The organism is Streptomyces sp. NPDC034084 (assembly GCF_055575535.1).
The window spans coordinates 233,547-347,715 of the sequence record NZ_JBVISK010000001.1 but is presented as its reverse complement, the minus strand read 5'-3'; the positions used below and the strand labels follow the sequence as shown (position 1 = coordinate 347,715).

Below are 114,169 nucleotides of genomic sequence, written 5' to 3'. Positions count from 1 at the left end.
ACGAGATCTTCGTCGACGACCTGCACCAGCGCTACGAGACGGCCTGCGACCCGCGACTCAACCGCAGCCAGTCGCTCGACCTGGCCTTCCTGGTGGCGGAGATGTACCGCGATCAGTAGGTGGCTTCCTACGACGACGGGGCACGGATCGCTGTGATCCGTGCCCCATCGTCGTATCCGGGGCTGTCGGGGCTCCGGGGTGCCGGGTAAGGTTAGGTTAGCCTTATGGAGTCCCGGTGGGAGGTGAACCGCGTGTACGTCTGCTCATGCTTCGGTGTCACGGAGAAGCAGGTCAAGGAGCATGCGGACGCGGGCGCGTGCACGCCTCGCCAGATAGCCTCCGCCTGCAAGGCCGGCACGGACTGCGGTTCCTGCGTCCGTCGCATTCAGGCCATTCTGGGGCGTGGCAACTGCCCGCGACGCGAGCTCCTGGACCAGGGCATGCCCGCCCTGACGACGGAGACGGTCGCGGAGCTCCGGGAAGCCGCCTAGGCGGCTAGCTGGGCTGCTCGATGAGCGTCGAGACGTACAGCGCCTCGCCCAGGGACTCGATCAGCTCCAGCTGCGTGTCCAGGTAGTCGATGTGGTGCTCCTCGTCCGCGAGGATCTCCTCGAAGAGGTTGGCGGACGTGATGTCCCCCTTGGCGCGCATGACCTCGATCCCACGCCTGAGCCGGTCGATCGCCTCCACCTCGACCTGGCGGTCCGCCTGGAACATCTCGGTGATCGTCTGGCCGACCCGCACGTGGAAGAGCCGCTGGTAATTGGGCAGGCCGTCGAGCATCAGGATGCGCTCGGTCAGCTTGTCCGCGTGCTTCATCTCGTCGATGGACTCTTCGCGGGTGTACTTGGCGAGCTTCGTCCACCCCTTGTTGTCCTGGATGCGGTAGTGCAGCCAGTACTGGTTGATGGCCGTCAGCTCGCCGGTCAGCTGCTCGTTGAGGAACTCGAGGACCTCGGGGTCGCCCTGCATCGCTTCAGGATCCTTCCACGCTACGTGTCTACGCCGTCACTAGGCGGGATGGCCGCATCCTCGCACCCCGAATGGGGGGCGTCCAGTAAGTGCAGGCTTAGTCGGACTTGCCCGAATCGGGTCGCCCGGGTGGTCGCCTGGTCATGACCACCCCTCGCCGTCTGTCACCATGGATGACATGGGTCAGCCGGAGAGCGGAGTACACCGGGAAGCGGGTCAGCCGGATCGTTCGCCCAACCTTCCGCCGGGGCAGCGGCTCCAGCGCGGCTGGCCGGTCACCCATTACGGGCCCGTCCCCAAGTTCAAGCCGGACCGCTGGGAGTTCCGCGTCTTCGGGGCGACGGCCGACGGCGACAAGCGGTGCTGGAACCACGAGGAGTTCTCGGCCCTCCCGTTCTCCACGGTCGTGGCCGATCTGCACTGCGTCACGAAGTTCAGCATGCTCGGGGCCGAATGGGGCGGGGTTCCCGCCCGCACGGTCCTGGAGCTCGCTCCGCCCGCGCCCCATGTGACGCATGTGATGGTCTGGGCCGAGTACGGCTACAGCGCCAACATGCGCCTCGCCGACTTCGCCGCGGACGGTACGATCTTCGCCACCCACAAGGACGGGGAGCTGCTCACCGCCGAGCACGGCTTCCCGCTGCGGCTCGTCGTCCCGCACCTGTACGCCTGGAAGGGGCCCAAATGGGTCCGGGGCGTGGAGTACATGGCGGCCGACCGCCGGGGCTTCTGGGAGGAGCGCGGCTACCACAACCTCGGTGACCCGTGGACGGAGCAGCGCTACTCGTACCAGGAGGAACCGGGAGACGGCCCGGAGCTGTAGCCGCTCCGGACCGCCTGTTCAGTGGTGGTACTGGTGGACCACCGCGTGGCCCTTGCCACGGCCGATCATCCACTTGTTGACCGGAGTGGTCAGCACGAAGGCGACGCCGAGCGAGATCGCGAGCACGATCCAGAAGAGCGGATCGTCGAGGTGCGCGTCCATGGCGCCGGGCCAGAGGGCGATGACGCCGTTGTCGACGAGTTCCATGACGGTGATGGAGAGGGTGTCGGCGGCGAGGGCGACCTTGAAGGCCGTCCTGAAGTCGACGCCGGCGGAGAGGATGCCGCGCAGGGTCAGTGCGTAGCCGAAGAAGAAGGCCAGGATGATCGCGAGGACCATCGTCGGCAGGTTGCCCCAGCCGAGCGCGGTGCCGATGATCATGCCGAGGACCTCGCCGATGGCGCAGCCGGTGAGGCAGTGCAGAGTGGCCTGGGCGGCCATGCCCCAGGAGACCGCGCCGGGGGTGTGGTGGTGCCCTGCGTGGCCAGCTTCGTGACCTGAGTGATCCGAGTGTGCGGTGTGGCCCTCGTGGGCGCCGTGACCCGGGTGGGTCTCGTGGCTCTGGTGGCTCCGGTGCCCGGCGTGACCCTCGTGGTCCTCATGGCCCTCGTGGTGTGTATGCGCTTCGTGCTCCATGGGTGCCCCAGCCTCGAGTAGCGGTTTCAGCCGTCGATGACGGGAACCGCATACCCCCCTAGGGTATTCCTCAAGAGGAAATGATCACCGTCGGCGCTCGCGGAGCTTCTTCAGGAGCTCGATGTCGGCGACGTGCCCCTCCTTGCCGCCGGGCGTCTCGATGACCAGCGGTACGTTCTCGGTGGCCGGATGGCGCAGGAGGTCACGGAAGGCCTCCTCCCCTATGTGACCGGCGCCGATGTTCGCGTGCCGGTCCTTGTGCGCGCCGACGACGTCCTTCGAGTCGTTGGCGTGGATCAGTTTCAGCCGCCCCTCGCCGACCGTCTCCACCAGCAGGTCCAGCGTCTGTGCCGCCCCGTGCGGGCCCGTCAGGTCGTGCCCGGCCGCGAAGATGTGGCAGGTGTCGAGGCAGACGCCCAGCTTGGGGTGACGGTCGAGCGCGTCGAAGTACGGGCCGAAGTCCCAGGTCCGCGAGCACAGGGAGGACCCCTGGCCCGCCGTCGACTCCAGGAGCAGGTACGGATCGTCCGCGTGCGTCAGCTCGTCGAGGAGCGGCAGCAACCGCTCCCGCACCTGGGCGAGGGCCACCTCGCGCGGCCGGCCGCCGGTCGCCGAGCCGGTGTGCACCACCACGCCCTTCGCGCCGATCTCCCGGCCCCGGCGCAGGGAGTGCCGCAGGGACTCCACCGACTTCTCCACGGTGGCCTCGGTGTGGGAGCCGAAGTTGATCAGGTACGGGGCGTGCACCCAGGCCGAGATCGACCCGGCCTCGCACTCGGCACGGAACCGTTCGTCCTGGGCCGGGTTGCCGACGGGGGTCGCCCAGCCGCGCGGATTGGCGACGAAGACCTGCACGGTCTCGGCGCCGAGTTCGCGGGCGTAGCCGAGGCCGGTCGTGGCGAGGCCACCGGCCACGGGGACATGGCCGCCGACGGGGTTGCGCATGAGTCTCTAGAGTCCCTTGATCGTGAGGGTGATGGTGGAGCCCTCGGGCGCGGTCTCGCCGCCCTCGACGGACTGGCTCGCGACCGTGTCGCCGAGATAGGGGAAGGACTTCTTGACCTCCACCTCGAAGCCCGCGTCCTCCAGGGTCGCACGCGCGTCCGCGGTCGACTCCTCGGTCACGTCCGGGACCTCGACGAGCTTCGGGCCCTTCGAGACGGTGAGCGTGATGACGTCGCCCTCCGCGGCGCGGCTGCCCCCGGCGAGGGACTGGGCGGCGACGGTGCCGGCGTCCTCCAGGGAGTTGATCCGCTCCGGGGCGACCTCGACGGTGAGCCCCTCGTCCTGGAGGAGGGCCGTGGCGTCGGCGACGGTCTCGCCGCTGACGTCGGGCACGTCGATCGGAGCGCCCTTGCTGACGACCAGGGCGACGGCCGAGTCGGGGCCGCGCTCGGTGCCGGGCTCGGGGTCGGTGCTGATCACGGAGCCCTGTGCGACGGAGTCGCTGAACTCGTGAGTGACCACCCCGGGGGCCAGGCCCTCCTTCTTCAGGGCGCGCCTGGCCTCCGCGAGGGGCTTGTTCCGGACGTTGGGCACCTTCACGATCTCCGGGCCACGGGAAAGCGTGAGGGTGACCGTGGCGTTGCCCCGGACGCGCTCGCCGGGGGCGGGGTCGACGGCCATGACCGTGCCGCGCTCGTACACGTCGCTGAAGGCGCGCTTCGTGGCGCCTACGTCGAGACCGGCGTCGGCGAGACGTTTCGTCGCGGCGCCCTCCGACTGGCCGAGGACGGCGGGGACGCGGGTGAACTGGCCGGAGTTGATGTACCAGACGCCGGCGCCGAGACCGAGGGCGAGCAGGACGGCGGCGACGACGAGGAGCGGGCCGCGCGGGCGCCGCCTGCGGGCGGCGGGCGGTGCCTCCGGGGCGGGCAGCCGGTTGGTGTGCTCGGCCGCCGCGGGTACGGGGCGGGCGATCACGCTCGTCCGGTCCTCCGCGGTGTTCCGGGGCTCGGACCGCGCCAGCGGGGGAGCCGCGTCCAGCTGTTCGTCGCCGAGTCCGGCGCGGGCCTTCCGGACGAGGGCGAGCAGGGCGACGGCGTCGTCCGGGCGGGCGTCGGGGTTCCGGCCCGTGGCGGCCGCGACCAGGCCGTCCAGCTCCGGGGCGAGCCCGGGGACGCCGGCGGACGGGGCGGGGACGTCGGTGTTCAGGTGCTGGTAGAGCACCTGGGCCGGGGTGTCGCCGGAGTGCGGCTTGGCGCCGGTCAGCATCTCGTACAGGACGACCCCGCAGGCGTACACGTCGGCGCGGGTGTCGGCGGTGCCGTGTTCGATCTGCTCCGGCGCGAGGTACGAGACGGTGCCGAGGACCGAGCCGGTGGTGGCGGTCGCCGAGCCCACGGCCCGTACGAGACCGAAGTCGGCGACCTTCACCCGGCCGTCATCCCCTATCAGGACGTTCTCCGGCTTCATGTCCCGGTGCACGAACCCGGCCCGGTGCGCGGCGCCGAGCGCGGCGAGCACCGGCTCCAGGATGTCGAGCGCGGCACGGGGCGTGAGGGCGCCCCGCTCGCGCAGGACGTCGCGGAGGGTGCAGCCGGCGACGTACTCCATCGCCAGGTAGACGTACGCGCCCTCGGCGCCCTGGTCGAAGACGCCGACGACGTTGGGGTGCGCGAGCCGGGCGACGGACTTCGCCTCGCGGATGAACCGCTCGACGAAGACGGCGTCGGCGGCGAGCGCGGGGTGCATCACCTTGAGCGCGAGGACGCGGTCGAGGCGGGTGTCGACGGCCCGGTAGACCGTGGCCATCCCGCCGACGGCGATGCGCCCGTCGACGCGGTAGCGGCCGTCGAGCAGCCGCCCGACGAGGGGGTCCTGAAGGGTCGTGTCCACGGCGACGAGTCTACGAGCCGGGGGTGGGGGGCCCGCGCGGCCGGCCGCGACTGCAGCGCACCTGTGACGAGCGCCTCGCGTCCGTGGGGGCCCACCCACCCGTGTGGGCAGGCGTCCCGCAGGGCGGGACGGGTGGGCACACGGGACGGCGCCCTCCGCGGCGCCTCCGCCTTCCGCGCTTGGACCCGCACCCAGCGGCGCCGCACTCGCGGTGCGGGTCAGGGCGCGGGAGCCTAGGCCCGGCAAAGGGGCGCCGTCCGTCGTGCCCACCCGTTCCGCCCTGCGGAACGACTGCCCACAACGGCGTGGGCGGAGGCGCCGCCCCGGGTGAAGCGACTGCCCACAACTGGGTGAGCGCCGTCCGGGCGGGTGGGCGGCGCCCCAGCCCCGCAACAGGGTGAGCACCGCCCCGGCGGACCGGCGCCCACCGAGGGGCTACCGCCCCGGCGGACCGGCGCCCACCGAGGGGCTACCGCCCCGGCGGGACCGGCGCCCACCGAGGGGCCACCGCCCCGGCGGGGCCGGCGTCCGCCACGGGTGGGCGTCAGAAGGCTGGGCGTTCCGGGTCCAGGTGGGGGCGGCCCTCCGGCGGGGACGAGGCTTCCGCGAAGTGGCGGCGGGGGATGCGGCCCGCGCGGTGGGCCAGGCGGCCCGCCGCGACCGCGTGCCGCATCGCCGAGGCCATCAGCACCGGCTCCTGCGCGCGCGTCACCGCCGACGCCAGCATCACCGCCGCGCACCCCAGCTCCATCGCGAGGGCAGCGTCCGAGGCCGTTCCCGCGCCCGCGTCGAGGATCACCGGCACTCCCGCCCGTTCCACGATCAGCTGGAAGTTGTGCGGGTTGCGGATCCCGAGGCCGGAGCCGATGGGGGAGCCGAGCGGCATGATCGCCGCGCAGCCCACGTCCTCCAGCTTCCGGGCGAGGACCGGGTCGTCGTTGGTGTAGGGGAGGACCACGAAGCCGTCGTCGACCAGGGTCTCGGCCGCGGCGAGGAGCTCCTCGCCGTCCGGCAGGAGGGTCCGCTCGTCCGCGACCACCTCCAGCTTGATCCAGTCGGTGCCGAGCGCCTCCCGGGCCAGCCGGGCCGTGAGGACGGCCTCGCCCGCGGTGTAGCAGCCCGCCGTGTTCGGCAGGACCCGGATGCCGAGGCGCTCCAGGACGGAGAGGACCGAGCCCTGGACGGTCGGGTCCAGGCGCCGCATGGCGACCGTCGTCAGCTCCGTACCGCTGGCGGCGAGGGAGCGTTCCAGGACGTCCAGGCTGGGGGCGCCGCCGGTGCCCATGATGAGCCGGGACGAGAACTCCGTACCGCCGAGGGTGAACACGTCGTCGGACATCGCGCTCAGCCTCCCTGCACCGCGGTGAGGACCTCCACCCGGTCGCCCTCGCCGAGCAGCGTCGTGGCCCACTCGCCACGCGGCACGACCGTCTCGTTGAGCGCCGCCGCGACCCCGGAGCGGGCCGCGGTCAGGGTCGCCACCAGGGCGTCGAGGGAGAGGGGGCCGGAGAGCTCGCGGGTCTCTCCGTTCACGGACACGTTCATGCGGGCTGCTCCTGACGTACAGGGGAGAAACGGCGGGGGGTGAAGGGGCGCGCCTCGTCGGGGAGGACGCCCGTGGCGAGCGCCTCGGCCATGACGTCGCCCGTGACGGGGGTGAGCAGCACCCCGTTGCGGTAGTGACCGGTGGCCAGGTGCAGGCCGGGCAGGGCGCTCGGCCCGAGGAGGGGGGCGTTGTCGGGGGAGGCCGGGCGCAGACCGGCCAGGGTCTCGGTGAGCGGCAGTTCGGTGATCCCGGGGACGAGCTCGTGCGCGTCGCGCAGCAGCTCGTACACGCCGCCCGCCGTCACCGTGGTGTCCCAGCCCAGCTCCTCGCTCGTGGCGCCGACGACGAGCTCGCCGTTCTCGCGGGGCACGAGGTAGACGTGGCTGCCGCGGACGACGGCCCGGACGGTGCGGGAGAGGAAGGGGGCGTACGCGGGCGGCACCCGCAGCCGGAGGACCTGGCCCTTGACGGGCCGGACCGGAGGCAGCACCTCCTCCGGCACGCCCGCGAGCCGCCCGCTGAGGCTGCCCGCGGCGAGCACGACCTGGTCGGCCGTCAGCTCCGCGCCCCCGGCGAGCACGGCGCCGCGCGCCCGGTCCCGCACCACCGTGAGCCGTTCGGCGAGCGCGCGGTGGAAGACGACCCCGGCCCGTTCGCAGGCGCGCAGGAGCGCGGCGGCCAGCCGGCGCGGGTCGACCTGGTGGTCGCCGTCGACCCGCAGCCCGCCCCTGACGCCGGGCGCCAGCATCGGTTCGAGGCGGCGGCACTCGCGGCCGCTGAGCCACTCCGAGACGAGCCCGCAGCGGGTCTGCAGGGCGTGCAGCTCGCGCAGATGAGCCCGGTCGTCGGCGTCGAGGGCGACGGCGAGGGTGCCGCAGGCGCGGTAGCCCACGTCGTGGCCGCAGGCCTCTTCCAGTTCGGTGACGAACGCGGGATAGCGTGCGGCGGATGCGAGGTTGAGCCCGAGCAGGGTCTCCTCGCCGTAGTGGAGTTCGGTGACGGCGGCGAGCATGCCGGCCGCGACCCGCGCGGCCCCGCCGCCCGGGTCCGGGTCGACGACGGCGGTGCGCAGTCCGCGCTGCGCGGCCCGCCAGGCCGTGACCAGGCCGATGATGCCGCCTCCGACCACGAGGACGTCGGACAGACGGACATCGGACGCGTGGAGACCGGCCCCACGGACGTCGGACACATGGACCTCGGAAGAACGCATGGGCGTCCAGCCCCTCCCTTCGCCGGCATGACCCGGATCAGGTTCGTACGGTCGGAGGCCGGCCAGCCTCCCTCTCAGCCCGGTGCGTCCGGGCTCCCGCGAGTGCTTTACGCCCGCCAGACTAGCCCGCGCCGCCGGGGGGCCGCAGACCCCTCCCTCACCCCGCCTTACTGACGTCCCGTCAGATGCGTAAGGTGGTCGGGTGAGCGAGCAGAAGCAGGCCCAGCAGCACGTCGTGATCGTCGGCGCCGGAATGGCGGGCGTCCAGACCGCCGTCGCCCTGCGCGAGCAGGGCTTCACCGGCCCCGTGACCCTCATCGGGGCCGAACCCCACCAGCCCTACGACCGGCCCCCGCTCTCCAAGGCCGTCCTCCTCGGCAAGGCCGAGGACTCCGCCTTCGAGATCGACTTCGAAGAGCTCGGCATCGAGCTCCGTCTCGGCCTGGACGTCACCGGGCTGCGCGCCGCCGACCACGAGATCGACACCGAGGCCGGGCCCGTCGCGTACGACATCCTGGTCGTCGCCACCGGAGCCCACCCCGTCACCCTGCCCGGCGCCGAGGGCGTTCCCGGGGTCCACCTGCTGCGCACCCTCGACGACGCCGTGCGCCTCGGGCCCGTCCTGGAGCGCCGGCACTCCGTCGTGGTCGTCGGCGCCGGCTGGATCGGCGCCGAGTTCGCCACCGCCGCGCGCGAGGCGGGCTGCGCCGTCACCGTCGTCGAGGCCGCCGACCGTCCCCTCGCCGGATCGCTGCCCGCCGAGGTCACCGCCCCCATGGCCGAGTGGTACGGGGCGAACGGCGCCGAACTCCTCACCCACGCGCGCGTGGACACCGTCGAGCCCGGCGAACCCGGCCGTGTCGTCCTCGACGACGGCCGCCAACTGCCCGCGGACGCCGTCGTCGTCGGCATCGGCGCCCGCCCCGCCACGGGCTGGCTCACCGGCTCCGGCGTCGCCCTCGACCCCAGCGGCGCCGTCACCGCGGACGACCGGCTGCGCACCTCCCTGCCCGACGTGTACGCGGTCGGCGACTGCGCCTCCTTCCCCTCCGCCCGTTACGGGGAGCGCCTGCTGGTCCACCACTGGGACAACGCGCTCCAGGGCCCCCGCGCGGTCGCCGCGGCGATCACCGGCGCCGGCGACGCACCCTACGACCCGGTGCCGTACTTCTGGTCCGAGCAGTTCGGCCGCTTCGTCCAGTACGCGGGACACCACGCGGCCGCCGACGAGCTGCTCTGGCGCGGCGACCCGGCCGACGAGGCCTGGTCGGTGCTCTGGCTGCGCGACGGGGTGCCCGTGGCCCTCCTCGCGGTCGGCCGCCCGCGCGACCTGGCCCAGGGCCGCAAGCTCATCGAGGCCGCCGTGCCCGTCGACCCGGAGCGCGCCGCGGACCCGTCCGTCCCCCTGAAGGCGGCGGTCCGGTAGGGCCCGACTACCGGCTGTCAGTCCGGGATGGCAGGCTTGTCCCGTGACCAAGATTGACGCAAAGATCGATGCGCTCGTCCCCGCCTGGCTCTACGTGCCCGACATCGCGGAGATGCTCGATGTCCAGGTGACGCGCGTGCGACAGCTGATCAACGAGGGCCAGCTCATCGCCGTGCGCCGCGGACCCAACAACGCCCTGCAGATCCCCGCCGCCTTCATCCAGGGCGACAGGATCGTCAAGGGCCTCGTCGGCCTCCTGACCGTGCTGCGGGACGACGGCTTCACCGACGAGGAGATGCTGGAGTGGCTCTTCACTCCGGACGAGAGCCTGCCGGGCACGCCCGCGCAGGCGCTCAACGAGAACCGCGGCACGGAGGTGAAGCGCCGCGCCCAGGCGCTCGCCATCTGACGCCCGCGCGCTGACGCACGCACCGAAGACACCACCCGCGGGTGTCGCGGCACCCGCCCCCTCACGGGCCGGGCGCCGCGGCGCCGGCGCACGAACGGGGGGAACCCACCCATGCCCACGCCTCGTGAGCGGCTCGCCGACGCCCGGCTCTACCTGTGCACCGACGCCCGGAAGCGCCAGGGTGACCTGCCGGCCTTCCTCGACGCCGTGCTCTCCTCCGGCGTCGACATCGTGCAGCTCCGCGACAAGGGCATGGAGGCCGGTGAGGAGCTGGAGCACCTCGCCGTCTTCGCCGAGGCCGCCCGCCGGCACGGCAAGCTCCTCGCGGTGAACGACCGGGCCGACGTCGCCCACGCCATCGGCTCCGACGTGCTCCACCTCGGCCAGGGCGACCTGCCCGTGCCCGCCGCCCGCGCGATCCTCGGCGAGGAGGTGCTGGTCGGCCGTTCCTGCCACGCCGAGACCGAGGTCGCCGCGGCGGCCGCCGAGCCGGGCGTGGACTACTTCTGCACCGGCCCCTGCTGGCCCACCCCCACCAAGCCCGGACGGTACGCGCCGGGTCTCGGCCTCGTGCGGTACGCGGCGGGCCTGGCCCAGGAGCGGCCCTGGTTCGCCATCGGCGGCATCGACGAGACCAACCTCGACGAGGTCCTGGACGCGGGCGCCCGCCGGATCGTCGTCGTCCGCGCCATCACCGAGGCCGCCGACCCGGCCGCCGCGACCGCCGCCCTCGCCAAGCGCGTCCGCGAGCGCGCCGAAGCCTGAAGACGAGGGCCCACCGAAGGTCCCGTCCCCGGGGCCGGGCGGGTTGGAGGACGCCTTTCCGGGCCGTCCGACACGTGTCCGAAAATGTGTCCAACACTCGGACGGCGTTCACGCGGCTCGCCACCCCGCGTCTAACCTGCCCGTATGGCCCTTGGTACCGCTTCCGTCCGATCGGACCGTGCACGCACGGTCCGCGAGATCCTCGCTGCCGGTGACACGTCGTACTCCTTCGAGTTCTACGCGCCCCGGACCGAGAAGGGCGAGCAGGGCCTCTGGAACGCCATGCGCAGGGTCGAGGCGGTCGGTCCCAGCTTCGTCTCCGTGACCTACGGCGCCGGCGGCTCCACCCGCGGCGGCACCGTCAAGGCCACCCAGAAGATCGCCTCCGACACCACCCTCACCCCCGTCGCGCACCTCACGGCGGTCGACCACTCGGTCGCGGAGCTGCGCAACGTCCTCGGCCAGTACGCCGACGCCGGCATCCGGAACATGCTGGCCCTGCGCGGCGACCCGGCGGGCGACCCGCTGGGCGAGTGGATCGAGCACCCGGAGGGCGTCAAGTACGCCGCCGACCTCGTCCGGCTGATCAAGGAGTCGGGAGACTTCTGCGTCGGCGTCGCCGCCTTCCCGGAGATGCACCCCCGCTCCACCGACTGGGACACGGACATCCGGCACTTCGTGGACAAGTGCCGCGCGGGTGCCGACTACGCGATCACCCAGATGTTCTTCGACCCCGAGAACTACCTGCGGCTCCGCGACAGCGTCGTGAAGGCGGGCTGCGAGACCCCGATCATCCCCGAGGTCATGCCCGTCGTGAACGTGAAGACCCTCGACCGGCTGCCCCAGCTGAGCAACGCCACCTTCCCCGCGGACGTGAAAGAGCGCATCCTCGCCGTCAAGGACGATCCCGCCGCTGTACGCTCCATCGGTATCGAGTTCGCGACGGAGTTCTGCGCGCGTCTGCTTTCCGAGGGTGTCCCCGGACTGCACTTCATCACGCTCAACAGCTCCACCGCGACGCTCGAGATCTACGAGAATCTCGGACTGCACCAGCAGTCGTGACCGGTCGTACCCGCCCCGACCCGCGGCGGTGACCGTGGAGAGGGGCGGCGGGGCATGGGGTGGACGGTCCTCTACATCGCGTTCGGCGTGGTCGCACTGTGGCTGCTGGGGGAGGTGCTCCTCCAGTACAAGGCGCGGCTGCGCTGGCGCCTGCTCGCCTTCGGCGGCTTCCTCTGCGTGGTCCTGGGCGTCCTGCTGCCCTCGGTCCTCGTCATCGTCGCCGGGGCCGTGGCCTTCGCCGTCGGCCAGACCTATGTGACGCTCTCCTTCCGCCGCGGCTTCTCCACCGGCTGGGCGATCGGCGGCAGCCCGGGCGCGAGCCGCCGCCGCAAGGCCGCCGCCCCGGCCGCGGCCGGACCCACCCTTGAGGTCACCGAGCTCTCCTACGACTCCGTGGACCCCGCATACGGAGCGGAGGACGGTCACGTCCCCCTGCCCGAGACGGCCGCCGAGACGACGGCGGTCTACGAGCCGCAGCCGATGCCGGAGGACACCGGCCAGTACGGGATCTACGACGCCGGCGGCCGGGGCTCCGGCACCGGCCACGGCACGGGGTACGACCCCTACGCGCCCGGGTACGAGCAGCAGCCGGCCTACGAGCAGCCCTCGTACGAGCAGCAGCCCCCGTACGAGCAGCCCGGCTTCGCGCAGCAGCCGGCCTACGACTACGGCGCCGCCGCGGGGCAGCAGCAGTACGCCGCGTACTCCGACCCGTACATCGGCCCGAGCCCCGACGGCGGGCAGTACGCCCCGTACTACGGCGACCCGTACGCCCCCTCGTACACCTACGACACCCCGCCCGGCGGCGTCTGGGTCCCGCAGCAGCGCGACACCGAGCCCGACCCGCAGCCGCCGCATGCCCCGTACGGCTACGAGCCGCACCCGGACGACCAGCAGCAGTACCGCTACTGAGCGCCCGGAGCTCCGCGGCCTTACTGGGAGCCGCGGAAGTCCGCGCCCTCCACGATGAGTCCGGCGACCAGCGCGCCGGACATGCCCGCGTGGGCGAGTCCGCCGCCCGGGTGCGACCAGCCGCCCGCGAAGTACAGGCCCGGCAGCGGGGAGCGGTTGGCGGCTGGCAGGAGCAGACCCCGCGCCCCGGCGAGCGCCGGCCCCGGCACCTCGGCGGCGCCCGTGTCCCGCCGGACGTCCTCCGGGGTGCGGACGTGCCGCCACAGCAGCCGCTCCGCGAGCCCGGGGACCGCCCGCCCGGCCGCCTCGACCATCAGGTCCGCGAGGGCCTCCCCGTCCGGCTCCGGGGTGGTGGGGACGGTCGCCGTGACCGTCACCGACTCGTGCTCCCCGTCCGGGCGCAGCGCCGGGTCGTCCGGCCGCAGCACGGTCACGGTGGGCCGCCCGCCCTCCGCGTGCACGACGGTCCGGTGGACCGCGTCCGCCTCCCGGGGGCCGCGCAGGGCCAGACAGACCGTCACCCGGCCCGTCCCGGTCACCTGGTGGCGAGGCACCTCCTGGCCGTGGTGGAGCGCCGGCACCGGGGCCCCGGACACCACGTGGTCGGCCTCGACGGCCTCGCCGTCGGCCAGCCGGACACCGGCCGCCCGGCCGTCCTTCTCCACGACGGCCTCGACCGGCGTGTCGAACACGAACTCCACGCGCCGCTTCCGGCACCGCTCGTACACCGCGTCGGCGAGCGCCCGCAGCCCCCCGCCCACGTACCAGCTGCCGAAGGTCTGCTCCATGTACGGCAGGACGGCGGCCGAGGCCGGGGCGGTCACCGGATCGAAACCGTACGACCACGCGTACGCGTCGAGGAGCGCCGCGAGCCGCGGGTCCCGCAGTTCCCGGGCCCCGACCTGGGCGAGCGTCGTCGTCGGGCGCCGCAGCAGGCCCGCCCTTAGGGCCGGGTACGGCTCACGGGCCAGCGGCGCTGGGTCGGCCGGCTGCGGCTCCTCCAGGAGCGGGCGCCGCGTCCGGTCCCATGCCTCACGGGCCCGGGTCAGGAACTCCCCCCAGCGCTCGCCCGCACCGGCGCCGAGCGCCGCGTCCAGGGCGGCGACCGTGCCGGCCCGGGAGGCGTTCGGCAGGTCGACACGGGTGCCGTCGGCGAAGACATGACGGGCCGCCGGATCGACCTGCGTCAGCGAGACGCACTCCTCGAGCGGCTCCTTGCCGGTCTTCACGAACAGGTCCCGGTAGACCGCGGGCAGATGCAGCAGCCCCGGTCCCGTGTCGAAGGCGAAGCCCTCGCGCGTGAACCGGCCGACCGCGCCGCCGTACGTCGCCCCCCGCTCGTACACCGTCACCCGGTGGCCGGCCACGGCCAGTCGGGCCGCCGCCGCCATGGCGCCCAGTCCCGCGCCGATCACCACAATCCGTGCCATGCGGGCGAGCCTATCCGGCGCGTCCGACACCGGCCGAAGCCCGGTCGGCCGGGGTCAGAAGTGGTCGGACCGGCCGTCCGGCGGTCCCGGGGCCCGAGGGCGCGCTCCCAGGGCCACGAGCCGCTTCTCCTCCCGCCGCTGGGACCTGCGGCGCCAGAAGCGGCGGATCCGCTGCGCGAGGAAGACCAGTATCGCCAGGCCCCCCACGAGCAGGACGGCCGCGATGACCGCCGCCGCCAGCGGATGGAAGAGCGCGAAGGTGACGAGCGCGGCCACGCCGAGGTCCTCCGCCAGGCTCAGCGCGACGTTCGAGAACGGCTCCGGCGAGGTGTTGACCGCCATCCTCGTCCCGGCCTTGACGAAGTGACTGAGCAAGGCGGTCGAGCCGCCGACCGCGCCGGCCGCCAGCTCGGGCAGCGAACCGTTCTGCCCGGCGAGCAGGGCGCCGACGACGGCGCCCGCGACCGGCCGGATCACGGTGTGGACGGAGTCCCATATCGAGTCGACGTACGGAATCTTGTCCGCCACCGCCTCGCACAGGAACAGCACGGCCGCCGCGACGAGGACATCGGTGCGCTGCAGGGACTCGGGCACCTCGTCGGTCAGCCCGGTCGCGCCGAAGACGCCGAACAGCAGGACCACCGCGTACGCGTTGATCCCGCTCGCCCAGCCGCTGGTGAAGACCAGGGGGAGTACGGACACGCCCGTGATCGTAACCAGGACTGAGTACCCGTACCTAGAGGCCGAGATGAGTAGGCGCGCGGATGGGCCGGGGACCGGCCGGAGGAGAGAGTGGAGTCCACGGAAGGGGCGCGGCTCCGGTACCGCCGGCACGGGGCTGCGGAACGGGGCCGCGCACCTGCCGGCACGGGGGTGCGAAAGGGAAACGGCCGGTGCGGCGAGGCTCGGGGGGATCGAGCTTCACCGCACCGGCGTTTTCGTGCCCTACGCGCGCGAGCTTCACGGCATCGGCGTTTTCGTGCCCTACGCGCGCGTGTCAGCGGCCGCCGACACGCCCGTGCAGCAGGCGGGAGAGCGCCGCGTGCACGTCGTCCAGCGAACGCTCGCTCTGGAAGGCCTGCCAGTCGAGCGCCGCCACGAGCACCATCCCGACCAGCGCGGCCGCCGTCAGCTGGACGTCGATCTCCTCGCTCAGCTCGCCGGCCGCCACCCCCTCGCGCAACACGTCCTCGACCACCGCGACGGCCTCCTGACGCACGACCAGGAGGGTGGAGTTCCAGGCCCGGTTGGTGCGCCAGAGCTCGGCCACGTACAGCTGGGTGAAGGCCGGGTAGCGGTCGATGAAGACGAGGCCCGCCCGGATCATCGCGTCCAGCGCGTCTATCCGGCTGCCGCCGCGCTCGGCGGTCTCCTCGGCCGCCGAGCGCAGGGAGGCGGTGAGCAGCGAGACGCCGTGACGCAGCAGCTCCTCGAAGAGCTCGGTCTTGCTCTTGAAGTTGTAGTAGACCGTGCCCTTGGCGACGCCGGCCCGCTCGGCGATCTCGTCCACCGTCGTCGCGGAGAAACCCTGCTCCGCGATGAGGGTGACGGCCGCCTCGTAGAGCTTGGTGCGGGTGGCCTGACGTCGGGTGCTGCTGCTGTCCATGGCGTCGATTCTCACAGGTTCAGAGCGACAGTTCGGGGTGGAGCCGGTCGAGCGTCCACACCTGCTTCTTCCGCGCCGAGAGCGCGGTCAGGGCCAGGGCGCCGACGGTGAAGGCCGCCAGGACCGCGCAGGCCTGCCAGACCGGTCCGATCCCGCCGCCCGTGATCAGCCGGCGCAGCGCCTCGACCACGTAGCTCATCGGCAGGAACGGGTGGACGGCGTTGAAGAAGGCCGGGCTGGTCTGGACGGGATAGGTGCCGCCCGCCGAGGTCAGCTGGAGCATCAGGAGCGCGAGCACCAGGATCCGGCCCGCCGCGCCGAAGCGGGCGTTGAGCCACTGGATGATCGCGGCGAAGCAGCAGGTGACCAGGGCGAGGAAGCCGACCGTGCCGGCGGCCCGCGTCATCTGGAGGCCGAGGCCCCAGTGCAGGACGGACATCAGGGCCGCGACCTGGAGGACACCGATCGCCGCGACCGGCAGCCAGCCCGCCAGCGCGATCCGCCAGGCGGAGGCGCCCGCCGCGAGGGCGCGCCGGTTCAGCGGCTGGATGAGCATGTACGCGACCATCGCGCCGACCCAGAGGGAGAGCGGGATGAAGTACGGGGCGAAACCGGTGCCGTAGTTGGGGGCCTTGTGCAGCGACTGGGAGGCCAGCTTGACCGGGTCGGCCATGACCTCCGTACGCCGGTCGCGGTCCTGCCGGTCGTAGTCGGGGATCTGGTCGACCCCGTCCTTCAGACCGGTGGCGAGGGTGCCCGAGCCGTCGGCCAGCTTGAACAGACCGCCGTCCAGGGCGCCCGCGCCCTTCTTGAGCTTGCCGACACCGGTGTCGAGGCTGACCGAACCGGTCTTCGCCTCGGTGATGCCGGTGTGCAGCTGGTCCGCGCCCTTCGCGACCTTCTGCGCGCCCGTGTTGAGTTCGTTGATCTTCCGGATGGCGCCCTCGACGTCCTCGTCGAGGTGCGGGGCGCGGGCGGCCAGCTCGTCGGCCTCCTTCTTGAGCTTGGCCAGGCGTGCGTCCAGGGTCTTCAGGTCGTCGCTGTTGTCCTTGGTGAGCTCGTGGACGTCGTCGGCGATCGTGGCCACGTCGTCGGCGGTGACCGAGGCCTTCCGGAGCTTCTCGCAGACCCTGGGGTCGAGCGGGGGAACGGTCGCGGGGGCCTCCACGCAGAGCTCGCGGTGCAGCTGGGCCAGGCCGTCGTCGGCCTTGTGCGCGGCGGTGCGGACCAGGGGCGCGCGCCTGACCAGGTCGTCCAGGTTGTGGCGCGCGGCCGTGGCCGAGTCGGAGACGAGGCGGGCGGTGTCGCGGATCGACTTCCCGTTGTTCGCGAGGTACGGCCGGACCTTGTCCGCGGTGCCGTTCACCTTGTCGGCCAGGGTCTGCGTGCCGTTCGCGACCTTGCGGGAGCCGTTCTCCAGGTCCTTGGCGCCCTTGTCGAGCTTCTTCAGGCCGCTGGCCAGGTCACCGCTGCCGGCCTTGGCGTCCGTGAGGCCGTCCGACAGGCTCTTGGAGCCCTTCTTCGCCTTGTCCACGCCCTGCTTGAGGTCGGCCGCGCCCTTTGCGGCCTTCGCGGTGGCGTCGTGGATGTCGGAGAAGGAGATGAAGATCTTGTCGAGGAAGCCGCGCGAGGACTTCGTGGAGGCCGCGGTGCGCACCTCGGAGAAGACGGTCCGGGAGATCTGGCCGACGATGTAGTTGTTGGCGTCGTTCGTCCGCACCCGGAGCGCGCCGGTCTCGGGGGAGTCGCCGGAGCTGGAGGCGACACGGGTGCTGAAGTCCCCGGGCATGGTCAGGGACAGGTAGTACGTCCCGTCCTCCACGCCCGCGCGTGCCTCGGCGTCGCTCACCTGGTGCCACTCGAAGGTCTTGCTCTCCAGGAGCCCCTCGGTGATGTCGTCACCGGCGTGGATCTCCTTGCCGCCGGCGGTGGCGCCCCGGTCCTCGTTGACGAGGGCGACGGGGATCTTGTCGAGCCTGCCGTACGGGTCCCAGAACGAGTACAGGTACAGGGCGCCGTACAGCAGGGGCAGCAGCAGGATCGCGACGAGCGCGGCGCGCGGCAGCTTTCCCCTGCCGAAACGCTTCAGCTCAAGCGCGGCCAGTTTCGGCGAGCGCATCGGCCGCCCCCTCCTCGGTCGTGGCGTCGGTGGTGTCGGTGGTGTCGTCTTCGGTGGTGTCGGCCGTGTCGGCGGTGCTGTCGCCGGGCGCGGCGTCCTGGGCGGCGCCTGCCTTTTCGGCGGCGCCTGCCTCCTCGACGGTGCCGGTCTCCTCGGCGGTCGTGCCCTCGGGGTCGTCCGCGGTGCTCTCGCCGGAGAGCGTCGTGATCCGCAGGGCGTCCTCGGGGGCCTGGCTGCAGACGGCGAGGACCGTCGTCCCGGAGGCGGCCAGGGAGCGCAGCAGCGCCCAGGCCTCGGCGCGATCGGCGTCCGAGAGCTTCAGGTCCGTGTCGTCCACGGCCAGCAGCCTGGGGCGGCCCATCAGGGCGAGGGCGAGCGAGAGCCGCAGGGCCTCAAGACGTTCCAGGTCGCGTACGGAGGTCCGCTCGCCCTTCGGCAGGGCGTCGAGGTCGAGGCCCGCGGCCCGCACGGCCTCATCGATCCGGGCCCTGGAGGCGGCCGCCCGCTCGGCGGGACGGCGCAGGAGCGCCCGTACGGATCCGTCGTAGCGGCGCTGGAGCAGGGCCCGCTCGCGCAGGTGCTCGGCGACGGTGAAGGCCGGGTCGAGCTCGCTGACGCCCGGGACCTGGCCGAGCGCGCTGATCCGGCGCACGGCCGCCATCTTGCGGGGCAGCGGGAGGCCGCCGACCTCGGCGCGCCCCTCCGTGGCCTTCATCCGGCCGGTGAGCGCGAGCAGCAGACAGGTGCGTCCCGAGCCGGAAGGGCCCTCGATCGCCACCAGCGCGCCGGGCTCGGCCCGGAAGGAGACCTCCCGGAAGGCCCAGCCCCGCGGTCCCTTCAGTCCGAAGCCGTCCACGACGACGGCGGCGCCGTGCGGCTGTTCCTCGGTTTCCGTGCTCACGGACTCACCCCCACTTCCCCTTTTTGAACTGACCAGTCAGTTCAAAAGTTACCCCGGGGTGGGATTTCTGGCAAAACCCCAGGTCAGGGCCGCTGTCAGTGGGGCAGGGCACGATGAACACATACGGCCATAGCGCCGTCACGCGATGACAGGAGGCTCGTCATGGTCGGCCCTTCCGCAGCAGCCGCGTCCCGCCACCGCCCGGCCCACGGCGAGACGGGGCCCGGGTCCGACATCCACCCGGTCCCGCGCCGCTCCGCCGCTCCGCCCGCCGCCCTCGACCTCCTCGCCAGGTCCCGCGCCGGGCTCGCCGAGGCCGCCGTGCTCGACCGTCCCCACGAGCGGTACGCCACCGCCCACCTCGCCGCCCTGCGCGCCGCGGCCGCCGTGCTCGCCGCCCGGGGCAGGCCCGAGACCGGCCCCCGCCGCCGGCAGCGGATACGGAGCGCCTGGGAACTCCTCGCCGAGCTGGCGCCCGAGCTGACCGAGTGGAGCGCCCTCTTCGCCGCCGGCGCCCCGCGCAGAGCCCGCGCCGAGGCCGGCATCAGCGGCGCCGCCACCCGGCGCGAGGCCGACGACCTGCTCAGGGACGCCGCGCACTTCCTCCGCCTGGTCGAGCGGCTCCTCGCCCTCCCGCCGGTGCTGCCGCGCCAGCCGGGGGCCGACGAGTCGGGAGGATGATCCGGAAGGCGGGGGCGAGGCCATAGGGTGGGGAGCGTCCGTACCCGTCACCGAGGAGTCAACAGCCGTGCCGGACCCTTCCCCTGTCTTCGGTCGAGAGGCGTCGTCGCGCCCGTCGCGCGCCTCCCTGCGTACCGCCGTCGTCTGGGACGTCCTCAAAGACGCCCTGGACCGCCGGGTCGAGGCCACCGGGAAGGACAGCCTCGACGTCCTCGACACGGGCGGCGGCTCCGGGAACTTCGCGGTGCCGGTGGCGCGCCTCGGCCACCGGGTCACCGTCGTCGACCCCAGCCCCAACGCGCTCTTCGCGCTGGAGCGCCGGGCCGCCGAGGCCGGCGTCGCCGACCTCGTCACCGGCGTCCAGGGCGACATCCGGGGGCTCTTCGACGTCGTCGAGCGCGACGCGTACGACGCCGTGCTCTGCCACGGCGTCCTGGAGTACGTCGACGACCCCGCCGAGGGCGTGCGGAACGCGGTCGTCGCGCTCCGCCCCGGCGGCAGCCTCAGCCTGCTCGCGGCCGGGGTCGGCGGCGCCGTCCTGGCCCGCGCGCTGGCCGGTCACTTCACCGAGGCCCGGCAGGCGCTCGACGACCCGGCCGGCCGCTGGGGCGCGGGCGACCCCGTACCCCGGCGCTTCACCGCCGGGCAGCTCACCGAGCTGGCCGACGAGGCCGGACTCGAGGTCGGGGCGGTGCACGGCGTCCGGGTCTTCGCCGACCTGGTCCCCGGGGCCCTCGTCGACACCGAGCCCGGGGCCGCCGAGGCCCTGCTCAAGCTGGAGGCGGCCGCCGCGGAGCTGCCCTCCTTCCACGCGATCGCCACCCAGCTGCACGTTCTCGGCGAGAAGCGGGCCTGAGCCGGAGGCCACCCGTTCGGCGGTGCGGACCGAGGTGCTCCATGGAGTACGCCACAGCCCGCCCGATGAGGGGCTCCGCCCCGTATGATCGAGGGACACCATCCGGCATGACGGACGAGGGGCTGGGGAATCAACGCCTCAGCAACCGATCCGCATGGCGGCCCGGATTGGCTATTCGGCATTGAGGGCGGGTTTCACGGGGGCGATTCCCTGCCTATCCTGAAAGGGCCGCAAACCGGTCGCCCCCGCGACCGACGACTAGGAGGACTCCGTGCCGCTCTCGGAGCACGAGCAGCGAATGCTCGAGCAGATGGAGCGAGCGCTGTACGCCGAAGATCCCAAGTTCGCGACAGCGCTCGAGGGAAGCGGACTGCGTACGTACACCCGGCGACGGGTTTACCAGGCAGTCGCCGGCTTCCTGGTGGGTATCGCGCTCCTCATGGCCGGAATGGTCGCACAGCAGATCTGGATCAGCGTGGTGGGATTCCTCGTCATGCTGGGCTGCGCGGTCCTGGCGGTCACCGGATGGCGCAAGGCGCCGAAGCCGGGCGAGCAGCAGGCCAGGGGTGGGATGGCGGCCGCCGGCCGTCAGACCCGGCAGCGACGCTCCATGATGAACCGGATCGAGGAGCGGTGGCAGCGCCGCCGCGACGAGCAGCAGGGCGGCGGCCACTGACGGCCCCCGCGCGGTAGCCCCGCCCCCACAACCTCCCGAGCCCCGCAGGCCCATGCGCCCTGCGGGGCTCGGCACGTTCACCCTGCGGGGCCCGGCGCGGCTCCCGTGCGGCGCCCCGCCCCTGCGGCCCGCACCCGCACGCCCGTGCGAGGCCGCGGCTGTCCGTGCGGAGCCTGGCCCCGGGCGTGAGGGCCCGAGCCGCCCTTTCCGAGCCGGGCCCCGCCCCGTGGGGGCCCGGCCCCGCTCGGTGTGGGTCTCGCGCCCGCCCCGATGAGCTCGCGCCGCGCCGGTGTGGGGCCGCTCCCCACCGGCCCACACCGGCGGGGAGCAGCCCGCAACTGCGGGGTGGGCCGCCTCGGCTGCGGGCCCGCAACGGGGTGGGCATCGTCCCGCGGCGGGCACGCAACAGGCGGCGGGGCCGTCAGTTGGTCTGTCGGCGGAGGAGTGTCGTCGCTCGGGTCGTCACGGTCGCCCGCCGCTCCGACCAGCGCTCCGTCGTCGACGTCCAGCGGGACGACCAGGACCAGCGGAGGCGGGTCGCCGAGCGGGGGGCCAGGAGGGCGCGGAGGCGGGCGCGGCGGCCGGCGCCCGCGTGGAACCCCGCACGGACCCGCGCGGCCTCGGAGGCCAGACCCGCGACCGCCCGCGGCCGGGGCGCGTACAGCACCTCCTCCACCGCCCGCGCCACCCGGTGCACCGCGTCGGCGGACTCGCCCCGCAGCTCGCCCAGGCGGACGATCCGCGCCGCCGCCCTCCTCGGCGTCAGGGACTCGTCCGGCTCGACCCCGTAGTCCCAGGCCGTGTCGTTGATCTCCTCCCAGACCGCCAGGGTCTCCGCGCCGAGCCGCCGGGCCCGTACCCGGGTCCGCCAGAGCAGGGGCAGGAAGGGGAGGGCGAGGACGAGCAGGGCCCCGACGACCAGCAGCAGCACCGTCAGAAGGTCCGGACCCGAGCCGTCCGAGGACGCTCCGGCGACCGCCGCGTCCGGACCGCAGTCGCCGAGCTTCCGCTCCTGCGGGGTGCAGCCCGCCGAGGCGCTCGGCGCGGCGGAGGGCTGCGCCGAGGCGCTCTGCTGCGGCTGGGCGGGCCCGGTGGCCGTGCCCGAGGGCGTGTTCTGCCGGGTGTACGAGGGGGTGGAGCCCCGCGAGGGGGTCGGCTCGAACCGGGTCCAGCCGACACCCTCGAAGTACAGCTCGGGCCAGGCGTGCGCGTCCCGGATGCCGACGGAGACCGATCCGTCGGTCTGGGTCGTGCCCGGCATGAAGCCGACGGCCACACGGGCCGGGATGCCGAGCGAGCGCGCCATCGCCGCCATGGAGAAGGAGAAGTGGACGCAGAAGCCCCTCTTGTCCTTCAGGAAGCGGGAGACCGCCTGCACCCCGGTGCCGGACACCACGTCGACGTCGTAGCGGAAGCCGCCGTCCTGGGCGAACCAGTCCTGGAGCCTCACCGCCCGCTCGTAGTCGTTCCGCGCGCCCTTGGTGACCGTCAGGGCCGTCTCCCGCACGTCCGCCGGGAGCGTCGTGGGCACCTTGGTGTACTCGCGGCGCAGCTTCTCCGGAACGGGCCCGGCGCCGGCCAACTGACCGGCCGTCGGCTGCACGTCCAGGCTGGCGACCTGGTAGCGGGCGCCCTTGGTGGTCTGCTTGGCGTCGCCGACGAGCATGCGGCCGGCCGGCTCGTACCGCCAGCGTCCGTCGATGTCGACCCGGGCGGCCGGGTACGGCATGGGCAGCCACTTCTGCTCGTACGCCTCCGAGGCGACGAAGTTGCTGGTCACCTCGGTGGCCCGGACGCCCTGCGAGAGGCCGTTCGGCCAGGGCAGCTGCTTGGGGACGTCCTCGATCGGGCGGACCGAGGACTTCCACGAGGTGCCGTCGAACTGGTCGAGGGCGACGAGCCGCAGGTACAGGCCGCTGGTGTCGCGGGCGTTGGTCCGGTACCGCAGCACCTCCCGGTCCTCCGGCTGGCGCAGGTTGTCCTGGAGGGAGACCAGCGGGTTCACGGCGGAGATCGTGCCGCCCTTGCCGCCGTCCCCGTCGCCCTCGCCGTTGCCGCCGAAGAGGCCGCCGGAGAAACCGGGCAGCGCGAACGGCACCAGCAGCGCGACGCCCATGGCGACGGCGCCGATCCGGCGGCCGGTGCGGGCCGGGGCGAAGGCGGGGCCGCCGCCGGCGACGGTGGAGCCGGGACGGCCGGAGCGCTGGGCGCCGCCGAAGACCCGCCCCCACTGGGAGAGCCGGTCGCGGCCCTCGGCGAGGAGCAGCAGCAGATAGCCGGAGGCCGCGAGGAGGAACCAGAGCCGGCCCGCGCCGCCGCCGGACAGCCCGGCGGCCACCGAGTACAGGGCGAGCAGCGGCAGGCCGGCCGGGGCCGCCTTGCGGAAAGTGACGGCGAGGGCGTCCACCAGGAGCCCGATCGCGACGACCCCGCCGACCAGCATGAGCCGGATGCCCTCGGTGTCGGGCGCGGGGATCGCGTACCGGCCGACGTCCTCGGCGCCCGCCTGGAACAGCTCGGCGGCGTGCGCGAGGGCCTCGGGGCCCGGGACGATCCAGAGGAGGGCCTGCTCCCGGGCGAAGAACAGGGTCAGCGCGAGGAGCGCGGTGACGGTCTGGGCGAGGAGGGTCAGCGTCCGGGCCAGCGGCACCCGCCGGGCCAGCGTGCCCACCCCGCTCACCAGGGCGAGGACGAAGGCCGCCGTGAAGATCCAGGTCGCGGGCTTCACCAGGGGGAGCAGTGCCCCGGCGGCCATCAGGGTGGCGCCCCAGGAAGCGAGCGTCAGCCGGGTGCGGCCGCTCATGACCATCCTCCGTAGGTGTCGGCGGTGGCGGTCTCCGTACGGAGACCGGCCGCCTGCTGCCACAGGTCGGCGAGCGGGGCGCCGGGCGGTACGGCGAGCGCAGTCCAGCCCGCCTCCCGCAGCTGCCGCACCCGGTCCTCGACCGCTCCGGCGACCGCGCCGCCGGTGAGCCAGGTGCCGGAGTCCAGGACGAAGGCGACGGCCGCGCCGGCCCGGCCGCGCATCCGGGCGGTGAGGGCCGCCTGCTCCTCGTCGAGGTCGCCGAGGAAGGCGATGAGCAGCCCGTCGCCGCCGCCGCGCAGCACGTCCGAGGCGCGGGAGAGACCGGCCCCCTCGGAGTGGTCGACGACCGCGAGGGTGTCCATCATCAGGCCGGCCGCCTCGGCCGAGTCGTGCGCCGAGCCGGCGAAGCCCTCGGAGCCCTCGCCGGGGATCGCGCTGCCGGTGTCCGTGAGCAGCCGGACCGCGTAGCCGCGCTCCAGCATGTGGACGAGCGCGGAGGCGGTGCCGGACACCGCCCATTCGAAGGCCGAGTCGGGGCCCGCGCCCTGGAAGGCGATCCGGCGGGTGTCGAGGAGGACGGTGCAGCGCGCCCGCTGGGGCAGCTCCTCGCGGCGGACCATCAGCTCGCCGTAGCGGGCGGTGGAGCGCCAGTGGACCCGGCGCAGGTCGTCGCCGTGCCGGTAGGTGCGGGGGATGACGTCGTCGTCGCCGGCGAGCGCGAGGGAGCGCGACTGCCCGTCTCCGTACCCCGAGGCCTCGCCGAAGAGCTTCACGGGCGGGAGGGCCTCCGTGCGCGGCACGACGGTCAGGGTGTCGTACGCGCTGAAGGAGCGGGTCAGCTCGCACATCCCGAAGGGGTCGTTGAGCCGCAACTGGAGCGGGCCCAGCGGGAAGCGGCCGCGCAGGTCGGAGCGGACCCGGTAGGACACCTCGCGCCGCCCGCCCGCCTCGACCCGGTCGAGGACGAAGCGGGGGCGGGGTCCCAGCATGTACGGCACGTGGTCCTGGAGCATCAGGAGGCCGGTGGGGAGCTTGGAGACGTTCTCCATCCGCAGCTGGACCCGGGCCTCGGTGCCGGTCTCCACCCGCTGGGGGGTGAGCCGGCGGGAGGCGGCGACCCGATAGCGGGTCCGGTGCAGCACGAGGACGCAGATCAGCGGGAGGGCGGCGAGCAGCAGCCCGACGCGCAGCAGATCGGCCTGGCCGAGGACGTACGCGCAGACGGCGGCGGCCACCCCCGCGGCGAGGAAGGAACGGCCGCGGGTGGTGAGACCGGCGAAGGCGGCCCGCAGCCCGCCCCGGTCGTCCTCGTCGCCCCGCTGACCGTCCGGCACGGCGGCGCCACTCATCACAGCCGCCGGGCGCCGGGCTGCTGCTGGCCGTAGAGCGGGCCGGCGTGCGGGGCCGCGGCCGGGACGGGGGTGCGCTGCAGGATGTCCTGGACGACCTGCTCGGCGGTGCGGCGGTTCAGCTGGGCCTGCGCCGTCGGCAGCAGCCGGTGGGCGAGGACGGGAGCGGCGAGGGCCTGGAGGTCGTCGGGCAGCACGTACTCGCGGCCGCTGAGCGCCGCGGAGGCCTTGGCGGCCCGCAGCAGGTGGAGCGTGGCCCGGGGGGAGGCACCGAGGCGCAGGTCGGCGTGGGTGCGGGTGGCGGCGACGATGTCGACCGCGTACCGGCGGACGGCGTCGGCGACGTGGACCCCGCGCACCGCGTCGATCAGCTTGAGGATGTCGTGGGCGTGGGCGACCGGCTGGAGGTCGTCCAGCGGTGAGACCGAGCCGTGCACGTCGAGCATCTGGAGCTCGGCCTCGGCGCTCGGGTAGCCGATGGAGACCCGGGCCATGAAGCGGTCGCGCTGGGCCTCGGGCAGCGGGTAGGTGCCCTCCATCTCGACCGGGTTCTGGGTGGCGACGACCATGAACGGGCTGGGCAGCTCGTACGTCTGGCCGTCGACCGTGACCTGGCGCTCCTCCATGGACTCCAGGAGCGCGGACTGGGTCTTCGGCGAGGCGCGGTTGATCTCGTCGCCGATCACGATCTGGGCGAAGATCGCGCCCGGCTTGAACTCGAAGTCACGCCGCTGCTGGTCGAAGATCGACACGCCGGTGACGTCCGAGGGCAGCAGGTCGGGCGTGAACTGGATGCGGCGCACCGAGCAGTCGATGGACCGGGCCAGCGTCTTGGCCAGCATGGTCTTGCCGACGCCGGGTACATCCTCGATGAGGAGGTGCCCCTCGGCGAGCAGCACGGTCAGCGAAAGCCGTACGACCTCGGGCTTGCCCTCGATCACACTCTCCACCGATCTGCGGACGCGCTCCACAGTGGTGGTCAGATCAGCGAGGCTCGCTCGATCGTCATAGGTCGTCACCCCGGCCCTCCTCGGCCTTTCGGAACTGTCGTCCGAGCATTGTTGTTGGCGTTGGCGCGCCCTGTCACTCGCCCGCGGACAAGAGCGAGCGAGATGCCGGGGTTTGGGGGGTTACGCCGGGTCGATCTCGCGCAGCAGCCCCGTCGTCACGTCGAAGACGAAGCCCCGGACGTCGTCCGTGTGCAGCAGGAAGGGGGAGGTCCGCACCCGCTGCATCGACTGCCGGACGTCCTGGTCGACATCGCGGAAGGCCTCGACCGCCCAGGCCGGGCGCTGGCCGACCTCGTCCTCCAGCTCGTGCCGGAAGTCCTCGGTGAGCGACTCCAGGCCGCAGTTCGTGTGGTGCACCAGCATCACGCTGCGGGTGCCGAGGGCCCGCTGGCTGATGGTGAGCGACCGGATCACGTCGTCGGTGACCACGCCGCCGGCGTTGCGGATGGTGTGGCAGTCGCCGAGTTCGAGGCCGAGGGCCGCGTGCAGGTCGAGACGGGCGTCCATGCAGGCGACGACGGCGACGCGCAGCACGGGCCGGGCGTCCATCCCCGGGTCGGTGAAGGCGGACGCGTAGCGCGCGTTGGCCTCGACCAAACGGTCGGTGACCGTCGGGCCGGTGCGTATGGCGTCGGCGGAGGGGCGAGCGGAGGTCGGCATGGTTCCGACGGTAATGGTCACGTCCCGTCCCGGCCCGCCGTGAGGAGGGACAAAGAACATCAATGAGCCTGGCTGTGAGCTAAAGCACAGGTGGTGCTCTCCGGGGCCACGCGGCGCGCCAGTCGGTTGATTGACCGGCGGGTCCCGTGGACTAAAGTGACGCGGAGTTCACGGAGACAACGAGCGATTTCCCGCGGTTTCTCCCCCCGTGTGTGCGGCGGTACCTCCGGCTCGGCCTCCGCCCGCGGTACGTGCCTCCGCGCCGGACCTGAGAGGGCGCATTGAGCAACGACCGACACGTCCCGGTGATGCTCCAGCGGTGCCTGGACATGTTGGCCCCCGCGCTGGAGCGCCCCGGAGCGGTCGTCGTCGACTGCACCCTGGGTCTCGGCGGCCACAGCGAGGCCCTCCTCAAGCGGTTCCCCGAGGCGCGGCTCGTCGCCCTCGACCGCGACAAGGAGGCCCTGCGGCTCTCCGGCGAGCGGCTCGCCCCCTACGGGGACCGGGCCACCCTCGTCCACGCGGTGTACGACGAGCTGCCCGAGGTCCTCGACCGGCTCGGCATCCCGCGGGTGGACGGCGTCCTCTTCGACCTGGGCGTCTCCTCCATGCAGCTGGACGAGGCCGACCGCGGCTTCGCCTACGCCCAGGACGCCCCGCTCGACATGCGCATGGACCAGACGACCGGCATCAGCGCGGCCGAGGTCCTCAACACCTACCCGCCGGGCGAGCTGGTCCGGATCCTGCGCGCGTACGGCGAGGAGAAGCAGGCCAAGCGGATCGTCTCCGCGATCGTGCGCGAGCGCGAGAAGGAGCCGTTCAGCAACAGCGCCCGGCTCGTCGAACTCATCCGCGACGCCCTGCCCCAGGCCGCCAAGCGCACCGGCGGCAACCCGGCCAAGCGCACCTTCCAGGCCCTGCGCATCGAGGTCAACCACGAGCTCGACAGCGTCGAGAAGGCCATCCCGGCGGCCGTGAAGGCCCTCGCCGTCGGCGGCCGGGTCGTCGTCCTCTCGTACCAGTCCCTGGAAGACCGGATCGTCAAGGGCGTCTTCGCGGCCGGAGCGGCGACCACCGCCCCGCCCGGCCTCCCCGTCGTCCCCGAGAAGTACCAGCCCCGGCTGAAGCTGCTCACCCGGGGCGCCGAGCTGCCCACCGAGGAGGAGGTCGCCGAGAACCGGCGCGCCGCCCCCGCCCGGCTCCGGGGTGTCGAGCGCATCCGGGAAGACGTCCTGTGAGCACGGCGAAGGGGCCCCTCAAAGGGCGGGCCGCGCGGCTCGGACGGCTGATGCCGTCGGGGCCGAGCTCGGCCGCCCGCACCCCCTTCGTCCTGCTCGTCTTCGTGCTGCTCGGCGGCGGGCTCATCACCCTGCTCCTGCTGAACTCCGCCCTCAACCAGGGCTCCTTCAAGCTGAACGAGCTCAAGGACAAGACCACCGAACTCACCGACGAGGAGCAGGCCCTCCAGCGGGACGTCGACGACTACGCGGCCCCCGACGCGCTGGAGCGGCGGGCCCGTGAACTCGGCATGGTCCCCGGCGGCAGCCCCGCCTTCCTCGGCCCGGACGGCAAGGTCCTCGGCGAACCCTCGGTGGCGGTCGCCCCCCAACCGCCCCCGAAGCCGACGCCGACCGCGACCCCGTCGGGGAGCGCGCCCGCCACCCGGACCAGCACCACCACCGGTACCTCCGGCAACGCCGCAACCACAAGCACACCCGGTGCCCCGATCACCGGCACCGTCCCCACCACCTCAGCCCCCACCAGTCCGGGCCTCTCCGGCGCCGGCCCCGCACAGACAGTGCCGGCGCCAGAGGTCCAGGACCCCACCAGTCCGGGCCCCTCCGGCGCCGGCCCCGCACAGACGGCGCCGGTGCCAGAGGTCCAGGCCCCCACACAAACCGGCAGGTGACCGAGCAGTGCCCTCAAAGGAGCCCCCGCGCCGCCGTGTTCCCGGCCCCGCCCGGCCCGCACGCCCCCGGCCCGCCTCCGCCGGTGCCCGCACGCCCGGTGCCCGCCCGTCCCGGCCCGCCCCGCGCCCGGCGGCGAAGCGGACCGCGCCCCGGCCCCCGGCCCGCCGGCCGCGCACCATCAGGCTCGGCAGCCCCCGGCCCCGGCTGCGTCTGGTCTCCCTCGGCCTGACCCTCGTCATGCTGGTCTTCGTGGTCCGGCTGCTCCAGGTCCAGGCCGTCGACGCCGACGCGTACGCCGCCAAGGCCGACAAGTACCGCTTCCAGGAGTACACGCTCTCCGCCGAGCGGGGCGAGATCACCGACCGCAACGGCATCGCGCTCGCCGCCAGCGTCGACGCGTACGACATCACCGCCGACCCCAAGCTCTTCACCCCCGAGGAGTCCAAGATCGCCGACGCCCCCGAGCAGGCGGCCGCGCTCCTCGCCCCCATCCTCGGCAAGGAACCCGCCGAGCTGGCGAAGAAGCTCCGCACCCCCAAGTCCCGCTACACCCTGCTGGCCCGCAAGCAGACCCCGCAGGTCTGGAACCAGATCAAGGACCTCAAGAAGGTCTACGGGCAGAAGGCGCAGGCCGTCGGCGGCAACGGGGTCAACCTCCTCGGTGGCATCCTCAGCGAGCCCAGCACCAAGCGCGTGTACCCGAACGGCCAACTGGCCGCCGGGATACTGGGATACGTCAACGCCGAGGGCAAGGGCGCCGGCGGCCTGGAGTCCATGCTCGACCCGGAGCTCGCCGGCCAGGACGGCAAGGTCCGCTTCACCCAGTCCGGCGGCCGCCAGGTGCCCACCGCGGGCTCCCAGGGCACCCCCGCCGTCCCCGGCTCCGACATCGAGCTGACCATCGACCGGGACATCCAGTGGGCCGCCCAGCAGGCCATCACCGAGCAGGTCCGCAAGTCGAAGGCCGACCGCGGCTACGTGATCGTGCAGGACACCAGGACCGGCGAGGTCCTCGCCATGGCCAACGCGCCCGGTTTTGACCCCAACGACCTCTCCGCCGCCAACGCCGCCGCCATGGGCAACGCCGCCCTGCAGGACGCCTACGAGCCCGGCTCCACCAGCAAGGTCATGTCCATGGCCGCCGTCCTCGAGGAGGGCAAGGCGGCCCCCGACACCCACGTCACCGTCCCCAACCGGCTCCACCGAGGCGACCGGCTCTTCAAGGACGACATCGACCACATCACCTGGTACCTGACCCTCAACGGCGTCCTCGCCAAGTCCAGCAACATCGGCACCATCCTCGCCACCGGCCGGCTCGGCGACACCCAGGCCGAGTCCAACCGGGTCCTCCACTCCTACCTGCGCAAGTTCGGCATCGGCAGCCCCACCGGCCTGGACTTCCCGGGCGAGACCCCCGGCATCCTCGCCAAGCCACAGGACTGGTCCACCTCGCAGCAGTACACGATCCCCTTCGGCCAGGGCCTCTCGGTCAGCGCCATGCAGGCCGCCTCCGTGTACTCGACCATCGCCAACGGAGGCGTACGGATCGAACCGACCCTCGTGCGCGGCACCAAGGGGCCCGACGGGCGCTTCGCCGCGGCCCCCGCGCCCAAGGAGTCCCGGGTGATCAGCGAGAAGACCGCCAAGACCCTCGCGCAGATGCTGGAGTCCGTCGTCAAGGACCGGGAGGGCACCGGCACCAAGGCCGCCATCCCCGGCTACCGCGTCGCGGGCAAGACCGGCACCGCCAACCGCGTCGACCCCGAACTCGGCCGCTACAAGGGGTACACCGCCTCCTTCGCCGGCTTCGCCCCCGCCGACGACCCTCGGATCACCGTCTACTGCGCCATCCAGAACCCCACCAAGGGCCTGTACTTCGGCGGCCAGATCTGCGGACCCATCTACAAGAAGGTCATGGAGTTCGCCCTGAAGACCCTCCACGTCGCCCCCACGGGCAGCGAACCCGCCCGACTGCCGGTCACCTTCGAACCCACCCCGTGACACTCCGGGAGCACCAGTGACAACGATCACCCCCCATTCCGGGAACCGGAAATCGAACTCCGGCGAGGCCCCGGGCTCTTTTGGCCCCGCACAGGGTGCGCCCGGTACGCTCACCGCCGTGCCACACGCTGATCAGTACCGAAACGCCCCACCCCGGCCGGAGCAGGCCCGCCCGACACCCCTGGGCGACCTGGCCGCGCAGCTCGGGGCCGAGCCCCCCCAGGCCGCCGAGATCTCGGGCATCACGCACGACTCGCGGGCCGTGCGCCCCGGGGACCTGTACGCGGCCCTGCCCGGTGCCCGCACCCACGGCGCCGACTTCGTCGCCCAGGCCGCCGGACTCGGCGCCGCCGCGATCCTCACGGACCCGGCGGGCGCCGAACGCGCCGCCGTGACCGGCCTCCCCGTCCTCGTCGTGGAGAACCCGCGCGGCCGGATGGGCGAACTCGCGGCCGAGATCTACGGGCGCCCCGGCGAGGACCTCCTCCAGATCGGCATCACCGGCACCTCCGGCAAGACCACCACCGCGTACCTGGTGGAGGGGGGCCTGCGCGGCTCCGGCCGGAAGACCGGTCTCGTCGGCACCGTCGAGATGCGGATCGGCGACGAACGCATCAAGTCCGAGCGGACCACCCCCGAGGCCACCGACCTCCAGGCGCTCTTCGCCGTCATGCGCGAGCGGGGCGTCGAGGCCGTCGCCATGGAGGTCTCCAGCCACGCCCTCGTGCTCGGCCGGGTCGACGGCTGCGTCTTCGACGTCGCCGTCTTCAACAACCTCAGCCCGGAGCACATGGAGTTCCACTCCGACATGGAGGACTACTTCCAGGCCAAGGCCGGGCTGTTCACGCCCCGGCGCAGCCGCCTGGGCGTGGTCAACCTCGACGACGCGTACGGCCGCAGGCTCGTCACGGAGGCGACCGTCCCGATCGTCACCTTCTCCGCCGAGGGCCGCGCCGAGGCCGACTGGCGCGCCGAGGACCTCGTCCTCGGCTCCCACGACTCGACGTTCACAGCCGTCGGCCCCGCGGGCGAGCGGATTCCCGCCACCGCCCCGCTGCCCGGCCCGTTCAACGTCGCCAACACCCTCGCCGCGATCGCCACCCTCGCCGCCGCCGGCCTGGACCCGAAGGCCGCGGCCGAGGGCGTCGCCGCCGTCCCCGGCGTCCCGGGCCGCCTTGAGCGGGTCGACGCCGGCCAGCCGTACCTCGCGGTCGTCGACTACGCGCACAAGACGGACGCCGTCGAATCGGTCCTGCGCTCCCTGCGCGAGGTCACCGAGGGCCGGCTGCACGTGGTCATCGGCTGCGGAGGCGACCGGGACACCACCAAGCGCGGCCCGATGGGCGCCGCCGCCGCCCGGCTCGCCGACACCGCCGTCCTCACCTCCGACAACCCCCGCTCCGAGGACCCCCTGGTGATCCTCAGCGCCATGCTCGCCGGCGCCGCCGAGGTGCCGGCGGGGGAGCGCGGCGACGTCCTGGTCGAACCCGACCGGGCCGCCGCCATCGCCGCCGCGGTCGCCCGCGCGCGGCCCGGCGACACCGTCCTTGTCGCCGGCAAGGGCCACGAGCAGGGCCAGGAGATCGCCGGGGTCGTACGCCCCTTCGACGACCGTCAGGTCCTGCGCGAGGCGATTCTCAGCCAGCAGAACCAGCAGGACGCACACCGTCACGAGAACAGTCAGGGATGAAGCAGTGATCGCCCTCTCCCTCGCCGAGATCGCCGAAATCGTCGGCGGGCAGGCGCACGACATACCGGATCCGGCCGCCCGGATCACCGGGCCCGTCGTCATCGACTCCCGCGAGGTGCGGGCAGGCAGCCTCTTCGCGGCCTTCGCGGGAGAGCGCGTCGACGGCCACGAGTACGCCGAACGCGCCGTCGCGGCGGGAGCGGTGGCCGTACTCGCCGCCCGCCCCGTCGGCGTCCCCGCCATCGTCGTCGACGACGTTCAGGCCGCGCTGGGTGCCCTCGCCCGCGCGGTCGTCGAACGGCTCGGCACCGATGTCGTCGCCCTCACCGGCTCGGCCGGCAAGACCTCCACGAAGGACCTGATCGCCCAGGTCCTCGAACGGCACGCGCCCACCGTGTGGACGCCCGGCTCGCTCAACAATGAGATCGGCCTGCCGCTCACGGCGCTCCGCGCGAGCGACGAGACCCGGCACCTGGTCCTGGAGATGGGCGCCCGCGGCATCGGACACATCCGCTACCTCACGGGCCTCACCCCGCCCCGCATCGGACTCGTCCTCAACGTGGGCAGCGCCCACATCGGCGAGTTCGGCGGCCGGGAGCAGATCGCCCAGGCGAAGGGCGAGCTCGTCGAGGCCCTGCCCTCCGCCGAGGAGGGCGGGATCGCGGTCCTCAACGCCGACGATCCGCTCGTCCGCGCCATGGCGAGCCGCACCAAGGCCCGCGTGACCCTGTTCGGCGAAGCGGACGAAGCGGCCGTACGGGCCGAGAACGTCCACCTCACAGAGACCGGACAGCCTTCTTTCCGGCTTCACACACCCACCGGGTGCAGTGACGTGACCTTGCGCCTGTACGGTGAGCACCACGTGTCGAACGCGCTCGCAGCGGCCGCCGTCGCGCACGAGCTGGGCATGCCTGTCGAAGAGATCGCCACCGCGCTCTCCGAGGCCGGCACCCTGTCGCGCTGGCGCATGGAGGTCACCGAGCGTCCGGACGGCGTGACGATCGTCAACGACGCCTACAACGCGAACCCCGAGTCCATGCGAGCCGCCCTGCGCGCGCTCGCGGCCATGGGCAGGGCCGCACAGGCCCGAGGGGCTCGTACGTGGGCGGTGCTCGGCAAGATGGCCGAGCTCGGTGACGAATCGCTCGTCGAGCACGACGCGGTCGGACGGCTCGCCGTCCGGCTTAACGTCAGCAAGCTCGTGGCGGTCGGGGACAGGGAAGCGTCCTGGCTGCAACTGGGCGCATATAACGAGGGTTCGTGGGGTGAGGAGTCGGTGCACGTGTCCGACGCGCAGGCGGCTGTCGACCTGTTGCGCAGTGAGCTGCGCCCGGGGGACGTCGTCCTTGTGAAGGCTTCCAGGTCGGTCGGTCTCGAACAGGTCGCGCTGGCGCTCCTCGACACCGAGGGCGAGGTCACCGGCCGATGAGGCAGATCCTCTTCGCGGGGGCCATCGGGCTCTTCCTGACCCTGATCGGCACGCCGCTGCTGATCAAGCTCCTTGCCCGCAAGGGGTACGGGCAGTTCATCCGGGACGACGGCCCGCGCGGTCACGCCGGGAAGAAGGGCACGCCCACCATGGGCGGCATCTCCTTCATCCTGGCCACGCTCATCGCGTACGCGCTGGCCAAGGTCATCACCGGTGAGGACCCGACGTACTCGGGCGTCCTGGTGCTCTTCCTCATGGCCGGCATGGGCCTGGTCGGCTTCCTCGACGACTACATCAAGATCGTCAAGCAGCGGTCGCTCGGTCTGCGGGCGAAGGCGAAGATGGCCGGCCAGCTGATCGTCGGCATCGCGTTCGCGGTGCTCTCGCTGCAGTTCGCGGACCTGCGCGGGCTCACCCCCGCCTCCACGAAGCTCTCCTTCATCGCGGACTTCGGCTGGGCCATCGGGCCGGTGCTCTTCGTGGTCTGGGCGCTCTTCATGATCCTGGCCATGTCCAACGGCGTGAACCTGACGGACGGTCTGGACGGCCTGGCCACCGGCGCCTCGGTGATGGTCTTCGGCGCGTACACCTTCATCGGGCTCTGGCAGTTCCAGGAGTCCTGCGCCAACGCGGCGACGCTGACCAACCCCAACGCCTGCTTCGAGGTCCGCGACCCGCTCGACCTCGCGGTGGTCGCCTCCGCGCTGATGGGCGCCTGCTTCGGCTTCCTCTGGTGGAACACCTCGCCCGCCAAGATCTTCATGGGCGACACCGGCTCGCTCGCCCTCGGCGGCGCCCTCGCCGGTCTCGCCATCTGCTCCCGTACGGAGCTCCTGCTGGCCCTGCTCGGCGGCCTGTTCGTGCTGATCACGATGTCCGTGGTCATCCAGGTCGGCTCGTTCAAGATGACCGGCAAGCGCGTCTTCCGGATGGCCCCCCTCCAGCACCACTTCGAACTCAAGGGGTGGTCCGAGGTCCTGGTCGTCGTCCGGTTCTGGATCATCCAGGGCATGTGCGTGATCGTGGGCCTGGGCCTCTTCTACGCGGGATGGGCATCGGAAAAGTGACAGAACAGCTCGACTGGAACGGCAAGAAGGTCACCGTCGCGGGGCTCGGGGTCTCCGGCATCCCGGCCGCCCGCGTCCTGCACGCCCGCGGCGCGCTCGTGACCGTCGTCAACGACGGCGACGACGAGCGCTCCCGGGCGCAGGCCGCGGAGCTGGAGGCGGAGGGCGTCACCGTCCGCCTCGGCGACGGGGCGACGCTGCCGGCCGGTACCGAGCTGATCGTCACCACCCCCGGCTGGCGGCCCGACAAGCCCCTCTTCGCGGCCGCCGCCGAGGCGGGCGTGGAGGTCTGGGGCGACGTCGAGCTGGCCTGGCGCCTCCGCGGCCCCGGGGCGGCGCCCTGGCTCGCCGTCACCGGCACCAACGGCAAGACCACGACCGTGCGGATGCTCGCCTCCATCCTGGAGGCGGCGGGACTGCGGACCGCCGCCGTCGGGAACATCGGCGTCTCGCTCCTCGACGCCGTCCTCGGCGAGGAGACGTACGACGTGCTCGCCGTCGAGCTCTCCAGCTACCAGCTGCACTGGGCGCCCTCCGTCCGCGCCCACTCGGCCGCCGTGCTCAACCTGGCGCCCGACCACCTCGACTGGCACGGCTCCATGGAGGCGTACGCCGCCGACAAGGGCCGGATCTACGAGGGCAACCAGGTCGCCTGCGTCTACAACGTCGCCGACCAGGTCACCGAGGACCTGGTGCGCGAGGCCGACGTCGAGGAGGGCTGCCGCGCCATCGGCTTCACCCTCGGCACCCCCGGCCCCTCCCAGCTCGGCGTCGTCGAGGGCATCCTCGTCGACCGGGCCTTCGTCGAGAACCGGCAGAAGAACGCCCAGGAACTGGCCGAGGTCGCCGACGTCCAGCCGCCGGCCCCGCACAACATCGCCAACGCCCTCGCCGCGGCCGCCCTCGCGCGGGCCTTCGGCGTCGAGGCGAAGGCCGTACGGGACGGCCTGAAGGCCTTCCGGCCCGACCCGCACCGCATCGAACTGGTCGAGGAGGTCCAGGGAGTCACCTACGTCGACGACTCCAAGGCCACCAACACCCACGCCGCGGAAGCCTCGTTGGCCGCCTACGACCCGATCGTCTGGATCGCCGGCGGCCTCGCCAAGGGCGCGGCCTTCGACGAGCTCGTCCAGCGGTCGGCGAAGCGCTTGCGCGGTGTCGTCCTGATCGGGGCCGACCGCGCCCTGATCCGGGAAGCCCTGACGCGACACGCCCCGGAGGTCCCGGTGGTGGACCTCGACCGGACCGACACTGGGGCGATGTCCGAGGCGGTCCGCGAGGCGGCCCGGCTCGCCCGCCCCGGGGACACGGTCCTGCTCGCCCCGGCCTGCGCCTCGATGGACATGTTCACCAACTACAACAAGCGGGGCGAGGCCTTCGCGGACGCCGTCCGCGCCCTCGCCGTCACCGGGGACGCCTGACCCGACCAGCGGGAGGGTCCGGCCGGACCGGGCACGACTGGAGGGGACAGCGACCATGCCGAGCAAGATCGCCGGGACACGCCGGCCTTCCGCCGTACGCGGCGGAGGGCGGGCCCCCGCGGCCCCGCGGCGGGCGCGCGGCGGAGGCGTACGGGGGGCGTACGAGCGGCTCCGCAAGGCCTGGGACCGGCCCCTCACGGCGTACTACGTCATCATCGGCGCCGGGCTGCTCATCACCACGCTCGGCCTCGTGATGGTCTACTCCGCCTCGATGATCACGGCGCTCCGCTACGACCTGGTGCCCTCCTACTTCTTCCGGAAGCAGTTCCTGGCCGCGCTCATCGGCACCGGGCTGCTCCTGGTCGCCTCCCGGATGCCGGTCAAGCTGCACCGCGCACTCGCCTACCCGATCCTGGTCGGCGCGGTCTTCCTGATGGTCCTCGTGCAGATCCCCGGGATAGGGCACGCGGTCAACGGCAACCAGAACTGGATCTCGCTCGGCGGCCCCTTCCAGCTCCAGCCCAGCGAGTTCGGGAAACTGGGACTGATCCTGTGGGGGGCCGACCTGCTCGCCCGCAAACAGGACATGCGGCTCCTGACCCAGTGGAAGCACATGCTGGTGCCGCTGGTGCCCGGCGCGTTCATGCTGCTCGGGCTCATCATGCTCGGCGGCGACATGGGCACCTCGATCATCCTCGCGGCCATCCTCTTCGGCCTGCTGTGGACGGCCGGAGCGCCCACCCGGCTCTTCGTCGGCGTGCTCACGGTGGCCGGCGCGATCGGTGTGCTCCTCATCAAGACGAGCTCGAACCGGATGAAGCGCTTCGACTGCATCGGCGCGACCGACCCCGGCGGCGAGGGAGCCCCCTGCCTCCAGGCCGCGCACGGAATCTATGCTCTCGCCTCGGGCGGATGGTTCGGTTCCGGACTCGGTGCGAGCGTCGAGAAATGGGGCCAACTGCCCGAGGCGCACACCGACTTCATCTTCGCGGTCACCGGTGAGGAACTGGGTCTCGCGGGGACGCTGTCGGTACTCGCCCTGTTCGCGGCTCTAGGCTATGCGGGTATCCGCGTGGCCGGAGGCACGGAGGACCCCTTCGTGAGGTTCGCCGCGGGAGGTGTGACCACCTGGATCACGGCTCAGGCCGTGATCAACATCGGTGCGGTGCTCGGCCTGCTGCCGATCGCCGGTGTCCCGCTCCCGCTGTTCTCCTACGGAGGGTCGGCTCTGCTGCCGACCATGTTCGCCGTCGGGCTCCTCATCGCCTTCGCGCGACAGGAACCCGCCGCGAAAGCGGCCCTGGCCATGCGCCGCCCCGGCTGGGGCAAGCGGGTCGGGAAGAGATGGAAGTCGATGCGACGGCGCGTCAAGAAGCGCCCGTCCGGAGAGCGGTGAATTTCGGTGCATGTCGTACTCGCCGGCGGGGGGACCGCCGGCCACATCGAGCCCGCGCTGGCCCTCGCGGACGCCCTGCGCAGGCAGGACCCGAGTGTGGGGATCACGGCGCTCGGCACGGAGAAGGGTCTGGAGACCCGGCTCGTGCCCGAGCGGGGCTACGAGTTGGCGCTCATCCCCGCCGTACCGCTGCCCCGCAAGCCCACCCCCGAGCTGATCACCGTCCCCGGACGGCTGCGCGGCACGATCAAGGCGGCCGAGCAGGTCCTGGAGCGCACCAAGGCCGACTGCGTGGTCGGCTTCGGCGGCTACGTGGCCCTGCCCGGCTACCTGGCCGCCAAGCGGCTCGGGGTGCCGATCGTGGTCCACGAGGCCAACGCCCGGCCCGGCCTGGCCAACAAGATCGGCTCGAGGTACGCGGCCGGGGTCGCCGTCGCCACGCCGGACAGCAAGCTCCGCAACGCCCGTTACATCGGCATCCCGCTGCGGCACACCATCGCGACCCTGGACCGGGCGCGGGTGCGGCCCGAGGCGCGCGCCGCCTTCGGCCTCGACCCGAACCTGCCGACGCTGCTCGTCTCCGGCGGCTCCCAGGGCGCCCGCCGGCTCAACGAGGTGATCCAGCAGATCGCCCCGGTGCTCCAGCGCTCGGGCATCCAGATCCTGCACGCGGTCGGCCCGAAGAACGAGATGCCGCGTGTCGACAACATGCCCGGTATGCCGCCCTACGTGCCGGTACCGTACGTGGACCGGATGGATCTCGCGTACGCCGCGGCCGACATGATGCTCTGCCGCGCGGGCGCGATGACCGTCGCCGAGCTCTCCGCCGTCGGGCTGCCCGCCGCGTACGTCCCGCTGCCCATCGGCAACGGCGAACAGCGGCTCAACGCCCAGCCGGTGGTCAAGGCCGGTGGCGGACTGCTCGTCGACGACGCGGAGCTGACGCCGCAGTGGGTGCAGGGCAACGTCCTGCCCGTACTGGCCGATCCGCACCGGCTGTACGAGATGTCCCGGGCCGCCGCCGAGTTCGGCCGCCGGGACGCCGACGACCTGCTCGTCGGCATGGTGTACGAGGCGATCGCCGCCCGCCGGCAGGCGTAGCGGGGGACTGAAAGCAGGAGGCGCGGGTGGCAGCCGGACCGACGACCGCAGAGAAGAGCGGTACCAGGAAGTCGAAGGGGTCGTCGGAGCGGCCGTCCGGCCCCGGCACCCGGAACCCTCGGTTCCGGGTGCCCGCCCCCCGGGTGCTCCTCGTGGCGCTCGGCCTCGTCGCGCTCGTGGCGGGCGGGGTCTGGGCGCTCTACGGGTCGACCTGGTTCCGTGTGGAACGTGTGAAGACTTCCGGCACCGCCGTCCTGACGCCGGCCGAGGTCGAGGCGGTCGCCGCCGTCCCGATGGGCGCCCCGCTCGTCACCGTCGACACCGAGGCGATCGAGGCCCGGCTCCGGCAGAGGCTGCCGCGGATCGAGTCGATCGACGTCGTGCGGTCATGGCCGCACGGAATCGGGCTGAAAGTGACGGAACGGAAGCCCGTTCTCCTTGTGGAAAAGGGCGGAAAGTTCACCGAAGTGGACGCGACGGGGGTGCGGTTCGCCACCGTCGACACCGCGCCCCGAGGCGTCCCCCTGCTCGTCCTCGACAGCGCCTCCTCGCCCAGCCTCCGCCGCTTCGGCGCGGACCGGTTGCTCCAGGAGGCGGTCCGCGTCCGGGGTGAACTCCCGGCGGAAATCGCCCGGGACACTCGTGTCGTGCGCATCGCCTCGTACGACTCCGTCACTCTGGAGCTGACCAGGGGCCGCACGGTCTTCTGGGGCAGCGGCGAGCACGGCACGGTCAAGGCCCGGGTGCTGACCGCCCTCATGAAGGCCACTCCCAAAGCGGGGCACTTCGATGTAAGTGCCCCCACGGCCCCCTCCTCGTCCGGGAGTTGACGGACATCTCCGCTGGCCAGGACCCTGGTTGGCCAGCGCTACGGGTGATCACATAGGGTGAAAAGAAAAACGGGAGGTTCGGCGTGTTCGTTGAACGTGCGCCACTTGTCGACTTAGTGTCCTGTTCGGAAGAGTCCAGCGAACAGAGACACTGGTAACCCTAAACTTGAACGTTAGGGTTTGGGTCGGCGTTTCGGACCGTCCCAATCGGCATCCGTCGGAGCCGCGCGACCAACCGCGCGGCGACGACACGTAACTCGAGGCGAGAGGCCTTCGACGTGGCAGCACCGCAGAACTACCTCGCAGTCATCAAGGTCATCGGTGTCGGCGGCGGTGGTGTCAATGCCATCAACCGAATGATCGAGGTCGGTCTCAAGGGCGTCGAGTTCATCGCGATCAACACCGACGCGCAAGCGCTGTTGATGAGCGACGCCGACGTCAAGCTCGACGTCGGCCGTGAACTCACCCGCGGCCTCGGGGCCGGGGCGAACCCGGCCGTCGGTCGCAAGGCGGCAGAGGACCACCGTGAGGAGATCGAGGAGGTCCTCAAGGGGGCCGACATGGTCTTCGTCACCGCCGGCGAAGGCGGCGGCACCGGCACCGGCGGCGCACCCGTCGTCGCCAACATCGCGCGCTCGCTCGGCGCCCTGACGATCGGTGTGGTCACCCGGCCGTTCACCTTCGAGGGCCGCCGGCGCGCCAACCAGGCGGAGGACGGCATCGCCGAGCTCCGCGAAGAGGTCGACACCCTCATCGTCATCCCGAACGACCGCCTGCTGTCCATCTCGGACCGTCAGGTCTCGGTCCTCGACGCCTTCAAGTCGGCCGACCAGGTCCTGCTGAGCGGTGTCCAGGGCATCACCGACCTCATCACCACCCCGGGTCTGATCAACCTCGACTTCGCCGACGTCAAGTCGGTCATGTCGGAGGCCGGTTCGGCGCTCATGGGCATCGGCTCCGCCCGCGGCGACGACCGCGCGGTCGCGGCGGCCGAGATGGCGATCTCCTCGCCGCTCCTGGAGGCCTCCATCGACGGCGCCCGGGGCGTGCTGCTCTCCATCTCCGGCGGCAGCGACCTCGGTCTCTTCGAGATCAACGAGGCCGCGCAGCTGGTCAGCGAGGCGGCCCACCCCGAGGCCAACATCATCTTCGGCGCCGTCATCGACGACGCCCTCGGCGACGAGGTCCGGGTCACCGTCATCGCGGCCGGCTTCGACGGCGGCCAGCCGCCGGCCCGCCGGGACAACATCATCGGCTCGGTCTCGGCCAAGCGCGAGGAGCCGACCCCGGCGCCCCGCGTCACCGAGACCTCCCGCCCGCTGGGCGGCCTCGGCACCGTCGCCCCCCGCGAGGAGCCGGCGCCGGCCCCGGCCGAGCCCGCCCCGGCCGTCAACGAGACCCCGCTGACGCCGGCCCCGCCGGTCGTCCCGCCGGCCCGTCCGTACGCGGACAGCCAGGCCGAGGAGCTGGACGTCCCGGACTTCCTGAAGTGATAGGGCAGCGCTTCGACGCGAACGGCGCCCACTTCGCCTTCACCGACCGGTGGGGCGGGGTGAGCGCCGTTCCGTACGAGGAGCTCAACCTCGGGGGAGCGGTGGGGGACGACCCCGGCGCCGTACGGGCCAACCGGGCCGCCGCCGCCGGAGCGCTCGGGCTCGACCCGGCGCGGGTGGTCTGGATGAACCAGGTGCACGGGGCCGAGGTCGCCGAGGTCGACGGGCCGTGGGGGGACGCGGACATCCCGTCCGTCGACGCGATCGTCACCGCCCGGCCCGGACTCGCCCTCGCGGTCCTCACCGCCGACTGCGTCCCGGTCCTGCTGGCCGACCCCGTCGCCGGGGTCGCCTCCGCCGCCCACGCGGGACGGCCCGGCATGATCGCCGGAGTCGTCCCCGCCGCGGTCGGGGCGATGGTGAAGCTGGGCGCCGACCCCGCCCGGATCGTCGCCCGCACCGGCCCCGCCGTCTGCGGGCGCTGCTACGAGGTGCCGGAGACGATGCGCGCCGAGGTCGCGGCCGCCGAACCGGCCGCGTACGCCGAGACCTCCTGGGGCACCCCCGCCGTCGACGTCGCCGCCGGAGTGCGCGCGCAGCTGGAGCGGCTCGGGGTCCGGGACATCGCGGACGCCGGGGTCTGCACCCTGGAATCCCGCGACCACTACTCGTACCGCCGCGATCGCACCACGGGGCGACTCGCGGGATATGTCTGGTTGTGAGAAGAGACATGACGGACCGCAAGTCGGAACTCGCCGCGAACCTGGCCCAGGTGGAGGAGCGCATCGCCGCCGCGTGCGCCGCCGCCGGACGCGAGCGGGAGGAGGTGACGCTGATCGTGGTCACCAAGACCTACCCCGCGAGCGATGTCAGACTCCTGCACGAGCTGGGGGTGCGGCACGTCGCCGAGAACCGGGACCAGGACGCCGCCCCCAAGGCGGCCGCCTGCGGCGACCTTGATCTGACCTGGCACTTCGTGGGTCAGTTGCAGACCAACAAGGTCCGATCCGTGGTGGGTTATGCCGATGTGGTGCAGTCCGTCGACCGCCTGAAGCTCGTTTCCGCCCTGTCCGCGGCCGCCGACAAGGAGGGCCGCGAACTCGGCTGTCTCCTCCAGGTCGCGCTCGACGCCGGGTCCGGCGAGCGGGGCGACCGCGGGGGCGTCGCGCCGGACGGGATCGAGGAGTTGGCGGCCGCCGTCGACGCCGCCCCCGGTCTGCGGCTCGACGGTCTGATGACCGTCGCCCCGCTCGCCGGGGAGTACGCCGGACGGCAACGCGCGGCCTTCGACCGGCTGATGGATTTGTCGACTGCCCTGCGCGCGACCCGTCCGGCTGCGAACATGGTGTCAGCAGGGATGAGTGCGGACCTCGAGGAGGCCGTCGCTGCCGGGGCGACACACGTACGCGTCGGTACGGCGGTACTCGGCGTCCGCCCGAAGCTCGGGTAACGTCGCCAAGCAAGTCGGACCACAGCAGAAAATATGGTCATTCCGCAGAACGGCGGGGTGTCCCGTGGATCGCCGGCACTTGGTGACAAGGCCGATCCACCACAGAGCGGAGGACTCAGAGAATGGCCGGCGCGATGCGCAAGATGGCGGTCTACCTCGGCCTCGTGGAGGACGATGGGTACGACGGCCGGGGCTTCGACCCCGACGACGACTTCGAACCCGAGCTGGAGCCGGAGCCCGAGCGCGACCGGCGCCACACCCCCCCGCGTCAGGTGGAGCGCGAGGAGCCGGTACGAGTGGTGCAGCCCCCGGCTCCGCGGGAGCCGCTCGCCCATTCTGTCCCGGTACTCGCCGAAAGCGGACGTCCGGCCCGAATTGCCCCCGTGGCATCCATCACACCCGAACGTCCGAGCCTGGAGAAGAACGCACCGGTGATCATGCCCAAGGTCGTGTCCGAGCGGGAGCCGTACCGCATCACCACGTTGCACCCGCGGACCTACAACGAGGCCCGTACCATCGGGGAACACTTCCGTGAGGGCACCCCGGTGATCATGAACCTCACGGAGATGGACGACACGGACGCGAAGCGACTTGTCGACTTTGCCGCCGGACTCGTCTTCGGGCTCCATGGCAGCATTGAGCGCGTGACGCAGAAGGTGTTCCTGTTGTCGCCTGCTAACGTCGATGTCACGGCGGAGGACAAGGCCCGGATCGCAGAGGGCGGATTCTTCAACCAGAGCTGAGAACACGAGAACCGGACGGACCGGTCGCGAAGCGGCCGGACAAGCGAGAGCACGAAAGCCAGGGGAGAGGGAAACGCGGGATGGGCGTCGCACTACAGGTGGTCTACATCGTGCTGATGTGCTTCCTCGTCCTCCTGATCGTCCGGCTTGTCATGGACTACGTCTTCCAGTTCGCCCGTTCATGGCAACCCGGTAAGGCGATGGTGGTCGTTCTCGAGGCCACCTACACTGTCACCGATCCACCGCTCAAGCTTCTGCGGCGACTCATCCCGCCGCTGCGTCTCGGGGGCGTGGCACTCGACCTGTCCTTCTTCGTTCTGATGATCATCGTCTACATCCTGATCTCCATCGTGAGCAGCTTCGCGAGGTGATGGTGGAGGGACAAGTGGACGATACGGTCTTGCCGACTGCCGACGACTACGTAGAGGTGAAGAAGAGATGCCGCTGACCCCCGAGGACGTGCGGAACAAGCAGTTCACGACCGTCCGCCTTCGAGAAGGCTATGACGAGGACGAGGTCGATGCCTTCCTCGACGAGGTCGAAGCCGAACTGACCCGCCTGCTCCGCGAGAACGAGGACCTGCGCGCCAAGCTGGCCGCCGCGACGCGCGCCGCCGCGCAGAACCAGCAGCAGCAGGGGATGCGCAAGCCCCCGGAGCAGCAGGATCGTCCCGTCGGTCCCGGCGCGCCGGTGCCCGCCGCCATATCCGGACCGCCGGTCCAGCAGCAGCAGCCGCAGATGGGGCCGCCGCAGCTGCCGTCCGGTGCCCCGCAGCTTCCCGCCGGCCCCATGCAGGGCGGTCCCATGGGCCCCGGCCCGATGCAGGGCGGACCGATGGGTCCCGGCCCGATGCAGGGCGGCCCCATGGGTCACCCGCAGCAGCAGCAGATGCAGCAGCAGCAGATGCAGCCGCAGATGCAGCAGCAAGGTCCCGGTGGCGACAGCGCCGCGCGTGTCCTCTCGCTCGCCCAGCAGACCGCCGACCAGGCGATCGCCGAGGCGCGCTCCGAGGCCAACAAGATCGTCGGCGAGGCGCGCTCGCGCGCCGAGGGCCTGGAGCGGGACGCCCGCGCCAAGGCGGACGCTCTTGAGCGGGACGCGCAGGAGAAGCACCGCGTCGCGATGGGCTCCCTGGAGTCCGCCCGCGCCACGCTGGAGCGCAAGGTCGAGGACCTGCGCGGCTTCGAGCGCGAGTACCGCACGCGGCTGAAGTCCTACCTGGAGTCGCAGCTGCGTCAGCTGGAGACCCAGGCGGACGACTCGCTGGCTCCGCCGCGCACCCCGGCCACGGCCTCGCTGCCGCCGGCCCCGTCGATGGCCTCGGCGGGCGCGAGCGCGCCGTCCTACGGCGGCAACGGCGGGATGGGCGGTGCGCCGTCCATGGGTGGCGCGCCCTCCTACGGCGGTGGCCAGCAGCAGATGTCCCCGGCGATGACCCAGCCGATGGCTCCGGTCCGGCCGCAGGCGCCTCAGCCGATGCAGCAGGCGCCGGCGCCGATGCGCGGCTTCCTCATCGACGAGGACGACAACTGAGGCGGCGGGTGTACGCGTGCTGAGCGCGTAGCCGTCGGCAGGCTGCAAGGGCCGGTTCCCCCCCCGGGGGGGAGCCGGCCCTTCGCCGTACCCGCGCCGACGCGGGCCCGCGCCCCGCCCATGAGGGGCCCGCGCCCTGCGTGGGGCGGTGCCCACCGCCCGTGTGGGCAGGCGTCCCGCAGGGCGGAACGCCTGCCCACAACGAGGGTGGGCGGGCGTACCGCCCCGGGCGAAGTGCCCGCCCGTGACGGGGCGCGTGAGCGGGCCACCGCGCCTGCGGAACGATTGTCCGCGTCGGCGGGGCGCAGGCCCGCGGCGGCGGCACAGGCCCGTGACGCGCGCAGGCCCGCGGCGGGGGACGGCGAAGGGCCCGGCGCCCTTGGGGGGCCGGGCCCTTCGGGAGGGTTATGCCTTGCGGAGGCGGAACGTGAGGGACAGGGGCTCGTCCTCGAAGGGCGCGCCGTACGAGGCGTCCGCCTCGCCCCGCGCGTAGTCCGTCGCCAGGACCTCGTCCGCGATCAGCTCCGCGTGGGCCGTCAGCGCCTCCACCGTCTCCGGGGACGTGGACGTCCACCGCAGGGCGATCCGGTCCGCCACGTCCAGGCCGCTGTTCTTGCGGGCTTCCTGGATCAGGCGGATCGCGTCACGGGCGAGGCCCGCGCGGCGGAGCTCCGGGGTGATCTCCAGGTCGAGCGCCACCGTCGCGCCGGCGTCGGAGGCGACGGACCAGCCCTCCCGCGGGGTCTCCGTGATGATGATCTCCTCGGGGGTGACGGTGATGTCCTCGCCGTTCACCGAGAGCGTGGCCTCGCCCGAGCGGAGGGCCAGCGAGAGGGCCGCCGCGTCGGCCGCGGCCACCGCCTTCGCCACGTCCTGGACGCCCTTGCCGAAACGCTTGCCGAGCGCACGGAAGTTCGCCTTGGCCGTCGTGTCGACGAGCGAACCGCCGACCTCCGACAGGGACGCCAGCGAGGAGACGTTCAGCTCCTCCGTGATCTGCGCCTGGAGTTCGGGCGACAGCGCCGTGAAGCCGTGCGCCGCGACCAGCGCGCGGGACAGCGGCTGACGGGTCTTGACGCCGGACTCGGCGCGGGTGGCGCGGCCGAGTTCGACCAGGCGGCGGACCAGGAGCATCTGCTCGGAGAGAGCGCCGTCGATCAGGGCGGCGTCCGCCTCCGGCCACGTGGCGAGGTGCACCGACTCCGGGGCGTCCGGCGACACCGGCACCACCAGGTCCTGCCAGACCCGCTCGGTGATGAACGGGGTCAGCGGCGCCATCAGGCGCGTGACCGTCTCGATGACGTCGTGCAGGGTGCGGAGCGCGGAGGCGTCGCCCTGCCAGAAGCGGCGGCGCGAGCGGCGCACGTACCAGTTGGAGAGGTCGTCGACGAAGGCCGAGATCAGCTTGCCGGTGCGCTGGGTGTCGTACGACTCCATCGCCTCGGTCGTCTCGGCGACCAGCGTGTTCAGCTCCGACAGCAGCCAGCGGTCGAGGACCGTGCGGTCGGCCGGCGCCGGGTCCGCGGCGCTCGGCGCCCAGCCGGCCGTGCGGGCGTACAGCGCCTGGAAGGCGACCGTGTTCCAGTACGTCAGGAGGGTCTTGCGCACGACCTCCTGGATCGTGCCGTGGCCCACGCGGCGCGCCGCCCACGGGGAGCCGCCGGCCGCCATGAACCAGCGGACCGCGTCGGCGCCGTGCTGGTCCATCAGCGGGATCGGCTGGAGGATGTTGCCCAGGTGCTTGGACATCTTCCGGCCGTCCTCGGCGAGGATGTGGCCCAGGCAGACCACGTTCTCGTAGGACGACTTGTCGAAGACGAGGGTGCCCACCGCCATCAGCGTGTAGAACCAGCCGCGCGTCTGGTCGATGGCTTCGGAGATGAACTGTGCCGGGTAGCGGGACTCGAAGAGTTCCTTGTTCTTGTACGGATAGCCGTACTGAGCGAACGGCATCGAGCCCGAGTCGTACCAGGCGTCGATGACCTCCGGCACGCGCGTCGCGGTCTTCGAGCAGCTGGGGCACGGGAAGGTGACCGCGTCGATGTACGGGCGGTGGGGGTCGAGTTCCGACTGGTCCGTGCCCGTCAGCTCCGTGAGCTCGGCGCGCGAGCCCACGCAGGTCAGGTGGTCGTCCTCACAGCGCCAGATGGGCAGCGGGGTGCCCCAGTAGCGGTTCCGGGAGAGCGCCCAGTCGACGTTGTTCGTCAGCCAGTCGCCGAAGCGGCCGTGCTTGACCGACTCCGGGAACCAGTTGGTCTTCTCGTTCTCCTGGAGCATGCGGTCCTTGACCGCGGTCGTACGGATGTACCAGGACGGCTGCGCGTAGTAGAGCAGGGCCGTGTGGCAGCGCCAGCAGTGCGGGTAGCTGTGCTCGTACGCGATGTGCTTGAAGAGGAGCCCGCGCGCGTCCAGGTCGGCGGTGAGCGCCTCGTCGGCCTTCTTGAAGAAGACGCCGCCGACCAGCGGCACGCCCTCCTCGAAGGTGCCGTCGGGGCGGACCGGGTTCACGACCGGCAGGCCGTACGCCTTGCAGACCTTGAGGTCGTCCTCGCCGAAGGCGGGGGACTGGTGGACCAGACCCGTACCGTCCTCGGTCGTGACGTACTCGGCGTTCACGACGTAGTGCGCCGGCTCCGGGAACTCGACCAGCTCGAAGGGGCGCTGGTACGTCCAGCGCTCCATCTCCACGCCCGTGAAGGACTCGCCCGTCGTGACCCAGCCCTCGCCGAGTGCCTTCTCGACCAGCGGCTGGGCGACGACGACCCGCTCGTCGCCGTCCGTGGCGACCACGTACGTCACCTCGGGATGGGCGGCGACCGCCGTGTTGGACACCAGGGTCCACGGGGTCGTCGTCCAGACCAGGAGCGCCGCCTTGCCGGCGAGCGGGCCGGAGGTGAGCGGGAAGCGCACGTACACGGAGGGGTCGACGACCGTCTCGTACCCCTGCGCCAGCTCGTGGTCGGAGAGGCCGGTGCCGCAGCGGGGGCACCAGGGGGCGACGCGGTGGTCCTGGACCAGGAGGTCCTTGTCGAAGATCTGCTTGAGCGACCACCAGACCGACTCGATGTACGAGGGGTCCATGGTCCGGTACGCGTCGTCGAGGTCGACCCAGTAGCCCATCCGGGTCGTGAGCTCGGCGAAGGCGTCGGTGTGGCGGGTCACCGATGCGCGGCACTTCGCGTTGAACTCCGCGATGCCGTACTCCTCGATGTCCTTCTTGCCGGAGAAGCCGAGCTCCTTCTCGACGGCGAGCTCGACCGGCAGGCCGTGGCAGTCCCAGCCGGCCTTGCGGGCCACGTGGTAGCCGCGCATGGTCCGGAAGCGGGGGAACACGTCCTTGAAGACGCGGGCCTCGATGTGGTGGGCGCCGGGCATGCCGTTGGCGGTGGGCGGGCCCTCGTAGAACACCCACTCGGGGCGTCCCTCGGACTGCTCCAGGGTCTTCGCGAAGACCTTGCTCTCGCGCCAGAAATCGAGCACGGCGTGCTCCAGCGCGGGCAGGTCGACCTGGGCGGGCACCTGGCGGTACTGCGGCGGTGTCATGCGGCGGTCTCTCCTCCGGACGGACGTTTCTCTTCCGTCGGAGGGACGAGAGCACTGCTCCCGCGGTACCACCCTCCTTGGCCCCGGGCGTGACCGCCCCGAGCCCCCTCATTGGGGTCGCGACGCCGGGTCTAGTCACCGCGCTGTCGTGCGGCTTTCTTCCGGCGGCTCCGGGGTGATGCTTCACATCGGGCTCGCCCCCGGGCTCTCACCGTCCCCGGGTCGCTCATGGCTGCTTGCGACGCTACTCGTCCCCATCCAAGCCTTTCGCTGTGGCCAGTGTACGGGGCGCGGAGGGAGGCGGCAGACAGGTTTTCCCGTGACCCGAATGGCCATACGGGGTGTGCCGGACTTCGCGTGGGGCCATGTGGGGGAGGGGCGGGACGGATAACCGGGCGGGTAGCTGGGCACAACGGAGGCAGGCCCGCCCCGCGGGGAGCGGGGGCGGGTGGGAACGGCGGCGTGCCCCGTTGCCGCGGGCCTCGGGCCGATTTATCGTCCCAGCACGAATCGCGAGCAAGATCACAAAATGTGAAGGGGCCGCGACATGGTGGCGAAGAAGACCGCCGCGAAGAAGACCTCGGCCGCCGGTTCCACCGGTACGGGCGAGGTCGCCAAGGACGTGGCCGGCAAGAAGTCGGCGGTCGGCGGGAAGCCGGTTCCGGTCGACGGGACGGCGCCGGCCGGGAAGGCGGTCGCGAGGAAGACGCCGGCCAGGAAGGCCCCGGCCCGGACACCGGCCCCGGAGGACGCGGTCGCCGCGGACGCCTCCGCCCCGAAGACGCCCGGCAAGAAGCCCGTGGCGAGGAAGACGGCCGCCAGAAAGGCGCCCGCCGTGAAGAAGCAGACAGGAGCCAGGACGGTGGCAGCGAAGAAGACCGCGGGTGGCGTCACGACCGTCGAGGACGGGACGGCGGTGCCCCCGGCGCGTGCCGGTGAGCTCGCCGTACGTCCCGGCGAGGACCCCTGGACGCCGGAAGAGGTGGCCGAGGCCCGCAGCGGCCTCGAATCGGAGGTGGTGCGGCTCCGCAGCGAGCTCGTCCACTCCCAGGAGGAGCTGACCGGCCTCATGCGGGACTCCGGCGACGGCGCCGGGGACGACCAGGCCGACACCGGCACCAAGAACATCACGCGCGAGCACGAGCTGGCCCTCGCCGCGAACGCCCGGGAGATGCTGGAGCAGACCGAGCACGCCCTGGAGCGGCTCGACGCGGGCACGTACGGCCTGTGCGAGGTGTGCGGCAAGCCGATCGGCAAGGCGCGGATGCAGGCGTTCCCGCGGGCCACGCTCTGCGTCGAGGACAAGCAGCGGCAGGAGCGGCGCGGCTGACGTTCTGGGCTGCCGGTCTCGTACGCCTGTGCCGTACCCTCGGTGCACGGTCAGGCATCGAGGTCGAGGGACTCACTCACGTGGCAGAGGCGGAGCGCATCATCGGTACGCCGGATTCAGCAGGGGCCGACGAGACGGCCGCCCCCGACGGTACGGCCGCTCCCGAGGAGCGGCCCAGGGGCAGGCGCAGGATCGTCGCCCTCTTCCTCGTGGCCGTCCTCGCCTACCTCCTCGACCTCGGCAGCAAGATGCTGGTGGTCGCCGAGCTGGAGGGCCACGAGCCGATCGAGCTGATCGGCGACCTGCTGCGGCTCGACGCCATCCGGAACCCGGGCGCCGCCTTCGGCATGGGCGAGGCCTTCACGATCATCTTCACCTGCATCGCCGCCGCCGTGATCCTCGTGATCATCCGGCTGGCGCGGAAGCTCTACAGCCTGCCCTGGGCGATCGCGCTCGGGCTGCTGCTCGGCGGCGCCCTCGGCAACCTCACGGACCGGATCTTCCGCTCGCCGGGCGTCTTCGAGGGCGCGGTCGTGGACTTCATCGCCCCCGCGCACTTCGCCGTCTTCAACCTCGCCGACTCGGCGATCGTCTGCGGCGGCATTCTGATCGTCATCCTGTCGTTCCGGGGCCTGGACCCCGACGGCACCGTCCACAAGGACTGACAAGGCATACTCGACGGGTGAGTACGAGTCCCGAGATCCGCACGCTGCCCGTTCCCGATGGCCTGGAGGGCGAGCGCGTCGACGCCGCCATCGCCCGCATGTTCGGGTTCTCCCGCACGAAGGCGGCCGAGCTGGCCGCCGCAGGGAAGGTCCACGTCGACGGCTCCGTCGTCGGCAAGTCCGAGCGGGTGAGCGGCGGCGCATGGCTCGAGGTCGAGATGCCGGGCGCGCCCGCTCCCGTCCAGATCGTCGCCGAGCCCGTCGAGGGCATGGAGATCGTCCACGACGACGACGACATCGTCGTGATCATGAAGCCGATCGGCGTCGCCGCGCACCCCAGCCCCGGCTGGACCGGCACCACGGTCATCGGCGGCCTCGCCGCGGCCGGGTACCGCATCTCCACCTCCGGCGCCGCCGAGCGCCAGGGCATCGTGCACCGCCTCGACGTCGGCACCTCCGGTCTGATGGTGGTCGCCAAGTCGGAGTACGCGTACACCTCGCTCAAGCGCCAGTTCAAGGAGCGCACGGTCGACAAGCGCTACCACGCCCTCGTCCAGGGCCACCCGGACCCGATGAGCGGCACCATCGACGCGCCGATCGGCCGGCACCCGAACCACGACTACAAGTGGGCGGTCACCGCCGAGGGCAAGCCCTCCGTCACGCACTACGACCTCATCGAGGCGTACCGGTCGGCCTCGCTGCTCGACATCAAGCTGGAGACGGGCCGCACCCACCAGATCCGGGTGCACATGTCCGCCCACCGCCACCCCTGCGTCGGCGACCTGACCTACGGCGCCGACCCGACGCTCGCCAAGCGCCTCGGCCTGACCCGGCAGTGGCTGCACGCCGTCCGCCTCGGCTTCGAGCACCCGGGCGACGGGTCCTGGGTCGAGTTCGCCAGCACCTACCCCGAGGACCTGCAGAAGGCCCTCGACCGGATCGCGGCGGAGAGCCAGTGACCGTCGCGTACACCGTCCGCGAGGCGGCCGGCGAGGGCGACCGGGAGGCCTGCTTCGCGGTGCGCCGCGAGGTCTTCGTCGAGGAGCAGGGCGTTCCGCAGGAGCTCGAGTACGACACGTACGACGCGACCGCGGTGCACGTGCTCGCGGTGCGCGAGGACGGACTGCCGTTGGGTACCGGCCGCCTGCTGTACGGGGCGGACGCGGCCGGCAAGACCGGCGGCGACGCCTCGGTGGGCTCGCTCGGCCGGCTCGCCGTCGCCCAGGCGGCGCGCGGTCTCGGCGTCGGCGCGGCGCTGGTCCGGGGCATCGAGGACGCGGCGCGGGATCGCGGTCTGAGCGCCGTCGACCTGCACGCGCAGACCCACGCCCTGGGCTTCTACGAGCGGCTCGGTTACGTGGCGTACGGCCCCGAGTTCCCCGACGCGGGCATGCCGCACCGGGCCATGCGGCGCACGCTGTAAGGCGTCCAGCCGGGGGCGATTGCCTCCAAAAAGGGCGTACGTGACAGGGTGGGGCCGTGGATCAATTGGCCCTGCTCTTCCTGCTCCTCCTCGGCGCCCTGCTCACCGTGCCGCTCGGTGAGCGGCTCGGACTGCCCGCGCCGGTCCTGATGACCCTCGTCGGGATCGTGCTGGCCTTCCTGCCCTTCGTACCGAACGTCGAGGTCCCGCCGGAGTTCATCCTCCCGCTGGTCCTGCCGCCGCTCCTGTACGCCTCCGTGCAGCGGACCTCCTGGCGGCAGTTCGCGGCCAACAGACGGCCCATCTTCCTGCTCGCGGTCGCCCTGGTCTTCGTCACCACCGCCGCGGTCGGCGCCGTCGCGCACTCGCTGGTGCCCGGCCTTCCGCTGGCCGCCGCGGTGGCGCTCGGCGCCCTCGTCGCGCCTCCGGACCCGGTCGCGGCGACCGCCGTGGCCGGCTCCCTCGGGCTGCCCCGCCGACTGGTGTCGATCCTCGAGGGCGAGGGGCTCTTCAACGACGTCACCGCCATCGTGCTCTACCACGTGGCGATCGCCGCCGTCGTCAGCGGCTCCTTTTCCTGGCCCGAGGCGCTCGGCCAGTTCGTGCTGTCCGCGGTGGTCGCCGTCGTCATCGGCCTGGCGCTCGGCTGGCTCTCCAACAAGCTCATCGGACTCCTCGGCGACGCCACCCTGCAGACCGGCCTCACCCTCCTCGTCCCCTTCGTGAGCTACGTCCTCGCGGAGGAGCTGCACGGCTCAGGTGTCCTCGCCGTCCTGGTCACCGCGCTCTTCCTGGCCGAGCACGCGGCCGACGCCGACGACGTCATGGGCCGGCTCGCCGGGCAGACCTTCTGGCAGATCGTCGACACCCTCGTCACCGGCGTCGCCTTCGGCCTCATCGGCCTGGAGCTCATCCACGTCTTCGGGGTCGCCGAGGGACGCGGCGGGGAGATGCTCGGCTGGGGCGCCGTCGTGGTCGTCGTGGTCGTCGGCGTCCGGCTTCTCTGGCTGCTCCCCGCCACCTGGCTGGCGAAGAGGCTGCACACGCTCCGGGACGTCGACGAGGAGATCCCGGTGAGCTGGCGGGAGACCGTCGTCATGTGGTGGGCGGGGATGCGCGGGGTGGCCTCGGTCGCGCTCGCGCTCGCCATCCCGCTGCGCACCGACGACGGCGCGCCCTTCCCCGGCCGGGACGAGATCGTCTTCATCGCCTTCTGCGTGATCATCACCACCCTCGTCTTCCAGGGCCTCACGCTGCCCTGGCTGGTGAAGCGGCTCGGAGTGAGGGCCGACGCGGACGCCGAGCGCGCCCTGGAGCGGGAGCTCGCGATCCGGGCCGCGAAGGCGGCCAAGCGAAGGCTGAAGGAGATCGAGGAGGTCGAGGAACTGCCGGAGGAGGTCCAGGAGCGGCTGCTGCGCGGGGCGTACGACATCGGGGTGCGGATCAGCCCCGACATGGTGGACGACGAGCGGCGGGCCGCCTTCGTGGAGCGGACGAAGCGGTTCAAGGCGGTGCAGCGGATCCAGCGGGAGCTGATGTCGGCCGCCCGGCACGAGATCCTCGCGGCCCGCAGCGAACCCGGCGCCGACCCCGAGGTGGTGGACCGGGTGCTGCGCCACCTGGACGTGCGCAGCATGCGCTGACTGCCGGGCGGGTCGGCGCCGGATGGCAGGATGGGACACATGGACATCATGCTCTTCCACTCGGCCTACGGGCTGACTCCTTCCGTCGAGGCGGCCGCGGAGCGGCTCCGGGCCGCCGGGCACCAGGTCTGGACCCCGGACCTCTACGACGGCCGGACGGTCGGGACCGTGGAGGAGGGCGTGGCGCTCCGGGACGAGATCGGCAAGGACGAGCTGCTGAAGCGGGCGGTCCTGGCCGCCGCCCCCTACTCCGAGCGGGGCCTGGTCTACATGGGCCTCTCGCTCGGGGCCTCGATCGCACAGACCCTGGCGCTGGGGGACGAGAAGGCGCGCGGGCTGCTGCTGTTCCACGGCACCTCGGACATCGCGGAGTCGGCCTCGGTGGACGAGCTGCCGGTCCAGCTGCACGTGGCCGAGCCCGACCCCTTCGAGACGGACGACTGGCTGTCCTCCTGGTACCTCCAGATGCGCAAGGCCGGGGCGGACGTGGAGGTCTACCGCTACCGGGGCGCGGGGCACGTGTACACGGACCCGGAGCTGCCCGACTGGGACGAGGAGGCGGCGGAGCGGACCTGGTCGGTGGCGCTCTCCTTCCTCGACAGCCTGTAGGACGGTACGGAAAAGGGGTGCGGCCCCCGGGGAGTTCCCCGGGGGCCGCACTCGTGTCTCGCGGACGGGCCGTCAGGCGCGGTACGCGGTCCAGGCGTCGTTCATCCGGGTCACCTGGCCCGAGGTGAACTGGTACATGCAGGAGTCGTACGTGTAGTCCATGAAGTTGTGGATCGGGTCCACACCGGCCTTCGAGGTGCAGGAGTCACGGCCGGTCGGGCACTCGTACGCCGGGCTCTTCTCGGCCGGGGTGTCGGCGACGTAGTCGCCGTTGCCCGTGCAGCCGCCCTGGAAGGTGTGGTACAGGCCCATCCAGTGGCCGACCTCGTGGGTGGCCGTGTCGCCCTCGTTGTAGTTGGCGGCCGAGCCGCCCGGGAGCGAGGCGTCGAGGATGACCACGCCGTCCATGGACGGGCTGGAGTTGTACGAGGACGGGAAGGTCGCCCAGCCGAGGAGGCCGCCGCCCAGGTTCGCGGTGTAGATGTTCAGCGCGCCGGCGCCGCCCTTGCGGAGGGTCTGCTTCATCTGCTTCTCGGCGGTGGAGCCGGAGGACAGGTTGTACCAGGAGGCGTTGTCCGTGTAGTCGGTCGCGGCCAGCGTGAACTGGAAGTTGGTGTTCACGTTGCCGGTGCCCTGGCCCGCGTAGGCCGCGTTCAGGACGTTCAGCTGGTTGCTGATCGCGGTGGCGGAGAGCTTGCCCGTCGTGCCGGAGTGGATGACGTGGAAGTACACCGGGACGTTCACCACGGCGGCCGCGCCGGCGGAGGCGCTGAGGCGGCCTTCCGCACGGGCCGAGGCCAGCTTCTTCTTCAGGTCGTCGTCCATCGCCTTGGCCTTGGCGGCCGTGACGTCGTTGGGCTCGGCGGCATGGGTGTCGGCGCCGCGCGCCTTGCGGGCGCCGGAGAGCGCCGTCGTACCGTCCGCGCACTCCTCGGCGGAGGCGAGGGTGGCGCCGGCCGGGACGGCGACGGGGGCGGAGAGGGGAGCGACGGCCAGGGTTCCGGCCAGGACGGCGGTGCCCATCAGACGACGTGTCATACGCGGCGATATGCGGACAAGAGCACGCACGGGTGACTCCTTGCGGGGGGTTGGGGAGAGGGACTTCCTCGCCACCGCCCGGACATTACGCGTCCATGTCAGGAGTCGTTGAGGATTGATCAAGCCCAATCATTCGTGGGGCAATTCGGGTCATCGGGAAGAAAAACTTGCGCCACTTCCAGGGTTTGAGACGCGGACGTAACGAACGGAGTGCCGGAGGCGGGTGGTGTGTCCGGATTCGATCTCCAGAACCGGCCACCCGCCGTAGCGATGTGATCTCCCGTTAACAGAAGAGATCATGGCTGAAAATCGCCCCTAAGGGCTCCCTCAGAGCACCGGCTGGTACACCCGCTCGACACGCTGCGTTCCGCTGAGCGTCCGGTACGAGCGCGCCCAGGCCGTCGTCGCGGCCGGATCCGTCTTGTCGGAGACCGTGTAGTAGTCCATCTGAGAGCGCGCGGCGGTCACGTCGAGCACGCCGTAGCCGTGGTGGTCCATGTCCACCCACTTGACATGGCGGTTGGCGGCCTTCACCGCGCCGGCCGCCACCACCGACACCGTCCCCGGAGCGACGTGCAGCAGGTCGTCCAGGTTGTCCGAGGTCACCGAGGTGACCACGAACTCGGTCGCCGCCGAGGCCGAGAGCGGATACGTCGCGGCCTTCGCCGGCACGTCGTTGGCCCAGGCCATGTGGATGTCGCCGGTCAGGAAGACCGTGTTCCGGATCGCCCGCGAAGTCAGGTGGGCGAGCAGCTCCCTGCGGTCGTCGGTGTAGCCGTCCCACTGGTCGACGTTGATCGCGAGCCCCTCCTTCGGCAGGCCCATCAACTCGGCGAGCGGCTCCAGGAGGTGGGCGGGCAGGGCGCCGAAGGCGACCGGCGAGATCATCACCGAGGTGCCGACCAGCTGCCAGGTCGCGTCCGAACCGGCGAGGCCGGCCTTGAGCCAGTCCAGCTGCGCGCGCCCGGTGATGCTCCGCTCCGGGTCGTCCACCGTGCCGCTGCCCGTCTTCGCCGGCGCGGACCGGAACGACCGCAGGTCGAGCAGGTGCAGATCGGCCAGCTTGCCGAAGCGCAACCGCCGGAAGACCGTGCCCTCCGTGGAGGCGCGGACCGGCATCCACTCGAAGTACGCCTGCTTCGCGGCGGCCACCCGGGCCGCCCACTCGCCCTCGGCGCCGGGGGTGTGGTTTTCGGCCCCGCCGGTCCAGGCGTCGTTGGCGAACTCGTGGTCGTCCCAGATGGCGATCACCGGGTGCGCCGCGTGCAGCGCCTGGAGGTCGGCGTCCGTCTTGTACTTCCCGTGCCGGGTGCGGTAGTCGGCCAGCGAGACGATCTCGTGGCGCGGCTCGTGCTGCCGGACGACGTACTTCGCCTCCGGGTAGGCGCCGGTGGCGTACTCGTACAGGTAGTCCCCGAGGTGGAGCACCGCGTCCAGGTCGGCGCGGGAGGCGAGATGGCGGTAGGCGGAGAAGTGGCCCGACTCCCAGTTCGCGCAGGAGACCACGCCGAAGCGGACACCGGGCGCGGCGGCGTCGGCGGCCGGCGCGGTGCGGGTGCGGGCGGCGGGGGAGACGACGTCGCCCACCGAGAAGCGGAACCAGTAGGCGGTGGCCGGGCGCAGGCCCCGGACGTCGGCCTTCACCGTGTGGTCGGAGGCCGCGCTCGCCGTGGTGGTGCCGGAGGCGACGACCCGGGCGAAGGAGCGGTCCTCGGCCAGCTCCCAGCCGACCTGGACGTCGGGGCCGAGGCCGGATCCGGGCACGGCCTCGGGGACGGGGGTGACGCGCGTCCAGAGCAGGACGCCGTCGGGCAGCGGGTCGCCGGAGGCGACGCCGTGGAGGAAGGCGGGCGCCCCGGTGTCCGCGAGGGCCGGAGCGGCCGCGCCGAGCAGGGCGGGCGTCGCGACGGCGGTGACGGCTGCGGCCTTGACGACGGCGCGCCGCGAGGGGGCGGGGGATATGAAACGACTGGTCACGGGCAGTCAGATTACTGACGGGTACGCCCGAGGGGCAGGCGAATTCCGGAAGTTCGCCGACTCGACGCTCCCGGGACGCCTCGGCCCGGGTCTCCCTGCCGCGGATACGCCTCGGCCCCGGACCGGGGGAAGGTCCGGGGCCGAGACGTTCGGATGGGATGTCAGGCCTTGAGCGCCGAGGCGATCGCCGTCTCGAACTCGGCCACCGTCATCGGCGGCTTGTCCGTGCCCGCGACCGTGACCGGCTTGCCGTCCATCTTCAGGGTCGGGGTCCCCTGCACGCCGCTGGCGTCGAACGCCTTCGACATCTTCATCGCCCAGGCGTCGAAGGTGCCGTCCTCGACGTTCTTCCTGAACTCGGCGTTCCCCTTGAGGGCGGGGACCGAGTCCGCGACCTCCAGGAGGTAGGAGTCCTTGGCGAACTCGTCCTGCTTCTCCTCCGGGTGGAACTTCGTGGAGTAGAGGGCGGCCTTGTACTTCAGGAAGGCCTCGGGGCTCACGTTCAGCGCGGCGCCCAGCGCCGAGAGGGCGTTCTTCGAGCCCTCGCCCGGAATGCCGTTGTCGATGAAGGTCGCGCCGACATACCTGATCTTGTACTTGCCGGCCTGGACGTCCTTCTCGACCGTGGAGCCCACGCTCTGCTCGAAGGTCGCGCAGACCGGGCAGCGCGAGTCCTCGTACAGCTCCAGGGTCTTCTTCGCCGAGTCCTTGCCGATGACGACGGTCGTGCCGTTCGCGCCCGTGGTGTTCTTCGGGGCCGTCACCGTCTTGGCGTCGGCCACCGCCTCCCAGTGGGAGGGCTTGTTGGACTGGACGACCGCGTAGCCGATGCCGCCGGCGGCGGCCAGGACGGCCACGGCGGAGACGCCGACGACGAGCCGCCGGCGCGCCCGGTCCTTCTTCGCCTGGCGCTCGCGCTCCTCGCGCAGCCGCTCGCGGGCGGCCGCCTTGCTGGCGTGGCTGTTGCGTGCACTCATGATCGTGATCTCCGTGAAGGGTGAGAAAGGCGGGGGAGGCGCGGGGCCCGCTCAGACGAGAGCGAGCACCGGACGCGGCGGCCCCCGCCGCCCGACGGAGTGCACGAGAAGCCGGACACGGGAGGACCGGGGCCGCCCGGCGGGCCGCCCGGCCCGCCGCGGCGCCGGACCGGCGGCCCGGAAGAAGGCCGCCACGAGCAGCAGCGGCCGGAACGCGAAGGCCTCCACCGCCCGCAGCAGCCGGGCGAGCGCCCGCTCGCCACCGCGCAGCCAGCAGGCCGCCGAGAGCCCCACGCCCACGTGGGCCAGGAGCAGCAGCCAGGGCAGCGCCGGGTCGGGGGTGTCGAGCAGGGCGGCCGCGCTCCCGCCGTCCGGGGTCACCACCCCGGAGAGCGGCGTGCCGACGGCGCCGCCGCAGAACACCTCCACGCCCACCGAACGCAGCGAACCGGCCACCGGGCCGCCTGCGGGTCCGTAACAGACCGCCTGACCGCTGGTGAAGAGGGTGTCGGCGGCCAGCTCCAGCGGGACGAGGAGCCCGGCGATCGGGCCGAGGCCGCGCTCGCGGCCGGCCAGCGCGTACGCCACGGCGAAGACGCCGGCCGCGACCGGGACGACCGTCCCCAGCGGCAGCGGCACGCGGGAGAGCAGCACGTGCGAGGCCACGGACAGCGTCACGACCAGTGCCGTGAAGAACGCCGCCCGCAGCACCCTCAGCTGCGCCCCTGCCATGTCCATCGTCGTGAAGTGTGCCAGGCCCGTCCGTAAGGCGTCCCTAAAGGAAACCTGTGAACGGTCGCTCCAGCCTCTGCGGCCCCTCTACAGCCCCGGGATCCGGCCGTTGCGGAAGAGGTCCACGAAGATCTGGTGGTCCGCCCGCGCCCGCGCCCCGTAACCATGGGCGAAGTCGACCAGGAGCCCGGCGAAGCCCTCCTCGTCGGCGGCGATCGCCGCGTCGATGGCCCGCTCCGTCGAGAACGGGACCAGGGAGTGGCCGCTGGAGTCGTCCGCCGCCGCGTGCATCGTGGCCGTGGCCCGGCCCAGGTCGGCGACGGTGGCCGCGATGTCCCGCGGGTCGTCGATGTCCGACCAGTCCAGGTCCACCGCGTACGGCGACACCTCGGCGACCAGCTGGCCCGCCCCGTCCAGCTCCGTCCAGCCGAGCCACGGGTCGGCGTGCGCCTGGAGCGCCCGCTGCGAGATCACCGTGCGGTGGCCCTCGTGCTGGAAGTAGCCCCGCACCGCCGCGTCCGTGACGTGCCGCGAGACCGCGGGGGTCTGCGCCTGCTTCAGATAGATCACGACGTCGTTCTCCAGGGCGTCGCTGTTGCCCTCCAGGAGGATGTTGTACGAGGGGAGGCCGGCCGACCCGATGCCGATCCCGCGCCGCCCGACGACGTCCTTCACCCGGTACGAGTCGGGGCGGGCGAGGGAGGACTCCGGCAGGGTCTCCAGGTAACCGTCGAAGGCCGCGAGGACCTTGTACCGGGTGGCCGCGTCGAGCTCGATCGCGCCGCCGCCCGCCGAGAAGCGCCGCTCGAACTCGCGGATCTCGGTCATCGAGTCGAGCAGCCCGAAGCGGGTCAGGGCGCGGGCCTCGCGCAGGGTGCCGAGCAGCGCGCCGTCGGCGGTCTCCAGGGTGAAGGAGGGCACCTCGTCGCCCTTGGCGCCGGTCGCGAGGGCGTGGATCCGCTCCCGGTACGCGCCCGCGTAGATCCGGACGAGCTCGGTGATCTGCTCGTCACTGAGCGCCTTGGCGTAGCCGATCAGGGCGAGCGAGGCGGCGAGCCGCTTCAGGTCCCAGGTGAAGGGGCCGACGTAGGCCTCGTCGAAGTCGTTGACGTTGAAGACGAGGCGTCCGTTGGCGTCCATGTATGTGCCGAAGTTCTCGGCGTGGAGATCGCCGTGGATCCAGACCCGGCCGGTCTGCTCGTCCAGGTACGGACCGCCCTGCGCCTCGCTCTCCAGGTCCGCGTAGAACAGGGACGCCGTGCCCCGGTAGAAGGCGAAGGCGGAGCCGGCCATCTTCCGGAACTTGACGCGGAAGGCCGCGGGGTCGGCGGCGAGGAGCTCGCCGAAGGCGGTGTCGAAGACGGCGAGGATGTGCTCACCGCGCTCGGCTGCGGTGGGCTGCGGGACCGACATTCGAGGTGCCTCCTGGTGCGGGGTGTGCTGCGGGACCGTTCATGACAATTGGGACAGGCGTTCCCTGTCTCCCAACGCGTGACCCTAGCCCCGAGTGCCCGTCGGCTGTCACTCCGGAGACGTAGACTTCCACGGTCCCCCCAGCCACCCCTGTGACCGCTACGGAGACCTCCCGCCGTGACCAAGCCGCCCTTCACGCACCTCCACGTCCACACCCAGTACTCGCTGCTGGACGGTGCCGCGCGGCTGAAGGACATGTTCAACGCGTGCAACGAGATGGGCATGACCCATATCGCCATGTCCGACCACGGCAACCTGCACGGGGCGTACGACTTCTTCCACTCGGCGAAGAAGGCCGGGGTCACGCCGATCATCGGCATCGAGGCGTACGTCGCCCCGGAGTCCCGGCGCAACAAGCGGAAGGTCCTGTGGGGCCAGCCGCACCAGAAGCGGGACGACGTCTCCGGTTCCGGCGGTTACACCCACAAGACGATCTGGGCGGCCAACGCCACCGGGCTCCACAACCTCTTCAAGCTCTCCTCCGACGCGTACGCCGAGGGCTGGCTGCAGAAGTGGCCCCGGATGGACAAGGAGACCATCTCCCAGTGGTCCGAGGGTCTGATCGCCTCCACCGGCTGCCCCTCCGGCGAGCTGCAGACCCGCCTCCGCCTCGGCCAGTTCGACGAGGCCCTGAAGGCCGCCTCCGAGTACCAGGACATCTTCGGCAAGGACCGCTACTTCCTGGAACTGATGGACCACGGCATCGAGATCGAGCACCGAGTCCGCGACGGGCTCCTGGAGATCGGCAAGAAGCTCGGCATCCCGCCGCTGGTCACCAACGACTCGCACTACACGTACGCGCACGAGGCCGGCGCGCACGACGCCCTGCTCTGCATCCAGACCGGCAAGAACCTCTCGGACCCCGACCGCTTCAAGTTCGACGGCACCGGCTACTACCTGAAGTCCACGGAGGAGATGTACGCCATCGACTCCTCGGACGCCTGGCAGGAGGGCTGCCGCAACACCCTGCTGGTCGCCGAGCAGGTCGACACCACCGGCATGTTCGAGGCCAAGAACCTCATGCCGAAGTTCGACATCCCGGAGGGCTACACCGAGGTCACCTGGTTTCGCGAGGAGACCATGCGCGGCATGCACCGCCGGTTCCCGGACGGGATCCCCGAGGACCGCATGAAGCAGGTCGAGTACGAGATGGACACCATCATCTCGATGGGCTTCCCCGGCTACTTCCTCGTCGTCGCCGACTTCATCATGTGGGCGAAGAAGCAGGGCATCGCCGTCGGCCCCGGCCGCGGCTCCGCGGCCGGCTCGATCGTCGCGTACGCCATGGGCATCACCGACCTCGACCCGATCCCGCACGGCCTGATCTTCGAGCGCTTCCTCAACCCCGAGCGCATCTCCATGCCCGATGTCGACATCGACTTCGACGAGCGCCGGCGCGTCGAGGTCATCCGGTACGTGACGGAGAAGTACGGCTCCGACAAGGTCGCCATGATCGGCACGTACGGAAAGATCAAGGCCAAGAACGCCATCAAGGACTCCGCGCGCGTCCTCGGCTACCCGTACGCCATGGGGGACCGGCTCACCAAGGCCATGCCCGCCGACGTCCTCGGCAAGGGCATCGACCTCAACGGCATCACCGACCCCTCGCACCCGCGCTACAGCGAGGCCGGCGAGATCCGCGCGATGTACGAGAACGAGCCGGACGTCAAGAAGGTCATCGACACCGCCCGGGGCGTCGAGGGCCTGGTCCGCCAGATGGGCGTCCACGCCGCCGGCGTGATCATGTCCAGCGAGCCGATCGTCGACCACGCCCCGATCTGGGTGCGGCACACGGACGGCGTCACCATCACGCAGTGGGACTACCCGCAGTGCGAGTCGCTCGGCCTGCTGAAGATGGACTTCCTGGGCCTGCGGAACCTGACCATCATGGACGACGCCGTCAAGATGGTGAAGGCCAACAAGGGCATCGACCTCGACCTGCTCGCCCTCCCGCTCGACGACCCGAAGACCTTCGAACTGCTCCAGCGCGGCGACACCCTCGGCGTCTTCCAGTTCGACGGCGGGCCGATGCGCTCGCTGCTGCGGCTGATGAAGCCCGACAACTTCGAAGACATCTCCGCCGTGTCCGCCCTGTACAGGCCGGGCCCGATGGGCATGAACTCGCACACGAACTACGCCCTGCGCAAGAACGGCCAGCAGGAGATCACCCCGATCCACCCCGAGCTGGAGAAGCCGCTCGAAGAGGTGCTCGCGGTCACCTACGGCCTCATCGTGTACCAGGAGCAGGTGCAGAAGGCCGCCCAGATCATCGCCGGCTACTCGCTCGGCGAGGCCGATATCCTCCGCCGCGTGATGGGCAAGAAGAAGCCCGACGAGCTGGCGAAGAACTTCACCATCTTCCAGGCCGGAGCCAAGAAGAACGGCTACAGCGACGAGGCCATCCAGGCCCTCTGGGACGTCCTGGTCCCCTTCGCCGGCTACGCCTTCAACAAGGCGCACTCCGCCGCGTACGGCCTGGTCTCCTACTGGACCGCGTACCTCAAGGCCAACCACCCCGCCGAGTACATGGCGGGACTGCTGACCTCGGTCAAGGACGACAAGGACAAGTCCGCGGTCTACCTCAACGAGTGCCGCCGCATGGGCATCAAGGTCCTGCCGCCCAACGTGAACGAGTCCGAGTCGAACTTCGCCGCACAGGGCGACGACGTGATCCTCTTCGGCCTCTCCGCCATCCGGAACGTCGGCACCAACGTCGTCGAGTCGATCATCAGGACGCGCAAGGCCAAGGGGAAGTACTCCTCCTTCCCCGACTTCCTGGACAAGGTCGAGGCCGTCGTCTGCAACAAGCGGACCGTCGAGTCGCTGATCAAGGCCGGCGCCTTCGACGAGATGGGCCACACCCGCAAGGGCCTCGTCGCCCACCACGAACCCATGATCGACAACGTGGTGGCGGTCAAGCGCAAGGAGGCCGAGGGACAGTTCGACCTGTTCGGCGGGATGGGTGACGAGGCGAGCGACGAGCCCGGCTTCGGCCTGGACGTCGAGTTCTCCGACGTCGAGTGGGAGAAGTCGTACCTGCTGGCCCAGGAGCGCGAGATGCTCGGCCTCTACGTCTCCGACCACCCCCTCTTCGGCATCGAGCACGTCCTGTCCGACAAGACGGACGCGGCGATCTCCCAGCTCACCGGCGGCGAGCACGGCGACGGCGCGGTCGTCACCATCGGCGGCATCATCTCCGGCCTCCAGCGCAAGATGACCAAGCAGGGCAACGCCTGGGCCATCGCCACCGTCGAGGACCTGGCCGGCTCCATCGAGTGCATGTTCTTCCCGGCCACCTACCAGCTGGTCTCCACCCAGCTGGTCGAGGACACGGTCGTCTTCGTCAAGGGCCGGCTCGACAAGCGCGAGGACGTGCCCCGCCTCGTCGCGATGGAGCTGATGGTCCCCGACTTGTCGAACGCCGGGACCAACGCGCCCGTGATCCTCACCATCCCGACGGTGAAGGTGACCCCGCCGATGGTCAGCAGGCTCGGCGAGATCCTCAAGCACCACAAGGGCAACACCGAGGTGCGGATCAAGCTCCAGGGCCCCCGGAAGACGACCGTCCTCCGGCTCGACCGGCACCGGGTCCAGCCCGACCCGGCGCTCTTCGGCGACCTGAAGGTACTGCTCGGCCCGTCCTGCCTCGCCGGATAGCCCTCCCCCCGAAACGCGCAAGGGGCGCGCCCGTCGTCACGGGCGCGCCCCTTTGCCGTGGGCGGGGAGGTCGTCAGTTGTGGCCGAAGCGCTTCTGACGGCCCTTGCGGGCCATGTCACCCGGCGTGACCTGGCTCGCCCGCTGCTCGGCCTGGGACTCCATCGCCGACTGCTGCGCCTGCTGGGCGCCGCGCTCGGCCGGCGACTGCTTCTCACTGCGGTTCTGGTTGCGGTTCTTGGCCATGGGAATGCCTCCTCAAAGGGACCTAGGGGCCAGGGCCGCTGTCAGACTCACACACGGTACGAACCGCCGCATGTTGGATCATTACGGAGCGTAGGAACCCGGCGGACCTGGTATCCGCCACGCCGATGATCCAGTTCCGGCCGTCAAGCCCCCGGCGTTCGGGCAGACTCGAAGGAAACCCGGGAGCAGCTTCCGATCCCGACCGATCCCGCCGATCCCGATGATCCCGAGGCCGACCCCGAGGCTCCCGAAAGAGGGTGGAACACGTGGACCGCTGCGTCGTCCTGGTGGACGCCGGCTACCTGCTGGGCGCCGCCGCCAGTCTCCTCGCCGGGGAACCGGCCCGCTCCAGGATCACCGTCGACCACGCCGGGCTGATCCAGCAGCTGCGGCAGCGTGCCGAGGCCGAGACCGCGCTGCCCCTCCTGCGGATCTACTGGTTCGACGGCGCGCCCGACCGGGTGCCCCAGCCCGAGCACCGCAGGCTGCGCGTGATGCCCCGGGTGACCGTCCGGCTCGGCGCTCTGACCAGGAGCGACGGGCGCTGGGCGCAGAAGGGCGTCGACGCGGCCATGCACACCGAGCTGACCGAGCTCGCCAGGAACAGGGCCTGCTCCGACATCGTGCTCGTCACCGGCGACGGCGACCTGCTGCCCGGCCTCATGTCGGCGAAGGAGCACGGCGTCGCCGTCCACCTCTGGGCCGTCCAGGCCGCCGACGGCGACTACAACCAGTCGGAGGACCTCGTCGCCGAGGCCGACGAGCGGCGGGTCCTCGACCGGGCCTGGATCACCCGCGCCGTCCGCGCCAAGGACCTCAGCGGGATCTGCGCGCCGCAGCCCGCCCCGCGCCCGGAGATCGCCGCCATCCTCTCCGCGCCGCTGCCGGAGTCCGCCCTCGCCGCCTCCGCCGAACGGGCCGCCGAGGCCGCCGCCGCGGCCGTACGGAACGGGGGGCCGGGCCCCGCCGACGCGACCGGCGACGGCGGCCACGAGCCCGCCCGCGCCAACGGCCACGTCCGCGGCGACGAGCACGCCCACGGCACGGGCGTTCCCTCCCCGACGGCGGGCAAGGGCGTCCCCACCCCGAAGGACCTGGCGGGACTCCGCGCACCCGGAGCCCCCGGAGCGCCGGCCGCCCCGGCCCCGCAGGGCGCGAGCGCGCTCCGCTGGTCCTCCGACCGGGGCTGGATCGAGCGCCCCGCCCCCTCGCTCGGCGAGCCGGCCGAGACCGCCACCCTGCCCACCCTCGCCACCCTCACCAGCGCGGAGCAGCGCTGGGCCGACCGCGAGGAGGACATCACGACCGTCGGCGGCGACCCGTTCGAGGTCGGACAGGTGTTCGCCCGTCGCTGGATGGAGCGGCTCCCGGAGCAGAGCCACGTCCAGAAACTCTCCACCCTCTACCCGCGCATCCCGCACCGCATCGACGGCGAACTCCTCCGCTACGCCGCGCGTTTCGGACTTCTCGCCCACAAGGACGACCAGATCGACGAGCACGACCGGTACGCGATCCGGGCCGGTTTCTGGCGCGAGATCGACGTCCGGGCCGCCGCCGAACACGCCCCCGCGCCCGGAGCGGGCCCGGCGACCCCGTAGTCTCTTCCCCCGTGAGTACGGTGTGCGTGGTGCGGGATCTGGTCAAGACGTACCCCGCCACGCGCGGCAGGCGCGGCGCGCCCGCGACCCCCGAGGTGCGAGCCACGGACGGGATCAGCCTCGACGTGCGCGGCGGTGAGATCTTCGGCCTGCTCGGCCCCAACGGCGCCGGCAAGTCCACCCTGGTCCGCCAGCTCACCGGCCTCATGCGCCCCGACTCCGGCACCGTCGAGCTCCTCGGCCACGACCTCGTGCGCCACCCCGAGCGGGCGGCCCGGCTCCTCGCCTACCTCGGCCAGGAGTCCACCGCCCTCGACGAGCTGACCGTCTCCCTCGCCGCCGAGACCACCGGCCGGTTGCGGGGCCTGACCGCCCACGACGCCCGCGCCGAGCGCGACGCCGTCCTCGGTGAACTCGGGCTCGGCGGGCTCGCCGGCCGCCCCCTCAAGAAGCTCTCCGGCGGACAGCGGCGGCTCGCCTGCTTCGCCGCCGCCCTCGTCGGCCACCGGCCCGTCCTGGTCCTCGACGAACCCACCACCGGCATGGACCCCGTCGCCCGGCGCGCCGTCTGGGCCGCCGTCGACCGGCGGCGCGCCGAACACGGCACCACCGTGCTCCTCGTCACCCACAACGTCATCGAGGCCGAGACCGTCCTCGACCGGGTCGCCGTCCTCGACCGCGGCCGGGTCATCGCCTGCGACACCCCCGCCGGACTCAAGGAGCGGGTGGCCGGCGAGGTCCGCGTCGAGCTGGTGTGGCGCGACGCGCCGCCCCTCCACCTGCCCGAGGTCGCCGCCCTGCGCGACCACGCCCAGGAGACCGGACGCCGCTGGCACCTCCGGCTCGCCCCGGACGCCGCCCGCGCCGCCGTCGCCACCGTCACCGGCGGCGCCGCGTTCGGCGCGCTCGACGACTTCACCCTGGCCACGCCCAGCCTGGAGGACGTGTACCTCGCGCTGGGCGGCGCGACCGAGGGGCTGGTGAAGGCGTGACGCGCCACGAACCGCCCGTGACCGTCAGGAGCTGTACGCAGTGAGCACCCTGCCCGCCGGGGCCCTGCCGACCGGCGCGCTCCCCGCCCGGTCCCGCGGCGACGAGGACGGCGCCGCGCCCCTCGCTCCGCGCGCCCGGCTGCTGCCCGCCCTGGGCGCCGTCTACCGCGCGCAGCTCTCGCGCGCCCGCGTCGCCCGCATCCCGCTGCTCTTCGTGGCCACCTTCCAGTCGATCGGGATCATGGTCCTGATGCGCGGGGTCGTCGACGGCGGTTCCGAGGCGCGCGCCGTCGTCGCCGGCTCCACCGTCCTCGTCGTCGCCTTCGTCGCCCTCAACCTGCTCGCCCAGTACTTCGGCCAGCTGCGGGCCGGCGGCGGCCTCGACCACTACGCCACCCTGCCCGTGCCGCCCGCCGCCGTCGTGCTCGGGGCGGCCGGGGCGTACGCCTCCTTCACCGTGCCCGGGACCGCCGTCACCGCCGTCGCCGGCTCCGTGCTCTTCGGCCTGCCCCTCGGCCACCTGTGGATCCTCGCCGCCGTCGTACCGCTCGCCGGGGCGGCGCTCGCCGGGCTCGGCGCGGCCCTCGGCCTCCTCGCGCCCCGCCAGGAACTGGCCACCCTCCTCGGCCAGCTCGGCATGTCGGCGGCCCTGCTCCTCGGGGTCCTCCCGGCCGAGCGGCTGCCGGGACCGATCGGCTGGGCGCGGGACCTGCTGCCCTCGACGTACGGCGTGGAGGCCCTCGCCCGCACCTTCACCCCGCACCCCGACTGGGCGGCGGTCGCCGTCGACCTCGCCGTGTGCGGGGCGGTCGGCCTCCTCTCGCTCGCCGTCGCCACCTGGGCCTACCGGCGGGCCGCCGTCCGCTGAGGCGGGCCACAGGGACACCTGGCACGATGGCGGGGTGACCGCACCTCTGACTCCGCCTCACCAGCCGCCGAACGACCCCCACCGGCCCCCGCCGCCCCCGCCGATGCCCGGTCCGGCCGGCGACCCGATCACGGCGGCCGAGGTCGTTCAGGGCGTGGTGGCGACCGTCCTCTCCGCGGTCGCGGGGGCGCTGCTCGGGGTGCTCTGGCTGAACCTGGCCCCGCGCGTCCTGCTCATCTCGGACGGCAAGGGCGTCTACCTCCGGAACTCGGAGGGGGAGCAGGCGATCGGCGCCGACGGAACGTTTGTCCTCCTCGCGCTGGCCTTCGGCGCGGTCGCCGCCCTCGTCGTCTTCCTGCTGCGCCGCGAGGGCGGGGTCCCGCTCGTGCTGGGCCTTGCGCTCGGCGGCGGCGCGGGCTCGCTGCTCGCCTGGTGGATCGGGACGCACTTCGGCCCCACCGACGACGTGGTCGCCCACGCGAAGGCGGTCGGCCCGAACGTCACCTTCGAGGCGCCGCTCGAACTGAACCTGGCGGCCGCCGCGATGCTGGCCTGGCCGCTCGCCGCGATGATCGTCCACCTGGGGCTGACCGCAGCCTTCGGGCCCCGCGACCCGGAGCCGGAGCCCTGGGACCAGCCGAAGGCGTACACCCAGGGGCCCGGCCCGAGCTGACGAGGTCTTCCCGCGGCCGCGCCGGAAGTCAGGCGCGGCCGGCTGGGGCCACGACGGCCGGGGTCATGTCAGGCGCGGTCGACGGGGACCACGACCGCCGGGGTCATGTCAGGCGCGGCCGATGGGCGCCACGACCGCCGAGGTGAGGGCGGCCAGGTCGGCGGGGGAGAGCTCCACCTCCAGGCCGCGGCGGCCCGCCGAGACGCAGACGGTCGAGTGCTCCGAGGCCGAGGAGTCGAGGACGGTACGGAGCCGCTTGCGCTGGCCCAGCGGGGAGATGCCGCCCCGCACGTAGCCCGTCGTGCGCTCCGCCGCCGCCGGGTCGGCCATCGCGGCGCGCTTCCCTCCGACGGCCGAGGCCAGGGCCTTCAGGTCCAGCTGGCCCGCCACCGGGACCACCGCGACCGTCAGTTCGCCGTCGACGTCCGCGACCAGCGTCTTGAAGACCCGGTCGGGGGAGACGCCGAGGGCCTCCGCCGCCTCCTCGCCGTACGAGGGGGAGGCCGGGTCGTGCTCGTACGCGTGCAGGGTGAAGGGCGTGCCGGCCTCGGTCAGGGCCACCGTCGCCCGCGTGCCCCCGCCGTTCTTCTTCTGTTTCTTCGCCACGCGCTCTTCCTCGGCTCGGTCGGCTCGGTCCGTACGGCAGGGGCCGGCTCAGTTCGGATACGTGGGGGTCTGCGTCAGGTCCACCACCGGCAGCGACGGCAGATGCCGCAGCACGGCGGTCTCCGCGCGCAGCAGCGTCAGCTCCTCGCGCAGCCGGGTCGCCGTGTCCGGTGCCTGGAGCAGCCGCTGCTTCGACGGGGTGTCGAGCACCGCCGCCGCCGCGACCAGGTACGACACCACGGAGGGCTCGTCCGGCAGCTCACTCGTCGTCAGCGAACGCTCCCGGGCCCCCGCGAGGCGCTTCTGGTAGTTCCGGAAGGCCCGCAGCACCCCCTCGGCGAGCGAGCCCGCCTCCTCGCCCTGCTCCTCGGGGATCTCCTCCACCTCGGCCGTCAGGAACGGCCCGCTCGCGTCGACCGACAGCAGCTTCACCCGGGTCGTCCCGGTGGCCATCACCTCGAAGCTGCCGTCGGCGCGCTCCCGGATCGACGCCGCGTCGGCGACGCAGCCGACCCGGTGGAAGGCCTGGATGGGATCGGAGCCGAAGCCCGCCGCCGGGCCCTTCTCCGGCAGCGCCGTCTGGTCCGGCATGCCGGGAGCCGTCGGCGCGACCTCGCGGCCGTCGCGGATGGCGACGACGGCGAAGCGGCGCGGCTCCGAGTCGTCGATCGTGAGCAGCGCACGCATCATGGCGCGATAACGCTCCTCGAACACGTTCAGCGGCAGCACGAGGCCGGGGAACAGCACCGCGTTGAGCGGGAAGAGAGGCAGGCGAGCGGTGGTCACAGCGGTCAAGCCTAATGGCCGCCGGGCCCGCCCCGTCCGGCCCGTCCACGACCGGTGCCCCGCAGCGGGTCCCGGCGGGCCAGTTCACCCCGCACCCGGTCGCGCGCGGCCAGGAAACCGAGAAGGGGGTCCCCCTTGCTCGAACGCTGCCGAGAGCTCGGGGGAGGCTCCTCCGGTACACCCCGCGCCGCCCCCCAGGGGAACGAGGTCGCGTACGGGCCGATCCGCCCGAACTCCTCCCACGCCTCCTCCCAGCGCCCCCGCTCGACCAGCACGTACGCGAGCAGGTTGCGGATCTCGGCCGGCCACGGGTCGCCCACCGGGAAGGCCGCCGACAGGGCCAGGGCGCGGACCACCGCCCGGTCGACCCGGGCGGCGGGCACGGACCCGTCGGGCCCCGGCGGCACCCGCAGCCCGTCGTACGCCGCGCGGACCGGCAGCGCCCCGACGAGCGAGTCCGGGGCGGCGTCGTCGGCGGCCTGCTCGGCGAAGTCGAAGGCGGCGCGGTGTGAGCCGTACCACTGCGCGGAGAGGTACTTCAGCGCGGCGACATGGCAGCCGTAGTGGTGCGGGGAGCGGCGCACGGCCTGCTCCCACAGCGACTCGAAGACCCCGTGCCCGGCGTGCGCCCCCCGCGCGTGGTCCAGGGCCAGCCGCCACGGCACCGGGTCGTGCGGGGCCTCCCCGGCGAGCTCCTGGATCAGCGGGGCGAGCTCGCGCAGCCGCTCGGCCCGCGCCGGGGACTCCCAGGCCCTGCGGACGGCGAGCTGCGCCGCGACGAGCAGGGCGTCGGGATCGCGGGGCGTGACGGAGAGCCAGTCGGTGAGCCAGCCGCCCCTGCTGTACGCGAAGGTGGCGAGCCGGGTGACGTACCGGTCGCGGTCCTCCCAGTCGCCGGTGTCCCGGGTGGTGGCGAGCAGCTTCGCCGCGGGCTCCGGATCACCGAGGGCGGCGGCGACCAGGGCGGGGGCGAGCCGCTCGTCCGGGGCGTCGAGCAGCACGTCGTCGTCCGGCACGAGACCCGCGGCGAGCCGCGGTGCGTGCCGGGTCGAGCGGAGGGTGCCGACCAGGGCGCGGAGCAAGGACATGGTGCTGTGCATTGTCTCCCGGTCAGGCCCGTCACCGCAGCCGCGTCACCGGGTCACGACAGCACCCTCACCCTGCGGTGACACCTCCCTCACCCCTTCCCGACGGCAGGAGGCCCCCCGACTCGCCCGCGTCCTCCCCGGCGGCCGGGCCCCCGGCGTCACCCGTCTTCCCCGGCGGTAGAGGGCCCCGGCCCCCCGCGTCTTCCCCGGCGGCGGCCCCCCGGCGTCACCCGTCTTCCCCGGCGGTAGAGGGCCCCGGCCCCCCGCGTCTTCCCCGGCGGCGGCCCCCCGCCGTCACCCCCGTCTCAGCAGCCGCGTCGCACCCGCCGCCACCGTCGTCGCGAGGATCCAGCCGACGAGGATCAGGGCCGCCGCCACCCACTGCCAGATGCCCTCCAGCCGCCAGTAGCCGTCCTGCCCGAGGTTGATCACGGGCAGCAGCAGGTCGAGGGCGTACAGCGGGCCGTTCCACTGGGGCGACTCCTCCGCCTTCAGCGGTATCGGGCGGTAGTGGGAGAAGGCCACCGTGCCCGCCGCCCACAGCACCGCCATCCACAGCGCCGCCCGGCCCGGCCGGTAGCCGTACGCCACGGTCCAGTCCTGGAGGTAGCCCCAGAGCTTCCCCGCGATCGGCAGCGTCTCCCGTCTGCGCCGCTGCTTGGCGAGCAGCACCTCGCGGGCGTCCGCGTCCTCGCCGCTGCTCCGCAGGACCGCCGCGAGCCGCTCGTACGGCTCGGGGGCGTACTCCGGGGTCGCCGCCGCCACCCACTCCAGTCGCCGCGCCAGCGGGAAATGCCCGTACGGCACGAGGTTCTCGTAGGCGAAGCCGCCCATCGCGAGGCCGCCGGGCCCCGGCCAGCTGGTCGACAGGTCGATCAGGGTGACGACCTTGGCGCCGTTGAGCACCACCCGCCCCTCCTCCGGGCGCTCGCCGTTGAACCGCAGCTCCGGGGTCACTATGCGGCGCAGCGACACCTCCTCCCGGCGCGCGCCGTCCAGCAGGAAGCGGGCGTGGTGCAGGTCCACCGCGTCACCGAACCGGCCGTCGTCGAGCCGCACCCCGCCGTGGAACTCCACCGGTTTGCGCCGGGCCTCCTGGGCGGGGGTCACGCCGTACGGCGGGGTGGTCGTCGAGTTGCCCGCGGTGCCGTACGGTCCCGTCTCCTCGTACACCCAGGCCGCGTTCAGATAGAGCGAGCGCTCCACCGTCAGCTGCGGGGCGTTCAGCGCGAGGCGGCCCAGCGCCCCGCGCAGCACACTGCCCCGCAGGCTCAGCGAGACCCCGACGTTCGCCCCGCGCAGGCTCAGCTCCCCGTAGGCCTCGATCAGCTCGGCCTGGAGGTCCTGGGCGACCACCATCCCGTCCGCCGTGATCGCCCGCCCCCGCCGGTCCGGCCACACCTGGATCTGGTTGATCAGCAGGTCCGTGCCGATCTGCGCGTCCGTCAGCCGGATGCCCCGCCGCACCCGGCAGCGCGGCAGATGCAGGTCCCCCTCCGTGTGCAGCCGGGCCGCCTCCAGGCGCGGCAGCGCGCACTCGACCATCCGCAGCGTGCCGAACCGTGCCTCGGGCAGCACCACCTCGCCGTCGAACCGGCAGCCGTGCAGCTCCACGTACGGCCCTATCGTCCCGCCCGCCAGGTTCAGCACGCCGGTGATCCTGACCCCGCGCAGCTTCAGCGCGGCCACCCGCCCGGACCGGGCCGGCGGCCCGGCGAGCAGCAGCAGCGCCACCACGTCGGCGCGAACGCTCCGCTCCTCCCCCCACTCCCACGCCCCGAAAGGGTCGTCCCGCTCCGCGATCCCCTCCGTGAGATCGCAGGTCCTGCCGATCCGGAACGCCTGCCACACGGCCCGCTCCGGGTCCGTGAGACCGTCCGGCATCCCGTCCTCGTGCGGCTCGGTCACTGCCGCCCCCTCGCTCTCCCCGATGCGCTCCCACCACTCCGCTGTCCGGGAGTCGTGGATTCGTACAGTCGTTCTTCCCGCACTGTGACGGGCTGAACGCTAACGGTCAGGAGTGGCGAGGAGACGCCACCGTGGCGTGTATCAGCCAGTGATACGGGCGACCGGCGCTGTGGGCCGTCTGCGAGAATTGACCCGTGATCTCTCGAATCGATCTGCGCGGCGAGGCCCTCCCCGAGGGCTCCGCACTGCGCGACCTGCTGCCCCGTGCCGAGTTCGACGTGGAAGCCGCCCTGGAGAAGGTGCGGCCGATCTGCGAGGACGTCCGGCATCATGGCGCGGCCGCGGTGATCGACTACGGGGAGAAATTCGACGGCGTCCGCGTCCCGGGCCTGCGCGTACCCGCCGAGGCGATCGCCCGCGCCCTCGACGAGCTCGACCCGGCCGTCCGCGCCGCCCTGGAGGAGTCCATCCGGCGCGCCCGGCTCGTCCACCGCGAGCAGCGCCGCACCACGCACACCACCCAGGTCGTCCCCGGCGGCACGGTCACGGAGAAGTGGATCCCGGTCGAGCGCGTCGGCCTGTACGTGCCGGGCGGCCGCTCCGTCTACCCGTCCTCCGTCGTGATGAACGTCGTCCCGGCCCAGGAGGCCGGCGTCGAGGGCCTGGCCGTCGCCTCGCCCCCGCAGAAGGAGTTCGGCGGCCTGCCGCACCCGACGATCCTCGCCGCCTGCGCCCTGCTCGGCGTCGACGAGGTGTACGCCGTGGGCGGCGCCCAGGCCATCGCCATGTTCGCGTACGGAACCACCGATTCCGCCGGTGAGCCCGGCTGCGCCCCCGTCAACCTGGTGACCGGCCCCGGCAACATCTACGTGGCCGCCGCCAAGCGCCTCCTCAAGGGCCGCATCGGCATCGACGCCGAGGCCGGCCCCACGGAGATCGCGATCCTCGCGGACTCCACCGCCGACCCCGTGCACGTCGCCGCCGACCTCATCAGCCAGGCCGAGCACGACCCTATGGCCGCCTCCGTCCTCGTCACCGACTCCGAGGAGCTGGCCGAGGCCACCGAGGCCGAGCTCAAGACGCAGGTCGCCGCCTCCAAGCACGTCGACGACCGGATCGTCCCGGCCCTGGCCGGCCGCCAGTCCGCGATCGTCCTCGTCCGCGACCTCGCCGACGGCCTCAAGGTCGTCGACGCCTACGGCGCGGAGCACCTGGAGATCCAGACCGCCGACGCCGCCGCCGTCGCCGACCGGGTCCGCAACGCGGGCGCGATCTTCGTCGGCCCCTGGGCACCGGTCTCGCTCGGCGACTACTGCGCCGGCTCCAACCACGTCCTGCCCACCGGCGGCTGCGCCTGCCACTCCTCCGGCCTCTCCGTGCAGTCCTTCCTGCGCGGCGTGCACATCGTGGACTACACGCGCGACGCGCTCGCCGACGTCGCCCACCACGTCGTCACCCTCGCCGAGTCCGAGGACCTGCCCGCCCACGGCGCGGCGATCAAGGCGCGGTTCGGATGGAAGGTCCCGCAGCAGTGACCGGTATCGACGACCTGCCCGTCCGCGACGAGCTGCGCGGCAAGTCCCCCTACGGCGCCCCCCAGCTCGACGTCCCCGTCCAGCTGAACACCAACGAGAACCCCTACCCGCTGCCCGAGCCCCTGGTGGCCCGGATCGCGGAGCGGGTCGCCGAGGCCGCCCGCGGCCTCAACCGCTACCCCGACCGCGACGCGGTCGAACTCCGCACCGAGCTCGCCGCCTACCTCACCCGGACCGCCGGGCACCGCGTCGGCGTCGAGAACGTGTGGGCGGCCAACGGCTCCAACGAGGTACTCCAGCAGCTCCTCCAGACCTTCGGCGGCCCCGGCCGTACCGCGATCGGCTTCGAGCCCTCGTACTCGATGCACGCCCTGATCGCCCGCGGCACCGGCACCGGCTGGATCTCCGGCCCGCGCAACGAGGACTTCACCATCGACGTGGAGGCGGCCGTCCGGGCCATCGCCGAGCACGCGCCGGACGTCGTCTTCATCACCTCGCCCAACAACCCCACAGGCACCGCGGTCGAGGCCGGCACCGTCCTCGCCCTGTACGAGGCGGCCCAGGCGGCCAAGCCCTCGATGGTGGTCGTGGACGAGGCGTACGTGGAGTTCAGCCACCGGGAGTCGCTGCTGCCCCTCGTCGAGGGCCGCCCCAACCTGGTGATCTCCCGGACGATGTCCAAGGCCTTCGGAGCCGCCGGGCTCCGCCTCGGCTACCTCGCCGCCCACCCGGCCGTGGTCGACGCCGTGCAGCTGGTCCGCCTGCCGTACCACCTCTCGGCCGTCACCCAGGCCACCGCCCTCGCCGCCCTGGAGCACACCGACACCCTCCTCGGGTACGTCGAGCAGCTCAAGGCCGAGCGCGACCGGCTCGTCACCGAGCTGCGCGCCATCGGCTACGACGTCACCGACTCCGACGCCAACTTCGTGCAGTTCGGGACGTTCCCCGACGCGCACGCGGCCTGGCGGAAGATCCTCGACCGGGGCGTCCTGGTCCGGGACAACGGCGTACCGGGATGGCTGCGGGTCACCGCCGGAACCCCCGAAGAGAACGACGCGTTCCTCGACGCGGTCCGTGAATTGATGAAGGAGCAGGAGCGATGAGCCGCGTAGGCCGCGTTGAGCGCACCACCAAGGAGACCTCCGTCGTCGTCGAGATCGACCTCGACGGCACCGGAAAGGTCGACGTGTCGACCGGGGTCGGCTTCTACGACCACATGCTCGACCAGCTCGGCCGCCACGGGCTCTTCGACCTGACGGTCAAGACCGACGGCGACCTGCACATCGACTCGCACCACACCATCGAGGACACCGCCCTCGCCCTCGGCGCCGCCTTCAAGCAGGCCCTCGGCGACAAGGTCGGCATCTACCGCTTCGGCAACTGCACCGTCCCGCTGGACGAGTCGCTCGCCCAGGTCACCGTCGACCTCTCCGGCCGCCCGTACCTCGTGCACACCGAGCCCGAGAACATGGCGCCGATGATCGGCTCCTACGACACGACGATGACCCGGCACATCCTGGAGTCCTTCGTCGCCCAGGCCCAGATCGCGCTGCACGTCCACGTGCCGTACGGCCGCAACGCCCACCACATCGTGGAGTGCCAGTTCAAGGCCCTCGCCCGCGCGCTGCGCTACGCCTCCGAGCGCGACCCGCGCGCCGCCGGCATCCTCCCCTCCACGAAGGGCGCGCTCTAGTCGTGAACGGCCTCTCCACCATCCTGATCCTCGTCGGGCTCTTCCTGCTCGGCGGTATCTACTCCTTCGTCAAGCAGCAGATGCCCAAGGGCCTCATCGTGCTCCTCTCCATCGGCGCCGCGATGTGTCTCTCCGCCGGTGTGCTGCGTCTGGACGTGTGGTCATGAGCACGGCTACTCCGAAGAAGGTCGTCGTCTTCGACTACGGCTTCGGGAACGTGCGCTCCGCCGAGCGCGCCCTCGCCCGGGTCGGCGCCGACGTCGAGATCACCCGCGACTACGACACCGCCATGAACGCCGACGGGCTCCTCGTCCCCGGCGTCGGCGCCTTCTCCGCCTGCATGCAGGGGCTCAAGGAGGCCCGCGGCGACTGGATCATCGGCCGACGGCTCTCCGGCGGCCGCCCGGTCATGGGCATCTGCGTCGGCATGCAGATCCTCTTCGCCCAGGGCATCGAGCACGGCGTGGAGACCGAGGGCCTCGACGAGTGGCCCGGGACGGTCGAGCCGCTGAAGGCCCCCGTCGTCCCCCACATGGGCTGGAACACGGTCGACGCGCCCGCCGACACCCAGCTGTTCGCGGGACTCGACGCCGACGCCCGGTACTACTTCGTGCACTCCTACGCGGTCCGCGAGTGGACCCTGGAGGTCGGCAACCCCAACATCCGCGCCCCCAAGGTCACCTGGGCCACCCACGGCGAGCCCTTCGTCGCCGCCGTCGAGAACGGCGCCCTGTGGGCCACCCAGTTCCACCCCGAGAAGTCCGGCGACGCCGGAGCCCAGCTCCTCACCAACTGGATCGGAACCCTGTGAGCACTCTCGAACTCCTCCCCGCCGTCGACGTCCGCGACGGCCAGGCCGTCCGGCTCGTCCACGGCGAGTCCGGCAGCGAGACCTCCTACGGCTCCCCGCTCGAGGCCGCCCTCGCCTGGCAGCGCTCCGGCGCCGAGTGGCTGCACCTCGTCGACCTCGACGCCGCCTTCGGCACCGGCGACAACCGCGAGCTGGTCCGCCAGGTCACCGAGGCCATGGACATCAAGGTGGAGCTCTCCGGCGGCATCCGCGACGACGCCACGCTCGCCGCCGCCCTCGCCACCGGCTGCACCCGCGTCAACCTCGGCACCGCCGCCCTGGAGACCCCCGAGTGGGTCGCCAAGGTCATCGCCGAGTACGGCGACAGGATCGCCGTCGGCCTCGACGTGCGCGGCACGACCCTGCGCGGCCGCGGCTGGACCCGCGACGGCGGCGACCTGTACGAGACGCTGGCCCGCCTCGACTCCGAGGGCTGCGCCCGGTACGTGGTCACCGACATCGCCAAGGACGGCACCCTCCAGGGCCCCAACCTGGAGCTCCTGAAGAACGTCTGCGCGGCCACCGACAAGCCCGTCGTCGCCTCCGGCGGCGTGTCCTCCCTGGACGACCTGCGGGCCCTGTCCGGCCTGGTCCCGCTGGGCGTCGAGGGCGCGATCGTGGGCAAGGCGCTGTACGCCGAGGCCTTCACCCTCGAAGAGGCGCTCGCGGCGGTGGCGTCGTGACCTCCGAGACCCGCGGGGAGGTCCGCAAGGTCGTCACCGGCGCTCCCTGGGAGGAGCAGTTCGGCTACTCCCGCGCGGTCGAGCTCCCGAACGGCACGGTCCTCGTCTCCGGCTGCACGTCGGTGGTCGGCGGCCAGATCGCCGGAGGCGGCCCGTACGAGCAGGCGATCAACTCCTTCAACGTGGCCTTCGAGGCGCTGAAGCAGCTGGGCCTGGGCGCCGAGCACGTCGTCCGCACCCGGATGTACCTCACGCACGCCCGGGACGTGGACGAGGTCGGCCGCGCCCACAAGGAGCTGTTCGACGAGATCCGCCCGGCCGCGTCGATGATCATCGTCTCCGGCTTCGTCGACCCGAGCCTGGTCGTCGAGGTCGAGGTCGAGGCGTACCGAGGGAGCGTGGAATGAGTCTCGCCGTACGGGTGATCCCCTGCCTGGACGTCGACAACGGCCGGGTCGTCAAGGGCGTCAACTTCCAGAACCTGAGGGACGCCGGCGACCCCGTCGAGATGGCCAAGCTGTACGACGCCGAGGGCGCCGACGAGCTGACCTTCCTCGACATCACCGCCTCCTCAGGCAACCGGGAGACCACCTACGACGTGGTGCGCCGCACCGCCGAGCAGGTCTTCATCCCGCTCACGGTCGGCGGCGGCGTCCGCTCGGCCGAGGACGTCGACAAGCTGCTGCGGGCCGGCGCCGACAAGGTGGGCGTCAACACCGCGGCCATCGCGCGCCCCGAGCTGATCCAGGAGATCGCGGAGCGCTTCGGCCGCCAGGTGCTCGTCCTGTCCGTGGACGCGCGCCGCACCGCGACCGGCTCCTTCGAGGTGACGACGCACGGCGGCCGCAAGGGCACCGGCATCGACGCGGTCGAGTGGGCGCACCGGGCCGCCGAACTGGGCGCGGGGGAGATCCTGCTCAACTCGATGGACGCCGACGGCACGAAGGACGGCTACGACACCGAGATGATCGCGGCCGTGCGCAAGCACGTGACGGTTCCGGTGATCGCCTCCGGCGGCGCCGGCAAGCTCGCCGACTTCCCGCCGGCCGTGGCGGCCGGCGCGGACGCGGTGCTCGCGGCCTCCGTCTTCCACTTCGGCGACCTGCGGATCTCGCAGGTCAAGGACGCACTGCGGGACGCGGGCCACCCGGTCCGCTGAGCGGACGTTCCGCTTCCGGGAAGGGCCCCCTCGGGGGCCCTTCCTCTTTCCCGAATGCGCAGGATTATTTGTGCAAATTATATTGCGCAAGCTTTCTTTCGTATCTACGGTCGTGGACATGACCTCGCAGGAGAACCGTCGCATCGACGACCTCGGCACCCTCAAGGCCATCGCGCACCCCCTGCGCATGCGCCTCTACCGGGCCCTCTTCGTCGCCCGTACCGCCACCGCCTCCCAGCTCGCCGAGCAGGTCGACGAGGCCGTCTCGCTCGTCAGCTACCACCTGCGCAAACTCGCCGACCACGGCCTCATCGAGGAGGCCGAGACGCAGTCCACCGACGGGCGCGAGCGCTGGTGGCAGCCCAGCTCGTACGGCCTGAGCATCCGCGACGAGGACGTCCGCGGGAACCCGGAGACGGCCGCCGCCAGCGACGCCGTCGGCCGGACCATCAACGAACAGCGCACCGAACTCCACCGCCGCTTCCTGGACGAGCGCCTCACCTGGTCCGACGAGTGGCGCTCGGCCGCCATCAGCTCCGAATGGCTGCCCCGCCTCACCGCCGCCGAACTCGCCGCCCTCGGCGACGAGCTCGACGCGCTCGTCATGAAGTACGACCAGCGGGCCCGCGCCGCCGAGGCCGCCGGCGACACCGAGGGCCGCGAGAACGTCGCCGTCCACCTCCACGGCTTCCCCTACCGCCCGTGACCGCCGTCCTCGCCCCCGCCGCCGCCCGCCCCGCCCACCGCGACCCCCAGGTCCTGCGCTGGCTCGGCGCCCACACCGCCTCCACGCTCGGCGCCGGCGTCTACCACCTCACCCTCTCCTGGACCGCCGTCAGCAGCGGCAGCCCCGCCCGGGCCGGAATCGTCCTGGCCGTCTCCGCCGTGCCCCGCGCGCTCCTCCTGCTCGCCGGCGGAGTCGTCGCGGACCGCCTCGGCCCCCGCCGCGTCGTCATCGCCTCCGACACCGTCCGCGCCCTGGTCGTCCTCGGCCTGGCCGCGACCCTCCTCCTCGCCACGCCCGGCCTCTGGGCGCTCACCGCCGTCGCCCTCGTCTTCGGCGTCGTGGACGCCCTCTTCCTGCCCGCCGTCGGCGCCCTGCCGCCCCGGATCGCCGCACACGACCAACTCGCCAGGGTCCAGGGCATGCGCGGTCTCTCCTACCGCCTCGGCGCCGTCCTCGGCGGCCCGCTCGGCGGCCTCGCCGTCGCCCTCGGCGGCCCCGCCACGGCCTTCGGCGTCGCCGGACTGCTCTTCGCCCTCTCGGTACCCCTGCTGTGCGCGCTCCGCCTCAAGCCGCTGCCCGCCGCGGCCGAGGCCCGCGGCGGCACCGCCCTGCGCGACCTCGCCGACGGACTGCGTTACCTGCGCGGACACCGCGTCCTGGGCCCCCTGATGATCGTCGTCCTCCTCAGCGACCTCGGCTTCGCAGGGCCCTTCAACGTCGGCCTCGCCGTCCTCGCCGACCAGCGCGGCTGGGGCGCCTCCGGCATCGGCTGGATCCTCGCCGGCTTCGGTACCGGCGCGGGCGCCGCCTCCCTGCTCCTGACCGTCAGGGGAGGCGTCCCGCGCGCGGGAGCCGTCAGCGGCTGGACCATGACGCTGGGCGCCGTCTCCATCGCCGCCCTCGCCGTCGCCCCGCACCTGCCCCTCGCGGTCGCCGTCGCCCTCTCCGTCGGCCTGCTCGCCGGACTCTCCGGGGCGCTCTGCAACGCCCTCCTGCAGACCGAGTGCGACCCCGCCTACCTCGGCCGCGTCACCGCCGTCGCCGGCCTCTGCTCGCTCGGCCTCGCCCCGCTCAGCTTCCCGCTCACGGGCGCGGCGATCCAGCTGTGGGGCCTCGTGCCCGTGTACGCCGTGAGCGCGGCGGTCTGCGCCCTCGCCGGCCTCTACAGCCTCGCCGTCACCGCCGTCCGCCGCGCCGAACTGCCCCGCTGACGCTCAGATCCCCAGCTGCTTCGTCTCCCGCAGCCGCTCGATCGCCTCCGGCTCGCCCTCCAGCGCCACCTTCGCCGCGTCCTGGCGGCCGTACAGGTACATCATCAGCTCACCCGGCTCCCCGGAGGCCGTCACCACCGGGGTGCCGCGGTGGGCGACCGCCGTCTGCCCGTTCGGACGGCGCAGCACCAGGCCCACCGGGGCCTTGCGGCCGACCAGCCGGGCCGTCCGCTCCAGCCTGGACCACAGGACGTCGGCGAAGACCGGGTCCAGCTCGCGCGCCGACCAGTCGGGCTGCGCCCGCCGGACGTCCTCCGCGTGCACGTAGAACTCGACGACGTTCGCCCCCTCGTCCACCTGCTTGATGGTGAACGGCGAGAACCGCGGCGGACCCGTACGGATGAGCCCGATCAGCTCGTCGTACGGCTTGTCGGCGAACTCCGCCTGCACCCGGTCGAGGCGATCCTTCAGCAGCGGTACGAGGGAGCCCGCCGCCGCGTCCGGGCGCCGCTCCCGCACCACCACATGGGCGGCGAGGTCTCTCGTCCGCCAGCCGTCGCAGAGCGTCGGCGCGTCGGGACCCGCCGCCTCCAACAGATCGGCGAGCAGAAGCCGTTCACGTTTCGCATGGGTCGACATGCCTGCCAGCGTACGACCGGGCCGTCCGGTCCGCCCAGTGGACGCCCCGCCGGACACCGCCCCGGATCGCGGCACAATGGCGCCATGAGCAGCACGCCCCGGACCCCCAGCGACCTCGACCCGGCCATCGCCGCCCGCCTCAAGCGCAGCGCCGACGGGCTCGTCCCCGCCATCGCCCAGCAGTACGACACCGGCGAGGTGCTGATGCTCGGCTGGATGGACGACGAGGCCCTCCACCGCACCCTCACCACCGGCCGCTGCACCTACTGGTCCCGCAGCCGCGGCGAGTACTGGGTCAAGGGCGACACCTCCGGACACGTCCAGCACGTCAAGTCCGTCGCCCTCGACTGCGACGCCGACACCCTCCTCGTCAAGGTCGACCAGGTCGGAGCCGCCTGTCACACCGGCGCCCGCACCTGCTTCGACGCCGACGTGCTCCCCGTCTCCCAGTAAGGTCCGGTGCCATGGATCTCGAGACCTTCCGCAAGCTGGCGGCCGACCGCCGCGTCATCCCCGTCAGCCGCAGGCTCCTCGCGGACGGCGACACCCCGGTCGGGCTCTACCGCAAGCTCGCCGCCGAACGCCCCGGCACCTTCCTCCTCGAATCCGCGGAGAACGGCCGCAGCTGGTCCCGCTACTCCTTCATCGGAGTCCGCAGCGACGCGACCCTGACGGTCGAGGACGGCCAGGCCCACTGGCTGGGCACCCCGCCCGTCGGCGTCCCCGCCGACGGCGACCCGCTCGCCGCCCTGCGCGCCACCGTCGAGACCCTCCACACCCCGCGCGACCTCGCGTCCGGGATGCCCCCCTTCACCGGCGGCATGGTCGGCTACCTCGGCTACGACATCGTCCGCCGCCTGGAGAAGATCGGCGAGCACGGCCGCGACGACCTGGAGCTCCCCGAGCTCACCATGCTCCTCACCAGCGACCTCGCGGTCCTCGACCACTGGGACGGCTCGGTCCTGCTGATCGCCAACGCGATCAACCACAACGACCTGGAGACCGGCATCGACGAGGCGTACGCAAACGCCGTCGCGCGCCTCGACGCCATGGAGGCCGACCTGGCCCGCCCGGTCGCCACCGCCCCCACCGCCCTCCCGGACTCCGCCCTGCCCGAGTTCTCCGCGCTCTGGGGCGGCCCGGCCTACCAGGACGCCGTCGAGGACATCAAGGAGCGCATCCGGGCCGGCGAGGCCTTCCAGGTCGTGCCCTCGCAGCGCTTCGAGACCCCCTGCGCCGCCTCCGCGCTCGACGTGTACCGGGTCCTGCGGGCCACCAACCCGTCCCCGTACATGTACCTCTTCCGCTTCGAGAACGGCTTCGACGTCGTCGGCTCCTCGCCCGAGGCCCTCGTCAAGGTCGAGGACGGGCGGGCGATGCTCCACCCCATCGCCGGCACCCGGCACCGCGGCGCCACCCCGCAGGAGGACCACGACCTCGCCGAGGAACTGCTCGCAGACCCCAAGGAGCGCGCCGAGCACCTCATGCTCGTCGACCTCGGCCGCAACGACCTCGGCCGGGTGTGCACACCCGGTTCCGTGGAGGTCGTCGACTTCATGTCGATCGAGCGCTACTCGCACGTCATGCACATCGTCTCCACCGTCACCGGCGAGGTCGCCGAGGGCCGCACCGCCTTCGACGTCCTCACCGCCTGCTTCCCCGCCGGGACGCTCTCCGGCGCGCCCAAGCCCCGCGCCATGCAGATCATCGAAGAGCTCGAGCCCTCCCGGCGCGGTCTCTACGGCGGATGTGTCGGTTATCTCGATTTCGCCGGGGACGCCGACACCGCCATCGCCATCCGCACCGCCCTGCTCCGGGACGGAACGGCGTACGTGCAGGCCGGAGCGGGTGTGGTCGCCGACTCCGACCCGGTCGCCGAGGACAACGAGTGCCGCAACAAGGCCGCGGCCGTCCTCCGCGCCGTCCACACCGCCAACCGGATGAACGGCTCCTGAGCACGTAGGGGATAGTGGGGTACGTGAGTGCCGTACCCGTACCCCAGCCCCGGGCCGCCCGCGCGGCCGTCCCCACCGGCGGCCGCCGCAGCCTGGCCGCGGCCCTCCTCCTCGGCGCCCTCGGCGCCACCCTCGTCCTGCTCTCCGCGGGCCAGATCTGGGCGGAGGGCACCGCGTCCGTCGGCGGCGGCAGCGTCCCCGTCGAGGCCGACGGCGGCACCGTCACCGGTGTCCCGACCGCCCTCGCGATCGTCGGTCTCGCCGCACTCTTCGCCGTCTTCGCCGTCCGCCGCACCGGGCGCGCCCTCGTCGCCGCGCTCCTCGCGCTCAGCGGCGCGGGCGCCGCGACAGCCGCGCTCCTCGGCGCCTCCGACAGCGCCGCGCTCGACGCCGAGGCCGCCCGCATCAGCGGCGACACCGCCGCCGCCGTCGCCGGCCTCACCCACACCGTCTGGCCGTACGTGACCGCCGCGGGCGCCGTCCTCATCCTGCTCGCCGGCCTCCTCGCCCTCCGCTTCGGCAAGAACTGGCCGGCGATGGGCGGCCGCTACGAGCGTTCCGGCGCCCCGCGGGCCGCCCGCAAGGCCCCCACAACCGACCCGGACCGGCCCGAGGACCTGTGGAAGGCCCTGGACCGCGGCGAGGACCCGACCCGGGGGACGTGAGCCGGGGAGCCGACCGCGACGCGTGATCGTCCCGGCACCCCCGATTCACCCTCGCGCGCCCGCGTGCGGGACAATGAGCGCCGAGTGTCCGCGCACGCGAGACCTCACCATCGAGCAACTGCAACGAGGAGCAACTCATGGCGGGCAGCGCCCACGGACACACCCCGGCCGCCTGGACCGGTGTCATCATCTCCTTCATCGGCTTCTGCATCGCCGGCGTCTTCATGGTGGCCGCCAACCTGACCGGTTTCTGGGCCGGCGTGGGCGTCATCGTCCTCGGCGGCATCGTCGGCGGCGCGATGAAGGTGGCAGGCCTCGGCATGCCGAAGGAGTCGGCGGAGGTCACCGCCGCGCGCGAGGCCGCGACCGAGACCGCCCGGGCCCGCGTCTGACGCGACACGACGCATCCGAGGGCGCAGTCCGGCCATGCCGTGCTGCGCCCTCGCGCGTCAGGGGCGAGAATCACCGCGTGGACGCGCAGCCGACGGCCGGAGCCGTGACCGACGATTCCCCCACCCAGCCGGGTGAACCCACCGCACCGAACCTCTCGACGACCGACCCGGGAGCCCGGGTACGGGACGAGACGGCGGCCTCGCCAGGGACACCGCCGGCCCGGGCCGACGCGCCGGACGGGCAGCTCGGCGGACCGGGCCGGGCGCCTGCCGTCCCGCCGACGCAGGGTCCTGTCGCTCCGTCGGGCCAGGGGCCTGTCGTCCCGCCCTGCCAGGGCGACGGCGGCTGGCCCGAGGGGCTCGTGGCGGCCGCGGCGCCTCCGGGGAGGTCGTCGGGGCGGCGGGTTCTCGCGCCGGTCGCGACCCTCGCCGGGGTCCTCGCCGCGTTCGCGTACGTCGGCACCGTCGACCCCAACGAACCCGGCCACTACCCCGTCTGCCCGCTCCTCCGCTTCACCGGTGTCTACTGCCCCGGCTGCGGCGGACTCCGCAGTGCCCACGCCTTCGCCCACGGCGACCTCCCGGCCGCCCTCGGCGCCAACGCCCTCGCCGTCGTCGGCTACGGAATCTTCGCCGTCGTCATGGCCGTCTGGCTGATTCGCGCCGTCCGCGGAGTGCCCATGCGCCTCGCGGTCTCCCCCGTCTGGTGGTGGGGGATCGGGGCCGTCCTCGCCCTCTTCACCCTGGTCCGGAACCTTCCCTTCGGCTCGGCCCTCGCCCCCTGAGAGCCGTTCCCAGGGCCCCTCGCGGTCCCGCGAGGGCCGCGCCGGGAGTCCCAGCAGATGGGACGCCACTCCGGCCGATGCGAATCCCGGGCCCTCCTGCGGATAGGATCGAAGTGGCTGAACCTGGTTCATCATCACCGTCACCGTCCCGGAAGGGGGCCCCTCGCGTGAGTGTGCTCGACGAGATCATCGAAGGCGTGCGCGCCGACCTCGCAGAGCGGCAGGCGCGGGTCACCCTCGACGAGCTCAAGGAGCGCGCCGCCAAGGCGCCGCAGGCCAAGGACGGCGTCGCCGCACTGCGCGGGGACGGCGTCAAGGTGATCTGCGAGGTCAAGCGCTCCAGCCCGTCCAAGGGCGCGCTCGCCGCGATCGCCGACCCGGCCGGACTGGCCGCGGACTACGAGGCGGGCGGCGCCGCCGTCATCTCCGTCCTCACCGAGCAGCGCCGCTTCGGCGGCTCGCTCGCCGACCTGGAGGCCGTCCGCGCCAAGGTCGACATCCCGGTCCTGCGCAAGGATTTCATCGTCACCGCGTACCAGCTCTGGGAGGCGCGGGCGTACGGAGCGGATCTCGCGCTCCTCATCGTCGCCGCCCTGGAGCAGGAGGCGCTGGTCTCCCTCATCGAGCGTGCCGAGTCCATCGGGCTGACCCCGCTGGTCGAGGTCCACGACGAGGACGAGGTCGAGCGCGCCGTCGACGCGGGCGCCCGCATCATCGGCGTCAACGCGCGCAACCTCAAGACCCTCAAGGTCGACCGCACCACCTTCGAGCGCGTCGCACCCGAGATCCCCGCGCACATCGTCAAGGTCGCCGAGTCCGGCGTCCGAGGCCCGCACGACCTGATCGCCTACGCCAACGCGGGCGCCGACGCGGTCCTCGTCGGCGAGTCCCTCGTCACCGGCCGCGACCCGAAGGCCGCCGTCGCCGACCTCGTCGCCGCCGGCGCCCACCCCGCCCTCCGTCACGGCCGGAGCTGACCGAGCCATGACCCCCCGCCACGACACGCCGACCCCCCGGGGCACCGCCCCGGGCCCGGTCGGCATGCCGTCGGCGGCCTCCGCCGGGCGGCGCCGCCGGCTGCGTACCGCCGCGTCCGTCCCCGCCCACGCCCCGCTGGCCCGCGGCTGCCGGCCGCGTGGCTGCCGCGCGCCCGCCCGCCGTGTCCACGGCCGCCGGGTGCGGTACGTCATCGGTTCCGAGCCGGGCCAGGTCAACGGCATGCGATGGCGCCGGCGCCTCGCGCGCACCTTCACGTAGAGCAACGCCGTCGGGTCCACGCCCGCCGTTGTGGGCATGCGTTCCGCCAAGACGGAACGGCTGGGCACAACGAACGGCGCCCCCTGCCGGGCCTGGGCCCCCCGCGTCTGAACCCGCACCCATCGGTGCCGGGCCCCGTGGGTGCCGGGCACAGCGGGCGGAGGCGCCGCCGACCGCGCCGTCCCGCGTGCCCACCGGTTCCGCCCCGCGGAACGATCGCCCACACGGGCGGGGGCGACGTTGCCGTACGTGAGCCGGTTGCGCGCATACCGTGACCATCGACCCCACGTATCCCGGGGCACCCCGCCCCGCGAGGAGCATCCGCATGTCCAGCGAGTTCTTCATTCCGGACCTGGAAGGCCAGGTCCCCAGCCCCGAGGGCTACTTCGGCGCCTACGGCGGCAAGTTCATCCCGGAGGCCCTCGTCGCCGCCGTCGACGAGGTCGCCGTCGAGTACGACAAGGCCAAGTCCGACCCCGAGTTCGCCCGTGAGCTCAACGACCTGATGGTCGACTACACCGGCAGGCCGAGCGCCCTCACCGAGGTCCCGCGGTTCGCCGAGCACGCCGGAGGCGCCCGGATCTTCCTCAAGCGCGAGGACCTCAACCACACCGGCTCGCACAAGATCAACAACGTGCTCGGGCAGGCCCTCCTGACCAAGCGCATGGGCAAGACGCGGGTCATCGCCGAGACCGGCGCCGGTCAGCACGGCGTGGCCACGGCCACCGCCTGCGCCCTCTTCGGCCTCGACTGCACCATCTACATGGGCGAGATCGACACCCGGCGCCAGGCCCTCAACGTGGCCCGGATGCGGATGCTCGGCGCCGAGGTCGTCGCCGTGAAGTCCGGCAGCCGCACCCTCAAGGACGCCATCAACGAGGCCTTCCGCGACTGGGTCGCCAACGTGGACCGGACGCACTACCTGTTCGGCACCGTCGCGGGCCCCCACCCCTTCCCCGCCATGGTCCGCGACTTCCACCGGGTCATCGGCGTCGAGGCCCGCCGCCAGATCCTGGAGCGCGCCGGCCGGCTGCCCGACGCGGCCATCGCCTGCGTCGGCGGCGGCTCCAACGCCATCGGGCTCTTCCACGCCTTCATCCCGGACGCGGACGTGCGCCTCATCGGCTGCGAGCCGGCCGGCCACGGCGTCGAGACCGGCGAGCACGCGGCCACCCTCACCGCCGGCGAGCCCGGCATCCTCCACGGCTCCCGGAGCTACGTCCTCCAGGACGAGGAGGGCCAGATCACCGAGCCGTACTCGATCTCCGCCGGCCTGGACTACCCCGGCATCGGCCCCGAGCACGCCTACCTCAAGGACAGCGGCCGCGGCGAGTACCGGGCGGTCACCGACGACGCCGCCATGCAGGCGCTGCGGCTGCTCTCCCGTACCGAGGGCATCATCCCGGCCATCGAGTCGGCGCACGCCCTCGCCGGGGCCCTGGAGGTCGGCAAGGAGCTCGGCAAGGACGCCCTTCTCGTCGTGAACCTCTCCGGTCGCGGCGACAAGGACATGGATACCGCCGCTCGCTATTTCGGGCTGTACGACACCGACGCCGAGGTGGCCGCGAACCAGGCCGGCACCGCCGAGATCCAGGGGGACGCCAAGTGACCGGGAACATCCAGCTGCTCAGCGACACCCTCGCCGGCGCCAAGGCCGATGACCGGGCCGCGCTCATCGCGTACCTGCCGGCCGGCTTCCCGAGCGTCGACGGCGGCATCGCCGCCATCAAGGCCGTCTTCGACGGCGGCGCCGACGTGGTCGAGGTCGGGCTCCCGCACAGCGACCCGGTCCTCGACGGACCGGTCATCCAGACCGCCGACGACATCGCGCTGCGCGGCGGCGTGAAGATCGCCGACGTCATGCGGACCGTGCGCGAGGCCCACGAGGCCACCGGCAAGCCCGTCCTCGTCATGACGTACTGGAACCCGATCGACCGGTACGGCGTCGAGCGCTTCACCGAGGAGCTCGCCGAGGCCGGCGGCGCGGGCTGCATCCTGCCGGACCTGCCGGTCCAGGAGTCCGCCCTCTGGCGCGAGCACGCCGACAAGCACGGTCTCGCGACCGTCTTCGTCGTCGCGCCCAGCAGCAAGGACGAGCGCCTCGCCACCATCACGGCCGCCGGATCCGGCTTCGTCTACGCCGCCTCGCTCATGGGCGTCACCGGCACCCGCGAGTCGGTCGGTGAGCAGGCCGCCGACCTGGTCCGCCGCACCCGTGCCGCCGACCGTTCCCGCCAGGGACTCCCCGTCTGCGTCGGGCTGGGCGTCTCCAACGCCGCGCAGGCGAAGGAGGTCGCCGGCTTCGCCGACGGCGTCATCGTCGGCTCCGCCTTCGTGCAGCGGATCCTCGACGCCGACGGCGACGAGGCGGCCGGGCTCACCGCCGTAAGGGAACTGGCGGCCGAACTGGCCGAGGGCGTCCGCCGCGTTTCGTAACCCATCCGAGTGGATCTGGGACCGGGGAGGCGCGGATGTGCCTCCCCGGTTCGTTGCCTGGGGCGTGAGCGAGAAGAACAGCGGTGACGGTAACCGGAGCGCGCGGGAGCGCCTTCAGCAGCAGCGCGAGCGCGACAAGGCCCGCGAGAAGCAGCGGCGCGTCCTGATCGTGTCGGCGGCGGTGGTCGGTGTCCTCGGCCTGGCCGCGATCGTCGGCGTGATCGCCGCCGGCGGTGACAAGGACGGCGGATCCGACAAGGCGGGACCGGTGGTCGCGCCGAGCGCGGCGACCGACGAGGACGGCAAGCCCGCCATCCCCACGGGCATGGCGGACGCCCCGTCGACGCTCGCCGTCTGGGAGGACTTCCGCTGCCCCGCGTGCGCCCAGTTCGAGACCGTCATGCGGGACACCATCCACGAGCTCGAGGCCTCCGGCGCGCTCAAGACCGAGTACCACCTGGCCACCCTCATCGACCGGAACATGGGCGGCAGCGGCTCGCTGCGCGCGGCGAACGCGGCCGCGTGCGCCCAGGACGCGGGGAAGTTCACCGCGTACCACGACACGCTGTACACCAACCAGCCGCCGGAGACGGACGACGCCTTCGGCAAGAACGACAAGCTGATCGAGCTGTCGGCGAAGGTGCCGGGGCTCGACACGCCCGCCTTCCGCAGCTGTGTGAACGACGGCACGCACGACGGCTGGGTGAAGAAGGCGGACGAGGCCTTCCGGAACGGCAGCTTCCGTGGGACCCCGTCCGTCCTCCTCAACGGAGAATCGATCTTCCCGACCAAGGGGAACGAGCAGATCTCCCCGGCGAACCTGAAGAAGTGGGTCGCCGAGGCCAACAAGGGCAAGAAGGCGGGCACCGCCTCCCCGTCGGCGGGCTAGGCGTGCTTCGAAAGTCCCGTCCGCGCCCTCCGGGCGGACGACGCTGCTTTCGAAACACGCCCTCGCCGGCGGATTGGTTACCCAGAAGTTGCCGGGCGGGCTGCCGTCCTGCCCGCCCGGCAGGGTAGCGTCGGTCCTGTCATGGACCTTGCCTACATTCCCAGCCCGTCGACCGGCGTGATCCACCTCGGACCGATCCCGCTGCGCGGCTATGCCTTCTGCATCATCATCGGTGTCTTCGTCGCCGTCTGGCTCGGCAACAAGCGCTGGATCGCCCGGGGCGGCACCGCCGGCACCGTGGCCGACATCGCCGTCTGGGCGGTGCCCTTCGGCCTCGTGGGCGGACGCCTCTACCACGTGATCACCGACTACCAGCTGTACTTCAGCGAGGGTGAGAACTGGGTCGACGCCTTCAAGATCTGGGAAGGCGGCCTCGGTATCTGGGGCGCCATCGCGCTCGGCGCGGTGGGCGCCTGGATCGGCTGCCGCCGCCGGGGCATCCCGCTGCCGGCGTACGCCGACGCCATCGCCCCCGGCATCGCCTTCGCCCAGGCCATCGGCCGCTGGGGCAACTGGTTCAACCAGGAGCTCTACGGCAAGCCGACCGACCTGCCCTGGGCCCTGAAGATCAGCGAGGGCGTGAACCGCGAGGCCGGGCTCTACCACCCGACCTTCCTGTACGAGTCGCTCTGGTGCGTCGCCGTCGGTTTCCTCGTCATCTGGGCCGACCGCCGCTTCAAGCTCGGCCACGGCCGCGCCTTCGCCCTCTACGTCGCCGCCTACTGCGCGGGCCGCGTCTGGACCGAGTACCTGCGCGTCGACGAGGCGCACCACGTGCTCGGCCTGCGGCTGAACGTGTGGACGGCGATCGTCGTCTTCGTGCTCGCGGTGGTCTACATGGTCCTCTCGGCGCGGATGCGGCCGGGCCGCGAGGAGGTCGTGGAGCCGAAGAAGACCGTCGAGCTCAAGAAGGCCGACGACGTGGACGGTGCCGCGGAGGGCGAGGCGGCGGACGCGGAGCCGAAGGACGCCGCCCCGGAGGCGGACGCCGCCGGGTCCGAGGAGCCGGAGGAGCCGACGACGTCGGAGAAGGGGGCCGGCTCGGCCGCCAAGAGCTGACCAGGCCGTACGTCGAGGGCCGCCGGGACCGTGAGGTCCCGGCGGCCCTTTCTCTGTGTCACCCCGTGCGGGCCGCGAGGGAGAGGACCCGGTGGGCGCCCTCCACCACCGCCGCGTCGACGAAGCGGCCGTCCGGGAGGGCGAGGGCGCCCTGCGCGGTCGCGGCCGCCTCGACGACCTCACGGGCCGCGTCGACCTCCTCCGGGGTGGGGAGGTAGGCACGCTCGATGACCGGGAGCTGGCGGGGGTGGATGGCCGCCCGGCCGAGGAAGCCCATGGCCCTGCCCCGGGCGCAGCCGGCGGCCAGGGCCTCCAGGTCGCCGATGTCCGGGTGCACGGACTGGGCCGGCGGGGGGAGCGCGGCCGCACGGGCCGCCACCACCACGCGCCCGCGCGACCAGTCGAGGGCGCTGTCCTCCCGTACCCCCAGGTCGGCGCGGAGGTCGGCCTCGCCCAGGGCGATGCCGCGCACGGCGGGGTGGGCGGTGGCGAGGACGTAGGCGCGCTCCACGGCGAGGGCGTTCTCCAGGAGCGGATAGAGAGGCAGGCCCGGGGCGAGCTCCGCGAGCCGGTGGATGTCAGTGGCGTGTGTCACCTTGGGTACACGGAGACCGCAGAGGCCGGGGAGGGGGGCCAGGGTGGGGATGTCGCGTGGGGTGTGGACGCGGACGTGGACCGGGACGGGGTGGACGTCCGCGAGGAGATCGGCCGTGGCGTCGAGGGCGTACGCCTTGCGGTGCGGGGCGACCGCGTCCTCCAGATCGACGATCACGACGTCGGCGCCCGAGGACAGGGCCTTGCGGACGACCTCGGGGCGGTCGCCGGGTGCGTACAGCCAGGTGAGCGGGGTGCGCGGGCGCGCCGGGGCGCGCCCCGGGGACGCGCCGGCGGTCTCGGTCGGGCTCGTGCGGAGGGGGCTCATACCGCTCCTTGCTCGCGGAGGGCGTCGATCTCGGCGGGGGTGAGGCCGAGTTCGGAGAGGACGGCGGTGGTGTCGGCGCCGTGCGGGCGGCCGGACCAGCGGATGCCTCCAGGGGTCTCGGAGAGGCGGAAGAGGACGTTCTGCATCTTGATCGGGCCGAGTTCGGGGTCCTGCACCTCGGTCACGGTGCGGAGCGCCTGGTACTGGGGGTCGGCGACGACGTCCCGGATGTCGTAGACGGGGGCGATGGCCGCCTCCGCCTTCTCGAAGGCCGCCATCGCCTCGTCGCGGGTGTGGCGGGCCATCCAGGAGCCGACCGCCTCGTCGAGGACGTCCGCGTGCTCGGCGCGGCCGGTGCCGTCGGCGAACCACGGCTCGTCGATCAGCTCCGGGCGGCCGACGAGCCGCAGCACCCGCTCGGCGATCGACTGGGCGGAGGTGGAGACGGCGACCCAGGAGCCGTCGGCGGTCCGGTAGGTGTTGCGCGGGGCATTGTTGCGGGAGCGGTTGCCGGTCCGGGGCTGGACGTAACCGAGCTGGTCGTACCAGAGGGAGTGGGGTCCGATGACGGAGAGCATCGGTTCGATGATGGCCATGTCGACGACCTGGCCGCGGCCGGTCGTCGTCCTGGCGGTGAGCGCGGTCATCACCGCGTACGCCGTGGCGAGGGCGGCGATCGAGTCGGCGAGGCCGAAGGGCGGCAGGGTCGGGGGGCCGTCGGGCTCGCCGGTGATGGCGGCGAAGCCGCTCATCGCCTCGGCGAGGGTGCCGAAGCCGGGACGGTGGGCGTACGGGCCGAACTGGCCGAAGCCGGTGACCCGGGCGAGGACCAGACGCGGGTTGACGGTGGACAGCTCCTCCCAGCCAAGCCCCCAGCGTTCCAGGGTGCCGGGGCGGAAGTTCTCCACGACGACGTCCGCGTCGGCAGCCAGCGCGAGGAGGGTGTCGCGGCCGCCCGGCGAGGAGAGATCGAGGGTGATCGTCCGCTTGTTCCTGCCGAGGACCTTCCACCACAGGCCGATGCCGTCCTTGGCGGGACCGTGGCCCCGTGACGGATCCGGCTTGCGGGGATGCTCGACCTTGACGACGTCGGCGCCGAAGTCGCCCAGCATCGTGGCCGCGAGCGGGCCGGCGAAGAGGGTCGCGAGATCCAGGACGCGCAGCCCGTGCAGGGGCGCTCGGACGGCGGTGCCGGTGCCGGTGTCGGTGCCGGTGGGTGCGTGGACGGTCATACGGAGTCGGCCTCCAGGACGTCGGGGGAGCGGTACGCGGCCTCGATCTCGACGCGGTACGGCATCGAGGTCGACGCGCCCTCGCGCTGGACGGAGAGCGCGGCGGCCGTCTGCGCCCAGGCGAGGGCCTCCGGGGCGGGTCGGCCCTCGGCGAGGGCGACCGCGAGGGCGCCGACGAAGGTGTCGCCCGCCCCCGTGGTGTCCACGGCCCTGACCCGGGGCGCGGGCACGGCGATCGGCTCGGCGCCGCGCACCGCGTACAGGCTGCCCGCCGCGCCCAGCGTGACGACCACCTCCGGGACGTCCCGCAGCAGGGCCTGGGCGGCCTCGCGCGGGTCGGTGAGCCCGGTGAGCGCGGCGGCCTCGTGCTCGTTGGGCACCAACAGGTCGGTGGCGGCGAGGAGTTCGGGGGGAAGCGGCTGCGTGGGAGCCGGGGTGAGGACGGTGCGGACGCCGAGCCGGCGGGCGGTGACGGCGCCCTCGACGACGACGGAGAGGGGGAGTTCGAGCTGGAGGAGCAGGGCGTCGGCGGTGCCGATCAGGGCCTCGTCGCCGTGGGTGAGGGAGGTGACGGTGGCGTTGGCACCGGGGACGACCACGATCGCGTTGCCGCCCTCGTCGTCGACGACGACATGGGCGGTGCCCGAGGAGCCCTCGGCGGTGCGCAGGAGATCGGTGTCCACCGCGCAGTGCTCGAGGGTGGCGCGGAGCCGTGCCCCGAAGTCGTCCGCGCCGACCGCGCCGATCATCGCCACCTCGGCGCCCGCGCGGGCGGCGGCGACGGCCTGGTTGGCGCCCTTGCCGCCGGGGATCGTACGGAAGGAGCGGCCGGTGACCGTCTCACCGAGGGCGGGGGCCCGTGGCACGTAGGTGACGAGGTCCATGTTCGTGCTGCCGAGTACGACGATGCTGGTCATGGGCGTACTGCCTCCAGGTGTGTCAGGTCGGCCAGGGTGTCGAAGCCGATGCCGTCGAAGGACGCCACCGAGGTCGAGAGACGGTTCTTGAGAGGGGAGGTCCAGCGCTCGGGCAGCCGGTCCGGATGGCCGGCGAGCAGGCCGGCGACCGAACCGGCGGTGGCGCCGTTCGAGTCGGTGTCCCAGCCGCCCGAGACCGCCGCGCACACGGAGCGGGAGAAGTCGCCGTCGGCGTGGGTGAGTGCGGCGGCGAGGAGGGCGGCGTTGGGGACGGCATGCACCCAGTGGTACCCGCCGAGTCCGGCGTGCAGCCGGTCGACGACGGTGTCGAAGTCGTCCGGGTGGGAGCGGGCCGTGTCGATGCCGAGGCGGACCGCCCCGGCGAGGCGCGAGCGTGGCGGGATCACGCCGAGGCCGGCGGCGAGTGCCTGGTGGACGTCGGCGGCGCCGGTCGCGGCGGTGGCGAGGGTGGCGGCGACGAACATGGCGCCGTAGACGCCGTTGGCGGTGTGCGTGAGCACCGCGTCCCGGTGCGCCTGCGCGGCGGCGGCGACCGGGTCGCCCGGATGGGTCCAGCCGTGGACGTCGGCCCGGATCTGGGCGCCGATCCACTCGCGGAACGGGTTGCGGCGGACGGCGGTCAGCGGGGGTTCCACGCCGTCCAGGAGATTGCGGTAGGCGACGCGCTCGGCCGTGAAGGTGCGGCCGGCGGGGAGCTCGTCGAGCCAGAGGCGGGCGACGTCGGCGGTGGTGAAGTCGCGGCCGTACCGCTGGAGGAGCAGGAGGTCGAGGAGGGGGTAGTTGAGGTCGTCGTCCTCGGGCATGCCGTCGATGTTCTCGGCGAGGGAGGTGGGGGCGGAGCGGCGGTTCCAGGGGTGTGCGGCGAGCAGCTCCGGCGGGACGCCACGGGCGGTGAACCAGGTGGTGAGGGGCCAGTTGCCGGCGGCGCGGGCGAGGTCGCGGAGGGCGGGAAGGGGGAGTTTCTCGACGGGTTTGCCGAGGAGACAGCCGACGGCCCGCCCGAGCCAGGCGGCGTGCAGCCGGTCCCGGAGGCCGGTGTCCGGGCCCCCGGTCCCGTCAGGGCCCGGAGGACGGGTGGTCAGCGCCTGGATCTCCGGGAGCGGGGTGGGTTCGTGGAGCGAGAGGGGAGCCGGGAGGGCGGCCAGGGCGTCCAGGAGTTCTTCCGCGAGGGGGCGGAGGTCCGGGCGGGGTGTCCCGGAGGCACCGGCCGATTCGGGCGCGGGTGGGCCGCCCGCCTGCTCCCAGCGGGCCGCCAGGGCGCCGGCGTCGCGGCCGTCCTCCGCCGTCTGGCGGAGTTCGTGGCCCACCAGGTCCTCCGGCTGGACCCAGGTCAGGCGGAGGGTCACCGGTCCGCGCTCGTCAGCGTCGCGAAGGCCGATTCGTGCGCTCGGCGTGCTTCCGTGTCGTGGGCGAAGATCTCGCGGGCCACCGCCGCCAGGGCCCTCGCCGGGGCGTGCAGGTCCAGGCGGCTCGCCTCCGCCACCCGCTTCGCCCACTCGGCGGGGACGGCGGGCTCGCCGTGCAGCGCGCCCACGATCGCGCCCGCCATCGTGGCGGTCGAGTCGCAGTCGCGGCCGTAGTTGACCGCGCCCAGGACCGTACGCCGGAAGTCGCCCTCGCCGACGAGCAGCATGCCGAGGGCGATCGGGAGCTCCTCGATCGCGTGCAGGCGGGAGGGGCGGCGGGCGTCGAGGGAGGGGGCCCGGTAGTCGGGGCCGACCGTGTCGAAGGGGGCCACCGCCCTGCGGAGGGGGGCGAGGGCGGATTCGAAGTCCGTGTGGCCGGCGGCGACTTCGGTGACCGCCTCGATCGCCGCGCGCGTGCCGTCCTTCGCCAGGGAGAGGGCCGTGTCGACCACGGACGCCGGTGTGGCCCCCGGCGCGCAGGCCGCCGCGACGGCCGCCGCGAAGACGCCCGCCGCCTCCCGGCCGTACGAGGACTGGTGCGCGCCGGTCAGGTCGATCGCCTCGGCGTAGGCGGCCGCCGGGTGGGCGGCGTTGACCAGGCCGACGGGCGCCATGTACATCGCCGCCCCGCAGTTGACGACATTCCCGCTACCGGCCTCGCGGGGGTCCACATGGCCGTAGTGGAGCCGGGTCACGATCCACTTCTCGGCGAGGAAGACCCGCTGGAGGGGGAGCGCCTCGGCCTCCAGCTCCGGGATCCAGACGGGGGAGCCCATGAGTTCGGGGACGAGGTGGTCCGCGACCGCGTACGCGTCGAGGTGGCCGCGGACCTTCTCGTACACGCGGATCAGCGCGTGGGTCATCAAGGTGTCGTCGGTGACGTGCCCGTCGCCCTTGTGGTACGGCGCGATGGGCCGGGCGGTGCGCCAGTCACCGCCGTTCCAGGGGCCGACGATCCCGGTGACGCGGCCGCCGTGGCGTTCCAGGATCTGCTCGGGGGTGTAACCCTCGACGGGGCCCCCGAGCGCGTCGCCGACGGCGGCCCCGAGGAGACTGCCGGTGATCCGGTCATCCAGTGTGGGCGCAACCATGGTGGGTGTCATGCCGGAATTGTCCACCTGGGGCGGCTGGTTCCGTGGCTTCGAGCAGCCCGGCGAGTTCCACCAGGTCCGTCCCCGCGAGCCGGGGCAGCGCGCAGCCCGCGAGCGTCCTGCACGCCTCGCGCCAGCTCGCCGGGACCGAACGGCCTCCACCCAGTGCGCCGGTGAGCGCTCCCGCGAGCGCCGGGGCCGAGTCGGCGACCCGGGAGAGGCAGGCGGCGGCCGGTACCGCGGCCGTCATCTCGCCCCGTGCGGCGGTGGCCAGGGCCAGGGCGACCGGGACGGTCTCGGCTGCGGCGATGCCGTAGCTGTAGACGTGGTCCACGATCTGGTGCTCCAGGAGCGGGACGAGCGCGAAGGCCGAGTCGGCGGCCCGGGCCAGCTTCACGGCGTGCCGGGCGTTGCGGCCGATCTCGGTGGCGGGCGGGAGTTCGGCGAGCGCCGCCTCGACGGCCTCGTCGACCGTCGCCCCGCCGAGGGCCGCGGCGACGGCCGCCGCCGTCGCGCGGGCGCCGTGGACGCCGTCGCCGTCCTGGGTGTACCGCGCGTCGAACGCGGCGAGTTCGGCGGCGGCGCGGGGATCGCCCGGGTGGACCAGGGCGAGGACGGCGGCGCGGACACAGGCCGCGTCGTCGAAGTAGTGCGGGTTGTCGTGGCCCGTGGCGGGCGGGCGCAGACCGGTGGCGAGGTTGCCGAGGCCCGCGCGGACCGAGATCCGGGCGCGGAGGGGGAGGACGGCCGACTCGACCTCGGGGGCGCGGTCGGCGGCGGCGGCGACCTGGCTCGCCAGGGCGTTCCACGCCAGATCCACGGCGGCGCGGACGCGGCGCTCCGGGGGCAGCGTGGCGAACACCGGGCCGGTGGCGGCGAGCACCGCCTCGGCGGTGAAGACCGCCCACTCGGCGTCGTCGGAGGGGCCGAGGCGGAGGGGCTCGGGGGGCTGGTTGAGGGCGATGGGGACGGGGAGGGTGGTGGTCGCGTTCTGCTCGGCGAAGGTGTCGAGTTCGCGGGTGAGGCGGCGGGTCCATTCGGGCATGCGGGCGGCGCGGTGCCGGGCGGCGGGCCAGCCGGCGGCGTCGCCCGCGGCGATCCCGAGGAGGAGGCCCTCGGTCTTGTCACGGGTCGCCCTGGCGAGCGCGGGCGGGGCCTCCTGCCGGCGGGCGTGCTGGGCCCTGCCCTGCGGGGCGCCCGGCAGGGGGCCGGCTCCCGGCGCCGGGGGTGCCGCGGGGTCCTCGGGGGCGCCGAGGAGGAAGCCGGCACCCGGCACCGGGGGTTCCGCGGGGTCCTCGGGGGCGCCGAGGAGGAGGCCGGCTCCCGGCACCGGGGGTGCCGCGGGGTCCTCGGGGGCGCCGAGGAGGAAGCCGGCACCCGGCACCGTGGGCTGTGCCCACCCGTCCCGCCCTGCGGGACGATCGCCCACGGCGCCCACGGCGCCCACGGCGCCCACGGCGCCCACGGCGCCCACGGCGCCCACGGCGCCCACAGCGCCCACAGCGCCCACAGCGCCCACAGTGGCGACAGCGCCCACCGTGCCCTCACCGCCCCCACCGCCCACGACGGGTACACCACCCACAGGCCCCGCCCCACCCCCACCGCCCACGACGGGTACACCACCCACAGGCCCCACAGGCCCCACAGGCCCCACAGGCCCCACAGCGCCCCCCGTGCCCGCCACCGTCTCCGTCCCCGTCGTCGTCGCGTCCGCGCTCATGCGGCCTCCTCCGGGGTCAGCAGGTCCGCTACGTCCAGGACGTGGTAGCCGCGCATCGAGGGGAGACAGCTGCCGGTCACCGGGTGGATGGCCGAGGCCCAGTCGGCCGGGATCGCGCCCATGCCGCCCGCCGCGCCGGCCAGCGCGCCCGTCACCGCCGCCGTCGTGTCGGCGTCGCGGCCCATGTTGACGGCGGTCAGGACGGCCGTACGGAAGTCGCCCCGGGCCGCCGCGAACGCGCCGAAGGCGAGGCCCACCGCCTCCGGGGCCAGGTCGGTCCACGGGTAGCCGCCGATGACGACCGCCGAGCGGACCTGCCGTTCGCGGGTGAGCGGGTCGGACTGCACGCGCTGGGCCGCGACGACCGCGCGGCGCAGCGAGCGGGCCGTCCACGAGTCCATCGGGACGACCGAGAGGGCCGCCGCGATCACGGAGGTGACGTTCGCTCCGGCCATCGCCGCGGCCACGCCCGCCGCCACGGCCTGGCCGCCGTAGATGCCCTCGCCGTCGTGGCTGACGCTGCCGTCGATCGCGACGAGCCGGGCCGCCTCCGCCGGGCGCCCGGCCGCGAAGACCCCGAACGGCGCCGCGCGCATGGCGAGGCCGTCGCTCCAGGCGTGGCGGTGCTGGGCGGAGATGGGGGCGGCGAGGCCCCGGCGGAGGTTCTCCAGGGTGCCGCGCTCCGAGAAGCCCGCTCCCCGGAAGGGACCTTCGTCGAGGTCGGCGATCCAGTGGTGCCAGGCCCGCTCGACGTGCTGGACGGTGAGGGCGGAGCCGTGCCGGGCGAGGAGCAGCGCCGAGAAGATCGCGTACTCCGTGTCGTCGGTGCCCGCCGGGCTGTCGGTCACAAAGCCCTCGATGCGGCCCCAGCGGCGGCGGATCTCGGAGGGCCGCATGTTCTCGGCGGGCGCGCCCAGCGCGTCGCCGACGGCGAGGCCGAGGAGCGCTCCTCTCGCCCGTTCACGCGTGTCGCAGGCCGTTCTGGTCACCATCTCGCGCCCCTTCCCGGGTGGGGGCGCCGACGGCGGCGCCCCGATGCCTGGATCTGTGCCACCCCAGGCGGCGAACTCGCCGCAGAAACGTCTCTGTCACCCGGCTGACACCCGGCCAGGTTGCGGTGCCCTCAGTGAGGCGGGCCTTAGTAAGTACGGCCTGCCTTGCTGGCACGACCCTTACATAGAGCGTAGTTTCGAGGGTAATTGGGGGCGGCGGGTGCAACCCGGCCCGCCGGAACGAGGGGAGAACCATGTCCATCATCGAAGCTCAGGCGCCACTGCACGAGGCTCACCGCGACAACCACACGCACCGTGACGTGAACGGCGGTTGGCTGCGCCCGGCGGTGTTCGGCGCGATGGACGGACTCGTCTCCAACCTCGCCCTGATGACCGGTGTCGCAGGCGGCGCCGTCTCCACGCAGACCGTCGTCATCACCGGCCTCGCGGGCCTCGCGGCCGGCGCCTTCTCCATGGCGGCCGGCGAGTACACCTCCGTCGCCTCGCAGCGCGAGCTCGTCCAGGCGGAACTGGACGTCGAGCGCCGTCAGTTGCGCAAGCACCCGGTCGACGAGATGGAGGAGCTCGCCGCGCTCTACGTCTCCCGCGGTGTGGAGCCCACGCTCGCCCGCCAGGTCGCGATGCAGCTGTCGAAGGACCCCGAGCAGGCCCTGGAGATCCACGCCCGCGAGGAGCTCGGCATCGACCCGGACGACCTGCCGTCGCCGATGGTCGCCGCCGTCTCCTCCTTCGCCTCCTTCGCGCTGGGCGCGCTCCTGCCGGTCCTGCCCTACCTGCTCGGGGCGACCGCGCTCTGGCCGGCCGTGCTGCTCGCGCTCGTCGGGCTCTTCGCCTGCGGCGCCCTGGTCGCCCGGGTGACCGCCCGCGGCTGGCTCTTCAGCGGTCTGCGCCAGCTCGTCCTGGGCGGGGCCGCCGCCGCCGTCACGTACGGGCTCGGCATGCTCTTCGGGGCCGCCTTGTAGCCCGGTGGTCCGGTACGGATTCCGTACCTCCGCAACAGACCGAGAGGCTCCCAAGGGGGCCTCTCGGTCTTTTCCGGCATCCTCGAGCGTCGCAATCCAGGGCATAGGGCGCGGATCGGCTGTGACGTATATCCCTGGTCCGATCCGCCGCAGCGGTGAGACACTATGCACGACGCCACATATGTAGCCGGTTACCCGGCGGTTTCGAGCCCGTGACCAACGGGAAAGAGGCCTGAGCGTCATCGGGCAACGACGCCCACCCTCCTCAGTGACGGTCGCCGGAGACCCCCGAAGTCCTCCGGACCCCCGATCCGTCCCCCGCGGGACAGTCCCTGTCGCCGCATCCACCGGTGCACCTCTCAGGTGAACCGGGCACGTGAACCCACACCACCGCTCCGTATCGGCGGTGTCCGCATGCTGGAATGAGCTATCCACTTCGCGAGAAGCCAGCCATCATGTAACCTGCACGAAATTTCGCCAGGGCCAACGTCGTCCCTCGGCTGCTGCATATGCCACGACGACGACGGGAGAGCCGATGCGTTCCGACGCCTGGTCGCCCATGGACGGTCGCCCCGCTCCGCAGGGGATGTACGACCCCCGTAACGAACACGACGCCTGTGGTGTCGGGTTCGTGGCCACCCTCACCGGTGTAGCCAGCCACGCGCTGGTCGAGCAGGCGCTGACCGTACTGCGCAACCTCGAGCACCGCGGCGCCACCGGCTCCGAGCCCGACTCCGGTGACGGCGCCGGCATCCTGCTCCAGGTCCCGGACGCCTTCCTGCGCGAGGTCGCCGGATTCGAGCTCCCCGAGGCCGGCGCGTACGCCGTCGGCATCGCCTTCCTCCCCGAGGACGGCACGGACGAGACCGTCTCGAAGATCGAGACGATCGCCGCCGAAGAGGGCCTGAACGTCCTCGGCTGGCGCGAGGTCCCCGTCGCCCCCGAGCTGCTCGGCGTCTCCGCCCGCGCCACCATGCCGGTCTTCCGCCAGCTGTTCGTCGCCGACGGCGAGAACACGGGCATCGCGCTCGACCGCAAGGCCTTCCTGCTCCGCAAGCGCGCCGAGCGCGAGGCCGCGACGTACTTCCCGTCGCTCTCCGCCCGCACCATCGTCTACAAGGGCATGCTGACCACCGGCCAGCTGGAGCCCTTCTTCCCGGACCTGTCGGACCGCCGCTGCGCCACCGCCGTGGCCCTGGTCCACTCCCGTTTCTCCACCAACACCTTCCCGAGCTGGCCGCTGGCCCACCCGTACCGCTTCGTCGCCCACAACGGTGAGATCAACACCGTCAAGGGCAACCGGAACTGGATGACCGCCCGCGAGGCGCAGCTCGAATCCGGCGTCTTCGGCGAGGGCTCCCTGGAGCGGGTCTTCCCGATCTGCACCCCGGACGCCTCCGACTCGGCCTCCTTCGACGAGGTCCTGGAGCTCCTCCACCTCGGCGGCCGCTCCCTGCCGCACGCGGTCCTGATGATGGTCCCGGAGGCGTGGGAGAACCACGAGACCATGGACCCGGCCCGCCGCGCCTTCTACCAGTACCACGCCACGATGATGGAGCCCTGGGACGGCCCGGCGTGCGTCACCTTCACCGACGGCGTCCAGGTCGGCGCGGTCCTCGACCGCAACGGTCTGCGCCCCGGCCGTTACTGGGTCACCGACGAGGGCCTCGTCGTCCTCTCCTCCGAGGTCGGCGTCCTCGACATCGACCCCGCCAAGGTCGTCCGCAAGGGCCGGCTCCAGCCCGGCAAGATGTTCCTCGTCGACACCGCCGAGCACCGCATCGTCGAGGACGACGAGATCAAGGCCGCCCTCGCCGCCGAGCACCCCTACGCGGAGTGGCTGGAGACCGGCGAGATCGAGCTCTCCGACCTCCCCGAGCGCGAGCACATCGTGCACACCCACGCCTCGGTCACCCGCCGCCAGCAGACCTTCGGCTACACCGAGGAAGAGCTCCGCGTCATCCTCGCGCCGATGGCCCGCACCGGCGGCGAACCGCTCGGCTCCATGGGCACGGACTCGCCGATCGCGGCCCTGTCCGCCCGCCCCCGGCTGCTCTTCGACTACTTCACCCAGCTCTTCGCGCAGGTCACGAACCCGCCGCTGGACGCCATCCGCGAAGAGCTCGTGACCTCCCTGCGCTCCTCGCTGGGCCCCCAGGGCAACCTGCTCGAACCGACCCCCGTGTCGTGTCGCAGCGTCACCCTGCCCTTCCCGGTGATCGACAACGACGAGCTGGCCAAGCTCATCCACATCAACGCCGACGGCGACATGCCCGGCATGAAGGCCGCGACCCTCTCCGGCCTCTACCGGGTCTCCGGCGGCGGCGACGCCCTCGCCGCCCGCATCGACGAGATCTGCGCCGAGGCCGACACCGCCATCGAGGGCGGCGCCCGCCTGATCGTGCTCTCCGACCGGCACTCCGACGCCGAGCACGCGCCGATCCCCTCGCTGCTGCTCACCGCGGCCGTCCACCACCACCTCATCCGCACCAAGCAGCGCACCAAGGTGGGTCTGCTCGTCGAGGCCGGTGACGTCCGCGAGGTCCACCACGTCGCCCTCCTCATCGGCTACGGCGCCGCCGCGGTCAACCCGTACCTCGCCATGGAGACCGTCGAGGACCTCGTCCGCGCCGGCACCTTCATCGAGGGCCTGGAGCCCGAGCAGGCCATCCGGAACCTGATCTACGCCCTCGGCAAGGGCGTCCTCAAGGTCATGTCCAAGATGGGCATCTCCACCGTCGCCTCCTACCGCGGCGCCCAGGTCTTCGAGGCCGTCGGCCTCGACGAGACCTTCGTCGCCACGTACTTCAACGGCACGGCCACCAAGATCGGCGGCGCCGGTCTCGACGTCATCGCCAAGGAGGTCGCCGCCCGCCACGCCAAGGCGTACCCCGTCTCCGGCGTCGCCTCGGCGCACCGCGCCCTGGACATCGGCGGCGAGTACCAGTGGCGCCGCGAGGGTGAGCCGCACCTGTTCGACCCGGAGACCGTCTTCCGCCTCCAGCACGCCACGCGCACCAAGCGGTACGACATCTTCAAGAAGTACACGGAGCGGGTGAACGAGCAGTCGGAGCGCCTCATGACGCTCCGCGGCCTCTTCGGCTTCGCCACCGAAGGCCGTAGCCCGATCTCCATCGACGAGGTCGAGCCGGTCTCCGAGATCGTCAAGCGCTTCTCCACCGGCGCCATGTCGTACGGCTCCATCTCCCGCGAGGCGCACGAGACGCTCGCCGTCGCCATGAACCAGCTGGGCGCCAAGTCCAACACCGGTGAGGGCGGCGAGGACCCGGACCGCCTGTACGACCCGGCGCGCCGCTCCGCGATCAAGCAGGTCGCCTCCGGCCGCTTCGGCGTCACCAGCGAGTACCTGGTCAACGCCGACGACATCCAGATCAAGATGGCCCAGGGCGCCAAGCCCGGCGAGGGCGGCCAGCTGCCCGGCCACAAGGTCTACCCGTGGGTCGCCAAGACGCGTCACTCGACGCCCGGCGTCGGCCTCATCTCGCCGCCGCCGCACCACGACATCTACTCCATCGAGGACCTGGCTCAGCTGATCCACGACCTCAAGAACGCCAACCCGGTCGCCCGCATCCACGTGAAGCTGGTCTCCGAGGTCGGCGTCGGCACGGTCGCCGCCGGTGTCTCCAAGGCCCACGCGGACGTCGTCCTCATCTCCGGCCACGACGGAGGTACGGGCGCCTCGCCGCTGACCTCCCTGAAGCACGCGGGCGGCCCCTGGGAGCTCGGCCTCGCCGAGACCCAGCAGACGCTGCTGCTCAACGGCCTGCGCGACCGGATCGTCGTCCAGACCGACGGCCAGCTGAAGACCGGCCGCGACGTGGTCATCGCCGCGCTGCTCGGCGCCGAGGAGTTCGGTTTCGCGACCGCGCCGCTCGTCGTCTCCGGCTGCGTCATGATGCGCGTCTGCCACCTCGACACCTGCCCGGTCGGCATCGCCACCCAGAACCCGGTCCTGCGCGACCGCTTCTCCGGCAAGGCCGAGTTCGTCGTCAACTTCTTCGAGTTCATCGCCGAGGAGGTCCGTGAGCTCCTCGCCGAGCTGGGCTTCCGCACCCTCGAAGAGGCCGTCGGCCACGCCGAGCTGCTTGACACCAGCCGCGCGGTCACGCACTGGAAGGCGCAGGGCCTCGACCTGGAGCCGCTCTTCTACGTGCCGGAGCTGCCCGAGGGCGCGGTGCGTCACGCCCTGATCGAGCAGGACCACGGCCTGGAGAAGGCCCTCGACAACGAGCTGATCGAGCTCGCCGCCGAGGCCCTGAACGCCGCCTCCGCCGAGGAGGCCCAGCCGGTCCGCGCCCAGGTCGCGATCCGCAACATCAACCGCACGGTCGGCACCATGCTCGGCCACCAGGTGACGAAGAAGTTCGGCGGCGCCGGCCTCCCGGCCGACACCATCGACATCACCTTCACCGGCTCCGCCGGCCAGTCCTTCGGCGCCTTCCTGCCGGCCGGTGTCACCCTCCGCCTGGAGGGCGACGCCAACGACTACGTCGGCAAGGGCCTCTCCGGCGGCCGCGTGATCGTCCGTCCCGACCGGGGCGCCGACCACCTGGCCGAGTACTCCACCATCGCGGGCAACACCATCGGCTACGGCGCGACCGGCGGCGAGCTGTTCCTCCGCGGCCGCACCGGCGAGCGCTTCTGCGTCCGCAACTCCGGCGCCCTCGTCGTCTCGGAGGGCGTGGGCGACCACGGCTGCGAGTACATGACCGGTGGCACGGCGGTCGTCCTCGGCGAGACCGGCCGCAACTTCGCGGCCGGCATGTCCGGCGGTGTCGCCTACGTCGTCGACCTCGACCGGGACAACGTCAACTCCGGGAACCTGGAGGCGATCGAGGCCCTGTCCGACACCGACAAGGCATGGCTGCACGACGTCGTGCGCCGCCACCAGGAGGAGACCGGCTCGACGGTCGCCGAGAAGCTCCTCGCCGACTGGGACGCCGCCGCGGCCCGGTTCAGCAAGATCATCCCCACCACGTACAAGGCAGTGCTCGCCGCCAAGGACGCCGCTGAGCTCGCCGGTCTCTCCGAGGCCGAGACCACCGAGAAGATGATGGAGGCGGCGACCCATGGCTGACCCCAAGGGCTTCCTGACCACCGGACGCGAGGTCGCCCAGACCCGCCCCGTGGCCGAGCGCGTCCGGGACTGGAACGAGGTCTACGTCCCCGGCTCCCTGCTGCCGATCATCAGCAAGCAGGCCGGCCGCTGCATGGACTGCGGCATCCCGTTCTGCCACAACGGCTGTCCGCTGGGGAACCTGATCCCCGAGTGGAACGACTACGCCTACCGCGAGGACTGGTCGGCGGCGCAGGAGCGCCTGCACGCCACCAACAACTTCCCGGAGTTCACCGGCCGCCTGTGCCCGGCCCCGTGCGAGTCCGCGTGCGTGCTCGGCATCAACCAGCCGGCCGTCACCATCAAGAACGTCGAAGTCTCCATCATCGACAAGGCCTGGGACGGAGGCGACGTCAAGCCGCAGGCGCCCGAGCGCCTCTCCGGCAAGACCGTCGCCGTCATCGGCTCCGGCCCGGCCGGTCTCGCCGCCGCCCAGCAGCTGACCCGGGCCGGCCACACGGTCGCCGTGTACGAGCGGGCCGACCGCATCGGCGGTCTCCTCCGGTACGGCATCCCCGAGTTCAAGATGGAGAAGCGGCACATCAACCGCCGCATCGAGCAGATGCGCGCGGAGGGCACCAAGTTCCGCACGGGCGTCGAGATCGGCCGCGACATGCCGGCCACGGCGCTGCGCAACCGGTACGACGCGGTCGTCATCGCCGCCGGAGCCACCACCGCCCGCGACCTGCCCGTCCCCGGCCGCGAGCTGAACGGCATCCACCAGGCGATGGAGTACCTGCCGCTCGCCAACAAGGTCGTCGAGGGCGACTTCGTGGCCCCGCCGATCACCGCCGAGGGCAAGCACGTCGTCGTCATCGGCGGCGGCGACACCGGCGCGGACTGCGTCGGTACGGCACACCGCCAGGGCGCGGCCTCCGTCACGCAGCTGGAGATCATGCCGAAGCCGGGCGAGGAGCGGAACGCGGGCCAGCCCTGGCCGACCTTCCCCATGCTCTACAAGGTCACCTCGGCGCACGAGGAGGGCGGCGAGCGGGTCTACTCCGTCTCCACCACCCACTTCGAGGGCGACGAGGACGGCAACGTCCAGTTCCTCCACCTCATCGAGGTCGAGTTCGTCGACGGCAAGCTGACCCAGAAGCCGGGCACGGAGCGGAAGATTCCCGCCCAGCTGGTCACGCTGGCGATGGGCTTCACCGGCACCGACGTGCAGAACGGCCTGGTCGCGCAGTTCGGCCTGGACCTGGACGAGCGCGGTAACATCGCCCGTGACGCGGACTTCGCCACCAACGTCGACGGCGTGTTCGTCGCCGGAGACGCCGGCCGCGGCCAGTCGCTCATCGTCTGGGCCATCGCCGAGGGCCGCTCCGCCGCCCGTGGCGTGGACCGCTACCTGACCGGCGCCAGCTCCCTGCCGGCCCCGATCCGCCCGACGGACCGTTCCCTGACGGTCTGACCGGCCCCGAGAACGTCCCGCACAACGACGTGCGGAACTGAGCGCAGCGCCCCCTGAATGTCCCCGACCGGACGACCTGGGGGCGCTGGTGCTCGTGGAAGACGACCCGGCCCACGCCCTGCTCGCGTACGTCCGCGCCACGAGCCGCCGTGCCGGGTGACTCGCCACCGCGGACCGGGCAGGGAAAACCGGTGGCCCTCGTCCCCGCCCTCGGCGACCATGAGGCCATGGCCTCTCTCGTACGACACGTGACCATCGACTGCGCCGACGCGTACGCCCTCGCGAGCTTCTGGGCGAAGGCACTCGACGCCAAGGTTTCCGACGACGATCAGCCCGGCGACGAGGAGGCGCTCGTCGAGTCGGCCGGGGCGGACCTCCTCTTCATCCAGGTCCCCGAGGAGAAGGCGGGGAAGAACCGCGTCCACCTCGACCTCCAGCCGCAGGACCGCACCCGCGACGAGGAGGTCGAGCGGCTGCTCGGCATCGGCGCCAGGCTGCTCGACGACCGCCGCAACCCCGACGGCACCGGCTGGGCCACCCTGGCCGACCCGGAGGGCAACGAGTTCTGCGTGGAGCGCAGCAAGGCGGAGCGCGCGGCGACCGCCTGAACCCCCTCGAAGCCCGGAGCAATCCGGACAGTGGTTGTCGGGTATCCGGTGTTTCCTTGAGTCATGGGAGACACCGGAACGACCTGGTCGGCCTTCGAGGCCGCCGAACCCGAGCTCGCCGCGACCGTGAGGGAGCGCTTCGGGCAGTACACCCACCACGCCCTCGCCACCGTGCGCAAGGACGGCTCGCCGCGCCTCAGCGGCATCGAGGCGGACTTCCGCGGCGGGGAGCTGTGGCTCGGCATGATGCCGAACTCCCGCAAGGCGCTCGACCTGCGCCGCGACCCTCGGTTCGCCCTGCTCGCGAACCCCGGCTCCGGCACCGACATGGGCGGCGGGGACGTGCGTATCTCCGGGCGGGCGGTCGAGGTCACCGACCCGGAGACGCTGGACCGGTACGCGGCCGAGGCGGGCGAGCCGCAGCCCTTCCACCTCTTCCGGGTGGAGCCGACCGAGGTCGTACGGACCTGGGTGGACGGCGAGGAGATCGTCTTCCGGAGCTGGGCGCCGGGACGCCCGACACGGACGATCCGGCGCGGCAACGACGACAGCCCGCCCCGCCAGGACGCCTGACTCCTGGGTGGACCGGCGCGCGGGGGACCAGAATGGGCACGTGCCGAACACGCAAGCAAGAAGAAAGAACCAGGTGAGCGGGGGGCCCGAGCGGCGCCGTGAACTCCTCGACACGGCGGCCGAGGTGTTCGCCGCCCAGGGGTACAACGCCACCACCGTCCGCAAGATCGCGGACGCCGCCGGGATGCTCGCCGGCAGCCTCTACTACCACTTCGACTCCAAGGAGTCGATGCTCGACGAGATCCTCTCCACGTTCCTGAACGAGCTGTGGGACGGGTACGACGCCGTCCTCGACGCCGGGCTCGGCCCGCGCGAGACCATCGAGGCCCTCGTCACCGAGTCCTTCCGGGAGATCGACCGGCACCGCGCCGCCGTCGCCATCTACCAGAAGGAGTCCCTCCACCTCGCCGCCCAGCCGCGCTTCGGCTACCTCGGCGAGTCGCAGCGCAAGTTCGAGAAGGCCTGGCTCGGTACCCTGGAGCGGGGCGTCGCGGCGGGGGTCTTCCGCGCCGACCTCGACGTCCGCCTCACCTACCGCTTCGTCCGGGACACCGTCTGGGTCGCCGCCTCCTGGTACCGGCCGGGCGGGCAGCACAGCCCGGAGGAGATCGCCCGCCAGTACCTGTCCATGGTCCTGGACGGAATCGCCGTACGCGGTCCCGGGACGTCCGGGGACCGGGGGGCCGGGGCGGGAAGGTCCTGAGGCCCATTATTGTTCCAGTAGAGACATCCGGGATCCGTATCGTGTCCCGGAAGAGACAGCCGGAGCCGTGTCACGTGTTCCGGAAGAAACAGCCGGGGCCCGTGTCGCGTGCTCCGGAAGACACAGCCGGGGCCCGTATCTCGTGTTCCGGGCGGTACAGCCGGGGCCCGCATCGCGCAGGTGCGGGCCCCGGCTGTGCCGCGCACCGGCCAGAAAGGCACGAATGACCCGCTCCGAACGCCCCCACAAGCGCGGCGCCCGCACCGCCCAGGCGAACTCCACGTCCCAGCCGAAGGGCCCCCGCGGCGGCCGTCGTCCCGCCGCGCCCCCGACGCCGCAGGAGTTCACTCCGCCGGAGACGGTGACGCCCGCGCTGCCGCCCGTGGCCTCCTTCGAGGACCTGGACATGCCGGCCGCGCTGCTGCGGACGCTCACCGAGCAGGGCGTCACCGAGCCCTTCCCGATCCAGGCCGCGACCCTGCCGAACTCGATCGCCGGGCGCGACGTCCTCGGCCGGGGGCGTACCGGCTCCGGCAAGACCCTCGCCTTCGGGCTCGCGCTCCTCGCCCGCACCGCCGGCCGCCGCGCCGAGCCCACCGCGCCCCTCGCGATGGTCCTGGTGCCGACCCGCGAGCTCGCGCAGCAGGTGACCGACGCCCTCACGCCGTACGCCTCCGCGCTGCGGCTGCGGATCACCACGGTCGTCGGCGGCATGTCGATCTCCCGGCAGTCCTCGTCCCTGCGGCGCGGCGCCGAGGTCCTCATCGCCACGCCCGGCCGCCTCCACGACCTGATCGAGCGGGGTGACTGCCGCCTCGACCAGGTCGCCGTCACCGTCCTCGACGAGGCCGACCAGATGGCCGACATGGGCTTCCTGCCGCAGGTCACGAAGCTGCTGAAGCAGGTCGAGCCGGGCGGGCAGCGGCTGCTGTTCTCCGCGACGCTCGACCGGAACATCGACCGGCTGGTCAAGATGTTCCTCGACGACCCGGTCGTGCACTCCGTCGACCCCTCGGCCGGCGCGGTGACCACGATGGAGCACCACCTCCTGTACGTGGCCGACGAGACCGACAAGAAGGCCGTCACGCTGCGGATCGCGGCCCGGGACGGCCGGACGATCCTCTTCATGGACACCAAGCGGTCCGTGGACCGGCTGGTCAAGCGGCTCCTCGCCAACGGCGTCCGGGCCTCCGGGCTGCACGGCGGCCGCTCGCAGCCGCAGCGGAACAGGACCCTGGACCAGTTCAAGACCGGCCAGGTCACCGCGCTCGTCGCGACGAACGTGGCGGCCCGCGGCATCCACGTCGACGACCTCGACATGGTCGTCAACGTCGATCCGCCGATCGACCACAAGGACTATCTGCACCGGGGCGGCCGCACCGCCCGCGCCGGCGAGTCCGGCAGCGTCTTCACCCTGGTCCTGCCCGAGCAGAAGCGGGACATGGGCCGGCTGATGACGAACGCGGGCATCAGCCCCCGTACGGCGCAGATCAAGTCCAGCGACGAGGAGCTCGCCGAGCTCACCGGCGCCCGGGTGCCCTCCGGCGTCCCCGTCGTGATCGAGACCCCGCAGCCGACCCCGCCGCGCAAGGCGGCGGCAGCCGGTGGCGGCGGGGCGACCGGCGGCCGCCGTCGTCGCCGCCCGGCCTCCGGCGGTTCGACCGGCGGTACGGGTACGGGCACGGCGGCCTCGGGCCGCGGTTCCGGCCCGTCCACCGGGCGGGCGTCCGGTTCGGGCACCACCGGCCGGGGTTCGGCCTCCGGGGCGCCGACGGGCCGGGGTTCCGGCGCCACGGGCGGCTCCGGGCGCGGTGCGGCCGGCGCGGGGCGCGGCTCGGGCGCGGGCTCCGGGCGCGGTGCGGCGGCCGGGGCGGGCCGGGGCGGGCGTCAGGCGCCGGCCGCGAGCCGCTCGCGGAGCGCCGCCGGCTCGCGCGGGTCCAGGCAGAGGCCGACCGACATGTAGCGAAAGACGCTCCCGTACGAGGTGCGGACCTGGTCCAGGGCACTGTCCAGGTACTCGGCCCGCACCTCCTGGAGCGGCACGAACAGCTCCGGGTTCCGGATGCCCTGGGTTCTCACGGCCTACGCGGGCGCGGCCCCGCTGAGCCTGCGGCTCCCCCGTACCGCGGTCACCGGGGCGCGGTGACACGCCGGGCGCACACACATGTGGCCGCCGTGCGCAGGTGGGCGAACAGCCGGTGAGGGGTGGTGAACGTCCGGGGAATGCAAGGGGGTTGGGGTTCCGGCGACGGCTCTACGCGCGTCATCATCACAGCCATGCGAATCCCCCCTCGATTCACCCTCGCCGGCGGTGTCGCCACCGCCCTCCTGTCCTCCCTCCTCCTCGGCGCCCCCGCCACCGCCGCACCGGCCCCCGCGCCCCCCGCCGCCGTGTCCTCGGCCGCGGCGACCGCGTCCGTCGGGGACATCTGCTACTCGGACCTGCCCAGCCAGGCGTACGACACCCTGCGGCTGATCGACGCGGGCGGCCCCTTCCCGTACAGCCAGGACGGCTCCGTCTTCCAGAACCGCGAGGGCGTCCTGCCGGCGCACACCTCCGGCTACTACCACGAGTACACGGTCAAGACCCCGGGCGTCTCCACCCGCGGCGCCCGCCGGATCGTCACCGGAAGCGCGGCGGACGAGGACTACTACACCGCCGACCACTACGCCACGTTCGACCTCGTCGACCACACCTGCTGACCACCACCGGTCAGCCCCGGCGCGGGGTCGTCCACTCCAGCCGGGTCCTGACCCGCGGATCGTGGACGTGCTCCAGGGCGGCCAGCGCCGTCTCGCGCGGCGCGCCGTCCGCCTCGCCGTCCGCGAGGATCGACGCCAGCGCGTCCACGGCCCGCGGGTCCTGACGGATCGCGAGACCCCGCGCCGCCTCCGCCGCGGTCTCCGGGTCGGCGTCGCCGAGCCGCTCGGCGAGCCCCTCCCGTACGAGGGGTGTGTCGTCGGGCAGCTCGGCGAGCGCCAGCGTCGCCCAGTCCCGGACACGGGCGTCGCCGTCCCGGCTCAGCGTGAGCAGCACCCCCAGCGCCTCCACGTGCCCGGCCGGCACGATCCCGGCGAGGGCCGCGGCGACGGCCCGGCGCACCGCCGCGTCGGGATGCCCGGCCGCCGCGAGCAGTTCGGGCACGGCGGCCGCGTCCGCGCACTCCCCGAGCGCGAGGACCGCCGAGAGGAGCGGTTCGCGCGCCGGGGGCACGGCCTCCGCCGCCAGGCGCCGCAGGACCGGAACCGCGCCCGGCCCGAATCCGGGCAGCGCCCCGAGCACCCGGGCGCCGAGCGCCCGGCGCAGCGGATCGCGGTAGGCGCACCATCCCGCCGCCGCCACGAAGGTCTCCTCGTCGGCCCGGCGCGCCAGTTCGGCCACCGCCGTCGTCCAGTCGTCCAGCTCCGGGTCGCCGCAGCGCAGCGCCCGCGCCGCGAGCTCCTCGTGCGGGGTGCGCAGGCCGAGCGCCGCCTCCAGGAGCGTGGCGATCGCCGCGTGACCGGTCTGCCGGTCGTCGCCGCGGCCGGGCGCCCCGTCCTCCCGCAGCAGCTCGACGACGACGGTGATCCCGCCGTCCTCCCGGATCCGCCGGACGGCCGCCTCATACGTCTGGCCGCCCTCGTTCCCGGCGACGAGCCCGCGCCGCAGCTCGGCCGCGATGTCGGCGCCGATCCACCGGCGGGCCTCCCGCAGCGCCGCCTCCAGGCCCTGCGCCCCGTGGTCGAGGAGGGCCCGGACGCAGCCGGTGGAGCCGCGCCGGGCGGCGGCCACGAGCGGGCGGACTCCGTCGGGTCCCGGCCGGTCCGGGTCGGCGCCGTGCTCCAGGAGGACCCGGGCCGTGTCGGCGTGGCCGAGGCGGAGGGCCCAGGCGAGGGCGGTGAAGCCGTACGCCTCCTCCTGGTCGGCCGCCGCGCCCGCCGCGAGCAGTGCCCGCACCACCTCGGTGTGGCCGCCGCAGGCCGCCCCGCACAGCGGCAGGTCGCCGCCGTCCTCGCCGCTGCCCCGGCCCGGGTCGGCCCCGGCGGCGAGCAGCACCCGCACGATCCCGGCCTCGTCGCCGACGGCCGCCCGGTACAGCGCGGTCTCCCCGTCCTCCCGGTCCTCGGGGTCCGCCCCGGCCCGCAGGACCCGCACGGCCCCGTCCTCGTCCCCGTCCCGGATGGCGTCGAACAGCGTGCTCATGACCCGACCCTGACCCGCCGTCGGCTCATGGCGCAAATCGATTCGTGCGTCGGCGCGTCAGGCCGCGCACTCCAGGACGGTCCCGCACACCCCGCACCTGGCCCGCAGTGCCCGGCCCGCCGGGACCCGCAGGCGCTGGAGGCAGACCGGGCAGGGGAAGGTGACGCCGGTGGCCGGGGCGCCGCCCTCGAAGGCGTACGGGGCGTCATCGGAGGCCCGGCCCCTGCGCCGCTGCAGGGCGTACCGGCGGCGCTCGGCCCAGCCCGCGCCGGCCAGCGGCGGCGCGGTCCGCTCCCGCGCGGCCTCCGCCCGGCCCCGTACCCACGCCTCGTACGCCACCGCGCTGGTGAACCACGGCGAGGGGTCCTCGCCGAAGACCTCGGCCCGTTTGGCGAGGACATAGCCGAACTCCTCCGGGGTCAGATAGCCGAGCTTCTGGCTCTCGACTCCGTCCCGCCGGTAGGCGTCGAGGAGCAGCCAGCCGGCGCCCAGGTAGGCGGTGGTCACGTCGGTGAGGACCTCGTTCTCGGCGGTGGTGGGGAAGCCGAGGCCGAGCCGGTGCAGCAGGACGTGGGTGATCTCGTGGGCGAGGGCCGCGCCGATGTCCCGGCGGCGGGTCCGGAAGCGGTCGTTGAGCTCCACGAAGTACTCGGGACCCGCCGTGAGCTCGACGGCCGCCGCGTACTCCATGGGACGGAAGCTCACCACGACGCGCGCGTCGGGCAGCCGCAGGTGCCGGACGAGGGCGCGGGCCACCCGCTGCGCGCCGAGGTGGAGGTCCTCGTCGTCGCCGAGGGCCACGTCCGCGGCCGTCGCGGAGGCCGGGTAGCGCTGCACGCCGTCGGGGGAGAGGCGGCGGTAGAGGGCGGTGAGCGAAGCCCGCACGGCGGCGCGGTGCGGGAAGCCGTGGATGACACGGTCGGCCTCATGACGGTTCGGCATGCCGGATCCCCTCTCCCGTCCACTGTACGGTCCCCTCACCGGAACTGGCCGAAAAGGCTTCCTTGTGGCGGCAGTTGAGCGCTGTCCATAATCCGGACGTGTCTTGACGAGGTCATGCCACCACGTGGCGCCCTCCGTCGAGGCCGACCCCCCACGAGAGAAGGAAGACACGTGAAGCAGAACCGCATGGTCCGTGCCCTCCAGAAGCTGGCCGCGGCCGGCGCCGTCGTCCTGGCGGCCGTCAGCCTCCAGCCCACCACCGCCTCCGCCGCCCCGGCCCCCGTCGTCGGCGGCACCCGCGCCGCCCAGGGCGAGTTCCCCTGGATGGTCAGGCTCTCCATGGGATGCGGCGGCTCCCTGATCACCCCTCAGGTCGTCCTCACCGCCGCCCACTGCGTCAGCGGCTCCGGCAACAACACCAGCATCACCGCCACCGCCGGAGTCGTCGACCTCCAGTCGAGCAGCGCCATCAAGGTCAGGTCCACCAAGGTCCTCCAGGCCCCCGGCTACAACGGCCAGGGCAAGGACTGGGCGCTGATCAAGCTCGCCAGCCCCATCACCTCGCTGCCCAACCTGCAGATCGCCGAGACCACCGCGTACAACAGCGGCACCTTCACCGTCGCCGGCTGGGGCGCCGCCCGCGAGGGCGGGTCGCAGCAGCGCTACCTGCTCAAGGCGAACGTCCCCTTCGTCTCCGACGCCTCGTGCCAGTCCGCCTACGGCAGCGACCTCGTCCCGGCCGA

At 72.8% G+C, this 114,169-nt stretch carries 106 protein-coding genes and 1 riboswitch (2 of these 107 only partly in view); of the genes, 68 read left to right on the top strand and 38 right to left on the bottom strand.

The genetic code is table 11. From position 1 onward, the window contains the following. Both ACZ51I_RS01595 and ACZ51I_RS01590 read left to right on the top strand, forming a co-directional pair. Positions 1–119: the 3' portion of a class II 3-deoxy-7-phosphoheptulonate synthase gene (locus tag ACZ51I_RS01595; protein WP_468870788.1), read on the top strand. The gene continues 1,234 nt to the left of window position 1, outside the view; 119 of the gene's 1,353 nt are visible here — the last part of the coding sequence; its start codon lies off the left edge, out of view; its stop codon occupies positions 117–119. 123 nt (positions 120–242) lie between these two features. Next, positions 243–491 carry a (2Fe-2S)-binding protein gene (locus ACZ51I_RS01590; RefSeq protein ID WP_468871668.1) on the top strand — a complete coding sequence of 83 codons (249 nt, stop codon included), beginning with the start codon at positions 243–245 and terminating at the stop codon, positions 489–491. A 4-nt stretch (positions 492–495) separates the two neighbouring features. On the opposite strand, the gene bfr is transcribed toward ACZ51I_RS01590, so the two are convergent. Then, positions 496–972, bottom strand: a complete 477-nt coding sequence (gene bfr / locus ACZ51I_RS01585) for a bacterioferritin (RefSeq protein WP_030693948.1) — start codon at positions 970–972, stop codon at positions 496–498. A 178-nt stretch (positions 973–1,150) separates the two neighbouring features. Here bfr and ACZ51I_RS01580 point away from each other — a divergent pair, with 178 nt between their 5' ends. After that, positions 1,151–1,795 carry a sulfite oxidase-like oxidoreductase gene (locus tag ACZ51I_RS01580; protein WP_468870786.1) on the top strand — a complete coding sequence of 215 codons (645 nt, stop codon included), beginning with the start codon at positions 1,151–1,153 and terminating at the stop codon, positions 1,793–1,795. Between the two features lie 18 nt (positions 1,796–1,813). Here ACZ51I_RS01580 and ACZ51I_RS01575 read toward each other — a convergent pair whose 3' ends face one another. The 6 genes from ACZ51I_RS01575 to thiO all read right to left on the bottom strand — a co-directional run bounded on the left by ACZ51I_RS01575 (position 1,814) and on the right by thiO (position 8,025). Continuing rightward, positions 1,814–2,431: a DUF4396 domain-containing protein gene (locus ACZ51I_RS01575; protein WP_468870785.1), complete on the bottom strand. Its 618-nt coding sequence runs from the start codon at positions 2,429–2,431 to the stop codon at positions 1,814–1,816. 84 nt (positions 2,432–2,515) lie between these two features. After that, on the bottom strand, positions 2,516–3,376 hold the full coding sequence (locus tag ACZ51I_RS01570; protein ID WP_468870784.1) for a deoxyribonuclease IV: 861 nt from the start codon (positions 3,374–3,376) through the stop codon (positions 2,516–2,518). Positions 3,377–3,382: 6 nt separating this feature from the next. Then, positions 3,383–5,269 (bottom strand): Stk1 family PASTA domain-containing Ser/Thr kinase, encoded by a 1,887-nt coding sequence (pknB, locus tag ACZ51I_RS01565; protein ID WP_468870783.1) that lies wholly within the window; start codon positions 5,267–5,269, stop codon positions 3,383–3,385. 544 nt (positions 5,270–5,813) lie between these two features. Next, positions 5,814–6,608, bottom strand: coding sequence for a thiazole synthase (locus tag ACZ51I_RS01560; RefSeq protein ID WP_468870782.1), 795 nt, complete (start codon positions 6,606–6,608; stop codon positions 5,814–5,816). A 5-nt stretch (positions 6,609–6,613) separates the two neighbouring features. Further along, the gene (gene thiS / locus ACZ51I_RS01555) at positions 6,614–6,814 is read right to left on the bottom strand and encodes a sulfur carrier protein ThiS (RefSeq protein WP_468870781.1); all 201 of its coding nucleotides are present in this window, start codon (positions 6,812–6,814) and stop codon (positions 6,614–6,616) included. Continuing rightward, a complete protein-coding gene (thiO, locus tag ACZ51I_RS01550) occupies positions 6,811–8,025 on the bottom strand; it encodes a glycine oxidase ThiO (protein ID WP_468870780.1) in 1,215 nt (404 codons plus the stop codon). The genes thiS and thiO overlap by 4 nt, the downstream gene beginning before the upstream one ends. Continuing rightward, a riboswitch (TPP riboswitch) is annotated at positions 8,023–8,135 on the bottom strand. Its footprint overlaps the gene before it by 3 nt. Before the next feature lie 143 nt (positions 8,136–8,278). On the opposite strand from thiO, the gene ACZ51I_RS01545 reads away from it, so the two are divergent. The 5 genes from ACZ51I_RS01545 to ACZ51I_RS01525 all read left to right on the top strand — a co-directional run bounded on the left by ACZ51I_RS01545 (position 8,279) and on the right by ACZ51I_RS01525 (position 12,599). Continuing rightward, the gene (locus ACZ51I_RS01545; RefSeq protein ID WP_468871667.1) at positions 8,279–9,451 is read left to right on the top strand and encodes an NAD(P)/FAD-dependent oxidoreductase; all 1,173 of its coding nucleotides are present in this window, start codon (positions 8,279–8,281) and stop codon (positions 9,449–9,451) included. Positions 9,452–9,494: 43 nt separating this feature from the next. Next, positions 9,495–9,860 carry an Rv2175c family DNA-binding protein gene (locus tag ACZ51I_RS01540; protein WP_468870779.1) on the top strand — a complete coding sequence of 122 codons (366 nt, stop codon included), beginning with the start codon at positions 9,495–9,497 and terminating at the stop codon, positions 9,858–9,860. 111 nt (positions 9,861–9,971) lie between these two features. Further along, a complete protein-coding gene (thiE, locus tag ACZ51I_RS01535) occupies positions 9,972–10,625 on the top strand; it encodes a thiamine phosphate synthase (protein ID WP_468870778.1) in 654 nt (217 codons plus the stop codon). A gap of 144 nt (positions 10,626–10,769) precedes the next feature. Beyond that, positions 10,770–11,687 (top strand): methylenetetrahydrofolate reductase [NAD(P)H], encoded by a 918-nt coding sequence (gene metF, locus ACZ51I_RS01530; RefSeq protein WP_468870777.1) that lies wholly within the window; start codon positions 10,770–10,772, stop codon positions 11,685–11,687. 54 nt (positions 11,688–11,741) lie between these two features. Beyond that, a complete protein-coding gene (locus ACZ51I_RS01525) occupies positions 11,742–12,599 on the top strand; it encodes a hypothetical protein (protein ID WP_468870776.1) in 858 nt (285 codons plus the stop codon). 20 nt (positions 12,600–12,619) lie between these two features. Here the strand turns inward: ACZ51I_RS01525 and ACZ51I_RS01520 are convergent, their stop codons facing one another. The 5 genes from ACZ51I_RS01520 to ACZ51I_RS01500 form a co-directional block, all read right to left on the bottom strand. Continuing rightward, positions 12,620–14,029, bottom strand: coding sequence for a phytoene desaturase family protein (locus ACZ51I_RS01520; protein ID WP_468870775.1), 1,410 nt, complete (start codon positions 14,027–14,029; stop codon positions 12,620–12,622). 54 nt (positions 14,030–14,083) lie between these two features. Further along, positions 14,084–14,731 (bottom strand): DUF4126 domain-containing protein, encoded by a 648-nt coding sequence (locus tag ACZ51I_RS01515; protein ID WP_468870773.1) that lies wholly within the window; start codon positions 14,729–14,731, stop codon positions 14,084–14,086. A 295-nt stretch (positions 14,732–15,026) separates the two neighbouring features. Then, positions 15,027–15,635 carry a TetR/AcrR family transcriptional regulator gene (locus ACZ51I_RS01510; RefSeq protein WP_468870772.1) on the bottom strand — a complete coding sequence of 203 codons (609 nt, stop codon included), beginning with the start codon at positions 15,633–15,635 and terminating at the stop codon, positions 15,027–15,029. A 19-nt stretch (positions 15,636–15,654) separates the two neighbouring features. Continuing rightward, positions 15,655–17,754 carry a YhgE/Pip family protein gene (locus ACZ51I_RS01505; RefSeq protein ID WP_468870770.1) on the bottom strand — a complete coding sequence of 700 codons (2,100 nt, stop codon included), beginning with the start codon at positions 17,752–17,754 and terminating at the stop codon, positions 15,655–15,657. After that, positions 17,726–18,655 carry an ATP-binding cassette domain-containing protein gene (locus ACZ51I_RS01500; protein WP_468870768.1) on the bottom strand — a complete coding sequence of 310 codons (930 nt, stop codon included), beginning with the start codon at positions 18,653–18,655 and terminating at the stop codon, positions 17,726–17,728. The genes ACZ51I_RS01505 and ACZ51I_RS01500 overlap by 29 nt, the downstream gene beginning before the upstream one ends. Before the next feature lie 162 nt (positions 18,656–18,817). Between ACZ51I_RS01500 and ACZ51I_RS01495 the strand changes: the two genes are divergently transcribed. The 3 genes from ACZ51I_RS01495 to ACZ51I_RS01485 all read left to right on the top strand — a co-directional run bounded on the left by ACZ51I_RS01495 (position 18,818) and on the right by ACZ51I_RS01485 (position 20,868). Continuing rightward, positions 18,818–19,336 (top strand): SAV_6107 family HEPN domain-containing protein, encoded by a 519-nt coding sequence (locus tag ACZ51I_RS01495; RefSeq protein WP_468870767.1) that lies wholly within the window; start codon positions 18,818–18,820, stop codon positions 19,334–19,336. A gap of 67 nt (positions 19,337–19,403) precedes the next feature. Next, positions 19,404–20,192, top strand: coding sequence for a class I SAM-dependent methyltransferase (locus ACZ51I_RS01490; RefSeq protein WP_468870765.1), 789 nt, complete (start codon positions 19,404–19,406; stop codon positions 20,190–20,192). Between the two features lie 271 nt (positions 20,193–20,463). Beyond that, positions 20,464–20,868, top strand: a complete 405-nt coding sequence (locus tag ACZ51I_RS01485; protein ID WP_468870764.1) for a DUF3040 domain-containing protein — start codon at positions 20,464–20,466, stop codon at positions 20,866–20,868. Positions 20,869–21,289: 421 nt separating this feature from the next. Here ACZ51I_RS01485 and ACZ51I_RS01480 read toward each other — a convergent pair whose 3' ends face one another. From ACZ51I_RS01480 to ACZ51I_RS01465, 4 genes are all read right to left on the bottom strand, one after another. Then, a complete protein-coding gene (locus ACZ51I_RS01480) occupies positions 21,290–23,671 on the bottom strand; it encodes a transglutaminase TgpA family protein (RefSeq protein WP_468870762.1) in 2,382 nt (793 codons plus the stop codon). After that, entirely contained in the window at positions 23,668–25,023 is a 1,356-nt protein-coding gene (locus ACZ51I_RS01475; RefSeq protein WP_468870760.1) for a DUF58 domain-containing protein, read from the bottom strand. Before ACZ51I_RS01475 ends, ACZ51I_RS01480 begins: the two co-directional genes overlap by 4 nt. Next, the gene (locus ACZ51I_RS01470; protein ID WP_468870759.1) at positions 25,023–26,042 is read right to left on the bottom strand and encodes an AAA family ATPase; all 1,020 of its coding nucleotides are present in this window, start codon (positions 26,040–26,042) and stop codon (positions 25,023–25,025) included. Before ACZ51I_RS01470 ends, ACZ51I_RS01475 begins: the two co-directional genes overlap by 1 nt. A 111-nt stretch (positions 26,043–26,153) precedes the next feature. After that, entirely contained in the window at positions 26,154–26,693 is a 540-nt protein-coding gene (locus ACZ51I_RS01465) for a beta-class carbonic anhydrase (RefSeq protein WP_468870757.1), read from the bottom strand. A 281-nt stretch (positions 26,694–26,974) separates the two neighbouring features. Here ACZ51I_RS01465 and rsmH point away from each other — a divergent pair, with 281 nt between their 5' ends. The 16 genes from rsmH to ACZ51I_RS01385 all read left to right on the top strand — a co-directional run bounded on the left by rsmH (position 26,975) and on the right by ACZ51I_RS01385 (position 44,757). Further along, on the top strand, positions 26,975–27,931 hold the full coding sequence (rsmH, locus tag ACZ51I_RS01460; protein WP_468870756.1) for a 16S rRNA (cytosine(1402)-N(4))-methyltransferase RsmH: 957 nt from the start codon (positions 26,975–26,977) through the stop codon (positions 27,929–27,931). Then, entirely contained in the window at positions 27,928–28,602 is a 675-nt protein-coding gene (gene ftsL / locus ACZ51I_RS01455; protein ID WP_468870755.1) for a cell division protein FtsL, read from the top strand. The genes rsmH and ftsL overlap by 4 nt, the downstream gene beginning before the upstream one ends. A 7-nt stretch (positions 28,603–28,609) precedes the next feature. Then, a complete protein-coding gene (locus ACZ51I_RS01450) occupies positions 28,610–30,604 on the top strand; it encodes a peptidoglycan D,D-transpeptidase FtsI family protein (protein ID WP_468870753.1) in 1,995 nt (664 codons plus the stop codon). A 16-nt stretch (positions 30,605–30,620) separates the two neighbouring features. Further along, positions 30,621–32,294 (top strand): UDP-N-acetylmuramoyl-L-alanyl-D-glutamate--2,6-diaminopimelate ligase, encoded by a 1,674-nt coding sequence (locus ACZ51I_RS01445; protein ID WP_468870752.1) that lies wholly within the window; start codon positions 30,621–30,623, stop codon positions 32,292–32,294. Positions 32,295–32,298: 4 nt separating this feature from the next. Continuing rightward, positions 32,299–33,723 carry a UDP-N-acetylmuramoyl-tripeptide--D-alanyl-D-alanine ligase gene (locus ACZ51I_RS01440; protein WP_468870750.1) on the top strand — a complete coding sequence of 475 codons (1,425 nt, stop codon included), beginning with the start codon at positions 32,299–32,301 and terminating at the stop codon, positions 33,721–33,723. Then, the gene (gene mraY / locus ACZ51I_RS01435; RefSeq protein WP_468870749.1) at positions 33,720–34,790 is read left to right on the top strand and encodes a phospho-N-acetylmuramoyl-pentapeptide-transferase; all 1,071 of its coding nucleotides are present in this window, start codon (positions 33,720–33,722) and stop codon (positions 34,788–34,790) included. Before ACZ51I_RS01440 ends, mraY begins: the two co-directional genes overlap by 4 nt. Beyond that, positions 34,772–36,211 (top strand): UDP-N-acetylmuramoyl-L-alanine--D-glutamate ligase, encoded by a 1,440-nt coding sequence (murD, locus tag ACZ51I_RS01430; RefSeq protein ID WP_468870748.1) that lies wholly within the window; start codon positions 34,772–34,774, stop codon positions 36,209–36,211. Before mraY ends, murD begins: the two co-directional genes overlap by 19 nt. A 55-nt stretch (positions 36,212–36,266) precedes the next feature. Further along, entirely contained in the window at positions 36,267–37,607 is a 1,341-nt protein-coding gene (gene ftsW, locus ACZ51I_RS01425; RefSeq protein WP_468870747.1) for a putative lipid II flippase FtsW, read from the top strand. A gap of 6 nt (positions 37,608–37,613) precedes the next feature. Then, entirely contained in the window at positions 37,614–38,708 is a 1,095-nt protein-coding gene (gene murG, locus ACZ51I_RS01420; RefSeq protein WP_030693457.1) for an undecaprenyldiphospho-muramoylpentapeptide beta-N-acetylglucosaminyltransferase, read from the top strand. Between the two features lie 26 nt (positions 38,709–38,734). Further along, the gene (locus ACZ51I_RS01415; RefSeq protein ID WP_468870746.1) at positions 38,735–39,538 is read left to right on the top strand and encodes a cell division protein FtsQ/DivIB; all 804 of its coding nucleotides are present in this window, start codon (positions 38,735–38,737) and stop codon (positions 39,536–39,538) included. A 278-nt stretch (positions 39,539–39,816) separates the two neighbouring features. Then, positions 39,817–41,031 (top strand): cell division protein FtsZ, encoded by a 1,215-nt coding sequence (ftsZ, locus tag ACZ51I_RS01410; protein ID WP_468870745.1) that lies wholly within the window; start codon positions 39,817–39,819, stop codon positions 41,029–41,031. Beyond that, on the top strand, positions 41,028–41,753 hold the full coding sequence (gene pgeF / locus ACZ51I_RS01405; RefSeq protein WP_468870744.1) for a peptidoglycan editing factor PgeF: 726 nt from the start codon (positions 41,028–41,030) through the stop codon (positions 41,751–41,753). The genes ftsZ and pgeF overlap by 4 nt, the downstream gene beginning before the upstream one ends. Before the next feature lie 8 nt (positions 41,754–41,761). Next, complete coding sequence (locus ACZ51I_RS01400) at positions 41,762–42,481, top strand: YggS family pyridoxal phosphate-dependent enzyme (protein ID WP_468870743.1); 720 nt, start codon at positions 41,762–41,764, stop codon at positions 42,479–42,481. A gap of 122 nt (positions 42,482–42,603) precedes the next feature. Continuing rightward, positions 42,604–43,224, top strand: coding sequence for a cell division protein SepF (locus tag ACZ51I_RS01395; protein ID WP_352019006.1), 621 nt, complete (start codon positions 42,604–42,606; stop codon positions 43,222–43,224). Positions 43,225–43,304: 80 nt separating this feature from the next. After that, positions 43,305–43,595, top strand: a complete 291-nt coding sequence (locus ACZ51I_RS01390; RefSeq protein WP_017238790.1) for a YggT family protein — start codon at positions 43,305–43,307, stop codon at positions 43,593–43,595. Between the two features lie 67 nt (positions 43,596–43,662). After that, the gene (locus ACZ51I_RS01385; RefSeq protein ID WP_468870742.1) at positions 43,663–44,757 is read left to right on the top strand and encodes a DivIVA domain-containing protein; all 1,095 of its coding nucleotides are present in this window, start codon (positions 43,663–43,665) and stop codon (positions 44,755–44,757) included. Between the two features lie 405 nt (positions 44,758–45,162). Here the strand turns inward: ACZ51I_RS01385 and ileS are convergent, their stop codons facing one another. Further along, positions 45,163–48,300 carry an isoleucine--tRNA ligase gene (ileS, locus tag ACZ51I_RS01380; protein WP_468870741.1) on the bottom strand — a complete coding sequence of 1,046 codons (3,138 nt, stop codon included), beginning with the start codon at positions 48,298–48,300 and terminating at the stop codon, positions 45,163–45,165. Between the two features lie 547 nt (positions 48,301–48,847). On the opposite strand from ileS, the gene ACZ51I_RS01375 reads away from it, so the two are divergent. The 6 genes from ACZ51I_RS01375 (at position 48,848) to ACZ51I_RS01350 (ending at position 53,970) form a co-directional block, all read left to right on the top strand. Further along, the gene (locus tag ACZ51I_RS01375) at positions 48,848–49,630 is read left to right on the top strand and encodes a TraR/DksA family transcriptional regulator (RefSeq protein ID WP_468870740.1); all 783 of its coding nucleotides are present in this window, start codon (positions 48,848–48,850) and stop codon (positions 49,628–49,630) included. 80 nt (positions 49,631–49,710) lie between these two features. Continuing rightward, positions 49,711–50,295: a signal peptidase II gene (gene lspA, locus ACZ51I_RS01370; RefSeq protein ID WP_468870739.1), complete on the top strand. Its 585-nt coding sequence runs from the start codon at positions 49,711–49,713 to the stop codon at positions 50,293–50,295. Positions 50,296–50,312: 17 nt separating this feature from the next. Beyond that, positions 50,313–51,254, top strand: a complete 942-nt coding sequence (locus ACZ51I_RS01365) for an RluA family pseudouridine synthase (protein WP_468870738.1) — start codon at positions 50,313–50,315, stop codon at positions 51,252–51,254. After that, the gene (locus tag ACZ51I_RS01360) at positions 51,251–51,718 is read left to right on the top strand and encodes a GNAT family N-acetyltransferase (RefSeq protein WP_468870737.1); all 468 of its coding nucleotides are present in this window, start codon (positions 51,251–51,253) and stop codon (positions 51,716–51,718) included. The genes ACZ51I_RS01365 and ACZ51I_RS01360 overlap by 4 nt, the downstream gene beginning before the upstream one ends. A gap of 56 nt (positions 51,719–51,774) precedes the next feature. Next, positions 51,775–53,361, top strand: coding sequence for a Na+/H+ antiporter (locus ACZ51I_RS01355; RefSeq protein ID WP_468870735.1), 1,587 nt, complete (start codon positions 51,775–51,777; stop codon positions 53,359–53,361). 39 nt (positions 53,362–53,400) lie between these two features. Further along, a complete protein-coding gene (locus tag ACZ51I_RS01350) occupies positions 53,401–53,970 on the top strand; it encodes a dienelactone hydrolase family protein (RefSeq protein WP_468870734.1) in 570 nt (189 codons plus the stop codon). A 72-nt stretch (positions 53,971–54,042) separates the two neighbouring features. On the opposite strand, the gene ACZ51I_RS01345 is transcribed toward ACZ51I_RS01350, so the two are convergent. The 5 genes from ACZ51I_RS01345 to ACZ51I_RS01325 all read right to left on the bottom strand — a co-directional run bounded on the left by ACZ51I_RS01345 (position 54,043) and on the right by ACZ51I_RS01325 (position 60,107). Then, entirely contained in the window at positions 54,043–55,008 is a 966-nt protein-coding gene (locus ACZ51I_RS01345) for a zinc metalloprotease (protein WP_468870733.1), read from the bottom strand. Positions 55,009–55,335: 327 nt separating this feature from the next. Then, a complete protein-coding gene (locus ACZ51I_RS01340) occupies positions 55,336–56,985 on the bottom strand; it encodes an alkaline phosphatase D family protein (RefSeq protein WP_468870732.1) in 1,650 nt (549 codons plus the stop codon). A 161-nt stretch (positions 56,986–57,146) separates the two neighbouring features. After that, entirely contained in the window at positions 57,147–57,962 is an 816-nt protein-coding gene (locus ACZ51I_RS01335) for a DsbA family protein (RefSeq protein ID WP_468870731.1), read from the bottom strand. Between the two features lie 51 nt (positions 57,963–58,013). Next, positions 58,014–58,700: a hypothetical protein gene (locus tag ACZ51I_RS01330; protein WP_468870730.1), complete on the bottom strand. Its 687-nt coding sequence runs from the start codon at positions 58,698–58,700 to the stop codon at positions 58,014–58,016. A gap of 81 nt (positions 58,701–58,781) precedes the next feature. Beyond that, a complete protein-coding gene (locus ACZ51I_RS01325) occupies positions 58,782–60,107 on the bottom strand; it encodes a DUF2252 domain-containing protein (RefSeq protein WP_468870729.1) in 1,326 nt (441 codons plus the stop codon). A gap of 177 nt (positions 60,108–60,284) precedes the next feature. Between ACZ51I_RS01325 and dnaE the strand changes: the two genes are divergently transcribed. Beyond that, positions 60,285–63,824 carry a DNA polymerase III subunit alpha gene (dnaE, locus tag ACZ51I_RS01320; protein WP_468870728.1) on the top strand — a complete coding sequence of 1,180 codons (3,540 nt, stop codon included), beginning with the start codon at positions 60,285–60,287 and terminating at the stop codon, positions 63,822–63,824. 73 nt (positions 63,825–63,897) lie between these two features. Here dnaE and ACZ51I_RS01315 read toward each other — a convergent pair whose 3' ends face one another. Continuing rightward, positions 63,898–64,068, bottom strand: a complete 171-nt coding sequence (locus ACZ51I_RS01315; RefSeq protein WP_468870727.1) for a hypothetical protein — start codon at positions 64,066–64,068, stop codon at positions 63,898–63,900. 257 nt (positions 64,069–64,325) lie between these two features. Between ACZ51I_RS01315 and ACZ51I_RS01310 the strand changes: the two genes are divergently transcribed. Genes ACZ51I_RS01310 through ACZ51I_RS01295 form a run of 4 tightly spaced genes read left to right on the top strand, consistent with a single transcriptional unit; the run spans position 64,326 to position 68,199 of the window. Beyond that, positions 64,326–65,666, top strand: coding sequence for an NYN domain-containing protein (locus tag ACZ51I_RS01310; protein WP_468870726.1), 1,341 nt, complete (start codon positions 64,326–64,328; stop codon positions 65,664–65,666). Positions 65,667–65,686: 20 nt separating this feature from the next. Further along, entirely contained in the window at positions 65,687–66,658 is a 972-nt protein-coding gene (locus tag ACZ51I_RS01305; protein WP_468871666.1) for an ABC transporter ATP-binding protein, read from the top strand. Between the two features lie 40 nt (positions 66,659–66,698). Beyond that, positions 66,699–67,526 carry an ABC transporter permease gene (locus ACZ51I_RS01300; RefSeq protein WP_468870725.1) on the top strand — a complete coding sequence of 276 codons (828 nt, stop codon included), beginning with the start codon at positions 66,699–66,701 and terminating at the stop codon, positions 67,524–67,526. Positions 67,527–67,560: 34 nt separating this feature from the next. Next, a complete protein-coding gene (locus ACZ51I_RS01295) occupies positions 67,561–68,199 on the top strand; it encodes a DUF2567 domain-containing protein (protein ID WP_468870724.1) in 639 nt (212 codons plus the stop codon). Positions 68,200–68,307: 108 nt separating this feature from the next. Here ACZ51I_RS01295 and ybaK read toward each other — a convergent pair whose 3' ends face one another. The 4 genes from ybaK to ACZ51I_RS01275 form a co-directional block, all read right to left on the bottom strand. Continuing rightward, on the bottom strand, positions 68,308–68,805 hold the full coding sequence (ybaK, locus tag ACZ51I_RS01290; RefSeq protein ID WP_468870723.1) for a Cys-tRNA(Pro) deacylase: 498 nt from the start codon (positions 68,803–68,805) through the stop codon (positions 68,308–68,310). A gap of 48 nt (positions 68,806–68,853) precedes the next feature. Continuing rightward, positions 68,854–69,591: an LON peptidase substrate-binding domain-containing protein gene (locus tag ACZ51I_RS01285; protein ID WP_468870721.1), complete on the bottom strand. Its 738-nt coding sequence runs from the start codon at positions 69,589–69,591 to the stop codon at positions 68,854–68,856. Between the two features lie 11 nt (positions 69,592–69,602). Then, positions 69,603–70,679 carry a hypothetical protein gene (locus ACZ51I_RS01280; protein WP_468870720.1) on the bottom strand — a complete coding sequence of 359 codons (1,077 nt, stop codon included), beginning with the start codon at positions 70,677–70,679 and terminating at the stop codon, positions 69,603–69,605. 294 nt (positions 70,680–70,973) lie between these two features. Further along, positions 70,974–72,587, bottom strand: a complete 1,614-nt coding sequence (locus tag ACZ51I_RS01275; RefSeq protein ID WP_468870719.1) for an oxidoreductase — start codon at positions 72,585–72,587, stop codon at positions 70,974–70,976. A 194-nt stretch (positions 72,588–72,781) separates the two neighbouring features. Between ACZ51I_RS01275 and hisD the strand changes: the two genes are divergently transcribed. The 10 genes from hisD (at position 72,782) to ACZ51I_RS01225 (ending at position 80,445) form a co-directional block, all read left to right on the top strand. Continuing rightward, positions 72,782–74,122, top strand: a complete 1,341-nt coding sequence (hisD, locus tag ACZ51I_RS01270; protein ID WP_468870718.1) for a histidinol dehydrogenase — start codon at positions 72,782–72,784, stop codon at positions 74,120–74,122. Beyond that, complete coding sequence (locus ACZ51I_RS01265) at positions 74,119–75,225, top strand: histidinol-phosphate transaminase (RefSeq protein WP_468870717.1); 1,107 nt, start codon at positions 74,119–74,121, stop codon at positions 75,223–75,225. The genes hisD and ACZ51I_RS01265 overlap by 4 nt, the downstream gene beginning before the upstream one ends. Next, positions 75,222–75,815, top strand: coding sequence for an imidazoleglycerol-phosphate dehydratase HisB (gene hisB, locus ACZ51I_RS01260; protein WP_030492957.1), 594 nt, complete (start codon positions 75,222–75,224; stop codon positions 75,813–75,815). Before ACZ51I_RS01265 ends, hisB begins: the two co-directional genes overlap by 4 nt. A gap of 2 nt (positions 75,816–75,817) precedes the next feature. Further along, a complete protein-coding gene (locus ACZ51I_RS01255; protein ID WP_184930073.1) occupies positions 75,818–75,982 on the top strand; it encodes a hypothetical protein in 165 nt (54 codons plus the stop codon). Then, positions 75,979–76,626 (top strand): imidazole glycerol phosphate synthase subunit HisH, encoded by a 648-nt coding sequence (gene hisH / locus ACZ51I_RS01250; RefSeq protein WP_468870716.1) that lies wholly within the window; start codon positions 75,979–75,981, stop codon positions 76,624–76,626. Before ACZ51I_RS01255 ends, hisH begins: the two co-directional genes overlap by 4 nt. After that, positions 76,623–77,348: a bifunctional 1-(5-phosphoribosyl)-5-((5-phosphoribosylamino)methylideneamino)imidazole-4-carboxamide isomerase/phosphoribosylanthranilate isomerase PriA gene (gene priA, locus ACZ51I_RS01245; protein ID WP_468870715.1), complete on the top strand. Its 726-nt coding sequence runs from the start codon at positions 76,623–76,625 to the stop codon at positions 77,346–77,348. Before hisH ends, priA begins: the two co-directional genes overlap by 4 nt. Continuing rightward, entirely contained in the window at positions 77,345–77,755 is a 411-nt protein-coding gene (locus ACZ51I_RS01240) for a RidA family protein (RefSeq protein WP_468870714.1), read from the top strand. The genes priA and ACZ51I_RS01240 overlap by 4 nt, the downstream gene beginning before the upstream one ends. Continuing rightward, positions 77,752–78,507, top strand: a complete 756-nt coding sequence (gene hisF / locus ACZ51I_RS01235) for an imidazole glycerol phosphate synthase subunit HisF (protein ID WP_468870713.1) — start codon at positions 77,752–77,754, stop codon at positions 78,505–78,507. Before ACZ51I_RS01240 ends, hisF begins: the two co-directional genes overlap by 4 nt. 118 nt (positions 78,508–78,625) lie before the next feature. Then, positions 78,626–79,213, top strand: coding sequence for an ArsR/SmtB family transcription factor (locus ACZ51I_RS01230; RefSeq protein ID WP_468870712.1), 588 nt, complete (start codon positions 78,626–78,628; stop codon positions 79,211–79,213). Further along, a complete protein-coding gene (locus ACZ51I_RS01225) occupies positions 79,210–80,445 on the top strand; it encodes an MFS transporter (protein WP_468870711.1) in 1,236 nt (411 codons plus the stop codon). Before ACZ51I_RS01230 ends, ACZ51I_RS01225 begins: the two co-directional genes overlap by 4 nt. A 3-nt stretch (positions 80,446–80,448) precedes the next feature. Here ACZ51I_RS01225 and ACZ51I_RS01220 read toward each other — a convergent pair whose 3' ends face one another. Beyond that, positions 80,449–81,084, bottom strand: a complete 636-nt coding sequence (locus tag ACZ51I_RS01220) for a TIGR03085 family metal-binding protein (protein WP_468870710.1) — start codon at positions 81,082–81,084, stop codon at positions 80,449–80,451. 84 nt (positions 81,085–81,168) lie between these two features. Between ACZ51I_RS01220 and hisI the strand changes: the two genes are divergently transcribed. The 11 genes from hisI (at position 81,169) to lgt (ending at position 90,582) form a co-directional block, all read left to right on the top strand. After that, positions 81,169–81,537, top strand: a complete 369-nt coding sequence (gene hisI, locus ACZ51I_RS01215) for a phosphoribosyl-AMP cyclohydrolase (protein WP_468870709.1) — start codon at positions 81,169–81,171, stop codon at positions 81,535–81,537. An 11-nt stretch (positions 81,538–81,548) separates the two neighbouring features. Then, positions 81,549–83,039 carry an anthranilate synthase component I gene (locus ACZ51I_RS01210; RefSeq protein WP_468870708.1) on the top strand — a complete coding sequence of 497 codons (1,491 nt, stop codon included), beginning with the start codon at positions 81,549–81,551 and terminating at the stop codon, positions 83,037–83,039. A gap of 14 nt (positions 83,040–83,053) precedes the next feature. Beyond that, positions 83,054–83,704, top strand: a complete 651-nt coding sequence (locus ACZ51I_RS01205) for a TIGR02234 family membrane protein (protein ID WP_468870707.1) — start codon at positions 83,054–83,056, stop codon at positions 83,702–83,704. A 137-nt stretch (positions 83,705–83,841) separates the two neighbouring features. Next, positions 83,842–84,096: an HGxxPAAW family protein gene (locus ACZ51I_RS01200; RefSeq protein WP_468870706.1), complete on the top strand. Its 255-nt coding sequence runs from the start codon at positions 83,842–83,844 to the stop codon at positions 84,094–84,096. Positions 84,097–84,458: 362 nt separating this feature from the next. Next, entirely contained in the window at positions 84,459–84,881 is a 423-nt protein-coding gene (locus tag ACZ51I_RS01195) for a DUF2752 domain-containing protein (protein ID WP_468871665.1), read from the top strand. A gap of 167 nt (positions 84,882–85,048) precedes the next feature. Next, positions 85,049–85,858, top strand: a complete 810-nt coding sequence (gene trpC, locus ACZ51I_RS01190; protein WP_468870704.1) for an indole-3-glycerol phosphate synthase TrpC — start codon at positions 85,049–85,051, stop codon at positions 85,856–85,858. A gap of 7 nt (positions 85,859–85,865) precedes the next feature. After that, positions 85,866–86,138: a tryptophan biosynthesis modulator TrpM gene (gene trpM / locus ACZ51I_RS01185; protein WP_468870703.1), complete on the top strand. Its 273-nt coding sequence runs from the start codon at positions 85,866–85,868 to the stop codon at positions 86,136–86,138. A 325-nt stretch (positions 86,139–86,463) separates the two neighbouring features. Beyond that, positions 86,464–87,747: a tryptophan synthase subunit beta gene (gene trpB, locus ACZ51I_RS01180; RefSeq protein ID WP_468870702.1), complete on the top strand. Its 1,284-nt coding sequence runs from the start codon at positions 86,464–86,466 to the stop codon at positions 87,745–87,747. After that, positions 87,744–88,574 carry a tryptophan synthase subunit alpha gene (gene trpA / locus ACZ51I_RS01175; protein WP_468870701.1) on the top strand — a complete coding sequence of 277 codons (831 nt, stop codon included), beginning with the start codon at positions 87,744–87,746 and terminating at the stop codon, positions 88,572–88,574. Before trpB ends, trpA begins: the two co-directional genes overlap by 4 nt. A gap of 64 nt (positions 88,575–88,638) precedes the next feature. Beyond that, on the top strand, positions 88,639–89,463 hold the full coding sequence (locus ACZ51I_RS01170) for a DsbA family protein (RefSeq protein ID WP_468870700.1): 825 nt from the start codon (positions 88,639–88,641) through the stop codon (positions 89,461–89,463). Between the two features lie 141 nt (positions 89,464–89,604). Further along, a complete protein-coding gene (gene lgt / locus ACZ51I_RS01165) occupies positions 89,605–90,582 on the top strand; it encodes a prolipoprotein diacylglyceryl transferase (RefSeq protein ID WP_468870698.1) in 978 nt (325 codons plus the stop codon). Between the two features lie 58 nt (positions 90,583–90,640). On the opposite strand, the gene ACZ51I_RS01160 is transcribed toward lgt, so the two are convergent. The 7 genes from ACZ51I_RS01160 to ACZ51I_RS01130 all read right to left on the bottom strand — a co-directional run bounded on the left by ACZ51I_RS01160 (position 90,641) and on the right by ACZ51I_RS01130 (position 98,883). Next, positions 90,641–91,504 (bottom strand): HpcH/HpaI aldolase/citrate lyase family protein, encoded by an 864-nt coding sequence (locus ACZ51I_RS01160; RefSeq protein ID WP_468870697.1) that lies wholly within the window; start codon positions 91,502–91,504, stop codon positions 90,641–90,643. Further along, positions 91,501–92,736, bottom strand: a complete 1,236-nt coding sequence (locus tag ACZ51I_RS01155) for a CaiB/BaiF CoA transferase family protein (protein ID WP_468870696.1) — start codon at positions 92,734–92,736, stop codon at positions 91,501–91,503. The genes ACZ51I_RS01160 and ACZ51I_RS01155 overlap by 4 nt, the downstream gene beginning before the upstream one ends. Beyond that, complete coding sequence (gene rbsK / locus ACZ51I_RS01150) at positions 92,733–93,653, bottom strand: ribokinase (RefSeq protein WP_468870694.1); 921 nt, start codon at positions 93,651–93,653, stop codon at positions 92,733–92,735. Before rbsK ends, ACZ51I_RS01155 begins: the two co-directional genes overlap by 4 nt. Beyond that, positions 93,650–95,020, bottom strand: a complete 1,371-nt coding sequence (locus tag ACZ51I_RS01145) for an ADP-ribosylglycohydrolase family protein (RefSeq protein WP_468870693.1) — start codon at positions 95,018–95,020, stop codon at positions 93,650–93,652. The genes rbsK and ACZ51I_RS01145 overlap by 4 nt, the downstream gene beginning before the upstream one ends. Continuing rightward, entirely contained in the window at positions 95,017–96,183 is a 1,167-nt protein-coding gene (locus ACZ51I_RS01140) for an ADP-ribosylglycohydrolase family protein (RefSeq protein ID WP_468870692.1), read from the bottom strand. The genes ACZ51I_RS01145 and ACZ51I_RS01140 overlap by 4 nt, the downstream gene beginning before the upstream one ends. Then, positions 96,149–97,681, bottom strand: a complete 1,533-nt coding sequence (locus ACZ51I_RS01135; protein WP_468870691.1) for an ADP-ribosylglycohydrolase family protein — start codon at positions 97,679–97,681, stop codon at positions 96,149–96,151. Before ACZ51I_RS01135 ends, ACZ51I_RS01140 begins: the two co-directional genes overlap by 35 nt. A gap of 206 nt (positions 97,682–97,887) precedes the next feature. Continuing rightward, entirely contained in the window at positions 97,888–98,883 is a 996-nt protein-coding gene (locus tag ACZ51I_RS01130; RefSeq protein ID WP_468870690.1) for an ADP-ribosylglycohydrolase family protein, read from the bottom strand. 254 nt (positions 98,884–99,137) lie between these two features. Between ACZ51I_RS01130 and ACZ51I_RS01125 the strand changes: the two genes are divergently transcribed. The 7 genes from ACZ51I_RS01125 (at position 99,138) to ACZ51I_RS01095 (ending at position 110,264) form a co-directional block, all read left to right on the top strand. Continuing rightward, a complete protein-coding gene (locus ACZ51I_RS01125) occupies positions 99,138–99,866 on the top strand; it encodes a VIT1/CCC1 transporter family protein (protein WP_468870689.1) in 729 nt (242 codons plus the stop codon). A 535-nt stretch (positions 99,867–100,401) separates the two neighbouring features. After that, positions 100,402–104,964 carry a glutamate synthase large subunit gene (gene gltB, locus ACZ51I_RS01120; protein WP_468870688.1) on the top strand — a complete coding sequence of 1,521 codons (4,563 nt, stop codon included), beginning with the start codon at positions 100,402–100,404 and terminating at the stop codon, positions 104,962–104,964. Continuing rightward, positions 104,957–106,417 carry a glutamate synthase subunit beta gene (locus ACZ51I_RS01115; RefSeq protein ID WP_468870686.1) on the top strand — a complete coding sequence of 487 codons (1,461 nt, stop codon included), beginning with the start codon at positions 104,957–104,959 and terminating at the stop codon, positions 106,415–106,417. The genes gltB and ACZ51I_RS01115 overlap by 8 nt, the downstream gene beginning before the upstream one ends. 191 nt (positions 106,418–106,608) lie before the next feature. Continuing rightward, positions 106,609–107,025, top strand: a complete 417-nt coding sequence (locus tag ACZ51I_RS01110) for a VOC family protein (protein WP_468870685.1) — start codon at positions 106,609–106,611, stop codon at positions 107,023–107,025. Positions 107,026–107,088: 63 nt separating this feature from the next. Then, positions 107,089–107,598: a pyridoxamine 5'-phosphate oxidase family protein gene (locus ACZ51I_RS01105; protein ID WP_468870684.1), complete on the top strand. Its 510-nt coding sequence runs from the start codon at positions 107,089–107,091 to the stop codon at positions 107,596–107,598. A 40-nt stretch (positions 107,599–107,638) separates the two neighbouring features. Then, complete coding sequence (locus ACZ51I_RS01100) at positions 107,639–108,301, top strand: TetR/AcrR family transcriptional regulator (RefSeq protein WP_468870683.1); 663 nt, start codon at positions 107,639–107,641, stop codon at positions 108,299–108,301. Between the two features lie 223 nt (positions 108,302–108,524). After that, complete coding sequence (locus tag ACZ51I_RS01095) at positions 108,525–110,264, top strand: DEAD/DEAH box helicase (protein WP_468870682.1); 1,740 nt, start codon at positions 108,525–108,527, stop codon at positions 110,262–110,264. Here ACZ51I_RS01095 and ACZ51I_RS01090 read toward each other — a convergent pair. Continuing rightward, positions 110,189–110,380, bottom strand: coding sequence for a tyrosine-protein phosphatase (locus ACZ51I_RS01090; protein ID WP_468870681.1), 192 nt, complete (start codon positions 110,378–110,380; stop codon positions 110,189–110,191). The two genes, ACZ51I_RS01095 and ACZ51I_RS01090, sit on opposite strands and share 76 nt — an antisense overlap. Positions 110,381–110,578: 198 nt before the next feature. Here ACZ51I_RS01090 and ACZ51I_RS01085 point away from each other — a divergent pair, with 198 nt between their 5' ends. Continuing rightward, entirely contained in the window at positions 110,579–111,004 is a 426-nt protein-coding gene (locus ACZ51I_RS01085; RefSeq protein ID WP_468870680.1) for a guanyl-specific ribonuclease, read from the top strand. Between the two features lie 10 nt (positions 111,005–111,014). On the opposite strand, the gene ACZ51I_RS01080 is transcribed toward ACZ51I_RS01085, so the two are convergent. Then, positions 111,015–112,484: an ankyrin repeat domain-containing protein gene (locus ACZ51I_RS01080; protein ID WP_468870679.1), complete on the bottom strand. Its 1,470-nt coding sequence runs from the start codon at positions 112,482–112,484 to the stop codon at positions 111,015–111,017. Between the two features lie 57 nt (positions 112,485–112,541). Beyond that, entirely contained in the window at positions 112,542–113,426 is an 885-nt protein-coding gene (locus ACZ51I_RS01075) for a hypothetical protein (protein WP_468870678.1), read from the bottom strand. Positions 113,427–113,612: 186 nt separating this feature from the next. On the opposite strand from ACZ51I_RS01075, the gene ACZ51I_RS01070 reads away from it, so the two are divergent. Next, a protein-coding gene (locus ACZ51I_RS01070) for a S1 family peptidase (RefSeq protein WP_468871664.1) crosses the window boundary here: on the top strand, positions 113,613–114,169 show its 5' portion. 211 nt of this gene lie beyond the right edge of the window; the window shows 557 of its 768 coding nt (coding positions 1–557); its start codon is at positions 113,613–113,615; its stop codon lies off the right edge, out of view.

What these genes read in the sequence shown, in the direction of transcription:
- bfr (WP_030693948.1), bottom strand. Translation starts at nt 972, where the DNA reads ATGCAGGGCGACCCCGAGGTCCTCGAGTTCCTCAACGAGCAGCTGACC.
- ACZ51I_RS01580 (WP_468870786.1), top strand. Translation starts at nt 1,151, where the DNA reads ATGGGTCAGCCGGAGAGCGGAGTACACCGGGAAGCGGGTCAGCCGGAT.
- ACZ51I_RS01575 (WP_468870785.1), bottom strand. Translation starts at nt 2,431, where the DNA reads ATGGAGCACGAAGCGCATACACACCACGAGGGCCATGAGGACCACGAG.
- ACZ51I_RS01570 (WP_468870784.1), bottom strand. Translation starts at nt 3,376, where the DNA reads ATGCGCAACCCCGTCGGCGGCCATGTCCCCGTGGCCGGTGGCCTCGCC.
- ACZ51I_RS01560 (WP_468870782.1), bottom strand. Translation starts at nt 6,608, where the DNA reads ATGTCCGACGACGTGTTCACCCTCGGCGGTACGGAGTTCTCGTCCCGG.
- thiS (WP_468870781.1), bottom strand. Translation starts at nt 6,814, where the DNA reads ATGAACGTGTCCGTGAACGGAGAGACCCGCGAGCTCTCCGGCCCCCTC.
- thiO (WP_468870780.1), bottom strand. Translation starts at nt 8,025, where the DNA reads ATGCGTTCTTCCGAGGTCCATGTGTCCGACGTCCGTGGGGCCGGTCTC.
- ACZ51I_RS01545 (WP_468871667.1), top strand. Translation starts at nt 8,279, where the DNA reads ATGGCGGGCGTCCAGACCGCCGTCGCCCTGCGCGAGCAGGGCTTCACC.
- thiE (WP_468870778.1), top strand. Translation starts at nt 9,972, where the DNA reads ATGCCCACGCCTCGTGAGCGGCTCGCCGACGCCCGGCTCTACCTGTGC.
- metF (WP_468870777.1), top strand. Translation starts at nt 10,770, where the DNA reads ATGGCCCTTGGTACCGCTTCCGTCCGATCGGACCGTGCACGCACGGTC.
- ACZ51I_RS01525 (WP_468870776.1), top strand. Translation starts at nt 11,742, where the DNA reads ATGGGGTGGACGGTCCTCTACATCGCGTTCGGCGTGGTCGCACTGTGG.
- ACZ51I_RS01520 (WP_468870775.1), bottom strand. Translation starts at nt 14,029, where the DNA reads ATGGCACGGATTGTGGTGATCGGCGCGGGACTGGGCGCCATGGCGGCG.
- ACZ51I_RS01510 (WP_468870772.1), bottom strand. Translation starts at nt 15,635, where the DNA reads ATGGACAGCAGCAGCACCCGACGTCAGGCCACCCGCACCAAGCTCTAC.
- ACZ51I_RS01505 (WP_468870770.1), bottom strand. Translation starts at nt 17,754, where the DNA reads ATGCGCTCGCCGAAACTGGCCGCGCTTGAGCTGAAGCGTTTCGGCAGG.
- ACZ51I_RS01495 (WP_468870767.1), top strand. Translation starts at nt 18,818, where the DNA reads ATGGTCGGCCCTTCCGCAGCAGCCGCGTCCCGCCACCGCCCGGCCCAC.
- ACZ51I_RS01480 (WP_468870762.1), bottom strand. Translation starts at nt 23,671, where the DNA reads ATGAGCGGCCGCACCCGGCTGACGCTCGCTTCCTGGGGCGCCACCCTG.
- ACZ51I_RS01475 (WP_468870760.1), bottom strand. Translation starts at nt 25,023, where the DNA reads ATGAGTGGCGCCGCCGTGCCGGACGGTCAGCGGGGCGACGAGGACGAC.
- ACZ51I_RS01465 (WP_468870757.1), bottom strand. Translation starts at nt 26,693, where the DNA reads ATGCCGACCTCCGCTCGCCCCTCCGCCGACGCCATACGCACCGGCCCG.
- mraY (WP_468870749.1), top strand. Translation starts at nt 33,720, where the DNA reads ATGAGGCAGATCCTCTTCGCGGGGGCCATCGGGCTCTTCCTGACCCTG.
- murD (WP_468870748.1), top strand. Translation starts at nt 34,772, where the DNA reads ATGGGCATCGGAAAAGTGACAGAACAGCTCGACTGGAACGGCAAGAAG.
- ftsW (WP_468870747.1), top strand. Translation starts at nt 36,267, where the DNA reads ATGCCGAGCAAGATCGCCGGGACACGCCGGCCTTCCGCCGTACGCGGC.
- ACZ51I_RS01400 (WP_468870743.1), top strand. Translation starts at nt 41,762, where the DNA reads ATGACGGACCGCAAGTCGGAACTCGCCGCGAACCTGGCCCAGGTGGAG.
- ACZ51I_RS01395 (WP_352019006.1), top strand. Translation starts at nt 42,604, where the DNA reads ATGGCCGGCGCGATGCGCAAGATGGCGGTCTACCTCGGCCTCGTGGAG.
- ACZ51I_RS01390 (WP_017238790.1), top strand. Translation starts at nt 43,305, where the DNA reads ATGGGCGTCGCACTACAGGTGGTCTACATCGTGCTGATGTGCTTCCTC.
- ACZ51I_RS01385 (WP_468870742.1), top strand. Translation starts at nt 43,663, where the DNA reads ATGCCGCTGACCCCCGAGGACGTGCGGAACAAGCAGTTCACGACCGTC.
- ileS (WP_468870741.1), bottom strand. Translation starts at nt 48,300, where the DNA reads ATGACACCGCCGCAGTACCGCCAGGTGCCCGCCCAGGTCGACCTGCCC.
- ACZ51I_RS01375 (WP_468870740.1), top strand. Translation starts at nt 48,848, where the DNA reads ATGGTGGCGAAGAAGACCGCCGCGAAGAAGACCTCGGCCGCCGGTTCC.
- ACZ51I_RS01350 (WP_468870734.1), top strand. Translation starts at nt 53,401, where the DNA reads ATGGACATCATGCTCTTCCACTCGGCCTACGGGCTGACTCCTTCCGTC.
- ACZ51I_RS01345 (WP_468870733.1), bottom strand. Translation starts at nt 55,008, where the DNA reads ATGACACGTCGTCTGATGGGCACCGCCGTCCTGGCCGGAACCCTGGCC.
- ACZ51I_RS01335 (WP_468870731.1), bottom strand. Translation starts at nt 57,962, where the DNA reads ATGAGTGCACGCAACAGCCACGCCAGCAAGGCGGCCGCCCGCGAGCGG.
- ACZ51I_RS01330 (WP_468870730.1), bottom strand. Translation starts at nt 58,700, where the DNA reads ATGGACATGGCAGGGGCGCAGCTGAGGGTGCTGCGGGCGGCGTTCTTC.
- ACZ51I_RS01325 (WP_468870729.1), bottom strand. Translation starts at nt 60,107, where the DNA reads ATGTCGGTCCCGCAGCCCACCGCAGCCGAGCGCGGTGAGCACATCCTC.
- ACZ51I_RS01315 (WP_468870727.1), bottom strand. Translation starts at nt 64,068, where the DNA reads ATGGCCAAGAACCGCAACCAGAACCGCAGTGAGAAGCAGTCGCCGGCC.
- ACZ51I_RS01280 (WP_468870720.1), bottom strand. Translation starts at nt 70,679, where the DNA reads ATGTCCTTGCTCCGCGCCCTGGTCGGCACCCTCCGCTCGACCCGGCAC.
- hisB (WP_030492957.1), top strand. Translation starts at nt 75,222, where the DNA reads ATGAGCCGCGTAGGCCGCGTTGAGCGCACCACCAAGGAGACCTCCGTC.
- hisH (WP_468870716.1), top strand. Translation starts at nt 75,979, where the DNA reads ATGAGCACGGCTACTCCGAAGAAGGTCGTCGTCTTCGACTACGGCTTC.
- hisF (WP_468870713.1), top strand. Translation starts at nt 77,752, where the DNA reads ATGAGTCTCGCCGTACGGGTGATCCCCTGCCTGGACGTCGACAACGGC.
- ACZ51I_RS01230 (WP_468870712.1), top strand. Translation starts at nt 78,626, where the DNA reads ATGACCTCGCAGGAGAACCGTCGCATCGACGACCTCGGCACCCTCAAG.
- ACZ51I_RS01220 (WP_468870710.1), bottom strand. Translation starts at nt 81,084, where the DNA reads ATGTCGACCCATGCGAAACGTGAACGGCTTCTGCTCGCCGATCTGTTG.
- hisI (WP_468870709.1), top strand. Translation starts at nt 81,169, where the DNA reads ATGAGCAGCACGCCCCGGACCCCCAGCGACCTCGACCCGGCCATCGCC.
- ACZ51I_RS01210 (WP_468870708.1), top strand. Translation starts at nt 81,549, where the DNA reads ATGGATCTCGAGACCTTCCGCAAGCTGGCGGCCGACCGCCGCGTCATC.
- ACZ51I_RS01200 (WP_468870706.1), top strand. Translation starts at nt 83,842, where the DNA reads ATGGCGGGCAGCGCCCACGGACACACCCCGGCCGCCTGGACCGGTGTC.
- trpM (WP_468870703.1), top strand. Translation starts at nt 85,866, where the DNA reads ATGACCCCCCGCCACGACACGCCGACCCCCCGGGGCACCGCCCCGGGC.
- trpB (WP_468870702.1), top strand. Translation starts at nt 86,464, where the DNA reads ATGTCCAGCGAGTTCTTCATTCCGGACCTGGAAGGCCAGGTCCCCAGC.
- lgt (WP_468870698.1), top strand. Translation starts at nt 89,605, where the DNA reads ATGGACCTTGCCTACATTCCCAGCCCGTCGACCGGCGTGATCCACCTC.
- ACZ51I_RS01160 (WP_468870697.1), bottom strand. Translation starts at nt 91,504, where the DNA reads ATGAGCCCCCTCCGCACGAGCCCGACCGAGACCGCCGGCGCGTCCCCG.
- ACZ51I_RS01155 (WP_468870696.1), bottom strand. Translation starts at nt 92,736, where the DNA reads ATGACCGTCCACGCACCCACCGGCACCGACACCGGCACCGGCACCGCC.
- rbsK (WP_468870694.1), bottom strand. Translation starts at nt 93,653, where the DNA reads ATGACCAGCATCGTCGTACTCGGCAGCACGAACATGGACCTCGTCACC.
- ACZ51I_RS01140 (WP_468870692.1), bottom strand. Translation starts at nt 96,183, where the DNA reads ATGACACCCACCATGGTTGCGCCCACACTGGATGACCGGATCACCGGC.
- ACZ51I_RS01130 (WP_468870690.1), bottom strand. Translation starts at nt 98,883, where the DNA reads ATGGTGACCAGAACGGCCTGCGACACGCGTGAACGGGCGAGAGGAGCG.
- ACZ51I_RS01125 (WP_468870689.1), top strand. Translation starts at nt 99,138, where the DNA reads ATGTCCATCATCGAAGCTCAGGCGCCACTGCACGAGGCTCACCGCGAC.
- gltB (WP_468870688.1), top strand. Translation starts at nt 100,402, where the DNA reads ATGCGTTCCGACGCCTGGTCGCCCATGGACGGTCGCCCCGCTCCGCAG.
- ACZ51I_RS01115 (WP_468870686.1), top strand. Translation starts at nt 104,957, where the DNA reads ATGGCTGACCCCAAGGGCTTCCTGACCACCGGACGCGAGGTCGCCCAG.
- ACZ51I_RS01105 (WP_468870684.1), top strand. Translation starts at nt 107,089, where the DNA reads ATGGGAGACACCGGAACGACCTGGTCGGCCTTCGAGGCCGCCGAACCC.
- ACZ51I_RS01095 (WP_468870682.1), top strand. Translation starts at nt 108,525, where the DNA reads ATGACCCGCTCCGAACGCCCCCACAAGCGCGGCGCCCGCACCGCCCAG.
- ACZ51I_RS01085 (WP_468870680.1), top strand. Translation starts at nt 110,579, where the DNA reads ATGCGAATCCCCCCTCGATTCACCCTCGCCGGCGGTGTCGCCACCGCC.
- ACZ51I_RS01080 (WP_468870679.1), bottom strand. Translation starts at nt 112,484, where the DNA reads ATGAGCACGCTGTTCGACGCCATCCGGGACGGGGACGAGGACGGGGCC.
- ACZ51I_RS01075 (WP_468870678.1), bottom strand. Translation starts at nt 113,426, where the DNA reads ATGCCGAACCGTCATGAGGCCGACCGTGTCATCCACGGCTTCCCGCAC.